The 115,343-nt window shown below is 32.3% G+C and carries 108 protein-coding genes, 1 tRNA gene, 2 rRNA genes and 1 pseudogene; 58 read left to right on the forward strand and 54 right to left on the reverse strand.

Annotation, left to right across the window (positions count from 1 at the left end; genetic code table 11):
* Window positions 1-173 (forward strand): 23S ribosomal RNA (locus GCL57_RS00035); the annotation flags it as partial.
* A gap of 77 nt (window positions 174-250) precedes the next feature.
* A 5S ribosomal RNA gene (rrf, locus tag GCL57_RS00040) occupies window positions 251-365 on the forward strand.
* A 113-nt stretch (window positions 366-478) separates the two neighbouring features.
* Here the strand turns inward: rrf and GCL57_RS00045 are convergent.
* Entirely contained in the window at window positions 479-949 is a 471-nt protein-coding gene (locus GCL57_RS00045) for a (Fe-S)-binding protein (protein WP_161597509.1), read from the reverse strand.
* Window positions 950-1,122: 173 nt separating this feature from the next.
* On the opposite strand from GCL57_RS00045, the gene GCL57_RS00050 reads away from it, so the two are divergent.
* Window positions 1,123-1,401, forward strand: a complete 279-nt coding sequence (locus GCL57_RS00050; RefSeq protein ID WP_152211210.1) for a putative quinol monooxygenase — start codon at window positions 1,123-1,125, stop codon at window positions 1,399-1,401.
* Window positions 1,402-1,901: 500 nt separating this feature from the next.
* Here GCL57_RS00050 and GCL57_RS15150 read toward each other — a convergent pair.
* From GCL57_RS15150 to GCL57_RS00095, 8 genes and pseudogenes are all read right to left on the reverse strand, one after another.
* Window positions 1,902-2,240 (reverse strand): annotated as a pseudogene (locus GCL57_RS15150) (ATP-binding protein).
* Complete coding sequence (locus GCL57_RS15035) at window positions 2,233-2,511, reverse strand: ATP-binding protein (protein ID WP_152211211.1); 279 nt, start codon at window positions 2,509-2,511, stop codon at window positions 2,233-2,235. The pseudogene GCL57_RS15150 and the gene GCL57_RS15035 overlap by 8 nt, the downstream one beginning before the upstream one ends.
* 15 nt (window positions 2,512-2,526) lie before the next feature.
* Window positions 2,527-4,032 carry an IS21 family transposase gene (gene istA / locus GCL57_RS00070; protein ID WP_152211212.1) on the reverse strand — a complete coding sequence of 502 codons (1,506 nt, stop codon included), beginning with the start codon at window positions 4,030-4,032 and terminating at the stop codon, window positions 2,527-2,529.
* A 143-nt stretch (window positions 4,033-4,175) separates the two neighbouring features.
* Window positions 4,176-4,769, reverse strand: coding sequence for a hypothetical protein (locus GCL57_RS00075; protein ID WP_152211213.1), 594 nt, complete (start codon window positions 4,767-4,769; stop codon window positions 4,176-4,178).
* Window positions 4,770-4,828: 59 nt separating this feature from the next.
* The gene (locus GCL57_RS00080) at window positions 4,829-5,362 is read right to left on the reverse strand and encodes a thioesterase domain-containing protein (protein WP_152211214.1); all 534 of its coding nucleotides are present in this window, start codon (window positions 5,360-5,362) and stop codon (window positions 4,829-4,831) included.
* 116 nt (window positions 5,363-5,478) lie between these two features.
* Complete coding sequence (locus tag GCL57_RS00085; protein WP_152211215.1) at window positions 5,479-5,943, reverse strand: DUF262 domain-containing protein; 465 nt, start codon at window positions 5,941-5,943, stop codon at window positions 5,479-5,481.
* A 333-nt stretch (window positions 5,944-6,276) separates the two neighbouring features.
* Window positions 6,277-8,481, reverse strand: a complete 2,205-nt coding sequence (locus GCL57_RS00090; RefSeq protein WP_152211216.1) for a UvrD-helicase domain-containing protein — start codon at window positions 8,479-8,481, stop codon at window positions 6,277-6,279.
* A gap of 258 nt (window positions 8,482-8,739) precedes the next feature.
* Window positions 8,740-9,387 (reverse strand): hypothetical protein, encoded by a 648-nt coding sequence (locus tag GCL57_RS00095; RefSeq protein WP_152211217.1) that lies wholly within the window; start codon window positions 9,385-9,387, stop codon window positions 8,740-8,742.
* 324 nt (window positions 9,388-9,711) lie between these two features.
* Here GCL57_RS00095 and GCL57_RS00100 point away from each other — a divergent pair, with 324 nt between their 5' ends.
* The gene (locus tag GCL57_RS00100) at window positions 9,712-9,924 is read left to right on the forward strand and encodes an alkylphosphonate utilization protein (protein WP_152211218.1); all 213 of its coding nucleotides are present in this window, start codon (window positions 9,712-9,714) and stop codon (window positions 9,922-9,924) included.
* Between the two features lie 131 nt (window positions 9,925-10,055).
* Window positions 10,056-10,913, forward strand: a complete 858-nt coding sequence (locus tag GCL57_RS00105; RefSeq protein WP_152211219.1) for a glycosyl hydrolase family 18 protein — start codon at window positions 10,056-10,058, stop codon at window positions 10,911-10,913.
* A 16-nt stretch (window positions 10,914-10,929) separates the two neighbouring features.
* On the opposite strand, the gene GCL57_RS00110 is transcribed toward GCL57_RS00105, so the two are convergent.
* From GCL57_RS00110 to GCL57_RS00120, 3 genes are all read right to left on the reverse strand, one after another.
* On the reverse strand, window positions 10,930-11,955 hold the full coding sequence (locus GCL57_RS00110) for an alpha/beta fold hydrolase (protein ID WP_152211220.1): 1,026 nt from the start codon (window positions 11,953-11,955) through the stop codon (window positions 10,930-10,932).
* 19 nt (window positions 11,956-11,974) lie between these two features.
* A complete protein-coding gene (locus GCL57_RS00115; protein ID WP_152211221.1) occupies window positions 11,975-12,169 on the reverse strand; it encodes a hypothetical protein in 195 nt (64 codons plus the stop codon).
* Between the two features lie 130 nt (window positions 12,170-12,299).
* The gene (locus GCL57_RS00120; protein ID WP_152211222.1) at window positions 12,300-12,695 is read right to left on the reverse strand and encodes a hypothetical protein; all 396 of its coding nucleotides are present in this window, start codon (window positions 12,693-12,695) and stop codon (window positions 12,300-12,302) included.
* A 147-nt stretch (window positions 12,696-12,842) separates the two neighbouring features.
* On the opposite strand from GCL57_RS00120, the gene GCL57_RS00125 reads away from it, so the two are divergent.
* Window positions 12,843-13,394: a type II secretion system protein gene (locus tag GCL57_RS00125; protein WP_152211223.1), complete on the forward strand. Its 552-nt coding sequence runs from the start codon at window positions 12,843-12,845 to the stop codon at window positions 13,392-13,394.
* An 8-nt stretch (window positions 13,395-13,402) separates the two neighbouring features.
* On the opposite strand, the gene GCL57_RS00130 is transcribed toward GCL57_RS00125, so the two are convergent.
* From GCL57_RS00130 to GCL57_RS00145, 4 genes are read right to left on the reverse strand one after another with little or no spacing between them, the layout of a single operon-like run.
* Complete coding sequence (locus tag GCL57_RS00130) at window positions 13,403-14,185, reverse strand: response regulator transcription factor (RefSeq protein WP_152211224.1); 783 nt, start codon at window positions 14,183-14,185, stop codon at window positions 13,403-13,405.
* 2 nt (window positions 14,186-14,187) lie between these two features.
* Window positions 14,188-14,688 (reverse strand): NADH-quinone oxidoreductase subunit B, encoded by a 501-nt coding sequence (locus GCL57_RS00135; RefSeq protein WP_152211225.1) that lies wholly within the window; start codon window positions 14,686-14,688, stop codon window positions 14,188-14,190.
* A 48-nt stretch (window positions 14,689-14,736) separates the two neighbouring features.
* The gene (locus tag GCL57_RS00140; RefSeq protein WP_161597510.1) at window positions 14,737-15,720 is read right to left on the reverse strand and encodes an NAD(+)/NADH kinase; all 984 of its coding nucleotides are present in this window, start codon (window positions 15,718-15,720) and stop codon (window positions 14,737-14,739) included.
* A 60-nt stretch (window positions 15,721-15,780) separates the two neighbouring features.
* Window positions 15,781-17,328 (reverse strand): peptidylprolyl isomerase, encoded by a 1,548-nt coding sequence (locus GCL57_RS00145; protein WP_152211227.1) that lies wholly within the window; start codon window positions 17,326-17,328, stop codon window positions 15,781-15,783.
* Window positions 17,329-17,499: 171 nt separating this feature from the next.
* On the opposite strand from GCL57_RS00145, the gene mreC reads away from it, so the two are divergent.
* The 6 genes from mreC to GCL57_RS00175 are packed head-to-tail and all read left to right on the forward strand — an operon-like array spanning window position 17,500 to window position 22,966.
* On the forward strand, window positions 17,500-18,399 hold the full coding sequence (gene mreC / locus GCL57_RS00150; protein ID WP_152211228.1) for a rod shape-determining protein MreC: 900 nt from the start codon (window positions 17,500-17,502) through the stop codon (window positions 18,397-18,399).
* The gene (locus GCL57_RS00155) at window positions 18,392-18,940 is read left to right on the forward strand and encodes a hypothetical protein (protein WP_152211229.1); all 549 of its coding nucleotides are present in this window, start codon (window positions 18,392-18,394) and stop codon (window positions 18,938-18,940) included. The genes mreC and GCL57_RS00155 overlap by 8 nt, the downstream gene beginning before the upstream one ends.
* Before the next feature lie 28 nt (window positions 18,941-18,968).
* Window positions 18,969-20,972: a penicillin-binding protein 2 gene (gene mrdA, locus GCL57_RS00160; RefSeq protein ID WP_152211230.1), complete on the forward strand. Its 2,004-nt coding sequence runs from the start codon at window positions 18,969-18,971 to the stop codon at window positions 20,970-20,972.
* Between the two features lie 7 nt (window positions 20,973-20,979).
* On the forward strand, window positions 20,980-22,101 hold the full coding sequence (rodA, locus tag GCL57_RS00165; RefSeq protein WP_152211231.1) for a rod shape-determining protein RodA: 1,122 nt from the start codon (window positions 20,980-20,982) through the stop codon (window positions 22,099-22,101).
* 10 nt (window positions 22,102-22,111) lie between these two features.
* Window positions 22,112-22,330, forward strand: coding sequence for a hypothetical protein (locus GCL57_RS00170; RefSeq protein ID WP_152211232.1), 219 nt, complete (start codon window positions 22,112-22,114; stop codon window positions 22,328-22,330).
* A 24-nt stretch (window positions 22,331-22,354) separates the two neighbouring features.
* Window positions 22,355-22,966, forward strand: coding sequence for a crossover junction endodeoxyribonuclease RuvC (locus GCL57_RS00175; protein ID WP_152211233.1), 612 nt, complete (start codon window positions 22,355-22,357; stop codon window positions 22,964-22,966).
* Here the strand turns inward: GCL57_RS00175 and GCL57_RS00180 are convergent.
* Window positions 22,935-25,661, reverse strand: a complete 2,727-nt coding sequence (locus tag GCL57_RS00180; protein ID WP_152211234.1) for a M1 family metallopeptidase — start codon at window positions 25,659-25,661, stop codon at window positions 22,935-22,937. The two genes, GCL57_RS00175 and GCL57_RS00180, sit on opposite strands and share 32 nt — an antisense overlap.
* Window positions 25,662-26,064: 403 nt before the next feature.
* On the opposite strand from GCL57_RS00180, the gene GCL57_RS00185 reads away from it, so the two are divergent.
* Window positions 26,065-27,561 (forward strand): DUF2079 domain-containing protein, encoded by a 1,497-nt coding sequence (locus tag GCL57_RS00185; protein WP_161597511.1) that lies wholly within the window; start codon window positions 26,065-26,067, stop codon window positions 27,559-27,561.
* Window positions 27,562-27,598: 37 nt separating this feature from the next.
* Here the strand turns inward: GCL57_RS00185 and GCL57_RS00190 are convergent, their stop codons facing one another.
* From GCL57_RS00190 to pepF, 6 genes are all read right to left on the reverse strand, one after another.
* The gene (locus GCL57_RS00190; RefSeq protein ID WP_152211236.1) at window positions 27,599-28,363 is read right to left on the reverse strand and encodes an Nmad3 family putative nucleotide modification protein; all 765 of its coding nucleotides are present in this window, start codon (window positions 28,361-28,363) and stop codon (window positions 27,599-27,601) included.
* Window positions 28,364-28,520: 157 nt separating this feature from the next.
* Entirely contained in the window at window positions 28,521-28,769 is a 249-nt protein-coding gene (locus GCL57_RS00195; RefSeq protein WP_152211237.1) for a hypothetical protein, read from the reverse strand.
* 217 nt (window positions 28,770-28,986) lie between these two features.
* Window positions 28,987-29,532: a hypoxanthine phosphoribosyltransferase gene (hpt, locus tag GCL57_RS00200; protein WP_152211238.1), complete on the reverse strand. Its 546-nt coding sequence runs from the start codon at window positions 29,530-29,532 to the stop codon at window positions 28,987-28,989.
* 24 nt (window positions 29,533-29,556) lie between these two features.
* On the reverse strand, window positions 29,557-30,420 hold the full coding sequence (locus tag GCL57_RS00205) for a purine-nucleoside phosphorylase (protein ID WP_152211239.1): 864 nt from the start codon (window positions 30,418-30,420) through the stop codon (window positions 29,557-29,559).
* Window positions 30,404-31,255 (reverse strand): YoaK family protein, encoded by an 852-nt coding sequence (locus GCL57_RS00210; RefSeq protein WP_152211240.1) that lies wholly within the window; start codon window positions 31,253-31,255, stop codon window positions 30,404-30,406. Before GCL57_RS00210 ends, GCL57_RS00205 begins: the two co-directional genes overlap by 17 nt.
* A 3-nt stretch (window positions 31,256-31,258) precedes the next feature.
* A complete protein-coding gene (gene pepF, locus GCL57_RS00215; RefSeq protein ID WP_161597512.1) occupies window positions 31,259-33,073 on the reverse strand; it encodes an oligoendopeptidase F in 1,815 nt (604 codons plus the stop codon).
* Between the two features lie 220 nt (window positions 33,074-33,293).
* Here pepF and GCL57_RS00220 point away from each other — a divergent pair, with 220 nt between their 5' ends.
* Complete coding sequence (locus GCL57_RS00220) at window positions 33,294-34,589, forward strand: dicarboxylate/amino acid:cation symporter (RefSeq protein WP_152211242.1); 1,296 nt, start codon at window positions 33,294-33,296, stop codon at window positions 34,587-34,589.
* A gap of 79 nt (window positions 34,590-34,668) precedes the next feature.
* On the opposite strand, the gene GCL57_RS00225 is transcribed toward GCL57_RS00220, so the two are convergent.
* The 7 genes from GCL57_RS00225 to GCL57_RS00255 form a co-directional block, all read right to left on the reverse strand.
* Complete coding sequence (locus GCL57_RS00225; RefSeq protein ID WP_152211243.1) at window positions 34,669-35,457, reverse strand: ABC transporter ATP-binding protein; 789 nt, start codon at window positions 35,455-35,457, stop codon at window positions 34,669-34,671.
* Window positions 35,458-35,469: 12 nt separating this feature from the next.
* Window positions 35,470-36,474 carry a FecCD family ABC transporter permease gene (locus GCL57_RS00230; protein ID WP_152211244.1) on the reverse strand — a complete coding sequence of 335 codons (1,005 nt, stop codon included), beginning with the start codon at window positions 36,472-36,474 and terminating at the stop codon, window positions 35,470-35,472.
* Window positions 36,475-36,477: 3 nt separating this feature from the next.
* Window positions 36,478-37,476: a FecCD family ABC transporter permease gene (locus GCL57_RS00235; RefSeq protein ID WP_152211245.1), complete on the reverse strand. Its 999-nt coding sequence runs from the start codon at window positions 37,474-37,476 to the stop codon at window positions 36,478-36,480.
* Window positions 37,473-38,387, reverse strand: a complete 915-nt coding sequence (locus tag GCL57_RS00240; RefSeq protein WP_152211246.1) for an ABC transporter substrate-binding protein — start codon at window positions 38,385-38,387, stop codon at window positions 37,473-37,475. Before GCL57_RS00240 ends, GCL57_RS00235 begins: the two co-directional genes overlap by 4 nt.
* Window positions 38,388-38,454: 67 nt before the next feature.
* Window positions 38,455-39,783 carry a hypothetical protein gene (locus GCL57_RS00245; RefSeq protein WP_152211247.1) on the reverse strand — a complete coding sequence of 443 codons (1,329 nt, stop codon included), beginning with the start codon at window positions 39,781-39,783 and terminating at the stop codon, window positions 38,455-38,457.
* A 240-nt stretch (window positions 39,784-40,023) separates the two neighbouring features.
* Complete coding sequence (hemE, locus tag GCL57_RS00250) at window positions 40,024-41,070, reverse strand: uroporphyrinogen decarboxylase (protein WP_152211248.1); 1,047 nt, start codon at window positions 41,068-41,070, stop codon at window positions 40,024-40,026.
* A gap of 15 nt (window positions 41,071-41,085) precedes the next feature.
* Window positions 41,086-42,240 (reverse strand): mannose-1-phosphate guanylyltransferase, encoded by a 1,155-nt coding sequence (locus GCL57_RS00255; protein ID WP_161597513.1) that lies wholly within the window; start codon window positions 42,238-42,240, stop codon window positions 41,086-41,088.
* Between the two features lie 129 nt (window positions 42,241-42,369).
* Between GCL57_RS00255 and GCL57_RS00260 the strand changes: the two genes are divergently transcribed.
* Window positions 42,370-43,578, forward strand: coding sequence for a phosphoglycerate kinase (locus GCL57_RS00260; protein WP_152211250.1), 1,209 nt, complete (start codon window positions 42,370-42,372; stop codon window positions 43,576-43,578).
* Window positions 43,579-43,636: 58 nt separating this feature from the next.
* A complete protein-coding gene (tpiA, locus tag GCL57_RS00265; protein WP_152211251.1) occupies window positions 43,637-44,431 on the forward strand; it encodes a triose-phosphate isomerase in 795 nt (264 codons plus the stop codon).
* A 17-nt stretch (window positions 44,432-44,448) separates the two neighbouring features.
* Here the strand turns inward: tpiA and GCL57_RS00270 are convergent, their stop codons facing one another.
* From GCL57_RS00270 to GCL57_RS00285, 4 genes are read right to left on the reverse strand one after another with little or no spacing between them, the layout of a single operon-like run.
* Window positions 44,449-44,895, reverse strand: a complete 447-nt coding sequence (locus GCL57_RS00270; protein WP_152211252.1) for a hypothetical protein — start codon at window positions 44,893-44,895, stop codon at window positions 44,449-44,451.
* Window positions 44,896-44,947: 52 nt separating this feature from the next.
* On the reverse strand, window positions 44,948-45,895 hold the full coding sequence (locus GCL57_RS00275) for an SPFH domain-containing protein (RefSeq protein ID WP_152211253.1): 948 nt from the start codon (window positions 45,893-45,895) through the stop codon (window positions 44,948-44,950).
* Window positions 45,892-46,791: an SPFH domain-containing protein gene (locus GCL57_RS00280; protein ID WP_152211254.1), complete on the reverse strand. Its 900-nt coding sequence runs from the start codon at window positions 46,789-46,791 to the stop codon at window positions 45,892-45,894. Before GCL57_RS00280 ends, GCL57_RS00275 begins: the two co-directional genes overlap by 4 nt.
* A 17-nt stretch (window positions 46,792-46,808) precedes the next feature.
* Window positions 46,809-48,890 carry a SulP family inorganic anion transporter gene (locus GCL57_RS00285; RefSeq protein ID WP_152211255.1) on the reverse strand — a complete coding sequence of 694 codons (2,082 nt, stop codon included), beginning with the start codon at window positions 48,888-48,890 and terminating at the stop codon, window positions 46,809-46,811.
* Between the two features lie 837 nt (window positions 48,891-49,727).
* Between GCL57_RS00285 and GCL57_RS00290 the strand changes: the two genes are divergently transcribed.
* The 5 genes from GCL57_RS00290 to GCL57_RS00310 all read left to right on the forward strand — a co-directional run bounded on the left by GCL57_RS00290 (window position 49,728) and on the right by GCL57_RS00310 (window position 56,583).
* On the forward strand, window positions 49,728-51,317 hold the full coding sequence (locus GCL57_RS00290) for a LeuA family protein (RefSeq protein ID WP_152211256.1): 1,590 nt from the start codon (window positions 49,728-49,730) through the stop codon (window positions 51,315-51,317).
* A gap of 10 nt (window positions 51,318-51,327) precedes the next feature.
* Window positions 51,328-52,725, forward strand: a complete 1,398-nt coding sequence (leuC, locus tag GCL57_RS00295; RefSeq protein WP_152211257.1) for a 3-isopropylmalate dehydratase large subunit — start codon at window positions 51,328-51,330, stop codon at window positions 52,723-52,725.
* A gap of 23 nt (window positions 52,726-52,748) precedes the next feature.
* Window positions 52,749-53,354, forward strand: coding sequence for a 3-isopropylmalate dehydratase small subunit (gene leuD, locus GCL57_RS00300; protein WP_152211258.1), 606 nt, complete (start codon window positions 52,749-52,751; stop codon window positions 53,352-53,354).
* On the forward strand, window positions 53,354-54,430 hold the full coding sequence (leuB, locus tag GCL57_RS00305) for a 3-isopropylmalate dehydrogenase (RefSeq protein WP_152211259.1): 1,077 nt from the start codon (window positions 53,354-53,356) through the stop codon (window positions 54,428-54,430). Before leuD ends, leuB begins: the two co-directional genes overlap by 1 nt.
* A 581-nt stretch (window positions 54,431-55,011) precedes the next feature.
* On the forward strand, window positions 55,012-56,583 hold the full coding sequence (locus GCL57_RS00310) for a hypothetical protein (RefSeq protein WP_152211260.1): 1,572 nt from the start codon (window positions 55,012-55,014) through the stop codon (window positions 56,581-56,583).
* Window positions 56,584-56,673: 90 nt separating this feature from the next.
* Here GCL57_RS00310 and bamJ read toward each other — a convergent pair whose 3' ends face one another.
* On the reverse strand, window positions 56,674-57,444 hold the full coding sequence (gene bamJ / locus GCL57_RS00315) for a BamJ family beta-barrel-assembly machinery protein (protein WP_152211261.1): 771 nt from the start codon (window positions 57,442-57,444) through the stop codon (window positions 56,674-56,676).
* Between the two features lie 154 nt (window positions 57,445-57,598).
* Between bamJ and GCL57_RS00320 the strand changes: the two genes are divergently transcribed.
* Window positions 57,599-58,624, forward strand: a complete 1,026-nt coding sequence (locus GCL57_RS00320; protein ID WP_152211262.1) for an adenylyltransferase/cytidyltransferase family protein — start codon at window positions 57,599-57,601, stop codon at window positions 58,622-58,624.
* Between the two features lie 72 nt (window positions 58,625-58,696).
* Here the strand turns inward: GCL57_RS00320 and GCL57_RS00325 are convergent, their stop codons facing one another.
* Both GCL57_RS00325 and hisS read right to left on the reverse strand, forming a co-directional pair.
* Window positions 58,697-59,167, reverse strand: coding sequence for a hypothetical protein (locus GCL57_RS00325; RefSeq protein ID WP_152211263.1), 471 nt, complete (start codon window positions 59,165-59,167; stop codon window positions 58,697-58,699).
* A 250-nt stretch (window positions 59,168-59,417) separates the two neighbouring features.
* Entirely contained in the window at window positions 59,418-60,755 is a 1,338-nt protein-coding gene (hisS, locus tag GCL57_RS00330) for a histidine--tRNA ligase (RefSeq protein ID WP_152211264.1), read from the reverse strand.
* A gap of 237 nt (window positions 60,756-60,992) precedes the next feature.
* Here hisS and uppS point away from each other — a divergent pair, with 237 nt between their 5' ends.
* From uppS to GCL57_RS00360, 6 genes are read left to right on the forward strand one after another with little or no spacing between them, the layout of a single operon-like run.
* The gene (uppS, locus tag GCL57_RS00335) at window positions 60,993-61,769 is read left to right on the forward strand and encodes an undecaprenyl pyrophosphate synthase (protein WP_152211265.1); all 777 of its coding nucleotides are present in this window, start codon (window positions 60,993-60,995) and stop codon (window positions 61,767-61,769) included.
* A gap of 20 nt (window positions 61,770-61,789) precedes the next feature.
* A complete protein-coding gene (gene rseP / locus GCL57_RS00340) occupies window positions 61,790-63,604 on the forward strand; it encodes an RIP metalloprotease RseP (RefSeq protein ID WP_152211266.1) in 1,815 nt (604 codons plus the stop codon).
* 15 nt (window positions 63,605-63,619) lie between these two features.
* Complete coding sequence (locus GCL57_RS00345; RefSeq protein WP_152211267.1) at window positions 63,620-64,258, forward strand: hypothetical protein; 639 nt, start codon at window positions 63,620-63,622, stop codon at window positions 64,256-64,258.
* Window positions 64,255-65,166: a CDP-diacylglycerol--serine O-phosphatidyltransferase gene (pssA, locus tag GCL57_RS00350; RefSeq protein ID WP_152211268.1), complete on the forward strand. Its 912-nt coding sequence runs from the start codon at window positions 64,255-64,257 to the stop codon at window positions 65,164-65,166. The genes GCL57_RS00345 and pssA overlap by 4 nt, the downstream gene beginning before the upstream one ends.
* Window positions 65,167-65,189: 23 nt before the next feature.
* The gene (locus GCL57_RS00355) at window positions 65,190-66,266 is read left to right on the forward strand and encodes an aspartate-semialdehyde dehydrogenase (protein ID WP_152211269.1); all 1,077 of its coding nucleotides are present in this window, start codon (window positions 65,190-65,192) and stop codon (window positions 66,264-66,266) included.
* A gap of 21 nt (window positions 66,267-66,287) precedes the next feature.
* Window positions 66,288-68,537, forward strand: coding sequence for a hypothetical protein (locus GCL57_RS00360; RefSeq protein ID WP_152211270.1), 2,250 nt, complete (start codon window positions 66,288-66,290; stop codon window positions 68,535-68,537).
* A 21-nt stretch (window positions 68,538-68,558) separates the two neighbouring features.
* Here the strand turns inward: GCL57_RS00360 and GCL57_RS00365 are convergent, their stop codons facing one another.
* Complete coding sequence (locus GCL57_RS00365) at window positions 68,559-68,819, reverse strand: hypothetical protein (RefSeq protein WP_152211271.1); 261 nt, start codon at window positions 68,817-68,819, stop codon at window positions 68,559-68,561.
* 84 nt (window positions 68,820-68,903) lie between these two features.
* Here GCL57_RS00365 and GCL57_RS00370 point away from each other — a divergent pair, with 84 nt between their 5' ends.
* The 7 genes from GCL57_RS00370 (at window position 68,904) to GCL57_RS00400 (ending at window position 73,882) form a co-directional block, all read left to right on the forward strand.
* On the forward strand, window positions 68,904-69,860 hold the full coding sequence (locus GCL57_RS00370; protein ID WP_152211272.1) for a hypothetical protein: 957 nt from the start codon (window positions 68,904-68,906) through the stop codon (window positions 69,858-69,860).
* A 137-nt stretch (window positions 69,861-69,997) separates the two neighbouring features.
* Complete coding sequence (locus tag GCL57_RS00375) at window positions 69,998-70,639, forward strand: YceI family protein (RefSeq protein ID WP_152211273.1); 642 nt, start codon at window positions 69,998-70,000, stop codon at window positions 70,637-70,639.
* Between the two features lie 50 nt (window positions 70,640-70,689).
* A complete protein-coding gene (locus tag GCL57_RS00380; RefSeq protein ID WP_152211274.1) occupies window positions 70,690-71,046 on the forward strand; it encodes a hypothetical protein in 357 nt (118 codons plus the stop codon).
* Between the two features lie 35 nt (window positions 71,047-71,081).
* Window positions 71,082-71,447, forward strand: coding sequence for a hypothetical protein (locus GCL57_RS00385; RefSeq protein WP_152211275.1), 366 nt, complete (start codon window positions 71,082-71,084; stop codon window positions 71,445-71,447).
* 4 nt (window positions 71,448-71,451) lie between these two features.
* Complete coding sequence (locus GCL57_RS00390) at window positions 71,452-72,306, forward strand: MbnB/TglH/ChrH family RiPP precursor modification enzyme (RefSeq protein ID WP_161597514.1); 855 nt, start codon at window positions 71,452-71,454, stop codon at window positions 72,304-72,306.
* A complete protein-coding gene (locus tag GCL57_RS00395) occupies window positions 72,288-73,139 on the forward strand; it encodes a hypothetical protein (protein WP_152211277.1) in 852 nt (283 codons plus the stop codon). The genes GCL57_RS00390 and GCL57_RS00395 overlap by 19 nt, the downstream gene beginning before the upstream one ends.
* A complete protein-coding gene (locus GCL57_RS00400) occupies window positions 73,136-73,882 on the forward strand; it encodes a tetratricopeptide repeat protein (protein WP_152211278.1) in 747 nt (248 codons plus the stop codon). The genes GCL57_RS00395 and GCL57_RS00400 overlap by 4 nt, the downstream gene beginning before the upstream one ends.
* A 7-nt stretch (window positions 73,883-73,889) precedes the next feature.
* Here the strand turns inward: GCL57_RS00400 and GCL57_RS00405 are convergent, their stop codons facing one another.
* Window positions 73,890-74,360, reverse strand: coding sequence for a Dps family protein (locus GCL57_RS00405; protein WP_152211279.1), 471 nt, complete (start codon window positions 74,358-74,360; stop codon window positions 73,890-73,892).
* Between the two features lie 339 nt (window positions 74,361-74,699).
* Here GCL57_RS00405 and GCL57_RS00410 point away from each other — a divergent pair, with 339 nt between their 5' ends.
* Window positions 74,700-75,149, forward strand: coding sequence for a hypothetical protein (locus GCL57_RS00410; RefSeq protein ID WP_152211280.1), 450 nt, complete (start codon window positions 74,700-74,702; stop codon window positions 75,147-75,149).
* A 37-nt stretch (window positions 75,150-75,186) separates the two neighbouring features.
* Here the strand turns inward: GCL57_RS00410 and GCL57_RS00415 are convergent, their stop codons facing one another.
* The gene (locus GCL57_RS00415) at window positions 75,187-76,455 is read right to left on the reverse strand and encodes a diphosphate--fructose-6-phosphate 1-phosphotransferase (RefSeq protein WP_161597515.1); all 1,269 of its coding nucleotides are present in this window, start codon (window positions 76,453-76,455) and stop codon (window positions 75,187-75,189) included.
* 128 nt (window positions 76,456-76,583) lie between these two features.
* Window positions 76,584-77,843: an adenylosuccinate synthase gene (locus GCL57_RS00420; RefSeq protein WP_161597516.1), complete on the reverse strand. Its 1,260-nt coding sequence runs from the start codon at window positions 77,841-77,843 to the stop codon at window positions 76,584-76,586.
* 159 nt (window positions 77,844-78,002) lie between these two features.
* Here GCL57_RS00420 and GCL57_RS00425 point away from each other — a divergent pair, with 159 nt between their 5' ends.
* Window positions 78,003-78,611, forward strand: coding sequence for a tetratricopeptide repeat protein (locus tag GCL57_RS00425; RefSeq protein WP_152211283.1), 609 nt, complete (start codon window positions 78,003-78,005; stop codon window positions 78,609-78,611).
* 31 nt (window positions 78,612-78,642) lie between these two features.
* Here GCL57_RS00425 and GCL57_RS00430 read toward each other — a convergent pair whose 3' ends face one another.
* Window positions 78,643-79,281 (reverse strand): SanA/YdcF family protein, encoded by a 639-nt coding sequence (locus GCL57_RS00430; protein WP_161597517.1) that lies wholly within the window; start codon window positions 79,279-79,281, stop codon window positions 78,643-78,645.
* 142 nt (window positions 79,282-79,423) lie between these two features.
* On the opposite strand from GCL57_RS00430, the gene GCL57_RS00435 reads away from it, so the two are divergent.
* The gene (locus GCL57_RS00435; RefSeq protein ID WP_152211285.1) at window positions 79,424-81,280 is read left to right on the forward strand and encodes a hypothetical protein; all 1,857 of its coding nucleotides are present in this window, start codon (window positions 79,424-79,426) and stop codon (window positions 81,278-81,280) included.
* A 78-nt stretch (window positions 81,281-81,358) separates the two neighbouring features.
* Window positions 81,359-82,006 carry a DedA family protein gene (locus GCL57_RS00440; protein ID WP_152211286.1) on the forward strand — a complete coding sequence of 216 codons (648 nt, stop codon included), beginning with the start codon at window positions 81,359-81,361 and terminating at the stop codon, window positions 82,004-82,006.
* A gap of 13 nt (window positions 82,007-82,019) precedes the next feature.
* Here the strand turns inward: GCL57_RS00440 and GCL57_RS00445 are convergent, their stop codons facing one another.
* The 3 genes from GCL57_RS00445 to GCL57_RS00455 form a co-directional block, all read right to left on the reverse strand.
* On the reverse strand, window positions 82,020-82,445 hold the full coding sequence (locus tag GCL57_RS00445) for a 6-pyruvoyl trahydropterin synthase family protein (RefSeq protein ID WP_152211287.1): 426 nt from the start codon (window positions 82,443-82,445) through the stop codon (window positions 82,020-82,022).
* 12 nt (window positions 82,446-82,457) lie between these two features.
* Window positions 82,458-83,759, reverse strand: coding sequence for an ABC1 kinase family protein (locus GCL57_RS00450; RefSeq protein ID WP_152211288.1), 1,302 nt, complete (start codon window positions 83,757-83,759; stop codon window positions 82,458-82,460).
* Window positions 83,760-83,915: 156 nt separating this feature from the next.
* On the reverse strand, window positions 83,916-84,719 hold the full coding sequence (locus GCL57_RS00455) for an S-adenosylmethionine decarboxylase (protein ID WP_152211289.1): 804 nt from the start codon (window positions 84,717-84,719) through the stop codon (window positions 83,916-83,918).
* Between the two features lie 205 nt (window positions 84,720-84,924).
* Between GCL57_RS00455 and GCL57_RS00460 the strand changes: the two genes are divergently transcribed.
* The 10 genes from GCL57_RS00460 (at window position 84,925) to GCL57_RS00505 (ending at window position 97,581) form a co-directional block, all read left to right on the forward strand.
* Window positions 84,925-86,349, forward strand: coding sequence for a DHH family phosphoesterase (locus GCL57_RS00460; RefSeq protein WP_152211290.1), 1,425 nt, complete (start codon window positions 84,925-84,927; stop codon window positions 86,347-86,349).
* The gene (locus GCL57_RS00465; RefSeq protein ID WP_152211291.1) at window positions 86,346-87,119 is read left to right on the forward strand and encodes an RDD family protein; all 774 of its coding nucleotides are present in this window, start codon (window positions 86,346-86,348) and stop codon (window positions 87,117-87,119) included. Before GCL57_RS00460 ends, GCL57_RS00465 begins: the two co-directional genes overlap by 4 nt.
* Before the next feature lie 173 nt (window positions 87,120-87,292).
* Window positions 87,293-89,491: a glutamine synthetase III family protein gene (locus tag GCL57_RS00470; protein ID WP_152211292.1), complete on the forward strand. Its 2,199-nt coding sequence runs from the start codon at window positions 87,293-87,295 to the stop codon at window positions 89,489-89,491.
* A gap of 271 nt (window positions 89,492-89,762) precedes the next feature.
* Window positions 89,763-91,418 (forward strand): argininosuccinate synthase, encoded by a 1,656-nt coding sequence (locus GCL57_RS00475; protein ID WP_152211293.1) that lies wholly within the window; start codon window positions 89,763-89,765, stop codon window positions 91,416-91,418.
* Window positions 91,419-91,437: 19 nt separating this feature from the next.
* Window positions 91,438-92,418, forward strand: coding sequence for an amidohydrolase family protein (locus tag GCL57_RS00480; RefSeq protein WP_152211294.1), 981 nt, complete (start codon window positions 91,438-91,440; stop codon window positions 92,416-92,418).
* A 1-nt stretch (window position 92,419) separates the two neighbouring features.
* The gene (locus tag GCL57_RS00485; protein WP_152211295.1) at window positions 92,420-93,562 is read left to right on the forward strand and encodes a beta/alpha barrel domain-containing protein; all 1,143 of its coding nucleotides are present in this window, start codon (window positions 92,420-92,422) and stop codon (window positions 93,560-93,562) included.
* Between the two features lie 11 nt (window positions 93,563-93,573).
* Window positions 93,574-94,218: an orotate phosphoribosyltransferase gene (locus GCL57_RS00490; protein ID WP_152211296.1), complete on the forward strand. Its 645-nt coding sequence runs from the start codon at window positions 93,574-93,576 to the stop codon at window positions 94,216-94,218.
* Window positions 94,211-95,302: a hypothetical protein gene (locus GCL57_RS00495; RefSeq protein WP_152211297.1), complete on the forward strand. Its 1,092-nt coding sequence runs from the start codon at window positions 94,211-94,213 to the stop codon at window positions 95,300-95,302. The genes GCL57_RS00490 and GCL57_RS00495 overlap by 8 nt, the downstream gene beginning before the upstream one ends.
* Window positions 95,268-96,416, forward strand: coding sequence for an FUSC family protein (locus tag GCL57_RS00500; protein WP_152211298.1), 1,149 nt, complete (start codon window positions 95,268-95,270; stop codon window positions 96,414-96,416). Before GCL57_RS00495 ends, GCL57_RS00500 begins: the two co-directional genes overlap by 35 nt.
* A 133-nt stretch (window positions 96,417-96,549) precedes the next feature.
* Window positions 96,550-97,581, forward strand: coding sequence for an ROK family protein (locus GCL57_RS00505; RefSeq protein ID WP_152211299.1), 1,032 nt, complete (start codon window positions 96,550-96,552; stop codon window positions 97,579-97,581).
* Here the strand turns inward: GCL57_RS00505 and GCL57_RS00510 are convergent.
* The 6 genes from GCL57_RS00510 to GCL57_RS00535 form a co-directional block, all read right to left on the reverse strand.
* The gene (locus tag GCL57_RS00510) at window positions 97,578-98,072 is read right to left on the reverse strand and encodes a MarR family winged helix-turn-helix transcriptional regulator (protein WP_152211300.1); all 495 of its coding nucleotides are present in this window, start codon (window positions 98,070-98,072) and stop codon (window positions 97,578-97,580) included. The two genes, GCL57_RS00505 and GCL57_RS00510, sit on opposite strands and share 4 nt — an antisense overlap.
* Before the next feature lie 22 nt (window positions 98,073-98,094).
* Window positions 98,095-98,727 carry a type II secretion system F family protein gene (locus GCL57_RS00515; protein ID WP_152211301.1) on the reverse strand — a complete coding sequence of 211 codons (633 nt, stop codon included), beginning with the start codon at window positions 98,725-98,727 and terminating at the stop codon, window positions 98,095-98,097.
* Window positions 98,720-99,463 carry a type II secretion system F family protein gene (locus GCL57_RS00520; RefSeq protein WP_152211302.1) on the reverse strand — a complete coding sequence of 248 codons (744 nt, stop codon included), beginning with the start codon at window positions 99,461-99,463 and terminating at the stop codon, window positions 98,720-98,722. Before GCL57_RS00520 ends, GCL57_RS00515 begins: the two co-directional genes overlap by 8 nt.
* Complete coding sequence (locus GCL57_RS00525; protein ID WP_161597518.1) at window positions 99,460-101,022, reverse strand: TadA family conjugal transfer-associated ATPase; 1,563 nt, start codon at window positions 101,020-101,022, stop codon at window positions 99,460-99,462. Before GCL57_RS00525 ends, GCL57_RS00520 begins: the two co-directional genes overlap by 4 nt.
* Window positions 101,023-101,085: 63 nt before the next feature.
* Window positions 101,086-101,913 carry a Flp pilus assembly protein CpaB gene (gene cpaB / locus GCL57_RS00530; RefSeq protein ID WP_152211304.1) on the reverse strand — a complete coding sequence of 276 codons (828 nt, stop codon included), beginning with the start codon at window positions 101,911-101,913 and terminating at the stop codon, window positions 101,086-101,088.
* Window positions 101,914-101,937: 24 nt separating this feature from the next.
* On the reverse strand, window positions 101,938-102,231 hold the full coding sequence (locus GCL57_RS00535) for a Flp family type IVb pilin (RefSeq protein WP_211363196.1): 294 nt from the start codon (window positions 102,229-102,231) through the stop codon (window positions 101,938-101,940).
* A 261-nt stretch (window positions 102,232-102,492) separates the two neighbouring features.
* Between GCL57_RS00535 and GCL57_RS00540 the strand changes: the two genes are divergently transcribed.
* The 8 genes from GCL57_RS00540 to GCL57_RS00575 all read left to right on the forward strand — a co-directional run bounded on the left by GCL57_RS00540 (window position 102,493) and on the right by GCL57_RS00575 (window position 109,790).
* Complete coding sequence (locus tag GCL57_RS00540; protein WP_152211305.1) at window positions 102,493-104,364, forward strand: pilus assembly protein N-terminal domain-containing protein; 1,872 nt, start codon at window positions 102,493-102,495, stop codon at window positions 104,362-104,364.
* Between the two features lie 7 nt (window positions 104,365-104,371).
* Window positions 104,372-105,208, forward strand: coding sequence for a hypothetical protein (locus GCL57_RS00545; protein WP_152211306.1), 837 nt, complete (start codon window positions 104,372-104,374; stop codon window positions 105,206-105,208).
* Window positions 105,205-105,855, forward strand: coding sequence for a hypothetical protein (locus GCL57_RS00550; RefSeq protein ID WP_152211307.1), 651 nt, complete (start codon window positions 105,205-105,207; stop codon window positions 105,853-105,855). Before GCL57_RS00545 ends, GCL57_RS00550 begins: the two co-directional genes overlap by 4 nt.
* A 29-nt stretch (window positions 105,856-105,884) precedes the next feature.
* Window positions 105,885-106,640, forward strand: a complete 756-nt coding sequence (locus tag GCL57_RS00555) for a hypothetical protein (protein WP_152211308.1) — start codon at window positions 105,885-105,887, stop codon at window positions 106,638-106,640.
* Between the two features lie 7 nt (window positions 106,641-106,647).
* Window positions 106,648-107,805 (forward strand): hypothetical protein, encoded by a 1,158-nt coding sequence (locus GCL57_RS00560; RefSeq protein WP_152211309.1) that lies wholly within the window; start codon window positions 106,648-106,650, stop codon window positions 107,803-107,805.
* Entirely contained in the window at window positions 107,792-108,790 is a 999-nt protein-coding gene (locus GCL57_RS00565; RefSeq protein WP_152211310.1) for a hypothetical protein, read from the forward strand. Before GCL57_RS00560 ends, GCL57_RS00565 begins: the two co-directional genes overlap by 14 nt.
* An 84-nt stretch (window positions 108,791-108,874) precedes the next feature.
* Window positions 108,875-108,950: transfer RNA gene (locus GCL57_RS00570), tRNA-Phe, on the forward strand.
* Between the two features lie 168 nt (window positions 108,951-109,118).
* Entirely contained in the window at window positions 109,119-109,790 is a 672-nt protein-coding gene (locus GCL57_RS00575; protein WP_161597519.1) for an O-methyltransferase, read from the forward strand.
* A 2-nt stretch (window positions 109,791-109,792) separates the two neighbouring features.
* Here GCL57_RS00575 and GCL57_RS00580 read toward each other — a convergent pair whose 3' ends face one another.
* Window positions 109,793-110,986 (reverse strand): O-antigen ligase family protein, encoded by a 1,194-nt coding sequence (locus tag GCL57_RS00580; RefSeq protein ID WP_161597520.1) that lies wholly within the window; start codon window positions 110,984-110,986, stop codon window positions 109,793-109,795.
* A gap of 342 nt (window positions 110,987-111,328) precedes the next feature.
* Here GCL57_RS00580 and GCL57_RS00585 point away from each other — a divergent pair, with 342 nt between their 5' ends.
* Window positions 111,329-112,492 (forward strand): glycosyltransferase family 9 protein, encoded by a 1,164-nt coding sequence (locus tag GCL57_RS00585; protein ID WP_152211313.1) that lies wholly within the window; start codon window positions 111,329-111,331, stop codon window positions 112,490-112,492.
* A 24-nt stretch (window positions 112,493-112,516) separates the two neighbouring features.
* On the opposite strand, the gene GCL57_RS00590 is transcribed toward GCL57_RS00585, so the two are convergent.
* On the reverse strand, window positions 112,517-113,512 hold the full coding sequence (locus GCL57_RS00590) for a 2-hydroxyacid dehydrogenase (protein ID WP_152211314.1): 996 nt from the start codon (window positions 113,510-113,512) through the stop codon (window positions 112,517-112,519).
* A 38-nt stretch (window positions 113,513-113,550) separates the two neighbouring features.
* A complete protein-coding gene (gene pckA, locus GCL57_RS00595) occupies window positions 113,551-115,134 on the reverse strand; it encodes a phosphoenolpyruvate carboxykinase (ATP) (RefSeq protein WP_152211315.1) in 1,584 nt (527 codons plus the stop codon).
* Between the last annotated feature and the right edge of the window lie 209 nt (window positions 115,135-115,343).

Here is a 115,343-nt window from a genome sequence, read left to right on the forward strand (position 1 = left end):
TGTTCGGTATAGATAACCGCTGAAAGCATCTAAGCGGGAAACTGATCCCAAGATGAACTTCCCCGAGAGAAATCTCACAGGGCACTTGAAGACTACAAGTTTGATAGGATGGATGTGTAAGCGCTGCGAGGCGTTCAGCTAACCATTACTAATCGCCCTGACGGCTTGAGAAAAATATCACTTCAATTATTATCTTTATCCTTTACTTTCTTTCTTCTTCTTATTATCTCTCTATTCTAAGTCTCGTTTTGGCTGTGCTGATTGCGACGGGGAAATACCGGATCCCATTCCGAACTCCGAAGTCAAGCCCGTCTGCGGCAATGGTACTGCACTCTTAAGTGTGGGAGAGTAGCTCTGTGCAGCCTTTATTTCTAAAGCCCCTAGAATCTTATTCTAGGGGCTTTTTTATTTAACTCTATTTTTTCACAATAATTATTGGATTATGCTTTTCTTTGTCAGAAAAAGTCATTGTTTTGTATTACATACATTCATCAATTAAATGAAAAATCGAATAATAAGGGATTCCACTGTGTTTAGTAAAACCCAGTGCACAGGTTTCAAGGCAAGTATAACCTTCATAGTAATTATCAGGTATCTGTTCTTTTAAAGTTTTAAGTGCATTTTGATTTAACTCAGGATTGGTAAATCCTTTGCTTCCTGCAAACCCACAACAAAGAATGTCATTGGGAATAATAGTATTGTCAGCGCATCTTTGAGTTAAGGAAATAATTTGATCGTTCATTTTTAGCTTTGTGACACTGCAATTCACATGAAGCATAATATTTTTATTTTGTTTCTTAAGTGGATATTCTTTTAAATTTTCAAAAATAAAGGACAGTGCATTTTGAATATTCAAGGAATCTTCATTTTTATGATTTTCAAAAATTTCAAGAAAGCAACTTGAATTTTCAATTAAGATGGGATGTTTTGAATTCTCACTTGCTTCCATAATTTTCTGAAAGAATTGTTTAATTTTTTTTTCTGCAACTTTTTTAACACCCATACTATTTGAGTGGATTTTAAAAATTGACTATAATTTTCAATTTTCTGATTTTAAAGTTCTAGAAAAGGAAACAAAGATTTGCAAAAAATTGAAAATATTTAAGATGGAGACTGAGTTATATGATTAAGTATTTATTTGAATTTTTTGTAAAAGAAGAGTACAAGGAGGAATTTAAAACTGAAATTGATCTTTTAAAAAAATCGGCTATGAGTGAACTAGGATGTGTATTATTTGATTATATTACAGTTAAAAATTGTTTTATAATTATTGAATATTGGGAGGATATTAATTCATTTAATAATCATTCTAGGCAAGAAAATACATTAAATTTTAGAAAAAAAGTTTCTAATATAATATTGCGCAAAAGAATTAAATATAATCTTTTTCAGGCGGATTAAATTTTTGATTGGAAATAAATAGCATATATTATAGCATAAAAATTTATTTTTTAAGTTTAGGTGATAATAGATCACAGACAAAATTTTAATTTTATTATAAATTTGAGCATGTATAATACTGTTTATGAAATAAACTGCGTTTTTCTTCAATGAAAATAAAATAACATTTTCATAGTGCATTTTCCACTAGAATAGATATTTTCTATTTTTTATAGAAAATATTTAAAAATAAGAACTTATTTTTAAATATGATTAATTAATGTTTTTTAATAAATATATTAAATGATAAAAGAGAGTGTAAATAGTTATAAATACTTGATATACAATTAAAAAAATGTTAATGTAAAAAGTGAAGAAATAATTTTAAAATTATTGAAATGCAATACTGAATTCCTTATATAAAAGTTTAATTAATATTTAATAGAGGTGAATAGTGATATTAAAAAATTTAATATACTAAATAAGGTGTTCAGTATATGGATAATGTAAAGAAAGCTATTTTAACTTTTAATTTGTGAAGTAACAATAGTAATGCTTTTCCTCTGACGTTCTTCAAGGATATCTGGTATAATATTTGCTTCTTCATGGTTGTATTGTCGTAATGCAAAATCATCAAATATTAAAATTACTTTTTTTGATATTGTTTTTACCCAAGTAAGATATTTTCCAGACGCTTTAGTTGCAATAGCTTCTTCCAGGAAAAAGTTTACTGAAGAAAAAAGAACTCCAGAGCTTTCTTAACAAGCGCGACGACCTATTCCTATGGCTAAATGGGTTTTTCCTTCGCCTGTTTTTCCAAGAATAATAAGGTTTTCTCTATTATATAAAAAATTAAAGATGGAATATTTCTTTCATTTTTGCCTTTGATATTCCTCTGTCAAAAGATGTGTCCCAATCTTCTAAATCAATGCGATGCCGGAATCTGGCTATAGATTCAAGCCGTTTATTCGGCTTATTTTTCCTAGAGTTTGCTTCGTCAGACAATAATAAGGATAAAAATTCAGATGGACTTAAATTTCCCGATTCGAACTCAGCACATCTTCTTTCCATATTTTCTAAGAATCCTGGAAGACGTAGTTTTTGTGCCAAATTTTTTGCTTGTTGCAACATATTAATTCTCTCTTATTAATTAAACATTTTCTCTTTATTTTGATGAAGATGAATTGTATTTGGATTACGAATTGGTGCTTGAGTTGTCCTTGGTTTTGCTCCACCATTTAAATGAAATATACAACAGTCCGTTATATATGATAGGCGATAAATTTTATGAGCAAATGCCATCTTTGTTGCATATTCCATATCTTCTTTGCTAAATTTATTTGCATGCACAAGTCTTAGCATTCCTTGAACGGGGCGTAAAAAACGCAAGGGGTGGCTTTGTGAGTATAAAAAATCAATTAATTTATAAGTGTTTTCACCTATAATTTTGGCTTCTAATTGTGCTTTATTAATATTAAAACTAAGATAGCATTGTTTTTCCTTCGGCCAATGTCTTGGATCGGTGGATGACTTTCCTATTCCTTTTAATTTTTTATGGGTTGATAAAAGTTCACCACTCGAATAAAAAACTTCTAAATAATTCTTTGAATGGCGCACCCGAACTTCTTTACCAACATAGTGGTATGGAACTGAGTAAAAATTCTTTTCCACTTGAATATGACAATCAGGATGAACCTTTGCTATTTTCCAATTAAATAGTTGAAATTTTTCAACAGGCAATGGCTTTAAATTTGATTCTTTTGTGCTAAATCTTTCTTTTCTTGAAACACCATAGTCTTTCATTATCGAGTTATTAAACTCGTTTAAAAATATTTTAAAATCTTGGTTAAGTTCATATAAAGTTTTATATCTTTTATTCCTTACTCTTTGGAAAAAAGAACTCTGAATATGGTGAATATTTCCTTTAACAGAAGCTTTATCTCTTGGCTTGTATGGCCTTGCTGGTAAAACAGCAAAACCTACATGGTTTGCATATTCGCAGAATGATTTATTGCAATCTGGATCATAATGATGCGCTTTGCTTACGGCGCTTTTTAAATTATCTGGAACGGTATAATCTGTGACTCCGCCAAAGAAACTCCAAGTCTTATCATGCATTTCTATAAAAGTTTCTAACTTCTGATCTAAAGTAAATTCGGCAAATGTATATTGGCTAAATGGCAATGTCGCTACAAATAAATGGGTTTTAATGACTTCACCTGTTAATTCATCAATAATCTGAATCCCATCACAATAATCAACAAAAGCTTTTTCACCAGGTTTATAAATAATTCTTATTGAAATATTTTGTTTTTTAGCTCCAAGCCGTTTTCTAAAGAATCGCCAAAACCCAAAATAACCAATAGCCGGATTTGTTTCTTCATAAAGAACCTTATAGCTTATGCCTTTAGCCAACTCTTTTAATACATATTCAATATCAACTTCTTGAGCCCAGATAGGAATAACATCTGAAATAACTGTGTCATTTAGAGAGAGAGGTTGAGTTTGAATTTTTTCATCAATAATTATTTTATCCGAATTGTCTTGAATATATTTCTTTACTGTCTTCCTAGACATATGAAGACACCTTGAAATTGTCCTTATGGAACGTTTTTGCTCCCACATATGGAGGATTTGCTCCACCTTTTCCATACTATTCTTCCTTTTCTCCTCATTAGGCTCACCTCCTTGCCTAAGAGTTTTGCAAAAAAGACGAATCGTTGGTTACTACAAAAGTGGTCCCTTTAATATGTAAATGGGGGTGGTCTACTTAGACGCAATCGGCCAAACTATTTCTAAAAATCATAACCTAAAATAAAATCAATCCTAGAATTACTAAAATTACTATTATTTAAATAATGCCAAGATCCAATTAAAGAGACACCAATACTAAGATTATTACTCAGTGAATTTAAGTAAGTTAAATTTCCACCACTTTTTAAGTTACTGTTATTGTTAGTTTCATCATCAAAATGATTTATTGAATATACTGAATATGCTTGTTCAAAAGTTAAAAAAAATCTATGATTAGATGAAAATAAATATTCTAAACCTACATTTGTATGAGCATATATTCCATTTGAATGATCGCTTGTGTCAAAACTATATAAATCCTCATGATATAATCCGACCCCAAAAGTTGGTCTCAATATATACTGATTTGAAATACTATATAAAAGCATAGCACCTAAATTATAACCATTAAAATTAGTTCCACTTTCATTTCTACCTTTGGACTTTGATGACTGAGAATATCCAGAGTAAATTAATGATTTAAATTCATTTACATTATTATTCTTTTCTTCTAATACAGCTGATGCTCCATCGGCTGACGATTGTAAAGGAAAAATAACAGTTATCATATATAAAATATTAGATTTTATTTTCATTTAATCTCCATAAAAAATTATAAATTGTATAGATGTAATTTTTTACTATTATGCTGAGTTTATAAAAAATTCTCCTTTGCAAGAATGTCTTTCTCTATTATATTAACTAATTTTACTAGATGTGGAGATTCCATAATACTCATATGATTTGCATTAAAATTAAAAATATCAAAACTATCTATAATATTATTCCATCCATTTTTAAATTGATTAACAACATGGGAATTTATAATTATATCACGCTCAGTAATTTCTTCATTCTTTTTAGATTCTATCTCAATAGCTTTAAATAGAATTGTGGGACAATTAATTTTTTGAGGTAAATAATTCAATATTATTTCTTCATTATAATTTGTCTTTATAGAGGGATTTTTTAACTTAAGATCTGCTAGCTTATTTTTAGCTACTTCGCTCCAATTAACCGTATCAATTAAATAAAGCCCTCCGATTTTTTTTCCTTTTTGCATAAGTATTCTTATTATTTCTAAAGCTAAAGAACCTCCATATGACCACCCCCCTAAATAATAAGGCCCATCATTATCATACTCTAATATATAGCTACAGTAAATTTCAGCTAATTGAATAAGTGACATTTCTTGTTTAAGGAATCATAGCCAAATGAATCACATAACCAAAATTTTACGGGTAAATTTCATATAAAATATGGATAACTTTTAAAAAACAAGGGGTAAATGGCGTCAAAACGCAGCTACCGGCTTAGAGGGCCTAAAGATAATATCCAGTCATACTCATAGCTATTGATACCTTTTATAAATATTTCATACATTTTTTTTAAATCAAAATAATAAACTTTTTTTTCATTTGCATCGTTAAAGACTCTTGCAATCGATGTTAATCTCTGTTGCCCATCAAGCACTAAATACGATCCACTTACTTTACCTTGATTTTGCAGATCAATATTATCTTCTAAATATTCATTATTGTTTTCATCTTTCTTTGTATAAAAATCGAGTGATCTGGAGTCAAACTGAGATTCTTTGTCAACTTCTAGAATGAGCTGTGATCCAATTGGATAGTTTCTTGCAATAGAATCAATTAATTTTCGAGTGTCAATTTCTTTCCAAACAAAATTTCTTTGAAACTGTGGTATTCTAAAATTATTTGAATTTATTTTTGTTTTTAATTCATTTAAATTGAAGTTAATTGTTTGCATGTATACCCTTTCATAAGAAATGAATGAAGTAAAAATGTAGTCACGGTTTTTAAAATCAGAAAATTGATCTAGAAATTCACTTCATGTGATATTTGATAATTCTTAGAAGTAAATAAAATAAAATTTATTTTGATATTTATTGTAAATAATAATTTTTAGTATAAATATTATGTAATTTTTCTTTTGATTTTATATTTAATTTTATTTTAATAAAAAAACGAGAAAATATATGCTTCTAAAATGAGCATTTAGCCTTTTTGCCAAGCCTCTCAATATAGTATGTATATGATTACAATTTAAAGAATTTTATGCAGATTTATAATTTGTAATCCCTCACAAATCGGTAATATTAAATGCATCCTCGATCTCTTCTTCGCTGAGTTCGACTGGTTTATAATTTTGTTGTGCAATAAAGCGTTCAACAGGTTTCCAAAAATCTAGATCGTCGAGGAAGGTGAGAAGTCGTGTTGGCTGACCTTCACACAATGCGATGAAATTTTCTTGGGCTCTCGTGATTGCGACGTACAAAAGTCTTCTTGTCACTAAATCATTGGGCCAAGTGTAAATATCAGCATCAGCAACAATAACAGAATCGAATTCGAGTCCTTTTATTTGATGAATATTTGTTATAGTAACACCTTTTTTAAAATCGAAATTTTCACGTTCTCCAGCTCTGATTTCTATATTTTTGTCACTTAATAAATCTTGTAATTTTGTTATAAAGGTATTTAATAATTTTTTATAACGCATAACGACACAAATATGTGCATTGGGTGCTTCTTGCATTCTATTTAAAATAAATTGTGCAATGTGTTCAATAATAAGTTTTTGTGAAGAAAAAGAAATAGCCTCAGGCAAAGATCCCCCTCTTCCCTGTAAAATAGCTTCTGACTCAATAACATGATCAGCGAGCCACATAATAGGAAGGCTTGAGCGATGCCCAACTTCAAGGCGGGTGACTTTTGCTTCGCCCATATTTAATAGTTTTGCAAGTTCATCCCATCCTACAAACTCTTTTTCTGGTGCAATTTTTTGATTCACATCACCAACTATGGTCACACCCGTACGAGAGTTTACAGAATTTAATAGAACGATGAGTTGCATAGCTCCAAAATCTTGAGCTTCATCTATTACCAAGTGATCAAATTTAAATACATCTTCTCCACGAGCCCCATCAGGAAGTCCGCCTCGTTTTAATTGAATAAGCCTCAGTAAGAGAGCGTAGTCGTCGAATTCAATATATTTTCCAACTTTCGCACTTTCTGCTTTGTAATCTGCCTGAATTAATTTTTGTTTTTTAGCGAGAGTTTGAGCATCTTCTTCAGTCAAGCCTGGGATGTATTTCATGAGCCACTGCGGATTGGAAAATAAATTTAATAAATCTTCTTTGTATAAGAGGGCTCGTTCATATATTTTTTTAACGACATATTCAATTTGTTCTAAACGATTTTTTTGATTTTCATCTTCTGTTATCAATAAAAGTCGTGCAAGTTCTTTTTTGAGATCGATGAGATCTTGTAAATAAGCAATGGGTTGACGTTTAAATTTTAAGCAGAGATTATTTTCATCATATGCAGAGCATTTTATTTCAATAATTTCCCAAGTTTTTTTGGCTTGGGCTTTGACAAAATCTTCCATGAGTAGAGAAATTCCTGCATGTGATTTTGCTAGTTTGGTCTGTTCATTTTCAGTAATAAAGTTATTTTTCATTAAATTCTGAAATCGTTGATTATTGATAGGATTGATTTCACCTTTATAAATTTTATCAAGAGCAGCCATTGCCCAAGAATGAAAAGTGCTGATTTCAATTTTATCTTCAAGTTTTAATAATTTTATACTTTGCGATACAAAGTTTTGCAGAGCACGATTGAACATGACGACAAGAACTCTGGTTTTTGCACCCAATCCATTGTTATTTTGCTGAGTTTCGAGGTCTTCCCAAAGCAACCAAGCAACTCTATGGAGGGCAACCGAAGTTTTTCCTGAACCAGCTCTTCCTTGAATTATTAGGGGTTCTGAAGTTTTTTGTGTGATCAATTTATATTGTTCTGGTGTTAATAGTGATATGAGATCTTGCAAACCTTCTTGTTGAGGTTTTGCCAATATAATTTCTTTATTGTCGATTGTGTGTGTTTGTTCGAGTTCTATAAAAGTACCATCTTCAAGGCGAATGATATTTGCAATGCCATTTGGACCATGCCATTCGAGGGAAAATAAATTTCCAGCTGAACTTTCAGCTTTTCCTAAAGCAGCAACGGCCCCATAAATATCTTTATTAAATGGAGCTTCAAGTTCAATTTCATCACCTAATTCAACTTTGTTATACCAATGCTGGCTTATTGGATGGCGCCAATCAATTATTCTTTCTTTTTTATTTGTTGTTGCACCAATGCGAAACTCAAACTCATTCTTTTCATTTTTAAGGGCTAAATAGGCTTTCCAAGGTTCAACTGGTTCTATTCTTTTATAAAGGGAATGAAACTCATCTTCTACTTTTTGTGCAATTTTAAGTGGTTCTTTTTCATTGTAGAGTGACATTTTATTTTTCCTTTTTTTATAAAAAATAAAATTATAATTCGATTGCCTTTGCTGTTATTAACAAATTTATTGAACTTTGTGAAATAAAAGATTCAAATATTTTTTTGCGTTTTTTGTATTGAAAGAATGGGGAGTTATTTTAAAATTGCTGAAGCAAAAATTGGTATGAATTTTTTCAATTGCACAAATATAAATATTTAAAAAACCACTAAATTAGCATATGAACTTAGGGGTTTTTGTATTGAGTCATAAAACTATTTAATAAAGTTTTTCTTGATTTGCTTTTTTTACATCATTGATTGAAACTTTTGTCGTTTGTTGGACAGCAACATTGAAAGGAACGGGGAATAAACCTTTTTTGTATTCTTTATGAGTGTTCCATTTCCAAGCGAGAGAGTTGATATTTAACAAACCCATACTTGTAGTGATAGTTCCAGTGCTGTTATATGAGTTTTCATCACCGGAGAGAAAGGTGAATGCAATGGAATAATCGCCATATTTTTCGCCAAAATCTTTTAAGAATTTTTCAGCAATTGTTCCTTTAATTTTATCTACATTTTTTGAATGAGTGTCATCTGTCATAGTCTTGTAAATAGCCAAAATGGCATCCATAGCATAGGGAATTTTATCAAGAGCAATGAATGGAATTGGAATGATATTTTCTTTACCCACATCACTTGCCCACACTGCGATATAATTTGCATCGAGTATGCTGCTATTAAATGATTTATTACTTGTGCTTATTACAGGCATAACAATGACTTTTGACTTTTTAATTGAAATACTTTCATTAAGAGTTATTTTTGTTTTCTCAGAGTCATCCGTTGTTGATGTACAAGCGGATAATGACAAAATAGAGCATATTGAAATTAAGAGACTGCTTTTGACAAGACGACATGTTTTCATATTCATTCCTTTATAAAACGAGTTAATAACTTGTATTTAATAGAATATTTATTTAATATTGTCAAATGTGCATAAAAAAAATTATTTTGAAATAATAATATACATATTAATTTTTGTGCAGGATGTTGCACTTTAACGAACTACTCCATCCACAATTACTGAGTAATTATGGATGGAGTTTTGTGGTTCTGGTAGAAAGTTTCTCATATCAGTGAAGAGAGGGGACTGCAATTTAAAGCTATCACTCTTAAAACGAATTTGATAAATGAAATTTTGTATGAAATTGCAAAATAACTTTGCAATAAAATATATAGGGAAAGTATAATGGAAATTAAAGATAGCAATGGTAACCTGTTAAAAGATGGCGACGCTGTAAAACCAAATAAAGACCTAAAAGTTAAGGGATCTTCTATGGTGATAAAAAGAGGTACTGTCATCCGTAAAATAAAGATCATTGAAGATAGCGGGACTGAAATTGAATGTCGTGTGGATGGAGTTGCATTAAAGCTTGAAGTCCGTTGGTTGCAAAAAGTTTAAAAATAAATATGCATTTTAAATTTGAAATATTATTTTGAGATGCTATTCTCCTATTAAGATTATTTAATAAATTTATTTAGTATTAGCGTATAAAAATACTAAATATATAATATTTTTAATAAGGAGAAAATGTGAAAAATATTTTGTACTCATTTTTTGTTCTTTACTTTTTTGTTGCGAATGCCAATGCACTTATAAAAATGTCTTACGTAGAAGTTAATTCCAATGAGTTAGCTAATGTTGGTTGCTATGTTCGTTCTGATAATTTAACTCCATTTATAAATATAACTTCAATATTTGCTGCAAATATAAATGGCGATAATCCAAATAAACCTGAAATTTATTTTAATCCACAGGTCATAAATTTATTAAATAATAATTATGAGCAAATATCAAATTTACAAAAAAAAGGTATTAAGGTTTTAATCACGCTATTAGGCAATCATCAAAATTCTGGATGGTCATGTATGACTAACCTTAATGATAAGATTAAGTTTGCTAAAAATATTGTAAATATGGTGAATAAATATAAATTAGATGGTGTCGATATTGACGATGAATATTCTAATTGCAGTGCAAATCAGGACTCACTTGCAGATATTGCTCAATTTATTAAAGAGGACTCTAACTTTAAAGGAAAACTGCTTACTAAGGCACTCTTTTCAGATTATTATTCCTTTGCAAATCAAAAACTGGCAAAATACTTAGATTATGGTTGGGAAATGAGTTATTCCCATAGCAATTATGTGGGAAGATTATCTCCCTATATTAATTATGGAGTGAAAAAAGAAAATTTATTTTTAGGGGTTTGGACTCAATATTTAAGTCCTTCTCCATCATCTGTTGCAAAATATTTGATAAATAATAAGTATTCTGGTGTTATGATTTATGATATAAAATCCAATTCACAAAGTTTTTTGTCTGAATTGGCCCAAGCAGAATATGGAAATCAGGTGAGAGTAAATTCACTTCCAAATTGTTTAAAATAGAATTAATAGTAGGCAATTATATTTTTTTACGTTCAATTTTTTTATGAATAAATATTTTTATTTGTTCAATAGCTTTATTGCGAATGGGATTTATTTCCATTAGTATTTCATGTTGTGCATTTTCAAGAAAGAATTTTTCGCTGTTTGCGCAGCTTTTAATGAAAATATCATGAGCTGAATTGACAACTACTGAGTCCTTTTCTGCTTGTAAAACGAGAATAGGAACGTTGTTATCATAACCCATTTTTCTTGCACTGCGAGATGCTTTTATTGCTTCACGCATCCATCCAAAGGTAGGGCCGCCTAATTGCATATCGTCAATTTCAGAAATATGTTTTCTCCAAATCTCATATCTAAATTTTGAATTTGTTACATCATTTCCTTCAAAAGGGCGGAAGGGAATGCAATCTGTTTGGCCAAAAACATATTCTTTATTTTTACCAAGTTTACAAAAAATATTTGTTAGAGAGTAAATTAAATACTCCAATATTAAGTATGGTGAAAGAGCAATCGCATGCATAGGGGAAGAAAGAATAACTCCATATGGAGTTATTTTCTTTCCACAGACAGCAAGCGTTGCAATAGCCCCTCCCATTGAGTGGGCTAAAATAAAAGTAGGCAGTTCAACTTGATGTCCATTCACTATATTTTCAAAATAAAAAGAAAGATCTTCAACATAATTTTCAAAATGATCAACATAACCTTTTTTTTCTTGTCCTATAAAGCGACCTGAAAATCCTTGTCCTCTGTGATCGAAACAATACACAGAAAAACCCATTTCAAATAAATTCATTATGAGTTCTGCATATTTTAAATAGGATTCATTATAGCCAGTACAAAGTAAGATTTTTACTGTTGCCTTTGAGTTTTCGAATATTCTGCATGAAATAGGAATGTCATTGACACCTAAAAACTGGTTTGTTGAACCCTGAGATTTATAAAAAGGTAATATGACTTCATTGTATTTACGAATATTCTCTTCAACATTTTCTTTTGAGTTTTCAAGTTCTTTTTCTTTTAAGAATAAATCTGTTTCTGTCACTTTATTACCTCAATTCCTTTTATCTATGTTCATGCATAAGAAATTTTCTTGGATCTGAATATTTACTCGTATATGTTGTATAAATATAGAAATTAGAAAATGGAGTAGCACCTTCAGCTGAGCCGTGATTCAATTTTTTATATGCTTTTAAATAACTAATATAAGTTTCTTTTATTTTTTTATATTCATTACCTGTGCCATTAAAGTTTGTCATACTTCTGCTCGTTATAAATAGTAAACTATTAGATCTCATTTTTATTTTAAATATTTGAGATCTCTTTTCTATATACTTTTTCGGGAAATATTATCTAGAATATAAGGATTTTCTGTTTATATTTGTTTATTTATGAAAAAAGCTTGTTTAACCTCTCGGGATCTTTGATTTTAAGAAAGATCCTCACTTGTATTTTAATTTTTATCCTCCCAATAAATTCAATATCTTCGTCTAAAGCTGAGAGGGCAAATAATTCTTGTAATTTAAAAAGCTGAAGATTATTTAGATGATCCGCATCCACTAAGTAATAACATACTTTAATCATTCCGATTTTAGCTAACTCAGCCCTTAATAGCTCTTCATCTTCATGTTGCCAGAGTGATCGCAATACTTCACAATTTTGGGCTTTTTCAACAACAAAAGGCAATTCTTTAGCAGCTTTAAGATGTTCCCAAGGGGCACACTCAAACCACTTTCCATCTGGAAAAAGCCATCCACTTAAACGAAAATTAGCATTTAAATACATTCAATAATTCCTCATCTCTTAATATTTCTAGATTATTTGATTAGTCTAGAAATATCAATATATAAGGAGCCAAAACTTAAATATATGGAAAAAAGATTCAAATTTGAATGAAAGGAATCGATAAGCATTTTGAGGTTTTTAAATACAATGACAGTCTTGAAATTTTACAAATATTTTTGTAACTACAAAATAACGAGGGGATATACTGTTGTTAGCCTTCTATTAATCCTTTCTATAATTGGTTTTTTTGCAGCAATGGTTATTCCAAGAGTTTCTTCATTTAAAGCCAAAGGCCAACAGTCAGAAGCCAGAATTCAATTAATGAAAATATATAATTCTATGCATTCACATAAGCTTGAAAATGGTTTTTTTCCTGGAACTAAAGGACAAAAACTTGTAATTTCAAATTTTAGAGAGTTAAATAATTATTATAGAGTAGATAATATACGTTTTTATAGTAAAGGTGATAATATTTATATAATAAGTTCTTCAGATCAATTTGTAGTTGCCTATGTGAGAGTTTTGGCAAATAAAAACTTAGATATTCAAAGACTCAATTCAAAAAAAGTATTTTGTCATATGTATGATGGTGTAAGAACTGGAAAAGAAAATTGTCATAAAGACCAAGTTTATACTGCAGAAAATAATTTTGATGATTTAAAAGAAGTAAAAATATTAAAAATAATGTCTGAAGATTAAATAAATTATTATGAAATGATCAATTGATAACCAAATCCATGAATTGTTTCTATTAAAGAACCAGCAGAACCGAGTTTTTGTCTAAGGCGTTTAATATGTGTGTCAACGGTTCGTGTGTTTACTTGACCTTCATAACCCCAAACTTTTTGTAAAAGAGCTTCGCGGCTTTGTAGCTTTCCAACTCTTTCAACAAGAAATATTAACAATTGGTATTCGGTAGCTGTTAATGAAACAGATTCATTATTTACTGTTACCTTAAATTCTTCTGGATATATTTTTATAGGACCAGCTACAATTGTTTTGTTTATATGATCAATATTTTCGGCTATGGGTGTTGAGTTCTTATCTTCTTCTCTATGATTGCTTTGAGAAATGCTCATCATATTTAGAGGAGATGATTTCAGTGTATGAGAACGCCTTAAAAGTGCATTAACCCTTAATAATAATTCTCTTGGTGAAAAAGGTTTGGTGATATAATCATCAGCACCGGATTCAAAGCCCTCGACTTTATCTTTTTCTTGAGAGCGTGCGGTTAGTAATATAACAAGTATTGCAGATGTAGTATTGTTATCTCGAATTGATTTTAAAATTTCTGTTCCATATGTATTAGGTAACATCACATCAAGCAAAACGAGATCAGGCATAAACTCTTTAATGAGTTCAAAAGCGCCATCCCCATCAAAATGAGATTTAACTTCAAAATCATTTGCAGCTTCTAAAGTGTATCTAAGAAGATTATTGAGGTCTTTGTCATCCTCAATAATAAGGATGCGCAACTTTTCATCCTTCATGCTTACTTGTTATCCTTACTGGCTATATTAACTTTTTCTGTTGCTTCAGATTTTATTTTTTGCTGAAGCTGCATAACGCCATCAAGAACAGCTTCAGGAGTTGGAGGACAACCTGGAATATAGACATCAACGGGAATTAGCTTATCTACACCTTGCACAACATGATAAGCTCGGTAAAAGCCGCCAGATGAAGCACACGCACCCATAGAAAGAACCCATTTAGGCTCGAGCATTTGATCATAGATACGTTTTATAACAGGGGCCATCTTTTCTGTGATGGTTCCTGCTACAATTAAAAGATCGGCTTGTTTAGGTGAAAAGCGGACAACTTCAGCACCAAAGCGTGCTAAGTCGTATTTTGGTCCCATAACAGACATCAGTTCAATTCCGCAACAAGCTGTTCCAAAAGGATAAGGCCAAAGAGAATTTCGGCGCGCCCAAGCAACTAATTCTTGTTGTTTAGTTGTGATGTAAAATTCATTTCCATAATTGTGGTGTTTCATTTGTTGAAAACCCCTCCTTTAAACACATTAACATTAAACATTTTGTACTTATTTATCAAATGAAAAGGTCGGAACTTTGCCTAAAAAGTCAAGAATAAGTTTTAACGAACACTCTTCGGGCAAACTAATATGCACGGAGTCACCAAAACCTAGGTGAGTGCAAAAATCAGGACCATCGACACAGACTAAGCCCTGTCGCATTCTCGAAAAAAAAGAGAGTGAATTTTTATCGCCATTTAACGTGAACTTTTTCATTTTTAGAACCTCATGGCGAGGATTATAAGGCTCTCTCACTGCGACATGAATTTCTTTAGAATTTATATCAGATTTCTTAAATCCATATGCCGAAATTGCTGCAGTGCTTCCTGCAGCTGAGGCAACCCAAAGTCCGCTTGAAAGCTGTTTTTCAGACTCAATTTCTTTCATACCATTTTCAGCACAAACGGAAATTTGGTAACGGCTGGTTGCTGCTGGGTGTCTATTACAAAGTAAAACATCATTTAAGGCCAAGGGAAGATTTTGTTTATGTGATGTTTCAATTTTTAATCTGCGAATTGATTTTGTTTTAAATTCATTATTTACAAAACACTCTATTGCTTTATCAATATATTTTGGACTAATAGGGCACAAATGTCCTACCGAATGTTCGGGGCAAGAATTGATTCCAAGCAAAATAATATCTGCTCCAAGATGATGACTTGCGTGTAGAAGTGTTCCATCACCTCCGAGCGAAATGACAAGTTTTCGATTCGGGCGCAGTCCTGATTGAGAGCAATTCTCATTAAAGAAACAGATATTATTTTGTGCAATTTCATCTAAGTTAAATATTTTATACGTCAATGAATGTTTTTCTAAGCTCTCTACTAATGTTTTTCGACTTTTCAAATGCTCTTCATGTGCAAAACGAAGGGGCTGATGGGTCTGTCCATCCCGTTCTAAGTAGTCAAAAAAGTCAACATTTAAAGGTCTTTGCGTATAGCGTTCCCATGTTGTTTGTTTTTGGACAATATAGACATCAACTTCACTTTGCAAAATGATCACCTCTTAAAGTGGCGAAAACTGCTTTATTATTTTTCATGGAATAACTCAAACTCAATTTAACAAAGCAGTGTTTATTTTGATGCTACCATCTTTTTCATATTTTTTAGTTAGTGACTGTTGAACGCTCTTTACAAACTCTTGAGTTGTACTAGATAGTATTTGATTTTTAATTGTTTGAACCAGTTCAGGAGTCAAAGAATGAGCGGATGATTTTGACACCAACTTGATAATTGCTTTTTTTGCACCAAAACTCAGAATTTTTGGTACTGTGTCTCCTGGGTTTTTTAAAGAAAATATATTAGCTGCAAGTTCTTCAGTCATACCAAGCTCAACAATATATGATTCAGAGACTTTATAAGGCTTATTTAGATATTGCCAGGTGATATTATTTTCTGACATAATTTTATTTAAATTAGAAATATTCTTTGCAGCAATAACTTCATTAATATTTTTTTGTAATTCATTTTCAATTGAACTTTGTACTTGAGGACTGACTAGTTGTTCTGCCAGTTGATATTTAACATCATCAAATTTTTTAGAAACAGCTGGTTTTGTATCAACATATTTAAATAATCGAAGTCCAAATGGAGTTTCAATAATGTGGGATAACGGTTTAGCTGCATTTAATGTTAATAAAGTTTTCATAGATTCTTTATCAATACGTGTGTCATCGACAAACCCAATGTCGCCTTTATTACTTTTTGCAATGACATCATCGTTCATTTCAGTTGCAAGTTTAGAAAAGTCAGCACCGGATTTTAACTTTGTTTCAATTTGTTTAGCAAGAGCTGTTGCTTCATCTTTTGTACGTTTAAGTGCATCACCTTGTGCTCTTTGCGCTGTTTTGTATGAGATTAAAATTGAAAGTGGTTTAACTTGAGCTTTTTGTTGATATTGATTTTTTGTATTTTCAAAAAGGGTTGTTAAATTTGCTAAGTTTGTTTTGTCTTCAACATATTTGTGGGATGCTTCAGATATTTTCTTTTTTAGAAAAGAATCTGATGGTGCAATAACAGCATATTGTAATTTGAATTCTGAATTTTTAATTTGATTTTCAACTTCAAGAAGTTTTCCAGGCAATACAATAGGCATATAAATGAGATTATGAATTTTTTGAATTTCTATTTGTTGCTTTAAATACGAATAAAAATAGGACTCTGTCATTTGCTGTTGACTTATATATTGTTTTAATAATTGAATATCAAATTGTTGTGTTTGAGGATTCTGAAAAATTGGAACATTTTTAATAAGCGATGCAATTTCAGATTGATCAACAGTCCACCCTATTTTTTTCGCTTGTTCGTTGAGAATTTTTTGTTGAATCAACTGATTGATAATTTGTTGAGCAACAGCTTTTTTTTGCTCGGGTGGAGTGGAATTGGAAAGTCCTTGAGCGGACATTGCAGTTGAAAATTGCTGAAGGTCGATTTTTTCAGAGCCGACTTTAGCAATTGTATTTGGATCAAGACCTGATAAATTACCTGGGTTTAAACTACCAAATCCCGTGAAAACGAATGCAGCACAGGCAAATACAATGACAATGCCAAATACGAGTGACTTGGTGCTAACCGATGAAAAAACTTTAGTATTCAGACGCACAGTGAACTCCTCTACAAAAAACCGTCAACATTATCTCGCATTTTTTGCGGATAATTTCAAACTTTACAAGATATGAACTTTATTTTCCAAAGAAAAAGACTTAGAATTTTACAAGATACATAAAATCGCTATAATTGCTTTTAAATTAGACATAAAAATTATGGGTTGAAAATGCTACAATTTCGCCGCTATGGATTTTGGTTAGTTGCAGTTATTGCTTTGATTTTTACTATGTTCTTTTTTTCAACGGCTCATACATCAAAAAAAGAACTGAGTATTCTCGAGAAATTTGTCTATACAATCAGTAAACCTATTGAAATGATATTTTTATCAACAAGTCATTTTATTTACTCTTCTTATCATTCTTACATAGATTTAAAAAATGCACGCAATGAAGTAGATGAATTGCAAAGAGCAAATTCGGAGCTCAAAGTTAAAATCAAAACTCTTGATGATATTGTTCTTGAAAACAATAGATTGAGAAAATTACTCAATCTGACAGAAAGAACATCTGTTAAATTTGTAACCTGTGAAGTTACGGGCTCTGATCCTTCATTCATTTATAAAAATGTTAGAATTAATCAAGGAACTCAATCTGGTATACAACATGGTATGGGAGTTGTTGCTGAGGAAGGGGTCGTTGGTGTTGTCATGCGGGTTGGGGTCAGTCACTCGGATATTCTCTTAATTATCGACCCAAACAGCAACTTAGATGTGATAGTTTCACGCAATAGAAGAAGGGGAGTGTTACAAGGTGGGCTCGCTAATTTATTACAGTTTAAATATTTAGAGCGTGGGAGCAGCATTTTAGTCGGTGATGAAATAGTCACCAGTGGACTGACAGGTTCTTTTCCCAGTGGAATACTTGTTGGGAAAGTTTCTAATATAAAAATTGGATCTGACGGAGTGACACAAATAGTAGAAGTGCGCCCTGAAGTTGGTTTCGCCGATCTATCAGAAGCTTTGGTTCTTTTAAATCCAAATAGAGAAGTAGATGTTATTCGTAAAGTTGGTGGCGTTGAATGGATGAAGAAACTTTTAGAGTCAAATACGGAGAAATCCGGTGGCTAATGTTAATCTTTTAAGAAGCAAAACAGCGCATTTTATTTTTTCACTTTTAATTCTTATCGTTTTTATTTATTTCCAATCCTGTTTATTAGCACAATTATCGTCGCCTTGGTTTTATATTGATGTTGTCAGTATTGTTGTTATTTACATGTGTATAGAACATTTTCTTTTTCTTTCTATTATAAAAATCCTTTTTGCTGCATTGCTCATGCAAATTTCATCTGCTGCTCCTTCTGGATTTTATATAATGTATTTCTTATTAGTTTTGGTTTTTTCAAATCTACTTTCAAGGATATTTGTAATTACAAGCTTTTTAGGGCAAATATTTATTTTCTTATCATTATTTATTTTAAAATATTTACTATTTTATTTTACAATATCTCCAAGAGGATTTTCAACATTTTTATCTTTAATCTCTGCATCATGGCAGGGTTTTTTTGTAACAATAATTGTATCATTGCCTATTTTTAGATTACTAATTTATATAGATTCATTTTTTGAGTATATTCCTTCGCATGAAAAAAAGAAAATCAATGAGATTTAAATGCGTTTGATGTTTTGGAGAGAATGTAATGGCAGAAAATCGATCAAAACAAGAATCGGTTTCAGATCCGAAACGGAGAAATATTATTGTTTCCTGTTTTTTAGGTATTACCGCAGCAATAACTGCAAGACTTTGGTATTTACAAATTATTAAGGGTTCCGATTTCTCAGTCGCATCTGCACGCAATCGTGTGAGAGAAATTACAAGACCAGCGCCAAGAGGTCTTGTTTACGATAGGCAGAGTCGCATTTTACTGTCAAATCGGCTTTTTTTTGATCTCATCGTAATTCCTCAGTATTTGCAGAATAAAGGAAAAACATTATCAATTGTTTCCGATTTATTTCATATTCCAGTTAATCAAATTGAAAGAAAACTGGTTGAGTCACAAGCAAACCCAAAGTTTGTTCCAGTTAGAATAAAAAGAAATTTATCATTACATGAAGTGGCAACACTTGAGTCAAATAAATTCTTTTTACCTGGGGTAGACGTAGATTCAGCCCCTCGTCGAGATTACTTAGGAAATGAATCAGCTCATTTATTTGGATATTTGGGAGAAGTAACATCTAAAGAATTGGATATTTTGAATTCACAAGTCTCAAATTATCAATATCGTGTGGGATCAATTATTGGAAAAGCAGGAATTGAAAGAAAATATGAGAGATATTTACGTGGAGGTGAAGGTCGTGAAGCATTGTTGGTTGATGCTCTTGGACGATTACAACCAGATTCTTCTTCAGATATTTCAATAAATTTAAGTCGTGCAGCACAAAGAGGAAATGATGTTTATTTAACTATTGATTCAGAGCTACAAGCAGTAGCAACTGAAGCGTTTAGAAATAAAAACGGATCTGTCTGTGCAATTGATCCACGTAATGGTGAAATTCTTGTTTATTTATCTAACCCAAATTATAAACTTTCTATGTACCAAGATGGTTTGACTATGGAAGATTGGCAAACCCTTCGAGCAAATCCTTTTAAACCTCTCCTAGATAAAGTAACTGGTGGCGCATATCCTCCAGGATCAACTTTTAAAATAATGGTTGCAATAGCAGCTCTTGAAGAGGGAGTTATTACTCCCGATCGAAAATACAATTGTCCAGGTTTTTTTGTCTTGGGCAATGGGCGCTGGAAGTGTTGGAAACACACAGGGCATGGTTCTGTTAACTTAGAAAATGCTTTAAAATTAAGTTGTGATGTCTTTTTTTATAATATTGGAAATTTATTAGGAATTGATCGTATTTCAAAATGGGGAAGATTGTTTGGTTTAGGTGAGAGAACAGGTCTTGATTTAAACATGGAATTGCCTGGGATTTCTCCTTCGACAGAATGGAAACTCAGAACAAAAGGGTTGCCATGGTTGAGCGGTGATACAATTAATGCATCCATAGGACAAGGTTTTAATTTATGCACTCCTATTCAAATATTAAATGCATTTGCTGCAATGGGGAATGGTGGGAAACTATATAAACCACATTTTTTAAAGAAAATAGTAGACAATCAAGGAAAAATTATTTTTGAAGAGCGTCAAACTTTAATAAGAGAAATAAAACTAAATCCAGCAAATATCGCTGTGATTAAAAAAGGACTTTATGAGGTTGTGCACTCTGCTGAAGGCACAGCAAAAAAAGCAAGAGTTCCTGGCTTTACTGTGTCTGGAAAAACAGGAACAGCACAAACATCTGCATTAAAATTCACAAAAGGAGTCAATCAAGAAGATATTGCTTTTCGAGCTCTTGATCATGCATGGTTTGCTTCCTACAGTCCAAGTGATGTCCCAGAAATAGCAGTTGTTGTTTTTAGTGAATATGATGGAGGAGGCGGTGGAGCCAATGCTGCTCCAATTGCGCAACAGATTATTGAAGCATTTTGGCGGAAAAAATTTCCTGAAAAATTTGTAGGTTCAAGCAAAACAGCCATGTCAACTCACATGCCAAATGGTGCAAGAGATGGGGTGTCACAAGATGACGTTATTGAAATGCATGACGATAATAACGAAACAGAGCCCGTAAATATTCCTGATGAATTGAGGTAATGGCGGTATGGTTTTACTTTCTTTATTGCGCGATAAATTTAAAGGAATGCCTTGGGGTATTATTTTAACAGCGTACGCCATTATCTTAATTGGTTTATATAATTTATACAGTGCGACAAATGCAACAGTAAATTCAATGCGTTTTTATGATCAAATAACTTTTATTTTATTAGGAACTTTAGCAGCTATTTTTTGGGGTGTTTTTTTAGAGTTAAAAAGCATTGAGCGGCTAAGCCTTCTTGGATATATTCTTGTCTGCATAATGCTTTTTTCTGTCGATATTTTTGGACGCAGTGCAAAAGGTGCAGAGCGTTGGCTTGTGCTTGGACCAATTCGCTTGCAACCCAGTGAATTTGCAAAATTTGTAATTATTTTAATGGTTGCACAAAGTTTTAATATGATGAAAGGTTTTTCAGAGTTTTCTTTGCTGAGTTTATGGCGACAGATCTTATTTATTGCTTTGCCATTTTTATTAATTCTTGCACAACCTGATCTTGGAACCGCAAGTCTTGTTTTATTAATTTCAGGTTTACAAATAGCAACAATTAAAGTTCGAGGAAAAAGTATTTTAACTTTATTTATCATTGTTATCTCATTTATTATTTTAGCATGGAATTTTGTTTTATATGATTATCAAAAGCAAAGGGTTTTAACTTTTATTAATCCAATGCTTGATCCGCGTGGATCGGGCTATCACTCCATTCAAAGTATGATTGCGGTTGGAAGTGGTGGTCTGTGGGGACAGGGGTTTGGTCAAGGAACTCAAGCACGACTCAATTTCTTACCAGAACGGCATACGGACTTTGCCTTTTCTGTTTGGGCTGAAGAACATGGTTTTGTGGGGTGTATTCTCCTTATTTTCTTATTTTCTGCTCTTATTATTCAGATTTTTCAGTCTGCCGATCGTGCACGTGATTCCTTTTCTGCATTGGTTTCGGTTGGGGTTGGAGGTTTTTTCCTCTTTCATTTTATAATAAATATTAGCATGGTTTTAGGTGTATTTCCAGTCGTTGGAGTTCCTCTTTCTTTTTTTAGCTATGGAGGAACTCACATGATTACAGCAATGAGTTGCATTGGTCTTATTGTTGCCGTAGAACGAAAGAGGCATTTATCGACAACTTCTTTCTAGGAGTAAACTGTTGTCAAAAAAATCGGACAAAACTAAATTCAGGATAATTGTATTTATTCTTGGCAGTTTCATCGTGAGTTGTGTATGTGTAATTATTTTTCTTTTTGCTACTTCATATGAACAAAAAGAAAATATAATAACAGCTCCATTACAAGGTGACTTAAAAATTGAAGATTCTTCTGAGCAATTAAAAAGTAACAGACAAGAAACAGAAGTTAAGACGAAATAATATGCTTATGAAAATACATTTCTCATGCGTATAATTGGTATTGACCCAGGCACTCGAATTGCAGGCTATGGAGTCGTAGACTTATCTGAACAAAAAAATTTAAAGGCCATTGCTGCAGGTGCATGGAAATTAGATGCACAAAAAGAACTCCCCCCTCGATTGGCAACTTTAGCAATAGAGTTTAGAAGGGTTGTAGAAACTTATAAGCCGAGTCATATATGCCTTGAACTTTCTTTTTTAGCTGATAACCCAAGAACGGCTTTATTTTTAGGACATGCGCGTGGGGTTATTTTGTCTGAAGCTCATCAATTGGGACTTGTAATTTCAGAAATCAGCGCCACCTCAGCTAAAAAAATAATCTCAGGTAATGGAAGAGCTGAAAAATCAGCTATTGCAAAAATAATGTCTTCCATGCTCGGATTTAATTTTGTTAATTTACCTTACGATGCCACTGATGCATTGGCAATTGCCTGTGCGGATGCTATGCGCAATCGAAATTCTTCTTTTGCAAATTCATCTGTTACTTTAGAGTCAAATTCAAGTTCAAATGAAAATATTTTAATCGATTGGCAGAAAAAAAGAAAAAAAGGGAGAATTCATCTTTCTAACTTTGCTTCTCTTTTAAAGGCAAAATAAGTTTTAGTTCCTTTATCTCTTTTTCTAAGTTTGCAAGTTTTTCTTTAAGCTCTATCATTTCGACGAATTTTTCTCCTAAAGCTTCTCTTTCAATATTTTTTACGAATTTTTCGAGAGATCTTCTTGCTCTTGGAATTAACATTGAAAAGAGTCCATAATTTTTCCGATTTAGGAATTGATAAAAAGAATTTTCATACCAAGGATCTTGTGATGTAATCCATAAATTAGGAAGTGTCATACAGGTGCGAATTGGAAAATATGCTGAAGTAAAACGATTTAATATAGGGCGAACCTCAGAACGTAATTCAGGATATCTTACTACAATGTTAGCAATTGCAGATAAAGAACCATTGATGATCCGCCAATGCTGAATTATATTTTCAGCCACTGGTGTTAGTTTTGTTATATATTTACTATTTCCAAGCTCACCAATAAGAGAAAATGCTGCATTTTCAAGAAAACCATTATAAGATTCCTCTTCAATAATTTCTTCAGCAGTTTTAAGTATTTTCTTTCTATTTTCTTCTTTTCTAAAGATTGAATAGTTTTTACTTAAATGGAGAATTCCTCTCAGAGCTGCATTGCGTGAATGCAAATTTTCTTTCTCATTATGCACAATTTTTAATAAAATATCATAAGTTTTAGTGGGATTTTCTTGATAAGATTGAGCTAGTGCAGAAATGTAATTGGCACGAGATATGGGATGTTTTTCATCAATTTGTAATAATAATTCTAATGCATAGAGTGAACCTTTGTCCGTTAGTAATTTATAGGCAGATATGCGTGCCCTAAAGCAGGGTTCTTCTCTTAACCATTCTAAAATATGATTTACATTTTCTTGTGTGCTATAGTGAGTTAAGATAGAGCATGATGCAATATATTTAATGTAACTTAAATTAGGGTCACTCTGTTTAAAAATATTCCGACAATGGATTTCAGGAATTTTTTGCGTAGTTTCTGCAAGAAGTGTAGAGCGTGGATCAAAAATACAAAAAGAAATTTTTTGTTTGAGTGGTAAAGTTATTTTTTTAATTTTTTCATCGATTGTGATTTTAACTTCTTCACATATATTATTTTCATAATAAATAGCAATATATGTTTCAAATTGAAATAAAGGAAATTCTTTAGAGATATTTTGCTTTTGTTCAATTTTTATTTCAACAAAATTTTCATTTAATGGAGAAAGATTTACATTAACATCTAAAACAGGATGACCTCCTCTAAAAATAAAGTTATCAAAGTAAGGCGCCGCATTTATCCCAGTGCATTCTTGAATTGAATTCATGAAGTCGAAGGTATCAACTGCTTTATATGAGAATTTAGTCAAATAATAATTTACTATTTTTTGAAATGTTTTTTCGCCAAAAATATCTCTTAGATAGTTTAAAAAAAGTGCTGATCTTTGATATAGATGAGCATCAAAAATTTCTCCGGGGAACTCATATTGATAGCAAACAGTTGGGCGAAAATATGAATTTGCTTCATTTAAATAATCTTCTAAAAAGACATCTCTTGCATAAAAAATTCCACTTACTTTTCCATTGACATGTTCGTCCCACAATAGTTCACTATGAGTTGCAAAACTTTCGTTGAGCCAGCCATGAGCCCAGCTTTTACATGTTAATAAATCACCAAACCATTGGTGTGCCATCTCATGCATAATAAGAATACTTCTAAAATCTGTTCCTGAACTAAACTGCACAGGGCCCAATGCTTCATCTGTATTTATTGTGAGAGTCGTATTTTCCATACCTCCATACATGAAATCAGCAATAAATGCTTGTCCATATTTTTCCCATGGGAATTCAAAATTCCAATAGTTAGAATAGAATTCCAGCATTTCTTTTGTTTCATTTAAAATAATTTCTTTTTGTTTCTTATGCTCATGTGGAATTAAAATAGAAATTTCTTTTTTTCGCCATGTGTCCGTATAAATTTCCATTTCACCAGCTGCAAGTGCTACAAGATATGGTGAATGAGGTTTTGTCATTTTCCAATGTTGGTATTTTTTATTGTTTTCAATTTTTTCAGATATTTTTAAGCCGTTGGAAAGCGCATTCCATTCCTTTGGAAATGTGACTTCTAAGTCAGTGGTGATTTTAAGGCGAGGATCATTCTGACAAGGAAACCAATAAGATGTGTCTACATCTTGGCCTTGAGTCCAAAGGCAGTTGTATTTTGCATGACTTTGAGTGTTTTTATGGATAAAATAAATGCCAGAACGAGGATTTATAGTGCAGTATTTTATTTTAAGTAGAAACCATTGTTTAGCCTTTATTTTTTTTGGAATATTTACATTTAATTTTTCGCTGGTGCTCTCAAATTCACATTCGATATATGATATTTTTTCGAGTTTTTTTAAAGATAAATCGGAGTTTTTTTTATTAAAGACAGAGTCATCAGAATTTATGGGAGCAAAAAAGACAGAGAAAATATTTAATTCGTTTGAGTCTATGAGTACTTTTTCAAGAAGCTCACTTTTAGATTCAAAGAAAATATAGGCAACTCCAGAGAGGGTTTTATTTTTGAAATCAATATCTAATTTTAAATAAATATGCCTTTGCTCAATAGGTCTGTCACTGTCGTAGTTCAGTTTATTATTTTTGTTTGCTGGAAAATGAGTCATTCCATATGAGTTCTCTGAGTTTTTCTGTGTATTATCAAATATTTTTTCTAAATGTGAACCGAGTATCATCAGCGAATCCCCCTTTTGTATGAGTTTTGTTTAAACAAAAAAGTTAAATAATTCAATAGTTAATTTGACTTTAGGTATATATATTTTAAAAATTATTATAAAGATAAATTTTAATTTGCTTTGGAGATAAACTTGCTAAAATAGCTTATTTTAAATATGGCAAGTAGCATTGAGAATACTATTTTTTTATTGAGGTAGATATAGAAAAATGCGAGCAATAATTTTTCATTTTTATAAAAATTATTATTATTTTTAAACTTGTGAAAGGCAGTGTAGAATTATGGATTTGCTATCAACTAGAAATTTATTATTCAGGTATTCGTATTTACTTATACCCGTAATATGGTTTTTTTCAATTTTATTGTGTATATTTTTTATTTTTGGCTTTTACACAAAAGATATTATGAGAATAAATTCGGTTTTAGTAGCTGTTTTAATTTTATTATATCCAAATATATTAGATGGGAAAATATTAAAAATACAGAATAAATTAAATTCTTATTTAGAAATATTTTCTAAGTGGATATTTATAAATCCTTGGAAATGTGGAGTAATTGTATTTTTTATTCTATTTTTTTCTTATGGTTTGAAAGGATTTTATTTAACAGATACAGGCTATGATACTGGATTTTTTCTTCAAGCATTATCTAATCCATATTTAAATGGAACTTATCAGTTAGTATCTTTTGAAAATAATGCTTCATTTTTTAGAAACCATTTTCAACCTTATCTTTTTCTCTTATTTCCTTTTAAATATCTTCCCTACCCAAGTATTTTTTTATATTCTACGGCCTATATTTTCTTGTCTTTAACTCTTGTAATCGGTATTAAATTTATCAATAGTGAATTTGACTTTCCAATTGTTCAGAAAATAACTTTATTGTTAACTTGTTTAAGTTCTCCTTTTTGGGATGGGTTATCTTCATATGAATTCCATGAACTTGCTCTTGTTCCCTTTTTTTATTTATTAATTTTTATTTCGTGGTATAATAAATCAATTATTAAAATTATATTTTTCTCTCTAATGGCTTTATCTCTAAAAGAAACAGTTGCTATTACATTCATTTTTTCAGGTTTATTGATGATTATCTTTGGAAAATCATTTGATAAAAAAGCAGGTTTGGCTTTGTTTTTAATGGGTAGTATAATTTATATGCTTTATTTTAAAGTTATTTTGGTGAGTTTGTATGATAAAAGTAATTCATATTTTATAAGCTATTACTCTACTTTAGGAAATACTATGTTAGAAGTAGCTTTGTCACCATTTCTAAAAACTCAAAATTGGTTAATTGCTATGCTTCAATCAAAAAATATAATATACATTTTTTATGTTATATTACCTGTTATTTTATATTTGAAAGGCGGATTTAAAGCACTTTTTTTTGCTTTTCCTTTAATTTATACTTCAATACTAGCAAGTGGAAAAAATTTACTTGATTATAAAAATCAATATGGAGGTGAGCTTGTAATCCCATTGTGTATATGCGCTTTTTTTGGATATAAACATTTAATAAAAAAAAATAAATTACAAAATTTGTTTTTTAATCAAAGACTTTTACTGTCGTTTTCAATTATTGTTTTTTTTGAATTTCTATTTATTAATCCAGTTCAAGGAATGAAAGAGTTACATAAAAATAAAGAGAACGTTAAATTTACATATGAATTGCAAAATTTACCATTAAATTATGTGGTTTTAACGAATACGAGTTCAGTATTTCCTTTTGTCGGACAACGAGAAAAAATTATTTTGAAAGAATATACAAGTGAAATTAGTCCGGAACAGTTTCTAGGCGTGAATTACTTTATCTATCTTGATAATGGTATATATAAAATAAAAACACCTATTAATGCAAAGATTGTTTCAAACTATAAGGATTATTATTTATATAAGATAGATTAACTCTTTTTAAAGAAGGTAAAATAATCTTTAGAATGGGTTAAGGAATATTCCATTCAGTCCAATGATTATTCTTGGCATGCTTTTCTAAATCACTTAATATTTGGCTATAATTAAGACAGACTTTTATTGAGTCTGTAATTTTTGTTTTTTCCATTTTCCAATTTTTAACGTATTTAGGAAGTGGAGTAAAGCTTTCTGCAATTTTTAAGGGTCTTTTAAAAAAAACGGAACGATGCGTATCACCTTGAATAAGAAGAAGAGGCTTTTTTGCTGGTGTAACAATATGACTGTCTTTGTAAATAATATGTTCATTACAACTGGTTTTAAAATTACCAAGATTTTCCTCTTCGATTGGTCCTTTTAATTCAAGAATATCTTGCATTGAATTTTCGATAATGAAATAGCCAATAATATATAAGTTTGCTTTTCCATTTAAAATAAAATTTGCTTCTTTCGTATCGTAGAGTTGCAATGAGGCACAAAATAATAGTAAATCATCATCATTAAGATTTTTGAGTTGAGCTATTTGTGCTTTGCGAGTTTCACCGTATGTAAATGTATAGAACTCTGGATCAAAATGTGCGGTTCCCTCTTCGACAAATGAACTCAAGTGCATTCCATGTAAATTTGTGTTTTGACAGTTTAAATGTGAATAGTGCTTATGATTGTGCTTTTTATTTTTATTAAAACTGCTTTCAAGAGGTGCTGGAATGTATTCAAACGAGTTGTCACTAAAAATGGGTGATAATCCTTGATTTTCTTTTAAATTTGCGCCAACTTTCAAAAGCAAAGCACAGTTCATATCGCTTCCTTTATATAAATCATAAAGTACTTCAACAGTTTTAATATTATGAGATATTATATAGGTTTTAGATAAAAAATGGCAAAAAAATGTCATTAAAAAACCACTGCCATTTAAATTAATAAGGACAGTGGTTTAAAGTTTAAAAGATAAAATATTATTGATGAGTTGCACCATCTTCTTTTTTCTTTTTACTTTTTTTCTTCTTTGCTTTCTTTTCATGTTTATTAGGTTGCTCTGCCGGTGCTGCCGATGCTGCCGATGCTGCCGGTGCTGCTTGTGCTGTGCTTGTTGCAGGCGCTGGTGCAGCAGTCGGTTCAGCAGCAGCTGTTGTGCTTTGAGCGAAAGAAGGACTCGAAACAGACAAGATCAAAGCAGAGGAAAGAATCATCGGAATTAGTTTCATAGGAAACCTCCATTTATCCGGGCTTTTTGCGCAACGGATGTTTTTCATTAAAGATTGAGAGTCCTTTACAACGGCAATTTATAATATGAACTCTGCATTGGATTCTCATATATATTAAACTAAAAATACTTTTTTTTTATTCCATTTTCAAAAAAAAAGTATTGAGGTTTCATTGTCAAATAGTTGACGATATTTAAAATTTTAGACTTTGAAAAAATTAAGCTTTTTTGAGGTCTGCAACATAAGGTAGATTTCTATATTTACCATCGAGATCGAGGCCATAACCAATGACGAAATGTTTAGCAATTTCAAAACCAACGTAATCAGCTTTTACAGGAAACTCATGTGCCTCTGGCTTGTCTAATAAAGAACAAACTTTAATAGATTTTGGATTTGTTTTTCTTAGTTCTTTTAGTAGAAAATCAATTGAGCGACCTGTATCAACAATATCTTCAATAACAAGAATTTGTTTGTCAGTGAGATCTTTTGGCAGAGGAGTGACAAGGGTAATATTACCTGTACTTGATGTGCCTTCATAACTTTTAATTCTAACAGTTTCAATTTCAGTTGGCATACCTAAGTTTCTGACTAAATCGGATGCAAAAAGCAGCGCTCCATGCAACACGATTAAGATAATCAGAGTGTTTTCTGTTCCGTAATCTTTATTAATCTGCTCAGATAGTTGCTTAATTCTTTCTCGAATATCAGCTTCACTAAATAAAACATTTACATTCATTAAACTGTCATTGACTTGAATTTGCATATACAAAGCCTCGCTAAATTTAGACTAAACCTCAAGCGCGACTGCGGTTTTGAGGACAATATTGGCCATATCTTGGGAAAATAGCGAGCCCATATCCATGACGTCGGAGTGGTCTAAGACTTTATGTTTGAGTCCAGCACCATAGTTGGTAAGACAGCTGATTCCAGCAATTTTAGCACCCAGCTGACGTGCTGCAATGGCTTCAAGCACAGTGCTCATGCCTACAGAGTTTGCTCCAAGCATTTGCATCATACGAATTTCTGCGGGAGTTTCGTATTGAGATCCCATTACACCGTAATAAACTCCATTATATATTTTGTGGCCCAAAGCATGTGCAGTTTCTGCAAACTGCTTTTGCCAAGAAATTGTATAACAGGAGGTCATATCGACAAAACGAGCACCAAAGCCTTCTCCGAATTCACCGTTAAGTGGGCTCATTCCTGTAGAATTTATGTGATCAGAGATGATCATCATCCTTCCCAATTCCCAATCGGTATTCAAACAGCCCGCTGCATTTGTCAATATAATTCCTTTAACCCCCCAAGATATCATACTTCTGACATTGTGAACGACTTCACCTGCATTGTTACCTTCATATCCGTGGTTTCTTCCTCTTAAAAAAGCTATTTCACGTTTTTTAGTTGTTCCATTTGGTAACTGAATTTCAATTTCTCCAACTCGAAGATCCCCTGCGTGCCCAGCAACATTTGCTGATTTAAATCCAGGAATTTCTGAGAAGTGAAGATTTTTCATTTCTGCTATATTTGGAATTGCATTGGAAAGTCCTGATCCTAAAACAATACAAATATCAGGAGCTTTAGGATGCCATCTTTTGAGGAATTCACTGCTGGTTTGAACATTTTTAAAAGAGTTACTTTGATTTATCATTTTCTCTCAGCTTTCGTTTAATATTTCTTGATCGAATTTCGAACACTGTAATTACAAAGAGTAGGAACATAGGTATTGTAAGAATAAAAAAGTGATATCTTAAAAAACCAAAAGTTCCTACTATTGCACCCACTCCAAATGAAAAAAGAGTCGTTACATGTAGGAAAAGTCTTTCTACTCGGGATTTGATATAAAACACCTTTACAGAATCTACAAGGATCTCAGAAGTATGTGATATTTCTTTTTTCTTTTTCGATATTTTAATACGTTGGCAAATTTCTAAGACTCCCCCTACAAAAGCGCTGCCGATAGCAACGCCAATATCGGTAGCAGTTCCAGTCATGTGGGTCGTACGTATATGCGAACCTTGTTCTTTTCTTAGAGTCGCATTTTGCATCCCCATGGCAAAGCTTAAAATAAGAAAATAATTTGCATGCCCATAAGAGTCTTTAGTAAGAAGCATATCGTTATAATAAAAGCTGCCAAGTACAACATAAAAAAGTAGAATAGCTTCAATAAATAGAGGCCAGGCATAAGTTGTATCTATGTCTTCTACGGTTTTTCCTTTCAAAAGAATGGCTGTAAATGCTGCACCCGTAATAAAGAAGAAAAGTGCTGAGAATGATGTCAATGCGAGGGTATAATATTGCTCAGAATATTGAACTGCGGCAAAAGTTGCATGGCCTGAAACATGTGAAACGAACTGGCCAAACCCTAAAAATCCGACTGAATTTACGAGTCCGGCCACGAATGCTAAAACAGATCCTAGTCCTAGTTTATGAGCAAAACTGAGTAGAAATATTTTCGTATTTTTTGAAGAAAAATGAGGGATCATTTGTTATCCAAAAGTTTTTTCTGCCAATTCAATGTTACGTTTATAATTTGCAAAAGCATTTCCTACAGGATCGCTATTTAAAAAATCAATTCCCGCATCTTTTAAAATTTCGAGAGGGGGTTTTGAGCCACCTGCTTTTAAAAAGCGAAATATATCTTCTCTGGTTTGATTTTTATCTTTACGAAGGTTTTCTGCAAGGGCAAGAGATGCACAGTAACTCGTTGCATATTTATAAACATAGAATGCCGAATAAAAATGAGGAATTGTCATCCATCCGTATCTAATAAATTCAGGATAATTACATTCATCTCCATACCAAAATTTATTTAAATTCATATAAATTTCCTCTAGTGTATCTGGAGTAAATGCTTCTTCTTTATCTGCAATTAAAGAAGCTTCTCTTTCAAATGCCGCAAAGAGACATTGTCTTAAAACGGTTCCTTCAAAGTTTTCTAAATTTTCTGAAAGTACAGATTTAGCTAACTCAGAATCTTGCATATGGGTTAAAATATAATCACTTAATAAAGCTTCATTGAGTGTGCTGGCAACTTCGGCAACAAAAATAGTATAACCTGAGTTATGATATGGTTGATTTTTGTTACTATAATAAGAGTGCATCGAGTGCCCAAGTTCATGAGCTAAAGTATAAACATCACTTAACGTGCCAGTCCAAGATTGCAACATATATGGGCGAGAACTGTAAGTCCCCCAAGAAAATGCTCCTGATCTTTTACCTTCATTTTCAGCTCTATCAACCCATCTGTCTATTGTTAACCCTTGAGTTGCTACTGCAACATATTCTTCGCCAAGCGGTGTTATGGCTTTTAAGACTAAGTCTCTGCCTTCTTCCCATGAAAAAGTTATTTCTTCTTTGCTCTCATATAAAGAAACAGAGCGATCAAACGGATTGACGGCATCTATTTTTAATAGTTTTTTGCGAAGTTTCATACTTTGATGAAGAAGATCAATATTGTTTTTAATAGATTTTATAAGGCCATCATACAATGAAGTTGGTATATTATCATCAAAAAGCTCTGCTTCTAAAAAACCAGAAAATTTTCTAATTTTTGCAATAGTTGAACCTGTTAACATATTTCCATAATAATTTGATGTTATCGTGTTACGCCATTTACTTATTTCACTGAAATATGAATTAAAAGTATTTCTTCTTAACTCTCTATCTTTTGATTGTAAATTTAATGAATATCTTGAATTTGAAACAAGATGTTCCTTATTATTTGAATCAAGTGCAGGTAAAAACTTTAAATCTGCATTATTCCATTTACCATGGATTTCATCAAACATATTTAAGGAAACAGAAATTCTTGCTAATATATTTTCTTCTTGTTCAGTTAATATATGTGCTTTTTTTCTAATGAGTTCTTCTAATCTAAATTGATATGTATTAAGAGGTTCTTTTTTGAGCCAATCTGTCAGTTGTTTTATATTTAATAATTCAGGCTCTAAAAAAGAAAATTTTGCCATTAATCCAGATAATTTTATTTCAATTTTTCCAACGGCTTCATTTGATTCTTTATTTGCAACATCTTCTGTGTTACGGAGGGAAGCATAGACAAATAAATTTTCAAGTCTGTGATTTAGATCGTCTTTGAATTTTATACATTCATAAATAAGCTCAGGTGAAGAAGAGAGTTTTGATTTATACTTGTCTTCAACGAGCTTTTCTAGACTTTCTTCATTTGGTAAATTATTAAATTCATTTGACCAATGTTTAAAATCTTTGAAAAGATCGCTTAAATTCCAAGTCTCTTCTGTTTTTACTTCATTTCTCTTTTTAATTTTCTGCATTTCTTTCATGAGTCTTCCTTTCATTTGATGTGTGTCAAATAATTGTTTTGGATAAAACTTATAAGCACAAAATGACTCTACAATATCTAATTGATATTATGCGAGTAAATTTAATTTATTTTTTAATATATGAAATAATAATAGTAGGGTACCAAACTCAGGCACTGTATTCTTTCTAAAATAATCATAATGTCTGCTCCCATTTTGATTTTTGAAAAGGATTAGATTTATGGTCAAACAAGACAATAAAAAGTTTTTGAATTTTAACAATATTAACACAATACTTATATTTTTGTCAGTGTTTTTAGGTTTTTTTATGGGAACTCTCTTTCCTGAGTTTATGATTTCAATCCGATGGATTGGTGAAGTTTTCTTTAATATGCTCAAAATGCTTGTACTTCCTCTTATTTTTTCAGCTTTGGTTAGTGCTGTTACTTCCATGGGGAGCTTAAAAAAACTCGGTTCTATTGGTTTGTTTACTTTCTTGTATATCTTAACAAGTGTGTGCACAGCTGTTCTCATCGGACTTTTCTTATTTAATACTTTTAAACCAGGAGTTGGGATTGATCCAATTCTGATTTTAGGAAAAGATTCAACATTACAGCAAAATGCTCCAATGACTTTTGAAATCTTTATAACCAGTCTTTTCCCGCAAAATATCTTAGAAGCAGCCGTTAAATTTGAAATTATGCCTGTTGTTTTATTTGGACTTGCTTTTGCAATTGCGTGCGCATCTTGTGGAGAAGCTGCGAAATCTGTTTCGGTTTTCTTTACGGGTATGAGAAATGTTTTTATAAAAATGATCACTTGGGTTATTCTTTTAAGTCCTCTTGGTATTTTTTCATTGCTTGGCACAGGGGTTGCGCAGTCCGTTCAAGAAGGGCATTTAATGCAGGATATTAAAGGCTTATTTTTATTTGTTGTGGTGTTTGGAGCTGGACTTTGCTTGCAGATGAGTTGGCAATTGCTTGCAGTGAAATTTATTGCAAAAAGAGCGTTAAAACAATTTACTAAAAACTCATCAGCGGCTCTTGTTACCGCATTTGGTACTTCAAGTTCATTAGCAACTTTGCCATTGGCAATGGACGCTGCAGAGAAAGAAAAAGTGCGTGATGATGTCAATCGTTTTGTTATGCCTTTTACTGCGACAATTAATTTAGGTAGTACCGTTATGTATGAAGCATCTGCAGCCATCTTTTTTGCTCAAATTTTAGGATTAGAGCTTTCACTAAGTCATCAAATTATTATTTTTATAACTTCAATTGTTGCAGGAATGGGGGCTGCTGGAGTGCCAGAAAGTGGTCTTATAACAATGGTGACTGTTTTGCGTGCAGTAAATATTCCTGTTTCTTCGATAACTTTATTATTACCACTTGATCGTATTCTCGATCGTTTCCGTACCATGGTTAATACTTGGGGAAATATTTGTTGCGCTTCGGTTGTGAATGAGCTTGTTCAACGGAGAGAAAAAGATCTGCTAGGATCTAAAAGAGTTGCAAACTCCAAAACTATTTCAGAAAAATAAATACCAATCTAAATCGATAAAATAATAATTTATCATAGATTGAAATAATCGAGATAATAACGATTATTTTCCGACTTTTTCAATCAAGTACGACATCAAGTGGGAAAAAAAGTGGAATATTATTTAATTTATCATTGATTATAATTCCTTTAACTCCAAATATATTTTCAATCACTTTTTCATCTAAAATTTGTTTAATTGTACCATCTGTGAAAACTTGCCCATTTTTTATTGCGATAACATTGTGAGCAATTTTTGCGGCATGATTTATATCATGGACTACCATAACTATTGTTTTATTTTGATTCTTATTTAGACTTTGTAATATGTTTAATACTTCAATTTGATGACGCATGTCTAAATAGGTGGTTGGCTCATCAAGAAATATATATTCACTTTCTTGAGCCAGTGCCATTGCAATCCATGCTCGTTGTCGTTGTCCACCTGATAAATCAGATAAACGCTTGTTTTTTAATTCTATCATATGAGTTGATTTGAGGGCCCATTCGATGGCTTCATAATCATTTTGATTTAATGATCCAAAAAAGGATTGGCGTGGAAATCGTCCATATTGAACAAGTCGTTCCACAGTAAATTCTTGGGGAGCTTCAGGGGACTGAGGAAGAATGGAAAGAATTCTTGCAACTTCTTGACTTGAGTAGCTTTGAATTAATTTACCATCTAAATAAACTTGGCCACTCGAAGGTTGAATAATTCTGGCAATGGTTTTTAATAGTGTTGATTTCCCAGAACCATTGCTGCCAATTAAAGCCGTTATTTTGTTTTTTTCTATTTTAATATTTACATTATTTAAAACAATTTTATCAAAATATGAAACGCTTAAATTTGTACATTTTATTTTATTCATTGGAGTTTTTACTTAGAACCTCGATTTTAAGAGCAGATAAATAAAATAAGGAGAACCAAGAAGAGATGAGATAAGCCCTGCTGGAATTTCAATTGGAGCTAAAACTGACCTTCCAATAGTATCTGAGAGTATAACTAAAAAAGCACCTCCTAGAGCTGAAAAAGGAATAATTAATTTGTAGTCATATTTAAAAAGAGTTCTCATTATATTTGGAATGATAAGTCCTATAAAGCCAATTGGGCCAACGAGACAGACTCCAGTTGAGGAAAGAAAGACAGCAAGAATAAGAAGTATAATGCGATTTTTCTTAATATTTAAGCCTAGACCAATAATGACTTCGTCGCTTAAATTTAATATATTTATTCTTTTTGATAAGACGATTGAAACAAAAATTCCAATTATTGAACAAGGAAGAATAAATAAAAATTCACTCCATTCTTTTCCCCATAAACTTCCAGATAACCAAACGTAAATAGAACCAACTGCTTCTGTATTATTTACTAAAATAAATGTTGTGCCGGAATGGAAGAAAGCATCCACAGCAACTCCAGATAAAATAAGCCTTAAGGGAGTTATTCCTTTTTTATTTGCGAAAAAATAAACTACGATACCTGCAAAAATAGCTCCAGTAAATGAAGCCAAAGGCAATATAAAAAAGTTTGTATTTGCAAAAATAAGTAATGATAAAACTGAAAAGAAACTTGAACCTGCATTTATACCAGTTACGTTAGGCGCAGCAAGCGGATTTTTTGTAACCGCCTGTAAAATAGCTCCTGATATTGCAAAATTAGCCCCAACGCAGGCTCCAATCAATAGTCTTGGTAAACGATATTCAATTAAAATCGAATTGTTTAAATAGTTGCTAATAACGTTTGGAAATAGACTTATATAATTTATTTTAGCATCTCCAATTAAACTGCAGATTGCTATAAACAAGAATAAGAAAATAAAAGATATAAAAAATATTATTATTTGTCTGTATTGATTATGACTGTATTTGAAATGAGTTTGTTTCATTATTTATACTACCTTTTCGCTGTTTTTTCTAATTAAATATAAAAAGAATGGGCAACCTACAAAAGCAGTAATAACCCCTACTGGGGTTTCAATTGGCATGAATATAATTCGTGCTATAAGATCAGAAAAAACAAGTAAAATAGCACCAATAAGTGCAGTGAAAGGAAGCATTATTTTAAAATTATCTGAAAATGCTCTTCGCACAATATGTGGAACTATAAGCCCAAGAAATCCAATGACACCCGAAACACACACAGCACAACCAGTTAAAATTACGACTAATAAACAAAGTACAATTCTTATTTTAAATAAGTTTACGCCAAGAGATTTTGCAATTTCATCTCCGAGTGCATATGCATTCATATAATGGGTTATTACAAATGAAAAAATCAAAGCAGCAATTGACCATGGAAGTATTTGATAAAAATGATCCCAGCTAACTCCAGCCAATCCCCCCGCAAGCCATGAATAAATTGCGCCCGCATCTTCTCCTAATAATATTAACATGCCTGCAGTTAATGCATAAAAAAAACCACTCACTGAAACACCTGCAAGAACAAGTTTTCCAATAGAAGGATTTTTGTATAAAGAAATAATATATACAAGCGTTCCTCCTAATGCGGCTCCTATAAAAACTAAGAATGTTAAAATATTTTGTGAAATTGGAAGTTGAAAAAAAGTTGCAATGACAAAAATGAATGATGCTCCTCCTGAAACTCCCATCATTTTAGGTTCTGCAAGAGGATTGCGTGTAAGACATTGCATCAAAGCGCCCGCAACAGATAAATTTGCTCCAATGAGTGCAGCGAGAAGGGCTCTCGGCACTCTTAGAGCATTTACTATTATCGAATCTATATTTTCATCTTGTGATATAAGAACATTCCAAATTGTTGCTAATTTTATATGTTCACTGCCAAATGATAAACTTAAGAGCATTCCTAAAAGCAAAACAAAAATTAATGCAATAAAAATTGTGGAAATTTTTAAGTCAGTTTTTTTCATTTTAATAATTCATTTAAGTTTTCTAAAATATATAAAGCACCTTTAGGTCCTTTGCTACGAGAACCACGCTCACGTTCAAGCACAGTGACTTTGTTATTTTTAACAGCCCTTAAATTTTTCCAAATAGGATTTTTTTCAAGAACTTTTAAAACATTTTTACCGGGATCATCAAAAACTAAAATATTTGTTGGGTTTAATTTTAATATTCTTTCAGCATTTAATTCAACAAGGTCTAGTTTATTTTTATCACCCTCTCCCTTATATACATAATCAGCACCTATTTCATTAATGAATGAAGCAATATAAGAGTCGTTGGTCCATGCCCAAATTTTATCATGAGGCTTGTACATAGCTAATATGCTGATTGATTTATTTTGAAATGATTTTTTAGCTTTTGCAAGTTCTTTATTAAATTTTTCTTTGAATTGTTTTGCTTTATTTTGCTTCTGAAATAGCTCAGCAAATATGTCGATGTACTCTAATGTTTCTTTGTATGAGTAAGGTTTAAATCTTATTACAGGTGCGATCTTTTCTAGTTTTGAAACGACATCTCTTTGTTCTTCATATACTCTGTCAATTATTATAAGGTCAGGTGTTAATTCTTTTATACGCTCGAGACTTGGATGTGAGGTTTTACCAACTAAAGTAATTTTGCTCATATCGTTGTCTAGATAATCTGGAATTTTTCCTGATGCAGTGACCGTAATGCCTACAGGTGTTATACCTAATAAATCAAGAATTTCCATACCTGTGATAGTGAGTGTAATAACTCTTTTTGGAGGTTCTTTAAAATTAAATTTAGAAATATCTTCTTTAAATTTGAGTATTTCTCTACTTGCAAACGATAAATTAAAAGTACATAATGCAGCTAAAAAAAGAAGAATTTTAAATTTGAACATTTTTGATTTCATTTGAATGTTTCCTTTCAATTCTTTGATATATAAAAAATAAATCAATTATTATAAAATGAATGTTTAATTAAAACTTATATAATCCTGTTAAGATAAACTTTGTATTATCTTTTTTATTTAAAACACCATCGCTATTTGTGAAAATATTTTCATTAGAATTTTCATAAATATAGTTTATAGCTGCTTCAAATTTATTCAGCCCATAGCCTAGTTGAGTTGCAATTTGGTTTACAGAATAATTAAGATTACCATTGCCTAGTTCTGTTGCAGAATTATCAAACCTGACATCACTTTTTGCATATGATATGGCATAAATAATTCTATCATCTTTTTTAATTATATTGCTTAAATAAGCTCTTGTGTCGCCGCCCAAACTGATTCCTATAAGTCGAGAGACTTGTGAGTCATTATATGCTGGAGTTGTGGAAATAGAATTTATGACATCTATGGGTTTTCCAATTTTCTCATAGTCAAAATAAATAGAGACTCCATTATCCGACATAAGACCTTTAGAACCAAAAATAGAGTTATTTTTATACGCTAAAGATCCTTCAATATGAGTGACATGTCCTTTTGATGTCAACTCGCCATTCGCATTTTGTGCACGTGGGGCGTTATTTTGTGTTCCATAATATGCCGCAAGATTTATTTCTTGATTCTTATCTAATAAATAAGAGGCGCTTAATTTACCTAAATATCCAATAGAACCATTGAATGAATTTCCTCCCCAATTTGTATGAATTGTTGCTGATTTTGATTTTGTACGACCAGCTTTTTTTGAGTCAATAGAATTTAATTTTTTTAAAGAAATACTTTGAAAAGCACCTATTCCCATTTGTATTTTTATTTTATCATTTATTAAAATATTATCTTCTAAATAGAGTCCATCTTGACGCTTATATTTGTTTGTTACAGATGCAAAGTAAGGAGCTGAGTTATACGCACCTCCTACTCGTAATGCACCAAATGAGAGTCGGTTATGATGTTTAATATACTCAGAATTATGATCAAAAAATTTAATTCCAACTTCAGCTTTTCTGACAGAAATACTTCCTGAGTTTTTTGCAGTTTGACCATTGAACTGTATTTCAAATGCACCATCTACATCTTCATATTTTCCTTTTAAACCAAAACGAACGCGATCGGCTGATAGATCGGGTGCGCTGCTTCGAGTGCTATCAAAAACATTTAAATTGAATTGTACAAAACCATATGGAGATAGGTATGTGTCAGAAGCTTCTTTTTTTTCGCTTGTTTGTAGAAGACTTGCTTCTAAATTTTCAGTTTGATTATTTCCATGGATATATTTTGCTTTTTCATTTGCAAAAACATTTTCATAACTTAATAAGCAGGTGGAGCTCATCATGAGCATAAAACTATTCGATTTTTTAGACATAAAATAATAATCCTTAGATTAATAAATATTTAATTATTATTGTGGGTTATTGATATAATGATATTGAGAATCATTATCGTAATTTTGATAACCAATTCATAAAAATTATGCAAGTTTATTTTAAAAATAAATTTATATCAATAATATTAAATGGTATTGATATAAATTAGAAATAAAGTTTAATATTTGTTTTTTTATGTAAATTTTAAACTAAATTTATAGATTATTTGATTTTATTTTTTAAAGATTAAAATCATTTATAAAATTTACAAGGAACTCTACATTTTCTACAGGGGTGTGTTGAGTACAGCCATGTCCAAGATTAAAAATATAGCCATGTGTGTATTGAGAACCAATTTCTAAACAATTTTTAAGTTTTTCTTTTAATAAATCTTTGGGGGCATACAAAAGCAATGGATCGAGATTTCCTTGTAAAGCAATACCACTGCCTGTAAATTTTTTTGCTACTTTTGCTAAGTCTTGGCGCCAATCAACACTGTAAACATTTGATTGAATAGATAGAGCTTCGTCACTTAAACTTGCGCCTTGCCCTAAAAAATTGATGACGGGCACAAATTGTTTAACTTCTTCAACAATTTTTTTTGTATAGGGAAGACAAAATTCTCGATATTGGTCAGGAGCCAACGCGCCTGACCAGCTTTCAAATAATTGAATTGCTTCAACACCTGCTTTAATTTGCATTTTTAAATAAGCGATTGTTACATCTGTTAATAACTTCATAAGATGATGAAAAGTTTCTGGATCATTAAACATGAGTTTTTTACACTCAAAAAACTCACCTTTCGCACTTCCTCCTTCAATCATATAACTTGCGACTGTAAATGGTGCTCCTGCAAATCCAAGCAGAGTTGTATTTTGTGACAATTGAGATTTAACTCTTTCAACTGTCTCGCCAACGTAACTTAATTTTTGGATAAGTTCCCCAATATTTTCTGCAGCTGGAAGAATACTTTTGAGATCATCATTGCTGCGAATTGTTTTTGCATATCGAGGACCTTCTTTTTCAACAAATGATAAACCCATTCCCATTGCATCAGGAATCAGTAAGATATCTGCGTATATAATGGCTCCATGTAAGTTAAATCTTTTTAATGGTTGTAAAGTTATTTCAGCAGCAATTGAAGGAGTTTTAAACATATTGAGGGTGTCGTGCTTTTTTCTAAACTCACGGTATTCTGGAAGGTAACGACCTGCTTGTCGCATAAGCCAAAGTGGTATTTTATTGGTTTTATTTCCTTTAGCTGCCTCAAGAAGAAGTTTGTTCATAATTGCTCCAGAAAATTAAAGTAACTTACTATTTTTTTGTTCGAGGTATTGCACTACTTTTTTAACATCTTGACTGCGTGATAAGGGCATTACGAGAACAGCATCGTGGGTTGCAATAACCGCGACATTTTCCATTCCTACAACAGAGACAAACGGTCCTGATGTATGAATCACGCTGTTTTTTGTTTCATGCACAAAACTTTCCCCAGAAATCGTATTCCCTTGACTGTCCTGTTCAAAACATTCACGCACTGCAGCCCACGAGCCAACATCATTCCAGTCAAAATTTGCAGGAACACAAGCCACGTGACTGGTTTGCTCAATAAATGCAATATCAATAGGTGAATTTTCTAGTTTTGCATAGATTTCACTTAAGTTCTCATTCGTAATTGACTCAATTAATGAGGCTGTTTCAGGTTGAATATGCGAAAAAGCATTCCAAAAAGTTTTGGTTTTCCATACAAATATTCCAGCATTCCATAAATACTTTTTTGTTCTTAAAAATTGTTCTGCTGCAGCTTGATTTGGTTTTTCACGAAAACTGCGTACGCTGTAGCCTGTTGCAGTGACTTCAGTTAATTTTTGCGGTGAAAGTATATTTCCGTCTTTATCTAAGGGAAGTCCTTGTTCAATGTAGCCAAAACCCGTAGCTGGGTAGGTTGGTTGAATGCCAACGGTTACAAAAAAGTTATTTTTTGCAAGTTGAATAGCATCTGAAACAGTCTGTTCAAAGGAACGAATATTTTGAATAACATGGTCTGAAGACAAAATAACCATTAAGGAATCAGGATCTTCTTGCATGAGTCGCCAAGCGGTCAGAGCAATTGCAGGTGAGGTATTGCGTGCCTGCGGCTCTATGATTACTCTTGAAATTTGCTTAGAAACTTGGTTGGTACAAATATTTTCCTGGCCTTGGGCTGTGACAAGCCATCTCCGACTGATAGGAGAAATATTTTTTACTCTTTCAATTGAAAGTTCTAAGAGTGATTTTTTTGAACCGCCAAGGTTTAAAAACTGTTTCGGAAATGATTTTCTTGAGAGAGGCCAAAGACGTGTTCCTGAACCGCCACATAAGATAATTGAATAAATATTGTGATCTTTTTCAAATACATCTTGTTGAGCCATTCTGCCCTCCCATTCGGATGTGTTTTTAATAAAGGTTTTTCCCATAAATGGGTTCCTCTCGAGGTTGAGTTGTCGCATAAGCAAAGCATTTTCTCAACTGTTTGACAAAGCTCTTCAAGAGATCTTTACTTTCCATTGAATTGGGCTGCATGCATTATGGAAAGGGGCTCGCCAATGGCAAATCGTATTCGCACTCTCGAAGATCTTAATTTTGATTCAAATTCTCAATCGACTGTTTTTTTACGTCTCGATCTTAATGTCCCACTAAAAAATGGAAAAATCACCGATGACACGCGCATTCAAGCGGCTCTCCCAACAATTAAGTGGTTGCTTGAGAAAAATGCAAAAATCATTGCTTGTTCACATCTTGGCAGACCAAAGGGAACTGGATTTGAAAATGAATTTTCCTTAGCTCCCGTGGGCACTCGCCTTGCAGAACTTTTAAATGTAGATGTAGTTCTTGCGCAAGACTTTATTGAAGATGGTTTTTCAAAAATTGTGTACGATCTAAAACCTAATCAAATTATTCTTTTAGAAAATCTACGTTTTCACAAAGAAGAGCAAGCAGGAAATGAAGGTTTTGCAAATAAATTAGCACGTGGTGTTGATTTTTATGTAAATGATGCCTTTGGCACATGTCACAGAGCCGATGCTTCTATGGTCGCTGTTCCTGAATGTTTTCCGCTCGAGAAAAGAGCTGCTGGCTTTTTAATCGCAAAAGAAATGCAATTCCTTGAAGACGCTTTCCGTGCTCCAAAAGCACCAGTAACTGCTGTATTTGGTGGATCTAAAGTTTCTGATAAAATTGATATTTTGCGTAAATTCACAACAATTGCAAATAACATGATTATTGGTGGCGCAATGGCCTATACATTTTTAAAATGTAAGGGCAAAAATATTGGTAATTCTAGGGTAGAGCCCGATAAATTTGCTCTGGTAGACGAAATATTTAAAGCTGCTGAAAAGCGTAATGTGAAAATTTATTTGCCAGAAGATCATCTTTGTGGCGCAGAGTTTTCAGAGAATGTGACACCTGTTCCTGTTGGAGCCGCTGATATACCAGAAGGACTTATGGGACTTGATATTGGCCCTCGTTCTGCAGAAGTCTTTGCTAAAGTTATTGAAAATAGCAAGGTTGTTGTTTGGAATGGTCCGATGGGTGTTTTTGAATTTGAAGCCTTTTCTAAAGGAACAAAGGCTGTTGCAGAAGCTATGACCAAGTGTGAAGGGATAACAATTGTAGGTGGGGGAGATTCTGCTGCAGCAATTGTTAAATTTAAAATGCAAGATAAAGTAACACATGTATCGACCGGTGGTGGTGCAAGCATGGAGCTTTTAGAAGGTAAAGAACTTCCTGGAATTCGTGTTTTAAGAATGAAATAATTATTTATCTTTACATAGCTGTAAGGATATTTCTTTTTTAAATATATTGGGGTATAAAATGACAATGCAACGTAAAAAAATGGTCATTGGCAATTGGAAAATGTTTAAGAGCGCAAGCCAAGCAAGCTCTGAATTTTCTGACTTTGCAAAATTAATTGCTACAAAAAAATTAAATATTGATGTTGGTATTGCTGCGCCAAGTGTGTTCCTTGCTGATTTAGCAAGAAGAACACAAAATTCTGTTACTTTATTTGCACAAAATGCGCACTGGGCAAATGAAGGTGCTTTTACGGGGGAAATATCAACAGGTATGCTCCAAAGTATTTTAGTGAATGGAAGCTTAGTAGCGCACAGTGAGCGAAGACAAATGTTTGGTGAAACCGATGAATCTGCTGGGAAACGCGTTGGGGCTCTTGTTCGTTCAGGCATGAAAGCTGTTTTATGCATTGGTGAAACTCTTGCAGAGCGTGAGAGCGGCATGTTAAAACAAGTTTTAACAAGGCAAATTGAAAAAGCGATTGAAGCTTCTGGTATTCGCAGCGCAAATGAATTTATAGGATCAAATCCATCTTCCCCACTTCTTTCTCTTGCTTATGAGCCTGTTTGGGCTATTGGCACGGGGAAAGCTGCTTCACCTGTTGAAGCACAAGATGCTCATGCTTTTATTCGTGAGGTTTTGTCTGCAAGCTTTAATAAAGAAACAAGCTCGCTTTTACAAATTCTTTATGGGGGAAGCGTAAAATTAAACAATGTAAAAGATTACATGGCATGTCCTGATGTTGATGGTGCCTTGGTGGGTGGTGCAAGTTTAATTGCAAAAGATTTTTCTGATCTCTGTGAAAAATGTGATTAAAGTAATTATTAATTAAATTAATCTACTTTTGTCTTAACATTTGCGGAGTCCTTTCCTGCAATTGCAGCAGATCCGCCATTTAATACTTTTGTTAAAGTAAGTTCACCTTTTGAATGGCTCAGCACAAGTGAAATGGACTCACCCCAATCGGTGCTAAAAGTTTCAAGTGCTTTCGTATTTAGAGCTTCATTCTTTTGTGGGCTGCATTGCCAAGTTCCTGCATTCAGCCAGAGACCATCATTATAATAGGTATCACCCCAATCATAAATTTGAGTCATTTTGGGTTCTATTTTTTTTGTTGTCATTGAAATACTAGGACCATTTTCTGCTTTATTTTTACAAGATAAAATGATGGATTCTTTGCTATTGTTACTTATATTCCATTTGGTAGAATATTTTGATTTTGCACTTATTAAAGTTAAACCTAAAATTATTGGGAAAGATATCTTTAAAATGAATTTCATAAAAAATCTCCTATGAAAAATAAATGAAGACATGAACTAAAGATTATATTTCCTAGGCATTGCTCATCACTCTATGAACAGAGTTTTGCCCAAAAACATTCTGATTTGAAGAATTATTAACTATAGATTCTTCGGGCAGTGTTACAAGAGTCATAGCTGCCTCCATAGAAGTCAATTCCTCTGCGCCAAAACCTTGAAAGGCAACTGTACGGTGCGGCTTTAAAAGTGAAAACTCATAGAGTTTTTTATAGGCATCAAACAGTTCAGGATTCTGTGATAGTTTATAATAAGCATTTCCAATACTCAAACTATATTGTCCCTTTGCTTCCGCAATGAGAGCTGCAACCTGTGAAGAGGTTTCTGCTTCGAGCAATTGAGCATCTAATCTTCCAACCTCTTCAATGTCAGCTTTTGCTTTTTCCAAACGTGCTGCTACTGCATCGAAGAGTTGTTGTGAAACTTCAGGTAACAGACTTAGTTTGCTAATGAAAATAAGATCAATCACGATTCCCCATCGCAAGGTTTCATTTTTTATTTCATCTTTTAATTTTTGATTAAGTGCGTTTCTGTTACTTAAAATTTGTTTAAATTCAAATGTACCTAAAATTGATGTTGCTGTGCTTGTTAAAATACTTTGCAATGATTTTTCTAAATTTTCAACTTGAAACACGGCCTTTTCTGGATAAAGAATTTTAAATTCAATCCAAAGATCAATTATTATTGTTGTTCCTCTGCAATCATTGACATGAATTTCTTCAAAACGCCTAAAATCCTTTTTTAAAGAAACAACTATTGTTTGAGTTGTAGGTAATATTTTTTCAAAACATAAATGAATTCCTGGCTCTTGATAAATTTTAATAAGTTTTCCAAAACGACACAATAATACATTTGTTTCATTTTCAACTTGTATATAAAATGATCTGCTTATTAAAATAATTAAAGGAATGATTATGGAGCCAGAAATTATACCTAAAATAAGTTGTAGGAAATCATGATTCATATTGGCCTCTTTATATAAGATAAGCGAGCTTCAGAAAACACCTCAGTTTTACGTCTTTCAACATACATCTGTAATGTTCTATTTTTTTGTAATTCGGAAAGCACTTGTACCATCGTATTGATTTCTTCTTCAACTGCTTTAGCTTTTGCACGTGCTATTGCTATACCTTTCTTTGCTGCTATCAAGCGTTGTTCGCACTCTCCTTCTGTCTGAGCATAAAAGCGTTGAGCCTCACTTTGAGCATTGATGACTCCATTTAATGCTTGAGCGAGTTCATCCGGTGGAAGAATATCTGTGATATCAATTCCATCAAAGCGAATTCCATAACGTTCTCCAATATGTTGTGTGCAAAATTCATATATGTGCTGATTTAATAGAAATCGTTCTTTTCTTATTGCTGCGTATGAGCTGACTTGGGTCTGTGTCATCTCTTTAGAAGTTGTACTCTCATTTTGAGTTGATGTTTTATTTTCAAAACCTGCAATTTCATTATGTAGCAAACAAGTAAATAGACTTTTTATATGCTCTGTTGGATTTTCCATTGTAAATAAATATTCATAAAGATCTTGTTTTATAGGACTGTATCTTAATTTTGCGTCGAGTCTTAAGAGAGTGCCATCTGAAGCCATTGCCTGCGAAGATCCTTCATTATCAGATAATTCAAGCATTTGCTCCATTACTGACACTTTATGTACTTTTTGCCAAGGCCACTTAAAATGCAATCCAGGAGAAAATGTTTTTAAAAGGCGATCGGAACTATTAAAGAATAAAGCATTCCCAAAACTTGTTAAAACTGCAATGCTTCCCTCATTTACCTGAAAACGACATTTTTTAGTAATGTATAAAAGATAAAGTGCAAAGCCCATTAACAAACCAATAAACATATGTTCAGACATTCGTATTATTCCTTTATTTAAAATTTATTGGTGGCAATCCGCCATTTTTTAAGTGTGTTTTCGTGCAAATTTTTTGAACGCAATAAGTTACCATTGTGTTTCTTATATGCTGTAACCAATCCTTTATTAACATCCACAACGTCCTCGTTAAAATTTAAATGAGCATCTGTGACTTGAGGAAGCAGTTCTACTTTTTCGAGAGAATCAATAACTAAACCATGTGGGACATAACGCCCATTAGGAATTTCAACACCAACTACGATAGCCCCAATTCCAATATAACAATGTGAACCAATTATAGAATCGTGGACAATTGCTTGAAACCCAATAAATGATTTATCCCCAATATAGCATGGACCATGTATGAGTGCTTGATGTGCAACTGAAACATTTTCACCAATATACACTGCCCAATCTTCACTGCCAACATTCACCCATTTTTCTTTGAGTGCATGGATAACGACTCCATCTTGTATGTTTGAGTTTGAACCAATATAAAAAGGTGTTCCTTCATCGGCACGAATAGAGCTTTCTGCCGCAATATGAACGTGTTCCCCTAATACTACCCTCCCTATTATCGAAGCTTTATGATGAACAAAAGCGGAGGCAGTGATATAAGCTTTTTCTCTTATTTGGGTTAACCAATTTGTATTATCCGTCGGAAGGTCATAGTGAGTTGGTCTTTTTTGAAAAGATTTATTTTTAGCGGCAATGATTCCCCTAATATTTTTAGTATGTGTTTGTCTTTCAGTTGATTTCTTTTCAGGTTTTTTAAGCCATTTTCCTATAAAAAATACTATAATTCCAATAGTTAGACCCCATAAAAGGTGACCACTTACAGTACCAAACGATGCAAATAGAAAAGAAATTGCTTCAAATTTATTATTTTTTAGCAGATGGAAAAAAGTTTTGAATTCAACAAGCCTTAATCCTACAACACAAAGCAATCCCGCCAAAGCAGCCAGTGGTATGGAAGCCATCGTTTCACTTAAGTAAAAAATTGATATCAATATAATAACTGCATGCAATAAAGATGAAAGCCTTGTTTTTGCGCCACACTGTACATTTACGCTTGAGCGGACGATCACTCCTGAAACAGGCATTCCACCTACAAGTCCTGATCCTATATTCGCAATGCCTTGTCCAAATAATTCGAGATTTGAGTTGTGGGGTTTTTGAGATTGCGCAATACGATCAATTGCCTGTGCTGACAAAAGTGATTCAATAGATGCTAGAAAAGCAAGGGGAAGTGAAAGAATAAAGAGTTGAATCCATTTGTCTAAAGAAACAATTGGAAAACTTGGCATAGGTAGTATGGAAGGCACTAAGCCCACTCGTTCTATGTTCCAATTTAATCGAGTTGAGACTTCTGTTACGATAACAATTCCAACAAATGCTGCAGGAAATCGTTTAAACTGTTTGCAAGATGTAACAAGCAATGCAACGAGAAGGCCACTGACGACCGCTAACCAAGAGACATCTTTAAGCCAATCTGTTTTATGAAAGATTTGCGCAATTTCAAGTACGGAGTAATTAAATCCAAGTAATTCAGGTATTTGGCTGTCTAAGAGTTTTAAACCCACGCCTGTCGTAAAGCCAACAAGTACAGCTTCAGGTATATATTTAATAAATTTTCCTGCTTGAATGGTGCATAAGATTATTTGGATAAGGCCAACAATGAAGCAAGTTGCTGCAACTCCAATTGGCCCATAACCTTTTGTTATTGTTAGAATCATAAAACTTAGTGCAGCAGCTGGGCCTGTAACTTGTAGAGATGAACCTCCAAAGATTGCGGCAATTCCACCGCCAATGGCACCTGCAAGAAGTCCTGTGCTTGCAGGGAGCCCGCATGCAACAGCGAGTGCAATATTTAATGGTAAAGCTACTGAAGCAACTGTAACTGCAGCTAAAATATCTTGTAAGGCTCCTTTTCCTTTGATCATTTCAAACCAATTTTTTCCTAATTCAGAAGCGAGTTCATTTATATTAAATAGTTTTTTGATATTAAATTTAACTGGATTTATGTTTTTCCGTCTTATTAAATCTGAGTTATTTATTATGAATTTATTTGAAATAGGAGCATTTAAATTTTTATTCATTTTAAGTCCATATGTTTAAGTTAAAATCAAAATGTAAAACCTGAAGTTATGTTATAAGTTTTTAATTGCTTTTCATAATATTTCAGGGTAAAATTATTGATTAAAATTGCGCATGATTTTGTTTTAAATATTTTCTAGAACAAAAACAGTTTTTATAGTTTTTGCTCTTGATGTAAAAGAAAAGATATTGTGAAATAAAGTATTATAATTTTTATAGTTTTTATAGTTTAACATGATATACTCCACTTCAATTTATTAATACTTTTGATTAAGTTATAGCGTGGAAATAATAAATTAGGAAGTGGTGCTATTTAATTGACGATATAGAATTTTTTGATATGGATTGAGCAAAAAAAAAATTAAACAATTAATTTTAAAATTAAAAAAAGAATTTCTTAAATTCAAAAATTTTTTTAATCGACTTAAGAGTGAAAAAAAGGTTCTTAAGTTTTTAATGTTATAACAACATGAGATAGGATGGGTGGTCAACTTGCTAAGAGAATATTATTATTAAAATCTTTACATAAAAAAAATCTTATGATACATCTATTTGTATGACTGACCAGTACTTAATGGTTTGTAGACAAAAATGAGGTGAAAAAATATGAAGAGTAAACAAGTAAATTCAAATTTTTCAATAAGTATCTCAGTGCAAAACTCTACTTCCAATCTATTCACACTCCTTCTCCTCTCTCTACATTATTAAATCAATCAATATAAAACTTAATATCAAAAAATATAAATAATTATTTTGTTAATTTATATTTGCCGTGTTTTTACAATATTATTATCTAAAAATACTTTTATATTTAGATATGAAAGGCGATGGAGTTTGTTATGCAAAAAAAGCAGATTAAAATTTTCGATACAACCTTGAGAGATGGACAGCAATGTCCCGGGGCAGGTATGTCATTTGAAAATAATATTGAATATGCAAAGCTTGCTGCTAATGCAAATATTGATATAATAGAAGTTGGTTTTCCCAGTGCAAGTAAACTTGATTTTTTAATAGTCAATACTGTGGCAAAAGAAATTTCTAATAAAGACACAAGCCCTATTATTGCGGCATTGTGTCAATTAAGAGAAAATCAAATTGAAACCACTGTGCGTGCTCTTGAGCCACTTATAATTCATCAAAAAGCACGTTTACACACGTATTTGCCCGTCGATCCACAACTTCTTTCGGCACTTGGAGATTATGGTAGAAATTTTGAACAAATGACACTTGATGTCTATAATTATATTAAAATCGCATGTGACTCAGGGGTTGAAGTTGAATTTAGTCCTGAAGGATATTCTCGCATGGGAGAAAATTTTTCATTTGTGACAGATGTTATTAGAGCTGCCATTGAAGCAGGTGCTACAATTATCAATTGTCCTGATACAATTGGTGGAGCTTGTAAATTACAAGGTGATGATTATTTTGTAGAGAAAATGAAATTACATGCAAATATAATGGAAAGAGAATTCCCAGATAGAAATATCACTTGGTCGACTCACTGCCACAATGATTTTGGACTTGCTCTTGAAAACTCAATGAACGCTGTTTTTATGGGGCCTGCAACTCAAGTGGAAGGATGTTTTAATGGTATTGGGGAAAGAGCGGGAAATGTTTCTTTAGAACAGAGTATTATGTATTTGAAAAAATTTGGTTCTCAAGGAAAAAATCAAATTGAATATGAAACAAATGTAAAAATAGATTCATTACAGACTATTTCAGATTTCGTAAGTTTAAATATGCTGGCACGTCAACCTCACTGGCCCATTACAGGTGATAATGCAGCTAAGCACTCTTCGGGGGGACATACCAACGCAATTATTAAAAATCCATTGTCCTATCAACCTTTCGATCCAGAAGAAATCGGCAAAAAAATTTCATTTTTATTTGGTCCTTTTAGTGGAGGTAATCATGCAAAAGAAATTATTGAAGAGCATGGATATATTTGTAATGAAGAAGAGAAAGCAAAAATTGCTCAATATATAAAAGATGTTCACTCTGAACGAAGAAAAGGTATAACGGATAGTGAATTAATAAATTCATATCTTGATTTTAGAAAACCCATAAAAATAAATAATTTTTATTATGCAAAAAGTGAAAATGAAAATTCTATAGAAATATCTGGAGAATTTTTTGGTGAAAATAAAAAGTATCGATTTACGGTTGGGAAAGATGGCTCAGCATTTACTGCCTTATACAATGCTATTTCTGGGTTTATACCTGATTTTAGAGTTGGAAAATATTCGAGTCAATCATTAAGTGAAGGAGTAAATTCTATAAGTTCCTCAAAAACAATTATTGAGGATAGCAATAATAATATGTTTATAGGATCTGGCGAGGATTTAGATATTGAACTTTCCGCATTAAAATCATTGATTGATGCAGCAAATAAAATGTATATTCAAAAAAACTATATTCAGAGAAATTAAGGAAAGTGTGATGAAAAAAAATATTGTTGAAAAAATTTGGGACTCACATTTGATCGATGAGACTTCTGGTCTATTATCTGTTTGTGCAATCGACTTTATCTTTTTACATGAAGTGACTTCTGCGCAAGCATTTCAAACTCTAAAAGATCGAAATATAGATATTATGTTTCCAAATCAATGTATTGCTACAATTGATCACAGCATTCCAACTCGGAAAAATAGAACAGAAATTTATGACGCTGCAGCAAGAAATCAGGTTGAACTTTTAAGAGAGAATGCTCATAAAAATAATATTGCTTTTTATGATTTTGAAAGTGGTTACCAAGGAATTGTACATGTTATTGGGCCTGAACTTGGAATCACTCAACCAGGAATGACGATTATTTGTGGTGATTCTCATACAGCGACTCATGGTGCTTTTGGTACTTTAGCATTTGGAGTTGGTACCTCTGAATTATCACATGCTTTAGCTTCCGGATGTTTATTATTAAGTAGACCAAAAGTTATGAAAGTTGAATTTAAGGGGAATATGCAAAAAGGTGTTTTTGCCAAAGATCTTATTATGAAGTTGATTTCTCAAATTGGTATTGGCGGCGGCACTGGTTTTGTAATTGAATACACAGGACAAGTGATTCAACAAATGAGTATGGAAGAGCGCATGACAATTTGTAACATGAGTATTGAATGTGGCGCTAAAGCAGGATTGATTTCACCTGACTCTATCACTTATCAATATTTGTCACAAAAATCATATGCGCCCCATGAAGAAAATTGGAATGAAATGGTGCAATATTGGGATTCCTTTAGAAGTGATGAGAGTTGTTTCTATGATCACGAAATCAGCATTGATGTGCAATCGCTTGAACCCATGATTACATGGGGAACCAATCCTTCTCAAGCTATTGGAATTACAAAGGCAATACCAAAAGACTCTGAAATTTCTCCTCCAGAAAAAGTTATGTATGCAAAGGCACTGGAATATATGAAATTGCAAGGAGGTGAAAATTTAGAAGGAGTCCCAATTGATTGGGCATTTATTGGATCGTGCACAAATGGAAGAATAGAGGATCTGAGAATTTGTGCAAAAATAATCCAAAATAAAAAGGTGCATCCATCTGTAACTTTATTCATAGTTCCAGGTTCTGAAAATGTTCTTAAGCAGGCAAAAAAAGAAGGTCTTGATAAAATTTTTATCGATGCAGGTGCTGATTTTCGGATGCCTGGCTGTTCACTATGTCTTGGCATGAACGATGATAAGGTACCAGCGGGCAAGAGATGCATCAGTTCAACAAACAGAAATTTTGTAGGTAGGCAGGGAACTGGGAGTTACACTCACCTAGCATCGCCAGCAACAGTTATTGCGAGTGCAATTGAGGGAAAAATCAGTTCTCCAATTAAGTTTTTTTAAATCTATAAGAAAGTTATTTTAATATGGAAAAAACAACATATATTTCAGGGAAGTGTATCCCCTTAGAAATGAATGATGTGGATACAGATTTAATTATTCCAGCACAATATCTGACATCGGTCGTTCGAAAAGGATACGGAGAAAATTTATTTAAGCGCTTAAGAGAGAGTTCAAAAGACTTTGTTTTTAATTTACAAAAATACAGTGGTGCAAATGTTTTAGTTACACAAAATAATTTTGGTTGTGGTTCTTCGCGAGAGCATGCTGTTTGGGCATTAAAAGAGTATGGAATTCAAGTTATCATAGCAAATTCTTTTGCAGATATTTTTGCAGGAAATAGTCTTAAAAATAGACTTGTTCTTATAAAGCTAACTGAAGATGAAGTGAAAAAAATAATTCAAAAATCTAAAATAAATGACTATATTTTAGAAATTAATTTAGCTGAATCTAAAATTCAATCTTCATGTGGTGATTCTTTTTCATTCAATATGGATGATTTTCAAAAGTCATGTTTTATAAATGGGTTTGATGAAATTGAATATCTTCGTTCATTTAAAGATAAAGTAATAAAAATCAAACAAGAGCAAAGCAATAAAAATATTATACCCAAACTAAATAGGTCTATATAATGAATAAAACAATTGCAGTTTTGGCCGGAGATGGAATTGGTCCCGAAGTGATGGAGCAAACCATACGAGTGTTAAATACTATAGAAAAAAAATTTAATCATCAGTTTGAAGTTTTACAAGGTCTTATAGGTGGCTCAGCATACGATAAATTTGGCACTCATTTCCCTGAAGCGACAAAGTTTATTTGCCAACGCTCCCATGCTATTCTGTTTGGTTCGGTTGGAGGTCCCGTCAATGAATCTCATCATGAAAAATGGAAGAATTGTGAAAAAAATTCAATTCTTTCTCTGCGTAAGGAATTTCAATTTAGTTCTAATATTCGTCCTGCGAAAGTTTATGCTGAACTTAAAGATATTTGTCCTTTAAAAGACTCCATTATTAAAAATGGTATTGATATTGTGATTGTTCGCGAGCTTTTAGGAGATATATATTTTGGAGAGCATAGAACATATATTGAAAATCAATTGAGAAAAGCCATAGATACAGCTGAGTATGATGAAAAGCAGATTGAAATCGTCGCCCATCAAAGTTTTAAATTAGCTCTTATGCGCAAGAATAAGGTAACATCTGTTGATAAAGCCAATGTTCTTGACACTTCAAAACTATGGCGAGAAGTGTTAACGGAAATTGGAAAGCAGTATCCCACTGTAACGTTAGAGCACATGTTAGTTGATAATTGCGCAATGCAGTTCTTTATAAATCCTTGTCAGTTTGACGTTATTGTGACTGCAAATTTATTTGGAGATATTCTTTCAGATGCTGCAGCTGCTTTCCCAGGAAGCTTAGGGTTAATGCCTTCAGCAAGCTTCAATGAAAAAGGTTTCGGGCTTTTTGAGCCATCAGGGGGGTCTGCTCCTGATATCGCAGGGAAAAACATTGCAAATCCAATTGCACAAATTATGTCACTTGCAATGCTTTTAAGACAGTCTTTCGAACTGATAGAAGAAGCTTCATGTATTGAAAATGCTGTGCAAAAAGCTTTGCAAGCAGGTTATAGAACATGCGATATTTCTGCTAATAAGACTGAAACAGTAACAACAGAAGAGATGACAAATCGAATAATAGAATTTATTTAAAAAATAACTTTGAATGAACTAACAATACTAAAAGAAATTCTACACTTTTAACTTTCCTTTCATTTAAAACTTAAATTAAAAAATTGTTTAAATAATTATTTTTTTTACATAATATTTTGACTTTTTAAGAAAAATATTTAAGATATCGCTTGACTTGAGTGAGAATTAAAAAATCAATCAATTTATACGATTTTCAGAACTGTATTGTATTCATTTTTATTTATATAGATTGTTAAGACTGCTTTTAACTGTCTATTATTATTAATTTTATTGGTTAATTAATAAGTTGTTATTAAATTGATCAAAAAAAATATAATTTATAATTGTGTTTTTAAATTTTATTTTATAAAGTGTAATTGGTAATGAAAGAGTGAACAGAGGAAAACATTTTAATTCAATTTTATAAAAGGATTTTAATATCTTTATTTAATTAAACTTATTTATATTTTAATAAGGCGTATTTAATTTGTGAAAAAAGGAGAGATGGGTATGAATTTTTACTGACTTATTTAAAATACAAATTATTTTAAATACTAATAAGTTTAATTAAATAAAACAGTTATTTATAAATGGAGAAGCAAATGATAAGAACCAGAGATAATTTGTTACCTAATTTAATGCTCATTTTCTCCTTGTTCCTTTACTCATCTCAAGTTTTTTCTAGTTCATTGGAAAGTAATTCTTCTTTATTTGCGCCAAGTATTAAAAGTGCTTTTGAGGAAGTAAGTGAAATGAATGAAATGAGTGAAATAAAAGAGAGTGAGTCAAATGTAAGTAATATAAACTCTTCAGATATTTCAAATATAAAATATCAAATTTCAACTCAATCTTTAATTTCGCATTTGGGTAAACAGGATGAGGCAATTGTAACTATTACAAATACAAGCAGCAGTGAATTACTGAAAATTGAGCCTCTGCAATTGCCTTTACCTTTGCAATTACAAAATGAAACTTGTATGGGCGAACTTCATCCATCGCAAAGCTGTATTTATAAAGTTAATTTTTCACCGGACTCCCTTGAACAGAATGGAGAGATTGATTTAAAAATTATTTATTCTTATGGTCAAGGTGATAAAATATTAAATTTAAAGAAGCTAAAATATAGAACAATCCCTAAAAATGTTATTAATCTTTCACAATTCGATGAAGTTTATTCATCTTTAAACATTGGGACAGTTTGTGCTGATAAAATAATTTATGCAAATGGAAATCATAATATTCCTATTTTTCTAACACTTAACATTACAGATACCAATTATAAAAAAGTAAATGTCAACTATGATGAAGTTTATGGAGCTGTTCAAATTTTTGTGAGACGTGGGAATACAAATCAGTTTATTACTAAATATAATGAAAAGGGTACGTATAATGTGCTCAATAAGAAAAATAAATTTTCACGTTGTATGAAGTCACCAACTAATCATTCATATTCTGAGCACAAACTCTTTTTTAGTTCCAGTAATGGAGGTGAAAATATTATAATTGGAGGAAAGATTGATTATATTAATAGAAAAGGTGAAATCAAGTCTATACAAACAAGTGATAATGGTTACCTAAATTTACATAGTTTTGATAAAATTATCTATCCGACAGAAAATTTATTTCATCTTGTTCAAGAAAAAAGTACAAATTTTGGTTTTACGGCTTCAACTCGTTCCGTTATTAAAGTTTCTCCAAAAGTAGAAAATTATCCTAACTTATATCATTATCGCTTAAAAAGTTTTTCTTTGACAGATACAACTTTTGGTGAGCATCAAACTACGGGTTTAAGACCTTTAAAGTTTAAGAAAGAAAAATTTAATTTAATACCTATATATAATCATGGAGATTTTAGTATTAATTACAAAACAGGTGATAATTATGAAATGCCTATTAATTATAATTATAATTATGGTAGAAAATTTGGTCTGCTCGATCTTGTTTCTTTAAAACATAAACCTAATAATATAGATAGCATTATAATTGATGATTCCTATTTTAGTTTAGCATCTTTTCAAGCAAATGATCTTGCTTTAATTACTCAAAGCTATTGCTATGGTTGTACACATGTTTCGGCCGATGTGTATTTTAAATTAACTATGGAAGGTTTTGATGCATTTGGAAATGATTTTAAATTTATATCTGATTCGCGTCAGAATAATTTATATCTTTAATTGAAAAATTAATATTTTTTAAAAAATAAATCAAAAAAGACATCCAAATAGAGGGTGTCTTTTTTGATTGAAATGCCGTAAGAATTGTTCTTATTTCTTAAGATTCTCTGCTGCTTTTGCTGGGGCTGGTGCTTGAGCAGCTGGTTTTGCGATGGAAACAAGATTTACTTTAAAAATTAAAGTTGCATTTGGTCCAATATTTTGTGAGGGAGCCTGTGCACCATAAGCAAGTGCTGCAGGGATGTAGAGCATCCAAGTGGAGCCTTCTGGCATAAGTTGAAGGGCTTCAGTCCAACCTTTAATAACTCCATTTACAGGGAAAGTTGCTGGTTGTCCGCGTTCATAAGAACTATCAAACACCTTACCGTTTATTAAAGTGCCTTCATAGTTAACTGTGACGGTGTCAGTTGCTTTTGGCTTATTGCCTTTTCCTTCGGAGACAATTTTATATTGTAATCCGCTTGGAAGTGTGACCACGCCTTTTTCTTTTTTATTCTTATTTAAGTATTCTTCACCTGCTTTTAAATTTTTATCGCTGATGATTTTTTGTTGTTCTGTCAAATATTTTTGCATGAACTCTTGTGATTCTTGATCAGTGAGATCAGATTTTTTTCCACTTAATCCATCTTCAAATGCTTTAGTCAATGCAATCTTATTGATTTTAAATTCGGAGCCTTTAATGCTTGATGCAAACTGATGGCCAATGATATAGCCTGCTTTTTCTTCGTCGCTTTTGAATGTCATTGTGCTTTTCTTTGCAGTTTGAGGGATGGGTGTCGTTGCACTTGCTGTAAGTGAGGTCACAGGTAAACATGCAAGGGCTGCAACAAGTGCCCACTTTTTTGTTGAAGCAATCTTCATGACAGAGTTCCTTCTTATGATTAGAAATACGGCATTCGTAGACAAACGAATGATTGCAAGACTGTATTACTGTTGTATATAAGTGTCAAGCATTAGAACTCCTGAATTTTCTATAGTAAGTGGTAAAATGTTTAAGTGAAATAGGAGAGAATGCATGCAAAAGCAAAATTCAATTATTTATGATGCAACCGTATTTATAGGTCGATTTCAACCATTCCATAAAGGCCATGTAAACAGTGTTAAAATTGCATTACGCAACTCAAAACAACTTATTATCGTTTTAGGAAGCTATCGTTTGTCATCTTCAGTTCGAGGGCCATGGAGTGCTGAAGAAAGGATAGCAATGATCCAGTCTGCGTTGAGTCAAGCTCAGCTTAAAAAGATAAAATTTATTTGTATAAGGGATAGATTATATAATGAAGAAATATGGAAAAGCAATATAATAAATGAGGTTGAAAAAAAGGTTGGATTTGGAAAATCTATTGCTTTAATTGGCCATGAAAAAGACTCTTCTTCTTATTATTTGCGTCTTTTTCCGCAGTGGAATTTTATGGAAACAGGCAACTATCAGGATGTCAATGCAACTGATTTTAGAATAAATTATTTTTTAGAGCACTATAAAAAATCACTATACGATAATATTCCTGAAAAAATTATTCCATTTTTGCAAAAATATAAGAAATCTGCAAATTTTAAGGTGCTTAAAGCAAAATTCAATGCACTTGAATCTTTAAAAGTGCATATAAAAAAAGGTGCTGAAAAAACAGTCTGCAATGCATTGATTATGTGTGGAGGGTATTTTTTATTTGTTAAAAGAAAAGAAATATTATCTCAGGGGCTTTATTCACTTCCAGAAGCAAATCCAATGCCACAAGAGTCTTATTTTGATTGCATTTCAAGAGGACTTAAGGAAGAAACAGGCTTAAATATCAGTACAGAAAAATTAAGAGATTGTTATAAAAAAGAAGGAACATTTGACTATGCTGAGCGCAATCCCCTTGAAAAATCTGTTTCGCACACTCTGTTCTTTGAGATAAAGGAAATACCTTTTCCTAAAGTAACGGCAGGAAAAAATATTGCTGAAGTAGAATGGGTACTTTACGATGATGTTTATCTAAAAGAGAATTGCTTTTACTCTGACTTCTTTCAAATTATACAATGGTTTTTGAGAAATAATTAAAATGTTGTCTTACCGCCTTTTACCTTTTAGATAGATTTTTAACTCATTAAAATTTATTTATTAGGACGGCCTCTATTTTATTTTATGGAGTTCAGCGGCATATTCAACATTATCAGTATTATTTAGATCTTCATAAAACTGAACGAGACGTGTAATTTTATTTTTTTCAAGAACAATTCCAAAAGGCGAATTTTTTACTTTATAAGTTTTACTGAAACCATCAAATGAAGTTTCAAAGAGAATTGCTTTTCCATTGTATTCTATCGGAGCTATTCTTGTGCAGACAAAACTTTGTTTTCCAAAAACATCTAATCTGCAGTTAATATTGTCATGAGAAATTGAAATCTCATTATTTTCATCTATGGTCACTTCGTGAAATCCATATTTTGTTGATACCATTTTTGTATCATAACGTCCTTTTGGAATAATACTAACAGAAGAATCATAGCTATTATTTGATAAAAATTCTGGCTGAGCAAAAGAATTTCCACTAAAGCCTAAAAAAAATAATGTAGCACTTGCAATTGATATAAATATTTTCATAGAAAATTTCCTCTGTTTTATATAGTGTTATTGATAGTGAATTACATATCTAAAATTATATGTCAAATTATAAATGAAATTTTTTTTTCTGATTTGTTTTTATTGGAATAATAATTCCTTTGTAGAATAATATCAGCTAAGAATTTGTAATATTCTTTTTTTTATTAAATAGATTATATATATTAATTTAAATTTTTTAGAACAAATAATATAATTGAGGTATTTGCTATATTTGTCTTGTTTTTTATATTTAACTATTTTTTAATTTTTCAAAGAAATTTAAATATCCATCAGCTTTATTTGGAAAAGTTTCTTGTTCAGCAGTCGCAAGCCACTTTACAGCAAATAAATTATTTTGTAATTCTTCATTTCCGCGGAAAACAACGGCTTTAGCTCCTGATTTTTCAGCACTTTGAATTTGTTTTCCAAACTTACTTACTACAACAGGTGCTTCGACTTTTATGCCAAGACTTCTTAAATTTGAAGTTATTTTTAAAGCTTCAAGCCTATCATTTTCGGAGAAGCGAATGACACAGACATCGGTTTCTTTTTTTAATTTTGGGGTAAGATTATTTGATTCCATAAAATTTAAAATAGCCACATCACCCATGCCATAGCCAATACCTGGAAGTTCTTCTGTCCCAAAAGCACCGACTAAATTGTCATAACGACCGCCACCAAATAAAGATCGATTGTTTTCAGGATGTTTGTCAAAAACTTCAAAAACCATGCCTGTATAATAATCAAATCCTCTCATTATTTCAGGAGAAAACTTTACACAATTTGATTGAGTGAGTTCATTTAAAATATCAATTCTTTTTTTAAGTTCAATTGCATCATTTCCATTTTCACCTAATATAATTATAATATCTTCGATAGAAGAATGAATAAATTTTTCTAATTGATTTATTTGTTTTTCATTCAGCTCAATTTTTTTACACTCTGTCTGAAAAGCTTCAGACGACATTTTTTCTTTCTTATCAAGTAAGCGAAGTATTTGTGGTATTAATTCTTTGGGCGCCTTAATATTTAAACTCAGAAATGAATTAATAATTCCTCTGTGGTTTACTTTGACCTCAAATTGCTCAAGTGTTGCTCCCACACTTTTCAAAACTTCAATTGCAGTGAGAATAATTTCAATATCTTCATCGAGTGGGTTGCCGCCGAATATGTCAACATTAAGTTGATCGAATTCACGTAAGCGCCCTCGTTGAGGACGTTCAAATCGCATACAGGTTGGGATGCTATACCAACGAATTGGGCGAGGCAGTTCTCTTTGCTTTGCAGCGACCATACGTGCTAATGTTGGTGTCATTTCTGGACGTATGGCAAGCACTCTGTCACCTTTGTCTTTAAATGAATAAAGTTGTTCGCGTACAATTTCTTCGCTCGACTTTGCAGCGTAAAGCTCAAGATGTTCAACAATAGGGCCATTATATTCTTCATAACCAAAAGATTTTAAAACGGTGTGAATTTTAGTATAAACATAATTTTTTAAGCGTTGATCTTCTGGATAAAAATCTCGAGTCCCTCGGTATCCTTGCGTGCTTAAATTCGTTTTTTTTATTTTTTGATTATCATTTACCATAATTTTATCGTTCCTAAGAAGTCTGTCTAAAAATGAGCCCCAAAGAGCTTTTTATAAACTAATGACATAGATTGAGGCTGTCAATTTTTAAAATCTACTTCACCCGGAGCTTGATCTCGAGTATTTATGTGTGTCAGATTGCAGTTTCGTTATATTGCGAATCGTCAAACACTGAGATTAAGTTATCATTGACGTGTTTATTTGTCTAACATAGTAGTTTTTTCACAGGCATAAATCATGAATAGTTATTGCGATAAATGGAACTTAAACCCCCTTAAACTACCCCGTCATGTTGGAATTGTCATGGATGGGAATGGGCGTTGGGCTACAAAGCGTATGTTACCACGTATCTCTGGGCATCATAAAGGTGTTGAAAGAGTTCAAGAAATTACTGAACTGTGCGGGAATTTAGGTATTGAGGCATTAACTCTATTTGCTTTCTCAGATGAAAACTGGCGTAGACCGGAAGATGAAGTCGGTGGAATTATGGGGCTTCTGAGATGGTATATTCGTAAAGAACATAAAAGAATTGTCGAGAAAAATGTTCAATTTAGGGTCATTGGAGATCGAGCAAAACTTTCACCTGATATAATCGGACTTATTGAAAACCTTGAAAAGAATACTGAAAAAAATACGGGTTTACATTTATGTGTTGCATTAAGTTATGGTGCACAGAGAGAAATATTACGAGCAGTTCATAAAGTTATAAATAAAGTTCAAAATTCCGAACTTAATATTGATGAAATAGATGAAAAAATATTTGAAGATTCTTTAGATACACAAGGTCTTCCACCCCTTGATATGTTTATTCGGACAAGTGGCGAATTAAGAGTGAGTAATTTTTTATTGTGGCAGCTTGCTTATGCTGAACTCTTTTTTGACAATATCTTATGGCCTGATTTTGATTCTTTAAAAATGGTAGAATTGTTACAAATGTATTCTTTAAGAGAGAGAAGATTTGGCCGGACGTCGGAGCAATTGGCCGAAAAAACACTAAACATGGCTCTTCGCTAAGAAGAGAAAGGATCGTGAAGATGGAAGTTCTTCAGGCAATATTTTCTAACACAATTATTGCATTTATTTTACTCATAGGAATTGTTGTCTTTGTTCATGAACTTGGACATTTTATTGCAGGTAAAATTTTTGGAATACAAGTAGAAGAATTTAGTATTGGCTTTGGTCCAAAAGCGTTCTCAATAAAAAAAGGGACAACAGATTACCGAATAAATTGGTTTCCTTTGGGTGGTTATGTCCGCTTTTATGGCGCAGATATTGAAGAAAATATACCCATAGAACACCGAGAAAAATCAATTTTACATGCAAAAGTTTACAAAAGAGCCATAGTTTCTTTTGCAGGACCGTTAGCGAATTTTGTATTAAGTTTTGTATTATTAACTGGAATGAGCATTTCAGGAATACCACAAGAACTTCCAATAATATCTGTACTACCTAATTCTGTAGCAGAAAGATCTGGTTTTGTAACGGGTGATAAAATACTTTCAATTGATGATAAAGAAATTTCAAGCTGGGTTCAACTATCAACAATTATTACAAAAAATGCGGAAAAAAATTTAAATATTATTATTGAGAGAGATGGAAAACAGAGAAATATTGAAATTATTCCTAGAAAAGAAGAAGTTGAAACTATTTTTGGGAATAAGCAAACAGTAGGCCGAATAGGTATTGTAAATTCTTTTAATTCTTCCAATATTGTTGTCCTAAAAGGTTCCTTTTTTGAGAGTTTAGGATTAAAAACAGGCGATAAAATTCTTTTTATAAATGAAAAGAAAACAGAATATTTATTTGAAGTTATCAATGAAATACAGCGGGTAAGCAATACTTTATCAGAATATGAACTTGCTCGAAATGTGCAAAATAACTATTATGAAAATTTAAATACAAATATTCACATTGAAATTGAACGAATAATTGATAACAGTAAATTAACTGCAAAAAACGTAAAATTAAATATTAATTTAAATGATAAAAATATAAAATCATGGTCATCTCTTTTTTTACAAACCCATAAATCTGTTAATTTAACTTGGAATAAAGATCTTCTTTCAACTGATCAAACCATTTCTCAATTTTCCACAATTGCAAAAGGTAATAAATTAATATCCACCCAAGATGCTTGGAAAAATTGTGGTATTAAAGCAGGTGACACACTTTATTCTGTTGAAAACTATGGAAGGATTCTATCTCTATCTCAATTTTATATTTGGCTCGATACAACAGCAAAAAGCTTTGTTTCAAATGTAAATAAAACAAATATTTCTGATTTAAAACTGAGTGTTATTAGAGCGAATGGGTCAATGGCGCTGCTAAATTGTAAAATTCCTTTAAGAGATGGTTTTGACCATCTCAATCGGGAACAGCTTTTTTTAGATTTCCCTCTTAATTTTATGACTCAAAATAAAGCATTGAAGCCTGTATTGTTAAAAGCACAAACTGTAACGGATGCTTTTAACAGGGGTTTTCACTCCATGTTAAATCAAATGACGCTTACATTTACTGGTATAAAAATGCTGTTAACAGGTTCCATACCACTTTCAAATCTAGGCGGACCTATCGCTATTGCAGGGGTTGCTGGGGATGCTGCAAAAGGTGGATTCATGACTTTTATTTTCACTATGGCTTTTATAAGTATAAATGTTGGAATGATGAATCTATTGCCTTTTCCTGCACTTGATGGTGGTTCCTTGCTATTGCACGCTGTTGAAGCAGCCTATGGAAAACCGCTCCCAAAGTCAGTTCAGTTAGGAGTACAGCGTGCAGGTGTACTTATTCTATTAGGACTTTTTGTGGTGGTCTTTTATAATGATATTTTGCGCTTGATACGCTTTTAAATTAAAGGATATTTTGTGTTTTCTCAATTTGAATTTCCATTTGCTCTTATTCTTACGCATAGAAGAGGAGTTGGAATAGCTCTCTTTAAGAGTGACGTTATTTTTTCATCTTCATTGAATGAACTTGATTATTACACGCTCATTAAAAATTCAAAAATGACTCAAATAGTTGAGGACAATATTGAACTTCTTGAATTTGAAGATCTTATTTTTTCTCGTGTAAAGGGAAAAACAGCAGAAAACTTGTTCAAGTTATATTCAAAAACATTGGAAAGATTTTCACTAAAATCACAAGAAATTAAAACTTTGCTTGTTGGAGTTGGACCTGGTTCATTCACTGGCCTTCGACTTGGCAGTGCGTTTGCAAATGGAATGAAAATGGGATCTCCTCTTAATCTTTTGCCGGTGAAAACATTTTTAACACCTGAGCTCTTGCAAATGTGTCGTAAAATGTCTGTAGAATCAGAATTTGTCGAACAATTAGGTGAATACGAAGAGGAAGATGAATCTACAGGATTTGTTACTTTTTTTGATCTTCTTGCGAGTCTTTTACAAACTCGAATTGATAATCGAGAATTTGTAGAATCACTTGTTCCAGAGTATGGGAGAGAACCAGGCCCTGTTATTAAATTAAATGAAGGATTAAATAAATGAATACTGATTTACGTGATGAAAACTACAGTGATAAGGCACATCTGAATGTCACTTCAATAAATGAAAAACGACGTGGCGTAAAATCGAGCATTTATTTATTACCAAATTTAATAACTGCTACCTCGCTATTTTTTGGTTTGCTTGCCATTAAGTATTCTATTGATGGTCGTATATCAGGCGAAATGCAGAATTTTGTTTTTGCTGCTTATGCCATACTTGCTGCCGGTATTTGTGATGGTTTAGATGGCAGTGTTGCTCGATTAACACACACACAGAGTTCATTTGGTGTGCAACTTGATTCTTTATGCGATGTTGTTTCATTTGGAGTGGCCCCTGCCGTTGTTATATATAATTATGGATTAAATGAGTTTTTTAGACTGGGCTTTTGTGTTGCTTTTATCTATGCTGCTTGCGGAGCGCTCCGTTTGGCTCGTTTCAATGTGCAAAGTTCTATGGGAAGGGCTAATGGCAATTTTACTGGAATTCCAATTCCTATGGCTGCTGCTCCTTTAGCTGTTTTTATAATGGCTCAGCAAGAACTTATGAGTTGGACTCTTGTGGATCACGCACAATGGGAAGTAACAATTGCACAAGCAATTACGAGCAGTGATGTAAGAAATGCAACTCTTCTTATTATTGCATTTTTACTTGCCCTTGGCATGATTTCAACTTTTGAATATATAAGTCATAAGGCAATTCGTTTGCCAAGGAAAAGACCTTTCCGTGTTTTTGCGGCTGTTTTAATTCTTTGCGCTTTGTTTTTTAATATTCAATTTACAGTTTCTTTAGCATTACTCCTTATTGTTTATTGTTCCCATGGTCCCATTTTATGGTTATTTACTCGTAAAGATCGGGCTGAAGAAGAAGAGGAATTGTTTGAATCTGGAAATAACTCAGACGACTCGTAATTAAATTTGTGGAGCTTACATTCATGTTAGAATTAACTATTGGTATTGTTGGTGCAACGGGAGTTGTCGGGCAAACTGCTTTTGATATCCTTGCAGATGATTTTTCTGGATTTAAAGTTAAAAAATTAAAAATGTATGCTTCTCGAAGTTCTGCTGGGAAAGTGTTTAATTTTAGAAATTCTAAAGTAACAATCGAAGAAATTAATTTGGAATCTCTGCAAGAGTGTGATGCTATTTTATTTGCAACAGATGCGGCAATTTCTCAAGAGTATATCCCAAAACTTGCAGAGAAAGGTATTCTTTGTATTGATAAATCTTCAGCTTTTAGATCTCATTCTGCAGTTCCACTTGTGGTTCCTGAAGTAAATGCTGATCAATTAGCTTACGAAAAAATTGCAAAATTTCCTGTTATAGCAAGTCCGAACTGCTGTACGATTCCCTTAGTGATGGTTTTAAAAGCACTTGATGAAAAGTTTTCGTTAATAAGAGCAATTGTTTCGACCTATCAAAGTGTTTCTGGTGCAGGAAAACCTGCAGTCGAAGTATTAACCGAAGAAACAAAAAACTTTTTTGTAAATCAAGATTTAACATGCGGTAAGTCTGATATTTTCCCTAAATCAATTGCCTTTAACGTTATGCCTTATGTTGCAGGTCTTTTAGAAAATGGTGATACAGACGAAGAATCTAAAATTATTTCTGAAACACGAAAAATTCTTGCTAATCCCAAATTACTTTTAGCAGCAACTAGCGTTAGAGTTCCTACATTTGTTGGGCATGGAGAATCTGTTACATTAGAATTTAAGAATAAAGTAACAGCAGCGCAAGTAAAAGAGACTTTGTCTCAATTTTCTGGAATTAGCGTGATTGATGAAAAGTCAAAGTTTGAAGAAGATGATTATGAATTATTTGTTACACCTCGTGAGGCTCATGGAAAAGATGATGTTTTTGTAAGTAGAGTTAGAAAAACTGAAGTTTTCGAAAATGGAATTGCTTTATGGATTGTCAGTGACAATTTAAGAAAGGGAGCTGCTTTGAATGCAATTCAAATTATAAATTTTTGCGCTTTAAATGGAACAATTCTTTCTTTAAAAAGAAAATAATGCATAGAAAGAGTCAAAGTTGTGAAACAAGTTTTCTTAGTTTTTTTTTGTTTATCTTTAAGTATTTGTTTTAGTTTGGGTTATGCCCAAAGCTCCAATTTATCGTTAGACACTTGTGATACCGCTTTAGCAGATAACGTAACATGCTCGCCTAACTCTGTAGCTGTTTATGCGAGTGGCAGCTCAACGGCTTCTTTTACTCCTCCATTAAGTGCTAAAAGTAATATTTCAAAATTAGTTTTAACTTATAGCGTTAAACTCTATGATCCAACTGGAAATTCATTTAATTATAGCGATCAAAACTGGGGAGTGCGTTTTGTTGATTCCAGTGGAAATAACCCTGTTGATTACTATCCAGCAAGTGCTAATAATGCTCCTGTAACAATGGATATTGATGCTTCACAAATTAGAACTCGGTCAAATATTTATGTTGGAACAGTCATTCTTACTTTATATTTTACGGACTCATCGCTTGGTAATACCTTACCGACAAGTATTGCAAATTTAATAGATCAAACAAATAATGCATTAAGTATAATTCCAATTTATAGTTCGACAATAAATACGAATCTAAAATTTTATTGGCAAGCAGATAAAGGAGCAATGTTATATGCTCCAACAATTTCGGTAAATTCACAAGACAGCGCTTTTGTTGTTACTTTAAAACCTCCAACAAATTTAGCAGCGGCAAATGTAAATTCTGCTGGAACGAATTTAACATCTGTAAATGCGAATACATTATCAGGTTATATAATAGTTTATTGGCTTGACTCTGATTCAAGTGGACAAGCTTCAGGCTGTAAAGCAAGTCCAGGCAACTGGCAGTTTTATCTCAATCCCATATCTATAAATAATAGTGCGCAGAATACTTCTAGCACATGTACATATACAAATTATAATATTTCTATGAAGGGAGGTGGTGTCTCTGCTGCGCTCTCATGTACGACAACTGCAAGTATTTTAACTTTTGATAGCACTCTTTCAGGAGTTACTAACTTAACTGCAGATACAGCAGCAATTCCTTTTTCATTCTCAACACCATCTGACTTTGCAAGCGACAGCAATGGATCACCCATTGGTTGCTACAAAGTTGTATATGTTCCTTCTTCCCGTTCAACTTGGAGCAAAGGTTATATAAATAACGGAGAAATATATGGGGTGATGGCGTGGGCATTAAACAGTGGTTATGACACAGTTAATAAAGTGAATTCTCCTAAATATAGCCTTTCTCATTCAGAAATTAGCTATGTTTCTCCTGCTAAATTTCCATTGGCAAGCTCTGAAAAAACTCCCAGCTTACCACAATCACAAAGCGATTGTTTTTTTGTGACGGCTGCTTCAGGTAATGCGAATAGCCAAGCCGTTTTTTATTGGCGCGTATTACGTGATGAATATTTAACTCCAATTGGTATTACACCTTATTACTATGCTCATGCAAAAAAGTGGGCTGTGTGGCTTGATAATCACCCGAGATTAAAACCTGCTACCAATTTTATTTTGGAATATTCAGGAAAAACTATTTATCATGCAACTGGCTTTGTAAAAAATATTACTGAAAATTTAAAAACTTTTTTTTCTGGTTTTAAAAAACTTCTTATTCAAGAAGCTGGAGCACAGGAATTAACGGGAGAAAAAAAAAATAACTCAAATGAATTCCAGCAGCCTAATTATGAATTATTTATTACTGGAGGTATTTTATTACCCACTGGGGATAAATATTTATATGATAAATACTATTCATCTCAGTCCACAATTCATTTTGAACTTGGAGCAAGTCAAGTTTTCTGGTTAAATAATTTTGGATTTTCAGTTGGCTTGCTAGGACGTTACCTTACAAACTCAAGTGATGATAGTGTTGTAACAAACACGGGAGTCACACAGGACTTTACCAGAAGTATTTATGCGGCAATGGGAGAAGCAATTTTTGCAGTGCGTTATCGCAATCCTTCATTTTTATATTTTCAACCAGGAGTTTTTGCTGGAGTGGGTATGATGCGCTTACGTGAGGAGGCTAAATCAGGAACTGCTCCTCAAGCCAATGATGGCACGAATCAAACCTCTGGTATAACGGTCTGGAGCCCTATTTACGAATTTGGTGCAAATCTTGACATCAGTTTGACAACCTTGGCATCTGTAAGTCCTTGGGAATTAGGAACGCTTTTAAATGATGTTTTACTTCGAACATCCGTTTCATATAATTTAAACCCTTCACCCGCTATTTCTACCACAGGTATATTTGTTCAAGCTGGTTTTGTTTTTTTATTAAATTGATAAATGGATTTATTTTTTGATTTATCCGACATTTCGTCTGAACCATAATCTATCTTTTTCTAATAGAATATATGGATAAATAATTCGGATAAAATCTCGCCAGTATCTGTCAATTGAAAAATCAGAAACGCGCGCAAATCTCATATTTTTAATAATATCTTGAATTTGCCAGTAGACTTCGATGGGAATAATGACTTCAAGTTCTGGTATACTTTTATCAGTTTGGATAGGATCAGGACGAAGTTCAGGGAGTTCAGCTATTGTCAGAAATCTTTGCAACATGGCTTTCTCCTTATTCTTTGAGTTTCTCTAAGATCTATCGGTATAAATGAGTTATATTTTAATCAACAGTTTTGGAGGGCAAATGTGAATTTACGTAGTTTTTGGGAACGTGGAGGTTTTAAAGTACTGGCAGTAGCTCGCTTAAGTTCGTGCAGTTATTCAATGGTTCTTTATGTTTTGAATTGTTTTGTTGCAGGGATTGAGGAAATTGTTTCAAGTACAGGTGAACTTTCTATACTACTTGGAGTTCCTGAGCGACATGTAAAATTGGCTATAGAAGAACTATCTGAAAGCAATATCTTAAGTATTACAAAAAAGCATGAAAAAACATTAGTTATAAGAATGCTTCTCGATCCTGAGAAATGGAAAAATTTACGGAGCACTCCTGAAAGAAATAAACGAATGCTTGGGGATGCTAAGAATTTACATTCCTTAATTCCTCAAAAGGAAATTAAGAGAAAGTCAAAACCTAGAAAAGTTTCTTTATCAGGTGAAGATGCTCTTGTCTTTCCTAAAAAAAATGAAACTAAAAACTATAAGAGCAACAAAGAGAACTTAAGAAATAAGGAGTCTATCGATAAAATTATTTCTATTTTTAGTAATTTTCAAAAAAATGAAATTGATATAAAAAAAGAAGAGAACTTTGCAGCTCTCCTTTTAGAAAATCATTCTGTAGATCAAATAATTTCATTAATTCAATTCTTTTCTAAGGAAATACCATCTTTGTCAATGTTAGCTGGTGCTTGGTTTCATTATTTAAATAAATATAGAGAAGAAATGGCTGAAGTTGATGATCTCAATGCATTTCGTAAAAAGCATGAAGGTTTTGATGAAAAAATTCGAACTTTGGCATCATTTGAATTAAAAAGAATACAAAGAGAGAGAAAAGCAATTACGGCCGATGAAGAACTTCTGCTCCATATCTTAATGAGACATGAACAACCACGAAAGCAGCTTTATTGGGCTTTAAAAGCAAAGGATAAATATCCTAGTTTAATTGGATTTCTAGATCAAGCAAAAGCCTCAGTTGAATTAAATTAAAAAATTAAAAAAATGAATTGCATTTTTTTATAAATGAAAAAGTGTATGTTTTTTGACGTTTGACATTCCTTTTCTGCGTCTCCTAGTATTATAATCTGTATCGCACGAATATTACTTTTTAATTATAGGAGCTTTAGATGCTTTCAAAGAAGATTGCAGCATTGTGCTTAGCTTCATTTTTTGTTACATTATCAGCTTTTTCAGAAGAAGCAAATACTAAAATAGTTGCAGAATCTAAAGTGGTTGAAAAGGACAATGTTCAAAGTTACGTAATTGATGAAGAACACTCTAAAGTTTCATTTGAAGTAGCGCATTTAGTTGTGAGCTCTGTGACAGGTGAATTTAAAAAATTCAAAGGAAATTTTAAATTTAATCCAGATGATTTCTCAAAAACACAACTGGAAGCAAGTGCATCAAGCATATCAGTTGATTCAGGAGTTAAAAAGAGAGATGATCATTTAAAGAGCGCCGATTTTTTTGATGCTAAAAAACATCCCAATATGATTTTTAAATCGATCACTGCAAAAAAAACGGATGATAATAAATTTGATTTAATAGGAAATATTACAATTCGTGGAGTGACAAAGCTCATTACTTTTAAAGTAACGTATAAGGGGCAAGTAAAAACAAAAGGTAAAATAACTCAAGCATTTAAAGCAACAGCTGAATTAAATAGAAAAGACTTTGGAGTGAGCTTTCAAAATATAGTTGAGGCAGGACCTGTGGTTGGGGATGTCGTAACAATTAATATTATTTGTGAAGGAGTCAAAAAAATCTAAAATGAATTTTTGTTTAGCTTTTAACTTTCATCAATTTTTAGGAGATTTTTATGTCAAATAAGAAAAGTATTTTAGTTAATGCTGCTTTAACTGGCTTGGCTGTTGGTGCAATGAGTGTAGCAGCTTCTGCAAATGCTGCAGATGTAAAATGTTGGGGAGTAAATTCTTGCAAAGCTGGTTCTTCTGGTAAAAATAAGGCAGCGTGTTCTGTAAAAAAAGAAGATATCGAGGCGGTTAAAAAAGAAAAAATGGGTGATAAATATAGTAAAGCAAGTGTGCATGAATGCGGCTCACATGCTAGTTGTGGTGCAGAAGAAAAAAACCTCAATTGGTTCAAAACAACTAGAGACAAATGCTCAGAACTTGGGGGTTTTTTAATTGAAGGTGGAAAAGTTAAAAAACTTTAATCAACTTCTCAAAATTATTTTTTTAAGGTTACAAAATGAAGAAAAATGAAATCATTTTGATGGCAGCATTAAACGGAATAGCTTTATCTTGTTTTGCAGAAGGTTCTAACGGAAATCATGCTCCCGTAACTCAAGAAGTTGAAAAATGTTATGGAATAAATAAATGCAAGGGGCTCACTTCTTGTGCAGTTGAAAAAGATGATATCGATGCAGTAAAAAAGAGCTTTGGTAAAAAATATGCAAAGAGTCATGTTTATGAGTGCGCAGGAAACGTAGGGGGCCCTGCTAAAAAAGGATTTCTTGGTTGGGTTTATGTTGCAAGAGGATCTTGCCATAAAATTGATAGCGGATTTTTAATTGACAAAGACAACTCAGGAAAAAAAATTGTAGATAAAGGTTAAAGATGTGATTTCATCTCATAAGATTGAAAGAGGAGTTTTAACTTTTCCATCAGGAATTTTTGGAGCAGGTTTAAGAGCTGCTCATTATTCTTTTTGGCATGAAATTCCTCAGTTACCACCTCTCGAAATTATGGCAGACAATTTTATGTATCTTAAAGGTGGACCTGGTTTATATCACTTACATAAAATTGTTGAACGAACCAAAGTTGTTGTGCATGGGGTTGGTATGAATATTGCCTCAGCCAATCCATTAAATAAAGAATATTGTAATATTTTAAAAGATTTTTTAAATAAAATTAATCCTGAAGTCGTTTCGGATCATTTATGCTTTTCGGCTTCAAGCACACACAATAGTTTTGATCTGTTACCAATTCCTTTTAATTCTGTTACTTTAAATTTAGTGTGCGACAAAACTAATTTAATTCAAGATATTTTAGGTAGACAGTATAGTCTAGAAAATATTTCATCATATGTGTCATTTAAAGAAAATGAATACACTGAAATTGAATTTTTAAATGAAGTCTGTAAAAGGACGGGAGCTGGTATTCTTTTAGACGTAAATAATATTTATGTTTCAGGGTTTAATCATAGCTTTGATCCATATATAGAGATTGCAAAAGTAAAACCTGAATATGTTAATCAATATCACATTGCAGGCCATTCTATTATGGATGATTTTTTATTTGACACACATGATAAACTTGCTTGTGAAGAAGTTTGGCAAATTATGAACTGGGCTTTAAAAAATATAGGACTTAGGACAGCAATAATTGAACGAGATGATGATCTGGCTCCATTTGATGAACTTATTTATGAAATTAATTTTGGAAATAATCAATTATGCAACTTGAAAAATTGAAAGAAATTCAAGATTTTTTTTTAGAAACCACCCAGAAAAATCCTGCTGAGGATATTTCTGCTTATTTATGCAGTGAAATTGGGAAGGCCTTAATAGCTCGAACATCTCATCGCATGGATGCTTATCGGACCTGCTATTTCGCAAGAATTTCCAATGTTTTTCCGGAAACCACGTTTAATTTAGCAAGTTGTTTGTTTGAAAAAAGTTTTGTGGCAAATTTCGTTGTTGAATATTTTTTAGCAAACCCTTCTCCTCTTGATATGTATAAATCATTATTAGGTTTTCCTGATTTTCTTGAAAATTATGAACATATCGGAGAATGCCCGTTTGTTCCTGATTTTATGAAACTTTGTTTAATGAGAGAAGATGTACTTGCTGCTGAAAACCCTTTAGAAGATTTATTTTTAGTTGGTGGAGTTGATATACCAAAAGCAAATGAAATTTTTTTGCAAAGAAATCATAAAGTCATAACTTCAACTTGGCCACTGTATCAAATGTATAATGTTGCGCGCGCTATCGAAGAGTTAAAAGATGATGAATTAAAGAATACATGTTCTGAAAAAGCAAAAGAAATTGAGGAGATCCGTATAAAAAAATTTTCAGAAATTGAAAATCAACCAGAAAGTTTATTGTTATTTAAAAGTGCCCAATGTATTCTTGAAGTTATTTTTATTCCTAAAGAGTATATTCCGTTCATAGAAAATATGAGTGAAGGTAAAAGTTTAGAGATGTCTATTGAAAATTTTGATGTTAATGATACTTTTGATTCACAAAAATTTTCTTCTTGGATTGCTTTGCTAACTCAACATAAAGCATTGGTAAAGGGAATATGAAAAGAGATTGTATTCTATTTTTTCTTATTTTTTTATTTTTTCCAGCGGTCGCTTTTGCTCAAGAAAAAAAGGAGCATGAGCTATTTATAGATTGTAAGAATAAGGCAAATAGTTGTACAAAATCTGGAATTTCATTTTTTGAAAAAGGTAATTTTCAAAAGGCTTTTCACTTTTTTAGTGAAAGCTGTAAATATTTAGATCCAGTAGGTTGTACAAATTTAGGTGTATTGCATGAAAAATCGACAAATATACCTAAAGCAAAGGATTTTTATTTAAAAGGTTGTAAGGACGGAGACAGTCAAGGTTGTCTTTATTTAGGTAATTTGTTTTTTAATCAAAAAAATATAACTCAAGCAGAGTATTATTTTAGATTTGCATGTTTAAATAGCAATTCATTTGCCTGTACTAATTTTGCTTCGATCAAAGAAAGAAATGGGAATATAAAAGAAGCATATAAATTTTATAGTAAAGGATGTTTAAATGGAGATCCTATTGGTTGTCTTTATTTAGCAAAAATAGAGTTAAACAATGGAGACAATATGGGAGCTATTTCAGCTTTTAAGAAGGCTTGTGACAAAGGAAATATGTTAGGTTGCACAAACTTAGGTGTATTGCACAGTCGCGAAGGAAAGCATGCTCTCGCACGCGATATTTTTAATAAAGCATGTAAAACAGGTTATTCTCAAGCGTGCACGAATCTCAATCATTTAAGAGAATATGATGAAAAAGAATCATCTTCTTAATGTTTTATTAAGACTCTAAGTGGCTTCTGAGCATCCATGCTGTTTTTTCATGCTCTTCAATGCGCGCAGTGAGGAAATCTCCTGTACCTACATCGCTTGCTTGGTTTGCTTCTTCAATCCAGTTGCGTAGATTTCGCACGATAGTTTCATGGTCATCGAGTAGAATTTTAAGCATTTCTCGATCATTAGGGATTTCTTTGGATTCTTTTATACAGGTAAGTTCTTTCATTTGCATATAGCTTCCTGGGACGAATTCTCCTAGGGAACGAATACGCTCAGCAATTTCGTCGAGGCTGGAAAATAAAGCATTATACTGATCGTCAAAGAGTTTATGCAGATTTTGAAAATGCATTCCTGTCACATTCCAATGAAAATTGTGAGTCTTTAAATAAAGATAATAGGAATCGGATAGATAGTGAGAAAGTATTGTAATGACTTTTGTTGTGTCGGCTTTTGATATTCCTATATTTGTTTTCATATGCACTCCCAGAGTAATAACTTGAATCCACTTACAAGTTTTATATTAAACTATTTTTAGCAAAATTGTAATAGAGATTTAATATATTTATTATTATTTTCTTTGTTTCTATAATTTTTAAATTATTATTTTCCTTAGATAGATTTTTTTGAAATCAATTTATAAATATTTATTTAATTTTTGTTTGTGAATTAATATTTATTATTAATATTTAAAGCAAAAACATAAAATTAATTTGAATATTATATGTTAAGTTTTTGACTCTGTTCTTATTTAAAAATTAAACTATTATAATGAGATAATTTCATTTTTTAATCTTAATTTTATTTGGGGATATTTGTGAAAAAAATAATTTATCTTTTTGTTATGATTTTTTTTGTGAATTTTTCTAAATCAGGGTATGCTTTTAAAAATATACAAGAATGCGTTCAATCTGTTATATCAAAAGAAAAATACAATCAGATAAATAATGCAAAATCTATTGATGAGAAAAAACGATTAGTCGAAGAGTTTAAAAATTCTTTAGCCGCAAATAATAAATCTGCAGTGGTAAGTATTCCTTTGAAATTAGATGCATGTTACATTCTCTTTGATTATAATGTTAAATCGTCGACAAAGCTAGGAGTTCCAGGGCCCGGAGAATTGCCCGTTTGTTGCAATTGTACAGGTTGGTGTATTGCAGGATGGGTTTTTGGATATTGCTCAACTTGCGAAACGCAACCTCCTGGAGGCTTAAATTGCTGTTCAAGATGTAATATGCCCGCAGGTCCAGGGCAGACGTGCAAATAGATGTGTATTTTGAAGCTTCATAAATTAAGGACACATTTTAATTTTCAGGGCGAACATAATCAAATAATTTTTTCTTAATATGAGGAGCTTTTAAGGCTTTCAATTCGGGGACGCTGCCGGCAAGTGGTAAAACATATTGAAAAAATTCCTCAGTCACACCATTTTCATCTTTATTAATCATACTTTTTGGCATAAGTTTAGTTTTTTGGGAAACAAGTTTAAGATCACAAAGTGAAGTTTCACATTTATAATTTTCTCCAGGGACACGAACAAGCGTTACCATTTTGTCAGATTCACCCTTCATCATATAATGAACAGCCATTGAACCAACTAAAAATGCATCTACTTGATCTGTCTGAGAAGCCATTCCCGCAAGAGAGCGTTGCAGATACCCTAACGTGTCTGCGCGGCAACGTAGTTTTCCAAATGCAGTGTTATAAACTAAATTCTTTTTTATGAGATTGCTTAAATAGTCCCCGAGTTTTCCGGAGCTTGAAAGCAGTGCATTGCCAAATTCATCAACTTCACCGGCAAAGCGCTCTTCTCCCAATTGATCGGCAATTCCTTCGGCGACAACAATCGTTGCTCGTCCAATTCTATTATAGGTTTTTTGTACATCTGATAAGAATTTCTTTTCATTGAATTCAACTTCAGGCAAATAAATGAGATGCGGTCCCACTTCATCATCATCTTCAATGTCAATATGACCTTTTTTAGCAATTGCAGTGGCAGCTGCTATCCAGCCAGCATGTCTTCCCATAACAACATTTATTTTGACACTGTTAAAAAAACTGCGATTATCTAGGTCATCTCCTGCAATAATATGAGAAACAACTTTTGCTACACTTCCATATCCAGGACAGTGGTCTGTGACCATAAGATCATTGTCAATTGTTTTTGGTACGTGTAAAATGCGTACAGCATAATTTCTTTTATTTGCTTCTTCACGAATAAGTTGAGCTGCTTCTGCAGAATCATTTCCACCATTGTAAAAAACAAATTTGATATCATGGGCAGAAAAAACTTCAAAAATACGATCGAGATCGCTGTGTCTTGGTTTTATGCGGGCTGAACCTAATGCAGCTCCTGGTGAAACTGCTATGTTTTGCCAGATACGATTTTCTTCAGCAGAAAGATCAAGAAAATTTTCATAAAGGACACCATGCAGTCCATGGTAAGCTCCATAAACTTTATGAATTTCATCAGGATAATCACGACTTGCAGTCATAATCCCTGTCAGTGATTGGTTGATAACTGCCGTAGGACCGCCAGATTGAATAATGAGTGCATTGCCTTTAAGCGTCATTGAGTTCATTCTCCGCAAAATGAAAAAAAATTATAGCAGAAGAGGTGTTTTGCTATAATTGTTATTTATACATTTATAATGTACTTGATCGTATTGAAAAAGCAATACCACATTTTGGGTGTTTTGTTTCACACCCAAAGACCTTCGCTTCGTTCTGCACCTGTAGAAATGTAAATACTTGGAACATCAATGAATTTTTCTATTTTTTTAATGAAGTTTTGATATTGCTTATTGAGTTGAGGGCCTTGTGCGACGCTTTCCCAACCTTCTACATATTCTACCACAGGCTCAACATTTTCCCATGCTGATTGTGTCATCGGATATCCGATCATTTCTTTTTGTGTGCGTTTGTCTCTATAAGCGGTAATTATACCAATATGCTCAATGCCTGCAAGAACATCTGCTTTCATAATAGCAAGGCCAGTTAAGCCGTTTATGCGAGAAAGATATCGAAGAGCAACTAAGTCAAGCCATCCAACTGAGCGAGGTCTACCTGTATTTGTACCGAATTCATTGCCTCTTTTACGCAATTCATCAGCAAAGTCTCCAAATAGTTCAGCAGGATAAGGACCATTGCCCACACGAGTGGAATAAGCTTTGATAACCCCTAGAATGTTTGTGATTTTCCATGGAGGAATGCCCAATCCACCCGCACAAGATCCAGCTACTAAGTTACTTGAAGTTACATAAGGATAAGTTCCAAAACTCACGTCAAGCATGGCTCCTTGCGCTCCCTCTAATAAAACGCGTGCCCCTTGCGCTAAGCGATTGTTGGCAATCATAGCTAAGTCCTTCATATAAGGACGCAAAGCTTCAGCCGTTTCTAGAAATTCGTCGAGAACTTTATCTTCAAGACCTTCCTTTAAATGGGGATGTGCATTGAGCCATGCTTGAAAGTTTTCTGGACTTGAAATTTCTGCAATACGAGGGCCTTCTCTATAAGCACGGCTTGCATAGGTTGGACCAATCCCGCGCCCCGTTGTGCCAATTTTTGAAGTGCTTTTAGAACGTTCAAGCTCGCGCTTGAGATCAAGATTTTTATGATAGGGGAGAATAACGCTTGCTCTATAGTCAACATGCAATCGCTCGGGAGTGATATCATAGCCTTGGGACTTCACTTTTTTGAGTTCATCACGCAAAACAAAGGGATCGACAACTACACCTGCGCCGATCCCTATTTCACAATTGTCCCTTAGAATTCCAGAGGGAAGAAGTTGAGTGACTATTTTCTCACCGTTCACCCAAATTGTATGGCCAGCATTGTTACCTCCTTGCACTCGACAAACCAAATCGGCTTGTTCGGCAAGCACATCTACAAGCTTACCTTTACCTTCATCACCATATTGAACGCCAAGAACCAGTGTCGCTGCTCCATGTTGCAGTTTCATTTCTTCTCCCGAGTAAATATTATACTTCCACATACTTTTGTGGGTATTTCTATTGATGAAATAGGAACAGACTTCTGTTCGAGCCACTCTCACACATTCATTTTCATTCTTCAACATTTCTTGGTATGATTTGCGTATATTTTGAAAGGAGAGCTTTTAGTGCAAAACTCTTTGAATGATTTTAAGTCGGCTTTGTTTGCGGGTGATTTTAATCTTGCTGAAAATATTGGACTTGTTCAAATTCAGCAAAACGGTGAAAAGGCAGATTGGTTAAATGAAATGGGGTTGCTTTATTTAATGAAAGGAGATCTCACCGAAGCTTTGCGTCTTTTTGACAGAGCTATTGCAGCGGATAATTTTTATATTGAAGCTCAATTCAATGCCGCAATTATTTTGAGCGATTTAGGGTTTTATGAAGAAGCTTCTCAAAGATTTGCGGAAGCATGTAAGCATGAAGGGGTTTTACTTGCGCAAAAGCATTATGATATGGCTCAATTTTATTTATCAATGCGAAAATTAGACCTTGCGGAAGATGAGCTTCGTAAAGCGATCGCATTATACAACTCAAGTGATTTTTATGTTGAACTGACAAGAATATATATTGAACAAAAAAAATTCGATGAAGCAATTGTTGAAATTGATACAGCTTTATCACTTAATTTAAACAACTCAGTTGCTGAAAATTTACGTTCGCAGTGTTTGCAAGCAAAAGATAATTTTCTCTCATTAAATAAAACTGTGTCAGAACTAAACACGCCTCCATTCTGAAGTATTAATAATATTATTAGATAATAAAAATTTAAAGGTTAAAATTCTTTTCGTCATAGGGTGTTACTTTAAAAATAATTTGGAAATAATCTTTTGTTCTGGCAAAGAATTCTCGTGAAGAGTAATACCACTTTTCTTTGACTTCACCAGCCCCAACTCCATCAGCATCTATGCCAATTTCTCGTGCAATCCAAACAGCTCGTGTTAAATGAAAGTTTTGCGAAATAATATAGGCGCTGTTTATATTATAAATTTCTTTAGCCCTTAGAATAGTTGCATAGGTATTGTAACCTTTTTCGTCAGTGATAAGAATTTCTTCGGGGATTTTATTTTTTAAGGCGAATTTTTTCATTGCTGTGGTTTCGCTATAATTCGAATCTGTTCCGTCACCACTCATTAAAATATTTTTTACTAGCTTTTTATTATAAAGATCAATTGCAGTTTCCATTCTTGCTCGTAAAACGCCAGATAATGAATCACCATGCACACTTGCACCAAGTACAATTGCATAATCTTTGGGAGTTAAAGGAAGCGGAGAGTTTTTAGAATTAAGGTAAACAATTAAATTTGTTATAGTAAAAATAGCGAATATTATAAAAGAAATAGCTATTAAAAAAGTAACTAAAATGCTGAATATTTTTAAAGCAATTTGTAATGATTTTATAATCAAATTTTCTCCAATCAGTTAATCAAGTGTGCTTCAAATCACCTAATCAGAGTTTGTCTAAAATTTGCAGCCTAGTGTCAAATTATCGAAACTTCTAAATCTCTTTGAAATTAACATACAATTGTTAGAACGAGGGAGTCTCTGAGTGAAAAAGACAAAAATTGTCAAAAATATTATTTTAGCATTTTTGCTTTTATTTTATATTGAAAGTTTATTTTCATTGGAAAATCCCACGGCTCGTTCTCCAAGTACTCAAGGTGATTCATTTTTATTACCACCTGTGCGGCGTGTTGGAATCGAAGTGTTAGAAACGAACATCGATAAATTTAGAGTATTCATGCGTAAGCAAGATAGAGTTTTATATGGCGTCCCAGCTTTACCCTTTAGTGAAAATGAGTTGCGCAAAGATCTTGTTACAGATGTTGATGAAGAAATTCAAAATACGGGACGCTTTTGGAGTCTTTCTTTAACGGATTTTATAAAATTACTTCCATTAAGCGGCTCTGCTAAGAACGCTCCTGAAAATATAAATGCTGAAAACTTAATACATAGGCTCGAGCTTGACTATAATATTGATGCTTGGGTGAGACCATCTATATATTTTGCGCCCGATCAAACACTTGTGCGTGTTACATTAAAGGGATCGGGATTACAGGGAGCAATTTGGGCTCGTGAAGATATTATGATAGCTCCGCAAGCAAATCGAACAAAAATTAAAGAAGCTTTTTCTCAAGCATTAGCTCGTTTAATTTCTACCATGGGACATGATGGCAGAGTGACCTATCAACGTGAAAACTTATTAACTGTTGATTTTGGAAAAGAGAGAGGACTTTTTAGAGGTGAAACTCTCTACGCAGGGTATGTCGTACTATCGAGTTTTCATCCTCAAACAGGAGAGTTTTTAAGAGCCAATCGCATTCCTATTCATGTGTTGAAAGTTTTAGAAGCACGTGAAGGAAGCTCCCTCTGTCAAATTATTACGTCTGATCGAGTTTCTTATGAGCAAGCATTAAAAATTCTTGATAAGCAAGATGTTCAAATGCTTGCATGGAGAAAAGATCCTAAATCAGTTAACAGCGGATGGAGAGAGCCATATAATCCAGACACGGCACCAATTATAGGTGCAGCTGAAGAAGGTTTTATTTCATCTGGAAAATATGAAAATAAAGAAAAAATGAAAACGATGCTTCCGCCAATTGCCTTCACTAAAGAAACAACAGAAAAAGTTAAAACAGAAAAACTTGATAAAAAAAGTGAAATGACTGTGGCACAAGATGAAACTAAAATGCAGATAGAAGAACAGGGACTTATAAAACCAAACCTCCCTCCAAGTGAGGATGTTCCCACTGAAATAAAGGTTGTGAAGAAAAAGGTTTTAATAGAAGATCCAAATACGTGGGATCCAACGAGTTTAAAAATTGGTGTAGGTATGACGAATGGATCCAGTTTTGGCCAAACAGCAGGAATTCCTCCAACGATTATTAACACATTCAATGGATCTGCAAAAATAGATATTGATTCAAATTTAGATTTATCTATAAATCCTTATGGCCAATTTTCATTTTTTAACGGGTCAAATATTCAAGGTTCAAGCTATTACTTAGGCATTAGCGGATATAAGGCTCTTTGGCGAGATCCTGTAAAATGGGCTTCATTCCATTTAGGGGGCTCTGTAGAATATATGACTGGAAGTGTTTTACCAAGTGGTTCAAAAATTGCGCTCTTTGCGAATGGAAGATGGAACGATAAGATTGAATCTGTTGGTGATTATGAGTTCATGGGCGGTTTTTCTTTCATTGATTTTGTGCAAGGAAAATCGTTGTGGGTTTTAGAAGCAAATTTACGTCCTTATAAACAACTTACCAAAGAACTTGTTATTAGAGCGTCGGCTAAGCGCTTTGTTGATGGTTGGTTTGAACTTACTGTTGGAGTTTCATGGGATTTTCTTCCTTCAGAGTCAAGTGTAACGTTAGGTAAAAGCTCTAAAAGAGACTATTTCTAGATCCTGTACATCGAAATGATTTAGAGTATACACTTCCAAAGCGACCTTTTCTTATATGCCTTGGAGGTTTGTTCTTTTATGGATTTTATTCAGACAATTTTTCAATTTATTCTCTCTGTGTTAAATAATCCTATCTATCTTATTCAAACAGTTGGATATATCGGTCTTATAATTATTGTATTTGCTGAAACTGGATTGCTTGTAGGTTTTTTTCTACCTGGAGATTCATTGCTCATTGCTGCGGGATTATTTGCTGCTAAGGGCGATATGGAAATTTCAATATTATTATCGACTCTCACTGTAGCGGCCATTGTGGGTGATGCTGTCGGTTTTTATATAGGAAAAAAGCTTGGAGTTATGCTTTATAATAAAGAAGATTCTTTTTTCTTTCGTAAAAAACATATCATGTATGCGCATGAGTTTTATGAAAAACATGGTGGAAAAACCATTATAATTGCTCGTTTTATTCCAATTATAAGGACATTTGCACCGACTGTAGCTGGTGCTGCATCTATGAGCTATACAAGATTTGTTACTTTTAATATTGTTGGAGGATTTTTATGGGTTTGGAGTATGATTTTGGGAGGATTTTATTTGGGACGTATTTTTGGTGATAAAATTAATGAATATATTCACTTTTTAATTATTGGAATTATTTTTATTTCATTCCTTCCTATCCTTATAAAATGGGTAAAATCAAAAAGTATAGAAAAAAATCACGTTTGAAATTTATTTTTAATTAAAGATTTCTAATGCGTGTTGCAAAGTTTGTTTCGGTTTCCCATAAAGTTACTGAATAAAGTTCGATATTATTTTTCTGTTTATTTTTAATACTTTTATCAAGTTTTTTCCAGATTTCTTCAATAAAAATTTCAATAGTTGGTATTTTCCCTTCAAGCCATCTCACATCAAAATTCAAATGTTTATGGTCTACATCATTTATAATATTTTCATGCACGATTGTTGCTAAATCTTGTAGATTAAAAAGCATACCCGTTTCAGGATCAACTTCTCCTGTAATACCTATCTCTAATTTATAATTGTGACCATGCCCATTCTTTCCTGCACATTTTCCATATATTGCAAGATTTTTATCTTCACTAAACGTTGGATTGAAAAGCCTATGGCTCGCACAAAATGTAAAATTATGTTTTAAAATAAGCATTAAAAAACCTCTTTATAGTAAAATTCTTTTAAATAGTTCTCTTGCAAAAATAGTAGCACCCAATTTTTCCATCATTATTAAATTTCCACCGAGTCTTCTATTCATAAAAATGATTTCTGAAGCAGGTGCTCTGAATTTTGTCAACTTCATTAAACGAAATGATTCTGAATGGATCCTTTTTAACATATCACAGTTTTTCCATGTATAACTCTCTGAAATAAAAGGTTCCATAGCTAGTTTCATTATTTTTAAAAAACTTTCTTTTATATCTGCTCCATCATCTGAATAAAGAAAACCCATTTTTATTGCAACTTCAATAATCATTTCTTGATCTTCATTTAAACTGTAACGGCATAGATCAGCGTAATTTTTAATAATTTCGGAACTTAATTTTTGGGTTGCACCAAAATCAAGAAGAACAAGTTTACAATCATTTGTAATTAAAAAATTACCTGGATTTGGATCGGTTTGAATGTGTTTAAAAATAATAATTTCAGAAAAAACAAGTTCTAAAAGAAGGTATCCTATTTTATTACGTTTTTGTATGAGTTCGGGATCGGTATGTAAGGTATTTTCATGGTGAGTCATCCATTGCTGCAGGCTTTCACCATTTATCCAATCGGTAGCTAAAATATTTTTTCTGCAAAATTGGGGAACAGTTTTAGGAACGATTATATGAGGGTTGTCTTTAAAATTTTCTCGATAAAATTCATAGAAATTTTTTTCTCTAATGAAGTCTAACTCTTCAATAAAAAGCTTTTCTACAGCTTCAAAAGTATGGTCATAATTTGCCATATTTGGCATTATATTTGCTAAGCTAATGAGCCGTTTCATATTTTGTAAATCAGATTTTACACTTTTTTCTAGATTAGGATATTGCACTTTTAAAGCAATAAATGATCCATCTTTTAAACAGGCTTTATGAACTTGACCTATGCTTGCTGCATGCACAGCTTCTTTTTCAATATAGGCAAAGTCATCTAATGTGCCGAATTCTTTTAAAAGAATGGGTTCTATAAAACTCCAATTTTTAGCGGTTGCGTTGGCTTGAAGTTTACTGAGAGCTTCTTTCCAGCCAGGTGGGAGCATTTTTTCATCAACCATGCTTAAAATTTGACCTACCTTCATGGCAGCACCTTTAAGTTCATCAAGACCTTTAACGAGTCTCAATGCAGCATCACTGATTGGAGACTCCCCCTCACTCAGCTTGCTTAATTTTTTTTGGAGGGCTTCGTTTCCTGCTTTAAGAGCAGTGCTCCCTATGGTGCGGATGAGAGATAAAGCTCTAGATTTTGAACTGTTTTTTTCATTCACAGCGAAGCTCCTTCTCTACTGTTAAGTCAACAATATAGCATTAAAATATCATTTATGTAACGAATCGCTCATTTAATATTTATTTATAAAAAGAATCTCTCTATTAATGGACTTAATAAAGAGATTTTTGTTCTTTTTGGTTTTTTAAATATAATTTTATTTTAAACGTGCAACGGAGTCAATTTCTTTACGAATGAGAGCCATTTTTTCTGCTGCAAGCTTTGGAGGTACGGTTCTTGGGTTTCTAAAGTATGAACTTTCATCCAACTCTTTTCTACAAAACATTGTTTGGAATGTATGATGCTCAGGTGAGTTTTTATCAATTGTATCATATTCTCTTAATATAAATGGTGACACAAATTGAGTCACACTATTTATTTCATGATCCATGTATATTTTTTCGTTACGTTTATTTCTGGCAAAACCACGCACGACGTAATCAACGCAAACAACATCTGTTTCAAATGCTTTAAACATAAAATCGAGTGCATAAAGAGGTGAAATGCTTCCACAAGTCGCAATATCGATATCCACTCTGAAACTACAAATTCCAGATGGGTCGAGACTGTCAGGATATGTGTGTGCACAAATATGACTTTTATCTAGGTGAATTGAGACAGTCGATTGAGCCATGAGGTTCGCTTGTTTGTCTATAATATTATAAGTAGATTGAGAAATCATATTCGCTTGTTGAGTTGCTTGATCTCCCTTTAAATCACTCATAAGTAAAATTACGCTTGCACCATATGGATCGAAATCTTTAGAGCTGACGTTTAACACTTCTGCATCAATAATTTCGGCAATTCGTATGAGTTGAGATTCAATTTGGCGAGCGGAGTATCGTTCGTCAATATACCTGATATACGAAGCTCTTTCTTCATCATTCAATGCAACAGCAAAGTCATAAAGATTGAAGCTTAAAGCTTTCGTTAGGTTGTTAAAACCAAGTATTTCTGTCATCTTATGTCCTCATAGAGCCCTGAATCGATGATAACCTAATAGGTTATCTTATTCAACAGGTTACGCAATATAGTATATTATGAAAATTGCGAGGCAGAATTGCCATCCCAAACAGGGGGGTAAAATATTGTAGCATAGACCAACTTGCAAGAACAATTATCAGTAACTATTAATCTGATTAATTTCAAATAGTAAGGTGTATTAGATGGATTCCAAACGCGGTCTTTTTCTTGTGATATGTGATGATCCTGAACTTGCATCAACGTTAGTGCACATTCAAAAAAATATGGATATAAAGGTTTGGATTCCAAGTAAATGTGGACAACTACAGACTTCTTTAATAGACGCTTGTGAAAACTCTATTCATAAAGAAGCACTTGTCAAAGGTGATGTCACTAAAGTCTCTTTTTTTTCGCAGTGGAAAAATTACAATCCCATTTGTGTTGTCCTGTCTTTAAAAGATATCGAAAAATATTCGAATATTAGAGAACTTATTTTAACAGAATTACCTGAAGCTCGTATTCTTTCTCTGCAAATTGGTCATCCTGAAGAAGTTCCTCGTAAATTGCTAGACAATGATAGAGAACTGGTTCTTTCATGGACTGAGTTGTTAAATCGCCCTATCAGTGCAGAGTTAAGACATATTGAAAGCAGTCACAGAGTCAAAGAAATCAGAGATATTCTTGATAGTGGTGATAAAATAGCACTTTTACTTCAGCCCGATCCAGACCCTGATGGTCTTGCTTCAGCCTTAGCACTGAGAGTCTTATTAGGTCGAAATAAAGTTTCCACCCCTATTGTTACTTTTGGCAAGGTCACTCGCCCAGAAAATTTGGCAATGCTACGTCTTTTAGATCTAGAAGTTCTTACGATTAAACCAGATGATTTGAAAAATTTTGATAAAGTAGCATTGCTCGACACACAACCGACTCACTTTACTGTTGCCTTACCAAAGGTTGATGCAATTATTGACCATCATCCAATGACTGGAAACTACTCAGACATTCCATACTGTGATATTCGTTCAAAATATGGTGCAACTTCGACAATATTGACAGAATATTTGAGGGCGGCGGCAGTTAATATTGGGCAAAGATTAGCTACGGCGTTACTTTATGGAATAAAAGCAGATACTCTTCATTTGAATAGAGAAGTTATAGATGCTGATTTATATGCATTTATATCACTCTATCCAGACATAAATTATAATTTGTTAAGACGAATGGAAAAGCCAGAACTGCCAATGCGTTTTGCGCCTATCTTAGCAAATGCACTTATAAGTATGTCTGTTAAAGAATCTATCTTAGTGAGTTTCATTGGTGAAGTTGAAAGAGAAGATCTTATTCCTCAAGTGGCTGACTTTATGTTGCAATTTGAGGGTTCGGAATGGGCTATCTGTGTTGGAATTTATGAAAATAATTTAGTCATGAGCATCCGCAACGTCGGGTATGTTAAAAATGCTGGAGATGTGGTTAAGAGAATCATAAATGGATGGGCAAGTGGAGGAGGTCATCGAACTATGGCGAAAGCAATATTTCCCATAGAAGGTTGGAAGGAGCGCTTTGGAAGTTTAAATGCTGATGCTGTCAAGGCAACAGTACTGAATTTATTTATTAAGGAAGCTTTATGAGTTTATCCGATGAAGCTCAAAAAGAGAAAATACGTCCTCTCCATACAGGTTTTGGTTTTTTTGCGGAAACTATAATAGATAAAAGTCATAATTCACCTAATAAAAAAATAGAGTTATCTGACGAATATTTGATGAATTCAAATGACGAATTTGAATTAAATAATGTAATTTTAGATAATAGTATATCTACTCAAATAATAGAAAATTCTACTCCTTTATCAAAAACGGATGAATCTATAAAAAGAGACAGACGAAGTGAAGTTTTTAAAAGTGATCAAAGATCCACAGCAGTTGATTCAAATTATTTTGTTCATCCTTTTTTTGCATTTTTAGCTTGGACTGTGGATGCTCTCGTTGGTTTTTGTTTTCTCGTCATATCTTTATGTGTCAACACAGTATTTATTCCTAAGGGGTTTTTTGATGTTACTTCTTCTTTAGTGAAATATTTTTCAATAGCCACCGGAGATTTAGGTGTTCTTTATACATTTTTATTCTCTTTGCAAGTTTGGTTTTTTATGGCTATTCTTGTTTTCTTATTTCAATACTCCATTTTAGGTTTTGAAGGTGCTACCTTAGGAAGGTGGCTCTTCGGAATCTCAATTCAAAATAATCGAGATAAAAATGGTAAAGTTGCTGAAAGAACTAAATTTTGTGCAGCCCTATCCGAAGCCATGTTGCTAGGAAGTATTCTTTCATTTCTATTTATTATTCTCTTACCATCCCGTGTGCCAATCTTCTTTTGGATGCGTTATTCATCAAAAAATCTTTAAATCACTTTTGACTTTTTATAATTTGTGCTACGAGCGTATGACGACTTTTGATAACATGTTTTTTGCTTTTTAATAAATGAAGAGTCTAAATATATAGAGGATAATTATAAATATAATATACAAAATATTGTATATTATGCGACTCGTGATTTTAAGCAAAATGGAGTTTAGCCATGAAAGATTCTTTTTCTAATTCTGCTGTTAATATTCGTAAAATTCAGAGACCTCAGAATGCGGATGGAAAACAATCTCGCATTGCAGACTATTTTGCCTCAAATGTATTTGATTTGAGAGCTATGGTGAAAAGATTATCATCACAAGATCTTGAAACTATGGCGAAAGTAATGAAGTTTGGCGGAAAAATAGATGCACAACTTGCAGAACGTATTGCAGCTGCGGCCCGTGAGTGGGCAATGGAAAAGGGGGCAACTCATTACTGTCATTGGTTTCAACCCCAAACTGGTGCAACAGCTGAAAAACATGACGCTTTCCTTTGGTTTGACAAGCAAGGTAATCCAATTGAAAGATTCACTGGACCTGAGCTTCTGCAAAGTGAACCCGATGCTTCAAGCTTTCCCTCAGGAGGAATTCGTTCTACATTCGAAGCACGTGGATACACAGGCTGGGATCCTTCAAGCCCTATGTTTATTATGGAAACTGAAAATGGAAAAACCCTTTATATACCTTCAGTGTTTATAAGTTATCATGGACATGCTCTCGATTTTAAAACTCCATTATTGCGTTCCAATAAAACCCTTTCACTCGAAGCTGTAAAAACCTTGCATTTACTCGGAGAGAAAAAAGTTCATTATGTATCAACTTCTGTAGGGCCAGAACAAGAATTTTTTATAATTGATAAAGAATTAGCTTTAAAAAGAATTGATCTAAAGTTCTCTGGTAGAACTGTTTTTGGCCGTAAACCACCTAAGGGACAGGAATTGGAAGATCACTATTTTGCCCATATTCCAAGTCGAGTGCAGGCATTTTTCAATGAACTTGAAGTTGAACTTTATAAACTAGGTGTTCCCATAAAAACTCGCCACAATGAAGTAGCTCCTGGTCAATTTGAAATTGCACCTATTTTTGAATCCTCCAATATTGCTGCCGATCACAATCAACTTGCAATGAAATGTATTAAAAGCATTGCTTTAAAGCATGGTTTTGTTGCTCTTATGCATGAAAAACCGTTTGCAGGAGTAAATGGCAGCGGTAAACATGTGAATTGGTCAATGTCAGATTCTACGGGGCGAAATCTCCTTGATCCTGGTGCCACACCCCATGAAAATCTTGTATTTTTAACTTTCTTATGCGCTATTCTACAGGGAATACATGACAATGCGGATGTGTTAAGAGCATCTATTGCTTCTGCGGGAAATGATCATCGCTTAGGAGCAAACGAAGCGCCTCCTGCAATCATTTCAGCATTTTTAGGTAATACGCTTGATAAGATATTAAATGCACTTGAAACAGGTTCTGGCGATCATGTAAATGCCGAAAAAATTATGATCGATCTTGGGATATCACATCTGCAAGGCGTTTCTAAAGACAATACTGATAGAAATAGAACATCTCCTTTTGCTTTTACAGGTAATAAATTTGAATTTAGAGCTGTGGGGTCAAGTGCTTCAATAAGCTATCCGACTACAATATTAAACTCTGCTGTGAGAGATGGACTTGCTAAAATTAATGCAAAATTAGAAAGTCGAGCGCATAATGGAATTGTGTCAGATAATCATTTACTCATAATTTTAAAAGAAGTTATTAAAGAAACAAAGAAGATTCGTTTTGAAGGAAATGGTTATTCCAAAGATTGGCTTGACGAGGCTGAGCAACGTGGATTGTCAAATTTATCGATGACTCCAAACTCTCTTGCAGTTCTTTCAGATGTAAATAAAACACAATTTTTAATCGATGCAGACGTTTTTAATGCAGAAGATATTGAAAGTCGATTAGCAATTCAGCAAGAACGCTATATTAAACAAAGTTTAATTGAAGTAAATTGTGCAATTGAAATGGCTCAAACTCAGGTATTGCCAGTTTGTTTAGATTATTTAGAAAAGCTTATGGAGAATGTAAAACTTGCTAAAGAATTAAGTGTAGCATCGCCCGCAAATAAAATTGCAAATGAGATTGGTAAAGAAGTCAGTCATCTTTATTCAGAATTAAATTCTTTAAAGTTACAATATGAAAAAATAGCAAATGATGAATCTTTTGAACATCATAATTTAAATAATACAACAGAATTTATTGCTCAAAATATAGTTCCAAAACTTGTTGAATTACGTAACAGTGTTGATTTACTTGAGAGTCTTGTGCCCAGTGCTCTTTGGCCCTATCCAAAGTATTCTGAAATGTTATTTGGCATTGAATAAAATAAAAATGGATTTTAAATTTTTCTTGACTGAAAGTTAATTCTCATATAACTACCTTCGGACGAATTTTTTTCGAGTATCTTTTTGTTAGGATTTTGTAATGCTTTTTGTGCAAAAACACACAGCTTTTTCATACACCATAGAAACAAGGTCACTCGTTTCCGATTTAATGGATTTTTAGTTTTTGGCTCCGCTTTTGCGGAGCCTTTTTTTTTGACTTTTTACACCCAGTTTTAAATTTCTTTGGGGTTAATAGAGAGAGGATCTTACAATGACAGATTACGTTAAAGTTGCATCATATGAAGGCCGCAAAGGTGAAATTCGTAAAGTTGTTCTTTTGTATTCTGGCGGGTTGGACACGTCAGTCATGTTGAAATGGATTCAAGAGCAATACAATGCTGAAGTGATTGCTTTGACTATTGATATTGGTCAACAAGCTGATAATCTTGAAGAAATAAAAGATAAAGCGCTTCGTTTAGGGGCAAAAAAAGCTTATGTAATCGACGCTAAAAAAGAATTTGCTTATCACTATTTGGCAAAAGGCATCAAAGCGAACGCGCGTTATCAAGGTGATTATCACTTAGCCACACCGCTCGGTCGTCCGCTGCTCGCCAAAATTGCGGTTGATATTGCTCGAGAAGAAAATTGTGATTGTATTGCACATGGTTGTACAGGAAAAGGGAACGATCAAGTGCGTATTGAAGGCACAGTTTTAACATTAGCACCTGAAATGAAAATAATAGCTCCTGTAAGAGAATGGGGAATGGGAAGAGACGAAGAACTCGAATACGCGCGTCTTCATAATATTCCAGTAAAACAAACAAAAGACTCTCCTTATAGCTATGACGATAATATGTGGGGTGTTTCTGCTGAAGGAGGTGAAATTGAAAATCCAGCCCTCATTCCAAATCTTCCCGCTATTTTACAAGTTTGTAAAATAGTTGAAGACACACCTCACACTCCAGAGTTGCTTAAAATAGGTTTCTTAAGAGGAATACCTGTGCAGCTTAATGGCGAAGATATGAATCTTCCTTCTATTATTTTTGAATTAAATAAATTGGGAGCTTTGCATGGTGTTGGTGTCACTCACCATCTTGAAGACAGAGTGGTGGGTTTAAAAGTCCGTGGAGTGTATGAATCGCCAGCAGCTCACACAATCATTCGAGCGCATGAAACTCTTGAGAAATTTGTCTGCACAAGACTCGAAAATGAATTTAAAATGATCGTTGATCAAAAATGGGGTTACCTTTGCTACGGCGCGCTTTGGCATGAACCACTTATGGATGATTTAAATGCATTTATTGAAAGAATAAATGAAAAAGTAACAGGCATTGTTACGGTGAAATTATTTAAAGGTCGTGCTGATGTTGTTGCTGTTGAAACTCCAAATAGTATTTTTGACGAGAAATTAGCAACCTTTATGAAGAGCAATGCTTTTAATCAGAATGCATCTGCTGGATTTACTGAAATTTATACAATGCAAATGCGTCTTTCTCAAGAAAAAGAACGTTATGCACTGGTTTCTGTAGGTGGAGATCAAAATAAAGAAAAGTTTGCACCCGCTATTTCAGAACTTTATAGTCAAGGTTTTGTTTTGTTTGCAACTCAAGGAACTCATAATTATTTAAACAAACTAGGTGTTAAAAGTGTGCTTGTACATAAAGCAAATCAAGAAAATCACAAACCGAACTTAATTGATCTTCTGAAGCAAAATAGATTTGATCTTGTGGTGAATGTTGCATCGCCAACAAATACAATTAGTGAAGAAATTGATGGAAAATCAATTAGAAGTTGGAGTGTGAAAAATGGAGTTCAACTTATTACAGATTATGAAGTTCTTAAGGTAACAGTTGAAAGAATGAATAAATCTATGAAATCAGGCGTCTCAAAAAATCAGGAATCGACTAAAAAACCAGCTTTACTTTAAGAGAGAGGAGCAATTGATTATGTGGAATCCATTTGCAAAATTATCCGAATCGATTGCAGGGCATGGAGGATTTGTTAATGCACATGCTCATTTTGATAGAGCATATTCTGTCTCATTAGCTGATTTTAATAATGCGCATGGAAATATCAATAGCCATTTGTTTGATAAATGGAAGTTGGTTGATAAATTTAAACAAAGTTCTAGCGAAGAAAACTATTATCAACATATATTAGCTGCACTTATAAATCAGCATGATCAAGGTGTGCGGCACTGTCTATCATTTATCGATTGCGATCCAATTGCTGAAGAACGAGCTCTAAAAGCTGCAATAAAAGCAAAAGAATATGCAGCTAAGAACTTAAAAATGAATTTTTTAATTGCATGCCAAACTTTAAAAGGTGTTTTAGATAAAAATGCACGTTTTTGGTTTGAAAAAGCACTTGAACATGTAGATGTTATTGGTGGTCTTCCTGGTGTCGATGCTGGCAAAGAAAAAGAGCATCTTGATGTTTTATTTAAAGCAGCTAAAGAAACAGGAAAACGTGTGCATGTGCATGTTGATCAACTAAACAGTCCTGCAGAGAAAGAAACTGAGTTATTAGCCCGAACTATAATAGAATGGGGCTTAGAAGGGAAAGTAACAGCTGTGCATGGAATATCTATCGCAGCTCACTCTAAATCTTATCGGACAGAACTTTATAAACTTTGTCATGATGCAGGATTGAGTTTTGTTGCTTGTCCAACTGCTTGGATAGACAGTCGAAGAACTGAAGTTCTTTCTCCTACCCACAATTCTGTTACGCCTATTGATGAAATGATCCCTGCTGGTCTGACAGTTGCGCTTGGCTCAGATAATATCTGTGATATTTATAAGCCATTTGCAGATGGAAATATGTTGACAGAACTCAAACTTCTACTTGAAGCAAATCATTATTATGAAATGGATGAATTGCTACGTATAGCAACAATAAATGGTTTAAAAGTGCTAGGATTGGATTGATATGTATAATTCTAATGCGAGTTATGAAGAGAATTATAAAAATGGACCCGATAAAAATTTTTTAAAAGACAAGCATTTTCCAAAAATTCAATATTTAAATTATCCGAAGTATGAGTTTTTAGGAATTCCTTTCCATATTCCCTTTGGAGTAGCGGCTGGTCCACTTTTAAATACTGAGTATGTAAAGGTAGCTTTAAATGCAGGCTTTTGCATGCCAGTCTATAAAACTGTCCGATCAGCATATTGGGAGTGTAATAAATGGCCTAATATACTTTCTATTAAGGCAGATAAAAAATCTCTTTTTGCAGATGAGTCTAACAATGTAATTGGAGAAGTATTTAATAAAGATGATTATAATAATAAAAATATATCTATTTCAAATTCTTTCGGTGTGCCAAGTCAATCTGTTTCAAAATGGCAAGAAGATTTTGATTCACTTTCTGAATATTCGCAAAAAAATGGATATCATGTTTCTTTAAGTTTCCAAGGGTCACGTCATGAAAACTCAACTCTTAAAGAAACAAGAGATTATTTTTTCAAAGATATATTAAATATTTCAGAATTATCTTATAAATGTATAAATTTAAGTGGATTTTCAATTCTTGAACTTAATTTAAGTTGCCCTAATGAAGCTCATGCTCCTTTATACAAAGATATACCGAGTGCACTTGCAACGATCCAGCACGTTCATCAAATTTTATCGACGCAAAAAGCAAAGGTCAAACTTGTTGTTAAAGTTGGAGTTTTAAATCAAGAAGAAATTAAGATTTTTCTTGCTGAAAGTGCAGGAAAAATAGATGCAATAAGTGCAATAAATACAATTTCAGCAAATATTACACAGAAAAATGGCTATCCTGCATTAGGGAGCGGAGCTTTAAGTGGAGGTGTTTGTGGTTCACTTATATTTGAGCAAGGTAAAAAAATGGTTTCCTTAATAAGTGAAACGAGAGAGAAATTAGGAATAACAAAGAAAGAACTTGGAATTATTGGTGTAGGTGGTGTTGTAAGTCAAAAAGAATTTGACTCATATCTTTCCTGTGGTGCTGATATGGTTCATGCAGCAACTGGCATGATGTGGAATCTTGAGTTGGCTTCAGAAATTGCCACCTTTTTAAGGGTACCTTTTCAAAAATTAGAAAAATAAGGAAATTCAAAATGATCTTAAACTCAGAGTTACAAGAAATTGTACAAGGTTTTTTTGAAGCTAAAGTTATTCAAATAAAAACAAATCCAATGTTTAAATTAACAAGTGGTAAAGAATCTCCTGTTTATATTGATCATAGAAAAATATTCAGTCATCCCTCTTTAAGAAAAAAAGTTATTAAAAATTTAGGTGAATATCTTCGAGAGCAATTTTCAAAACAATTTCAATCGGAAAATATTGTTTTTGCTGGGACGGCAACAGCTGGTATTGCTCCTGCATATGCTTTAGCAGAATATTTTAATTGTGGTTTTATTTATGTGAGAAGTAAAGCAAAGGATTATGGTCTAAATTCTGTCGTAGAGGGCTTCATTCCTGCAGGCGCTTATGTCATTGTAGTAGATGATATGGTAACAACTGGTGGGAGTATTTTACAGGCATGTGAGTATGTTCGTAAAGAAGGGTTTCAAGTTTTAGCTTCTGTAAGTATATCTCAACATGAGTTCAAAAAAGTGGGAGAAAAGTTCTCCTTACAAAATAAACCTTTATACAGTCTCTTTAAGACATCTGAAATTTTTGATATCGCTTATGGGAAAAACCTGATCTCGGGGCATGAAATGAAGTTGATAATGGAGTGGTTAACTCAATTGGATGAATAAAAACGCAGTTTTTCAACAACTCTTACTTGTTTGGGAAAGAGATTATCGCTCTTTTATACAAGGAGTTAGAAGCTCTTTATCAATTTTATCTGTCATAATTTTATATTTTTTTACAAAAAATCAAGAACTTGTTTTTTTAGGTTTGTGTGCATTGAGTTTAACACAGGCCTGTACGCGATCACCTTATTGGCGGTTTGAGTTTAATATTTTTCTTGCTTATTTAATATCAACAGCTCTTATTTTGATTGCATATGCATATTCTAAATCATATGTTACTCTTGCTTTGTTTTCATTTTTCTTAGCTTTTTTTATCCATATTTTTTCTTACTATAAAATACCTTCGGTTTATTCAATATGGATATTTATAATCCCACAATATTCTTTATTCGCTCAGTATAATTTTCAAATAACAGTGGAACATGCTGTTATGAATACCTATGCATTTTTAATCTCTTTTTTTATTTGTGCGGTTTTATTCCGTCCACGCATTAAAAAAGAGTGCTTACATGAAATGCGTTCTATTTTGAGGGAGATGGCATTTTATCTTGAATCTGTCGAGAATTATACTTTTAATAAATCCGATGAATCTGCTAATTACTTGACTTTAAGAAGACAAAAAATATTTTTGAGAATTCAAAGCCTAAGATTAATGTTAAACGAAATCGATCAACTTCGAAAAAAGAGCAGAAAGTCACAAGATACTTATTATATATTTTATGTATTAGCGACCCTTGAAGAACGTTTTATCGAAACAACCATTGGAATAAGTATAAAATTAAGAGCTCTAAATATTCCACTTAAATATGAGACTCAAGTTAGAAATGTTTTCTATTCGCTTAATAAAATTAATAAATCTCTATTAAGTTTTTTAGTTTACAATAAAAATATTAAGATTGATGATATTAAAAATATTTATGAAAAGCTAAATGTAGATGTAAAAAAAGAATTTGCAAAGATTGAGGCTGTGCACGTCGATTTCGTAGATGATGAGTTTTTTACTGAGCTATTTGCCGTTGCTTTGCAATTAAAAGATAATATTGGTTTATTAAATGCTGAGTTTAAATTTCTTTGTCGAAATGAGTAAAAGAATGTTGAGACATTTGCATTTTAAAGAATTTTTTAAAACAATGATCAATTTTGAAATAACAGAGGTTCGTCAAGCTTGGCGAGCAGGTGTCATCTGTGTTTTAGCAGTTATAATTGATGAATTTTTTTTGAAGACGGAGTTTCCTGGTTGGATACTGATAACGGCATTGGTTTGTCTACAGGCAAATTTTGGTGCAACAATAATTAAGGCAAAGCAAAGACTTGTTGGTACTGTTTTAGGCTGTGCGCTTGCTTATCTTATTGTCTATCTTTTCCCAAATGATTTTAAGATTTATATTATAATTATTTTGTTATCCATAGTATTTGCAATTTATAATAGTGTGACAACAGTTCAATCTTATACATATTCAATTTTTTTCTTCACTTTAGCACTTATGATGTTGTATGTTACTGTTCATCCTGATGGAATCTCATTCGCAATATTGCGAATTGAAGATGTCACTTTAGGAGCTTTGCTTGGAACATTAGGCTCATTTTTTCTTTGGCCAAACTTTGCAAAAAAAAGTTTTCACAGTGATTTAAAAAATATTATTAGAGACAAAGATATTTTATTCCAATATATTATCGAATGGATTGAAGGCAAAAGAACATACGATGAAGTATATAATCAAAAAGTTCTATCTGCCACACAAAATCAAGGGGCGCGTAATCGAATTTATGAAATATATTATGAAATTGGAAAAAGAAACTTTCCTTCAAAAGAGTATGAAGCTTTTATTCTTTGCCAAGAAAGAATTCATTACTCTCTGTTAACAGTTTTTAATGCATTAAGAGTGGGTTCATTAGAAAAAAGAATGGATTCATTTCTCTATGTTAAAGAGCAAATGCAAAAAATACAATCCTATTTTAATGAGTCGGTTCTACGTCTTCCTTTTACAAAGGAAAATGCTTTAGAGTTACGAATAAATTCGTTGGATTATTGGAATTTTCAAGATGTAGAAGTAAGAATCACAAAGGATCTTTATAATAGTAAAGGAAGGAAAATTTCATTTGAAGAAATTAAGTTGCGCTCATTACTTGAAAGACTTTTCCAAGAAATTAAGATGATGAATATAGAAATCAACAAATTGCATGAATATTATTCAAAATAATTAATTAAATGTCATTTAGACAAAAAACTTTTCTTATCTATAAATATTTTATATGCCTGTATGTTGATATGACGGCTATATATATGGCAAGGTGAGCTTACTGATTTTTGTTGGTTCTGTTGGAGAGCATATTATGTATCTTATTGGATTCGATATTGGTGGGACAAAAATTGAAGCTATGCTTCTTCACTTTGGTAAAATGAAGAAGGAAGAAAGTTATATTTCTTCATTTGAGTTTCAAAAATCAACCGGCGAAATTGTTCCAGGGTTTATTCTTTTTAAAAAAAGAGTATTAACCGAACGCCATAATGGTTATGAACAAGTCATTGATAAAATGGCGCAACTTGCGAATGAAGTCTGTGCTGAAAGATGTATTGATCTTCATTCCTTATCTGGAATCGGTTTGAGTGTACCTGGCCCCGTAGATCCTTTATCAGAGCTTGTTACTTCAAGTAATACAATGATTTTAGTTGGTCATAATTTACAAAAAGATCTTCGTTCTAAACTCAATGTAACATTTCCTATTTTATCGGAAAACGATGCTAATTGCTTTGCTCTCGCAGAAACACTTTGTGGAGCAGGAATAGAGCACTTTAAAAAAACAAAAATTCCTGTAAACAAACAGGTTTCTGTCGGTCTTATTTTAGGATCGGGTTTTGGTGGTGGTCTCATTGTGAATGGTCGTGCTGTCACTGGTCGTAGAGGTGGAGCAGGAGAAGTTGGACACATGACACTCTATTCTGATGGTTATCCATGTTATTGTGGCCGGAGGGGTTGTGCTGAGCAATACCTATGCGGACCAGCCCTTGAAGCTTCATTAAATAGCAGAATTTACTCTCAAATTGAAAAACGTCCTTCAGCTCATGAGATATTTGAACTTTATAAAGCTCAAGATCCAATAGCGCTTGCTGTCGTAAAGGAGTATAAAAAGAATTTAGCAATATTTTTAGGTTCTTTAACTTGTATGCTTGATCCTCATTATTTTGTTTTTGGTGGGGGCTTGAGTTTACAAAATATTATTTATGAAGGTATGGATCGAAAAATAGGTGAAAATACTTATTTACCAGATGAGCCAGTCACTGTTTATAAACATAAAATGGGTGATTCTTCGGGGGTAATTGGAGCAGCACTTGTTGTACTAGAACAAAATTGTTTGCACTTTTAAATAATCCCTTCCAAATTTTTTCTTATGGTTTTAAGAACTTTTGCAAGAATTGTTTTTTCTTGTTCTGATACGTCTTTTAAAACTTTTGGTCTGATTTGTTCACTGACAAGCAATGCATCACCTAATTTTTTTTCTCCTAAGAAGGTGAGTTGTAAACTTTTAGCTCTTTTGTCGTTGCAGTCATCGTGCTTATCAAGCCACTTTTTATTCTCCATATTTTCAAGAGAGCGCGTTAAGCTTTGAGGCTCAACATCCATAACAAAAGCAAGGTCAGCCTGTCGAATACCTGGATAGCGTCCTATGTATACAAGTATTCTTCTTTCAAGACGACTCAGTTCGAAGTCTTTAGCAAGTTCACCGAGTTTATTTCTCCACAAATTAATCGTGTCGATAAAATAAAATTCTAAAAAAGCTTCTGTTGATAAGTTTTCAGAACTTATTTTTTGGAGAGCTTTTACTTTGTCTTGTGAGGTATTTTCTAGATTTTCCATAGATTCCCTTTTCAGTTAATAATTAACTGTCTAATGTTTTGATAAAGTCTTCGATAGATGCACTGCCTAATAAAATAAATATAACTGGAAAAATAAAGAAAACCAGTGGAAAGATCATTTTTACGGATGCTTCGCTTGCTAATTTTTCGAGCTCTGAATTTGTCTTCGCTTTTAACTGACAACTTACCTGCGTTAAATTGTCAGTTAATGAAGTCCCAAGTTTTAGTGAGAGACTAATATTTTCAAAGACTTCACTCAGGTCGTCATGGAGATTGGGCTGAATGGCAGCTTGAGTGGCTTCGAAAAAAGAGGAGCCGAGATAATATTTTTTAAGAACAAATTTACATTTTTCTTTTAATTTTTTATCACTAATCGAATGGCTAGCTCTTTCAAAAGATGTAAAAATAGGTAGACCCGCTTGTAAATTTAGAATTAAAGTATCTACAAAGTCTGTAATTGCGTATTTAGAGATTAAGTTTTTATCTTTTTTAATTTTTATAATTTTGTTTAAATTTAAAAAATTCATATCTTTGATTATGCAATTACTTGGATTTTTTATATTTGAATTGGCATGAGAATGCAGTGGCTTTAATATTTTTTTTACTATTAAAATATTTGTAGCAATAGAAAATAAAATTATGAATTTTTCATTCAATTTTTGTGATCCTTTTTAGAAAAAATATTCCAATTATATTTAGTATTAAACTTAAAATGAATAAAATATTCCCAATTTTATTATGAAAGAAAAAGGTTATGTGTGAAGGAGAAATATAATAAATTATTAAAAAAAGAATTATGGGAACACAAGAAATGATTGTCGCTTGCAATTGCATTTGTGCAGTCAAAACTTTTATTTTCTGTTCTATAAAAATACTACTTTTTGTTTTTTCTTTAGCTTGATTGAGAGTACGGATAAGATTTGATCCATTCTGGTGACTTAACTGTATTGCGTTAAGAACATAGTTTAAATGTCTCTTGCCGAGTAAAGAGCTTCTTATATCGATGGCTTTTTTTATAGATTCTTGAAAAGACATTCCTTGTTGATAGGAACTAATAATAATAAATAAGATCCTTTTTATTGTGGGGCTCCAGAGCGATTTTTGTGCGACTAAAGTCATTGCCTCAGAAATTTGTACACCCGCTTTTAAGTAGGCGCTTAAAAAATCTATTAAGGTCGGTATTTCTGAAATCAAACGCTTTTCCTCTTGCTTTAATTTTAGAGTTGACAAAATATGAATATAAAATTTTTTAGCATATGGATAAAAAATAGTTAATATTGGAAAAATAGCTAAATAAATTTTTTTTATGTCTATATTTTTTTGTAAAATAAGCATAAAATTTGAAATAAATAAAATTGCGGTTAAGTAAAATTCATTTGTAGTTAAATTCATTTGTAGTTAAATTCATAAATAGGCTTCGTCAAAAAGGTTTTTGTTTGTTCGCAAAGAGTTACAACCTCATGAATCGATGTCACACATCTTTTTCCATTCGATAGGCGAGAAAGTTGAATAATATAATGAATAGCAGTGCTGATTTGCTCTCGAATGGCCGTTGATGGTAGATTTTGTGAAGCAAACATAACTAAAGTTTCGAGTCTAAGCAGAGCATCTCGAGGAGAATTTGCGTGGATGGTTGTCATACTGCCGTCATGACCTGTGTTCATTGCTTGCAGCATATCGAGAGCTTCTTCACCTCTACATTCACCAATTATAATTCTATCAGGGCGCATACGCAGAGCATTTTTAAGCAGAGTGCGAATTGTTACAGCTCCTGCCTTTTCAGAGTTTTCGATGCGGGTTTCAAGGCGCACAATATGTAATTGTTGAAGCTGGAGTTCAGCCGAGTCTTCAATGGTGATAATCCGTTCATTTTGAGGAATAAAGGAGCTTAGACAATTTAAAAAAGTTGTTTTTCCAGTACCTGTGCCACCTGAGATAAGAATATTTTTTTTTGAAAGAACTATTTCGTTTAAAAACTCTCCTATTTCTTTTGTAATAGAAGAATTTTCAATGAGATAAGTCATGTCAATGGAAAACTTAGGAAATTTTCGGATAGTTAGACAAGGGCCATTTAAAGAGAGAGGTGGTATTATTGCGTGGACACGTGCGCCACTTGGCAAGCGAGCATCACAAAAGGGTGTGCTTTCATCAATTTTTCGTCCTACTGCGGTGCAAATTCTTTCGATGAGAGTCATAAGTGAACTTTGAGGATCAAATTTAATGGGAGATAATGAAAGTTGTCCCTTGCTCTCAAAATAAGTTTTTTGTGCATTATTAACTAAGATTTCAGATATATCTTCATCTATTAAAGGGAGTGTTAGAATTCCAAAGTCATTAATTTGTGCACAGACACACCAAATAATTCTTTTAAATAAATATATATTTTCTTTATCGAATATGGAATTTTCTTTCCAATAAAAAGTGTCTAAAAAAGTAGATGCGGTTTTAACTATATCAAAGTAATGATATTTTTTTGTATTTAAGTGAGAAATAGAATACTGTGAAAGTTCATTTTGTACTTCTAAGAGCGTAATTTTAAATAGATTTAAGGAGAAAATTTTTGTAATGCTCTCATAAATTTTATTATGAATATTATTTCTCTCATTAATATCTTCTTCTTTTAAGTTTGGAAAAAGAAAAAGATCAATACATGAAGAATTAAATTTATTTTGCATCAAACTATTTAAAAAGAAACCGTCTGTATTTTTAAAATTTATAATGACTTGATTATCTAAAAAATAAAATTTTTTACTCAGAAAATAAGTTGAAACAATTTTATTCCTTATTTCAAATATAAATCCATCATGCAAAAATATTTGACTAAATATTTTATTCTTATCTGAATGAGGTAAAATAATATCACAATCATTTGTATTTCCAATTGTTAATATACTTCTGTCATTAACATAGGCAATTTTCTTTTTAGAACTGTTAACTATGCTCCAATTCATTTGGCTTTTCTCCATTTAATTAATAATAGGAAGGTTCAAATTTATTAAGTTATTTTTTCATATTTATTTAATGCTTTTTCCTTGAATTATTTGAAATGAATCATCCTTTATTATCTTTTTAATAATAGGATCTTCGATAAATTTATTAAAAGTCATTGCGGAAGATTTTTTAGAAGAATAATCATTTGGATTGCGTAAGGATACTGAAAAGAATGAATACTGTTTCATAAAAGAAATAATTTTTACTTCATCTGGAGAAATGTAAAGACTTAAAGATTTACTCGAATTTCTTTTGCCTTGTCTGCTCGTTTGTGTGCCTATTCCAACAATTTCAATGCCATCAAGAATAGTTTCGGTGACCTTGCCAAATTGAGGGATTTGTATATGAGCAATGATATCAATGCGATCACCAATTTGAAGGTGCTCTAAAAGTGAATTTTGTTCGACCTCTAATACAAAAAGTCTTTTTCCGAAAGGAATTTTTTCAGGGAGAGTGGCTGTTTGAGAAATGGAATGAAATAAATTCTTTACGAGTGGCGTATTTTCATTGACATATGTGAGGATGGTTTTACCTCGGATGCTTTCAAATTCAGAACTAAGTATAAAATGATCTTTATTTTCTCCAAGATCTAAATAAACGAATTTTATATTATCATCACCCACAATATGTCCTTTTGAAATATTTTTCTTTGCTACGGCAACCGCGTACTTATTTCGATTTATTTTTATACTGTCTTCACTTGTAAAGACGTAAAAAAGTAAATATTGAATGGCAGTTGTTAAAATTGCGAGCAGAATAGTTAAAAATAATTGTGACTTATTATCAGAATTATTGACATTTTTTTGTGGATTTTCTTTTAGATCATTCCATAATAGATTTGTATTTTTCATATTGAATATTAATTTTCGAGTTATTTAAAGATTTTCTTTATCAAAGATATCTTCATCTTTTTTAATTGAGGTATTGCCAGTGACTTCTGAAGCATTTTTTTGTGCTTTTTCTGCAGCCATGGTAGCATTTTTTTCGGATGCATTGATTTTATCAATGCTTTGTCCTGCAATTGCTCCAGCAAGGGAAGCTATCTTTGCTTTTATAGCACCACCAAAAAATGCCGTTGCAGCAATGGAAGCAACTGCAATAAGACTCAGAATAATAGCATATTCTGTTAGCCCTTGACCTTTTTCTGACTTCATTATTTTCAAATGCATATTTGTCATCCTTTAAGTAATAGCGTGTTTAAAACAACAATATTTTCTTTAAAATTTACTTTTTCTTTAAAATACAGATTTTAATCTGTGGATTAAGTATTGAAAGCATTGAAAAATATATTATCTAAAAATACTAATATTATTTTTAGTAATAAAATAAGGAGTTTTATGAAAAACATAAATCAGAATACTATCTTTAGTATTTAAAGATCAGTTTAAGCATAAAAAACTCTGTAGAAAACAGTAATTGAGGGTTGCAGTGTGATCAAACTAATAACAGAATTTGAGCAAAACGCATTAAAAATTAATGAGAATCAAGTGAATTTAAAAACTCCAATTGGAATTCAAGCATCTATGACTGGCTTATTAAATCATATTTCTCTTTCTCTAAATGAAGGTCTTCTTTATAAGAAAAAACGTTTATTTCATACTTTTGGAATGACTTTTCCTATTGGTGTAATATGCTTTAATAAAAAGGGAGCGCTTTTATGTTCTCCCAAAGTTGTACCAAAAAATTGTCTCTTTATTGCTCCTAAGGGGAGTTTTTATACTGCAGAGATACATCCTTCAATACTAAATAAAATTACTAAAAATAGCTATTTAAAAGAATTGAAAATCATAAAAAATAAATTAGCTAAAATGATTTATCTATTTTTAAAGTATTTTATATATATTATGCTATTTTTAACTTTTAAAATTATTTCTATATCTGCTTTTGCAAATGAGAATTTAAAAATAAATATTGGGAAGACAAAGGTAATTCAGCTTTCATCACCCCCTCAAAGTATTCAGATATCAGACCCTGATATTCTTGATATTCAGCGTATAGGACTTACAAATTCAATTAAAATCATTCCAAAACAAAATGGGTTTTCTTCAATTACGGTAAACTATATGGGAGGAGAAGAAAATTTTTGGAATGTACAGGTTGGTCATTCAGATTTTAATACACAATCGCACAGTTTTAATAATGATTCAGGACAAAACTCAAACTCATTGCCTTTAAATATTTTAACAACATATCTCAAAAAAATACGAGGTTTAAAATTAGTTATTAAAAATGGAAAAATCATATTGCTTGGTAATATAAAAAGATATGAAGATTTCCGAACAATTGTTAAAGCTGTTGGGACAAATGGAAAATTATTCTTTCCAAGCTATCTTATTTCTCCTGAAATAGAAGAAGGAGTTATTCATTCTTTACAGTCAGATTTAAGAATAATGGGTGAAAAAAATTTAACAATTATCAGTAAAGGAGGCATTTATTCTTTAACAGGAGTGTCTTCATCCCCCGTTGGTAAGCATAGATCTTGGATTTTTTTAAATGCAATATTACCAAATTTAGTCGATGCAACCAGTCATTTTACGGGTGATAGCAGTGTTGTACAAATTAATTTAGAATTTCTTGAAGTTGGAAAAAAGGAAGGAATAGGAGGTGGTGTTCAGGCTCCTGGAACACGAGCTCCTATTGCGACTTCACTCAATTTTTCTCCGTCACTTGTTGGTTCAGCATTAAGTGAACCTATTTTGCAAATTGCCCCTCTTCAATTTTTAATAAAAGCACTTGAAGAAAGATCTTTTGTACGCAATCTCGCTCAGCCTGTTGTAATTTCTCGTTCCGGAGAAAAGGCTTCTTTTTTAGCGGGAGGAGAAGTTCCTATTGTAACAACTCAAAACTCTCAAAATAATCAAAGCTCATCCGTCACATTTAAACCATTTGGCATAATTTTTAATGTTCTTCCTCGTGTGCAATCGGATGGAAGTATTTGGTTAAAACTTGATTTAGAGGTAAGTGATATTTCAGAACTCTATTCAAGTCAAAATATTCCTGGGTTTACAAAACGCAAAGTGAGTACAAATATAATTTTAAAGGATAAAAACCTAGCTCTTTTAAGTGGTTTAGTGCAGGCAAAAAATACAAAAAATATTGAAAAATACCCTTTCCTTGGCAGTATTCCTATTCTCGGTGAACTCTTTAAAAGTAGGAAATTTAATGATGAAGAATCCGAATTGTGGATTGCTGTATCTGCTTTAAGAAGTGATTTAGAAGAAGAAAATCTTGGAGTTAAAAATTTTCTTAATATGAAAGCAGATGCTTTTAAGAAGAACTTAAATGGAAGCCTATTAGATTGAGGATAAAATGTATCTAATTATGGAGCGGGAAAGCGGTATTTTTCATTTTAGCTTATCTCCAGTTTCGGAAAGCAGCATTTTAAGAGCACTTATTTTAAATATGAATGAGAATAAAATAGTATTAAACAAAAAATATATTTTTATTGCTCTTGAAATACCTCACTCTTCGAGCCAATTCATGGACTATCGCTTTGTTTTTAATAATAAATTTTTAAAAGAATTTATCTTTCTTTTGATAACTAAAATTATTAATATAGTTTATTTTTTTAAAAATAAACTGAAAAAAAATAAACTGAAAAGAGTAATATCCTTGACGTTGCTAATATTATTTTCTTTTTTCATATTTGATTTGGGAATGATTGAAGAAAAAACATATAATTTATTTGCAAATAATATTCAAAATGAAAGTATTTTTACTTGGAAAAATTACTTTATAAAAAGTAAAATTGCACAAAAAGTGGCACATAGAAAAAACTTTTTTATCCATGAAAAAATACCGAGTATTCGAGGTATCACTGATTTTAAAGTACTTCCATTGTATTATAAAAATAAAAATATAGAAATATACAATGGATTTTTAGCTGTTTCTTATTCAAGAATTTTAACTGTAAAGGGAGAAGAGTCATTTATAAAAAATCCTGTTGAGTACTGCTCAAAAAAAGGATTAAGTATATTTCATATTACTGAAAAAGATGAGATTTTAATTTTTGAATCTTCTAATATAAAAGATAAATTTAGAAATGATTTTTTCGCTATTTTTTCTGAAAATGAATTATTAAATAGATCTAAAAATAAAAATGATTATTGTAATTATTTAAATGAATTTATTGGAGAAAATAATTGAGTTCAGATATTTATATCCTTGAAATTAAAAATAATAGTTTTTATTCAGTCAAAGAAATTGAGAATAAAATTTCATTTAGTATACTTTCTAACACAGAATTTCTTGTGAATGAAAATGATAAAAAATCTGTAATAGAGTTAAATGAGGTTTTTTTATTCAATTCTGATTACTATGTATTTTTAAATAAGAATAATGAATTTTATTTTTTATTTTCGAAAGAAAATCAAATTATTTTTCCTCTTCTATCAACAAGTATTTTTAGATTTGTTGAAAATCAATTTCAATTTGGAGTATTGAAAATACTTAATGCAGGTTTTTATAAATTTATTATAATAAATAATAAAAAAATAATTATAATTTTATTATTTATTATGTCATTTATTCAAAGACAATATATCTCTCTAGAGAGTGATTCATATAAAATAAAATATGAATCAAAAAAAAATATTTATGCAGGATATAAAAAAATAATTAAAAATATATCTATTGAAAAAAATATTCTTGAAAGTTTAAATACACAAAAATCAATCATTTATTCAAAAGAAAAAATAATAAAAAGCAAAGAAAATACCAAGAATAAAGTGCCAAAAGTAGAATATTTTGTGAGTGATCCTGATATCGAAATTTTCTTGCAATTAAAAAAGTAAAATTATAATAGGGAGTTATGAGTTTAAAAATGAATCAATTTATTATGCGCTCTCAAAAAGGCCAAGTTTTACTTGAAGGATTGGTTGCGAACTTAATACTGTTTTTATGTGCATTTTCTATTATAGAAATAGTTCGTCTTTTAGCATTTAAAGCTGTGCTTCACTCAGTTGTTTCTGATCTTACTTTACAGATTTCACATAGTGAATTGGCTTTAAAGCGAGCTGGAATTATTTCGCAAAACTCAGTTAATTCTTCTTTAGATAATGTAAGTTATGAAAATGAAATAAAAAATAGTTTTCGGAAAGTTTTATCATTGTTTCCTACATCTCGCATTTCATTTGCAAATGAAAAAAATTCTTCTCAATCTGTAGTATATGCACTCCCTCAGTATAATTTTTTAATTCGGATCGATTTTATTTTTACAGCTAAGCCAAATCCTTCTGGAGTTTATATGAAGGTAAATACTTGTTTGCCTGTTTTATTTGCAAGTTTTTTTAACAATTCTAAAAATAGTGAGGAAGTAAAAATAGGCAGAGAATCACAAAAAAAAAGAAATTGTTTAGGTCAATTTTCAAATACAAACTTTTTAAATCAGCTTTTCTGGTTTCGCATACGTTCATCAAGCTATGCTCCTTGGCCAGCTTCAACTCAAATTTATGAAAAAGGCTTTGCTCTACCTCGTAGTGTAATAGGCTTAGAAGATAATATTATAAAGGAAACAAAAATTTTTATTAATGATCAAAATTTAACTCCATATTTTTTTAAATCAGAAGAGGTAAACTAATTTAAATATGAAAGTTTTAAAATTGAAAAACCAACATGGACAAGCTCTGATCAGTGGACTTATATTTCTTGTATTTTCTATGTTATGTGTTGCTTTTTTTCTTTTCATTTCAGAATCATTTTATAGAGTATACTCAAATATCAATAAAGAACGTGAATATAGAATAAAAGAAAATTCTTTCGTTGCAAATAAAATAAATCAATTATCTATTAATAATCAATATATTTTAAGTGCTTTGAGTGTTGCGCAAAATGCTTTTGCTGAATCTACTGAAATAGGTTTGTATGTTTCATATTTTCAACCCTATTGGTTGACTTATGGTTTTATAAATAAAAATTCTTCAAATGATAAATTTGAAAATATAGGGAAAAAAAATGCATTGTCTATGGAAAGTGAAAAATATGTCAACAATGCTTTTAAAACTTATCGCTTGAAATCAGCAAGAGGTCTTTATATAGCAATATCTTTAGCAGAAAAGAATGAAAAAATTATTAACTCACTTCCCCAAAATATAAAAAAATATTTTATGCAAAGCTCTAACAGTGAAGTGTTTTGTCTTGCGCTCGCTTCGCAAAGTAAAAATTATGGTTTTCCAGGTTTTTTTAATATTCCTTTGCTTGAAAATCTTTATAATTTTTATATAGATCAAGATGAATGCCAGCTTTCTCATTATAATAGTTCCTATAGAGTGGTGAATAAAATTCTGCCATTTTTATCTGATGCGGAACCTAATTTGTTTCTTGATTATAATAAGATGACAGAGATTTTAAAAAAATCGACTCAGTTTGGTGTTTATTTTGTTTCTTTCTCTCAGGCAAAAAACTTTTTAAATGAGCTTTATATAGATAATTATTCTGATATTCTAGTGAATCCTAAGTTTACTAAAATATCAAACTATCTTTCTAAGATTCCATTTTTCAGTTCTCTCAATTTAAGTGAGAATGTTTTTCTCCAAAGTGTTCCTAAAAATATTTATGTGCGAATTTCGCATCCATATTTTGTGTGTTCTGGGAAATCAAGCTGGCAAGGTGATTTCTTACAGGAAAAAGATTGGAAAAAGGAAGCAACATGTCTTCTTTCTAGGGAACTCTTCTATAAATCTTTTTTTACACCTCATTGGGCAGCCTTTGTAACTCAAGAAGAAGGAAAAAATGAATATTTTTAGTTCAAAAGGTCAATCTTTGCTTGAGTGTGTTATGGTTGTTCCTCTTTTTTTTATTTTATTAGGATCTATTATTGTTGTTTTTCAACAACAAAGTCGTTCATTTCAAGATGAAAATACTCATTTTATTCTTTCCCTTTCTGAAGGACATTTTGAGTTAGAAGAAAGGCAGCTTGCTCATTGGGCAAATAATAAAGACGATAAAAATCTCCTCTTAGAAATGATTGCGGATAATTCGCTTAACTCCAGCCGTTTTTTTACTGAAAGTGTTGATTTACAGGAGGGTGTTTTCATCGAAAATCAGCCTGTGCGTGAGGTTTCTGCTCAAATTTTATCAGAAGGCTGCTCTTTTAATGCGATCTATAATATTATGGCTCAGCAGGGTGGTGAATTTAATTTGAAGACCTGTGCGCAGGAAAGTGGTTATCAAAGAGTTCTTTCCCCAATTCCAGATAAGCTTGGTTCCATTGAACAAAATAAGATTGGTTTCTCTCTTTTTTATCCTTATGCCGATTTTTCATGGTTTAAAAGAAATCAAGAAGTTGTCCGAAGTGTACACGGGTTTCTTGTGAGCTCACAAGGGTTAGAGTTTAATAAAAATATTGCCTCATTATTCAACTCAAGAGAGGGTGCCTTTAACGTCAATTGCTTTCTTGAACCCTTTCGTCCTCAGTGCCGCTTGCAATCTGTTGGTAATAAATTTTCAAGAGCAGCTAAAGATTCTGCAAATTTGCAGATTAGTGCTTGTTTTTTTGAAAGTTCCCTCAAATGTACAGGAAGTACAGTTGCTATGCCTGTGTGTCTGGCTGCCAATGGAGCTTCTCTCATAGCCTCAATTGCGGCTAAGCAGCCTTCCCCTCTGTGCCCTGCTCTTAATAGGAGCATAAAGTCAGGGCAATGGAGTGTGCAAAAAGCAATTTCTGCTTATTCTTTGATCATAAATGACCAGGAAATTGCTTTTAGAAAGCATTTTTTGATCATTAACTAAGCACTCAAAAAAAAGTGAAAAAACTTGCTTGGAATGCTTGACTCAAATCGCATTCGTGTATTAGTCACTGTCCTACCAAGGGTTGGCACTTTAGCTCAGTTGGTAGAGCAGTGGATTGAAAATCCACGTGTCCCCGGTTCGATTCCGGGAGGTGCCACCATCTTTTACCTATCCTCTTTATTCATTTCTTTTTTTCCTTGTTTTTCTCATTTTTTAAGATTAAGAGCTCAATTTAAATAAAACTATTAGATTTATTTTTGATAAAATCTATTTGTTTTTAGCTCCTCAAAGCATGTTTGATGTTTTTGTTTTTTTTATAGGATATGCAATGCGACCAAAATCTTATTCCAATCTTTTACAATCCGTTGCAAGTTATGTTGAAGGTCTTCTTAAAATAGAGGATTGCTCTGACCTCAAGCTTGCTTTACAAATTGCAAAAAAGCGAGGAACTCCGCCTTTGCAGGTCATTCCAACAGATGGCCGTTGTCTCGAAATTTTAGCACGTTCTGTGCAAGCAAAAAAAATTGTTGAAATAGGAACTCTTTGTGGGTATTCAGCCATCTTTCTTGCTAAAGCACTTCCCGCCAACGGAAAACTTTATACATTTGAGCAGAGTGAGCATCATGCTCAGGTTGCGGGTGAAGTGTTTGCTGAGTTGAATCTTTCATCAAAGATTGAAATTGTTTTTGGCAAGGCGCTTGAGACGCTTCCAAGTATAAATAGCAAAGGCCCTTTTGACCTTATTTTCATCGATGCTGATAAAGCAAATTATCCAAATTATTTTGATTGGGCTATTGAAAATTTACGTTCAGGTGGTCTTCTATTGGCTGATAATGTTTTTGTTTTTGGATATATTGGCGAACAAGATTTACCAAATGGTGATCTTGCAAATCTTGTCTTAGCAATGCGAGAATTTAATAAAAAATGTGTTGAGGATGAAAGATTGGTTACAACATTTTTACCGACAGGCGAAGGTATGATGGTAGCTATAAAAAAATAAGTTTATTCTTTTTTATTATTAACCATATTTTTATCAATAATATGCCATATAATAACATAAATAAGCGATAAAATAATATATATGAATGAAGAGTCGAAAAAAACATTTTGAGTGGTAGCATGAAATATATTTGCAGTTAATGTAACTATGAGTGTGGTAAATAAAAAAATCGAGCTGTCTTTTTGTGTCTGTAGCTCTTTCTTTAAAATACTTAAAATCATAAAAATAAAGTATATAATTAACAGCGCTCCAGTTATTCCTACTGAAGCAAAAATTTCAAGATAGTTATTGTGTGCATTAAATTTTTGAGTGATATGGGCATATCCAAGTTTATCATAGTATTGTTCTCGCACGCCATGTGCAATCCAAACACTCCCTTGGCCAACTATTGGTTTATCTAGGAACATTTGTGTGTAAACTTCCCAAAAATACTGTCGATTGTTTCCATCTTCAAGGGTGCGTGAGTTTAAAATAGAGTTTGCAGTAACGTCAATTCTTTCAATAACTCCATATTTTTTTGCAATAAAAAAGCTAGATATAGAAATAAAAATTGTCACGAGTATTGTAAAAATAGGTTTGCGTTTAAAGCATATAAATGCAGGCACTCCTATTAATATTAGAAAGTTGATCATAGTAGCAGTGCGACCAGAGCTTAAAATGACAGAAATTGTATTTGCAATTGTTATTAAGCATAAATAAATAAGTGGAATATATTTATGTTTTTCAAATGGAATAAAATAAAATCTCGATTGACTTCTTTTAGCAATAAAGATCCAGAGAAGTGTCCAGCTAAAAACAGCATAGGCTAAGCCAATGGCTGCCACAGTGAGTGGATGTCCGTAGAAGCCATAGACCCGAAAAGTACCGTTTTGTAGTAAATTATCATTTGATAATTGGAGACCATATTTTACGTGGGAGCGGAGTTCAAAACCTGTATAATGTTGGTAAATAAGAATTGCACAAAATAACAGAGAAGCGGGCAACAGGCCTGCAATAAAATATTTAAGAGGGTTTATTTCAGCTGGTTTTTGATTGGTTTTGGTTTTATTCCCTTTAAATATTTTTTTGAAAGGAGTCATACGAGAGATTAAGATAAAAATAATTGAAATACTGCCTGCAAAAAAGAATGAAGAAGGAAAATTACTATCGATAATATGATTAAGGTTCTCTTGTAAGTTATAAATAGATTGTGGCATTGCCTTATTTTGAAAGTAATAGGTAATGAAATTAAAAGCAGGAAAAAGAATATGTAGTAAAATTAGTAATATACTGATTTTAATAAAAAAAAGTGACAGTTTTTTGCTCTTGTAAAGGTAATAGCCAAAGGGTGCGAAAACACAGCATAAATAGAAACCAGCTCCTTGAATTGCAATTCCGAGATATAGGAAAAAGGGGAGTAAGAAGAATAAAGAGCTTAAGATCATTTAATAAATTCCTATTCTGATGCAAAAGCACGCAAAAACGAGTTTTGAGTTTTTATATTTGCATGTTAAGCCTCTTTTGATTTTAATGCTATGCTGTGGAGGATTTAAAATCCAATGAATATCAATCAAAAACGAATTTTAATTGTATTGCCTAGGCAACTGGGTGATGTTTTATTGGGCACTCCTCTTGCTCAAGTTTTGCGAGAAAAATACCCGAATGCGCAAATTGATTGGTGGAGTCATCCTATGGCTAAACAAATTCTTGAGCAGAATCCATTTTTAAATAATCTCTTTTATTACCCGGTTTTAAAGAAGAATAAAACAGAGAAAAAAGATATTCTAAAAGTTATATTGAGAAATATTTTATTGTTATATTCAAATGTTTTCCATTTGCTAAAAATGAGAAAGCAAAATTATCATATTGTAATAGATGCAATGAATAACCCAAGAACGGCTTTGCTTACATTTCTTACGGGAGCTCCGATAAGAATTAGTTTTGCTACAAACCCAATAAGAAATTTAGCTTTTAATCATCTTATTGATCGCAAAGATTTAAATGAAGGTTATCTTGGGCATGCAAGATTAAATTTATTAAAACCTTTGGGAATTGAATTAAAAATAGAAGATTGTTTAAAATTGTATCCAAAGATTCCCATTTCAAGCATAAATAAAGATAAAGTGATAGAATGGTTAAATCAGAGTGAAATGAAATTTTCAGAATCAAATACACAACATTTATCTAATAAGAAATGTCGTATATTTGATTTTATTCTTTTGAGTCCTACTCACAGACGTTCTGTTCGGAGATGGCCAGCAGAGAGTTATGTAAATTTAGCCTTGCAAATGATTGAAAAGCATAAATGTCCTGTTGTTTGGCTTTGGGGACCATCTGAAAATGAATATGTCTATTCAATGCATACTGCTTTACAAGAAAAATTAAAAGCTTCTGATATATCAGTTGAGCTCAGTCTTTTTCCACCTCTTTTTACTCTTCGTGAAGCTGCATTTTTATCAGAAAATGCTTTAATATGGATAGGAAACTCAAACGGACTCAGTCACATTGCTGTTGCTGCTGGTGCAAAAACTTTAGAGTTACATGGACCAACTTCTCCAACGAGTTGGTGTCATCCAAATAAAGAAATGCATCTTGCTCTGCAGAGAACTACGGGATGTATTCAGTGCGAGTCAAATGTTTGTAAACTTATTCGTCGAGAGTGTTTAGAAGATTTATCAATAAAGGATGTGTTTAATGTGGCAAATAATTTAATATTAAAATGATTTTATATTAAGAAAGAATTCATCTTAATTTTCATTTATTTGTACTTGATTAATAAGTTTAATATCATTTTCAAAATCAAGAATATTTTGTAGAGTTGTGTTGACAATTCCTGTCAAAGCTTCATGAGTTAAAAAAGCTTGATGTGCCGTAATTAAAACATTTGGGAATGAAATTAATCTTGCAAGGATATCGTCGTCGATTCCTTTTTCAGAGAAATCTGAAAAAAAGTAACTCTCCTCTTCCTCATAAACATCTAAAGCTGCTCCTTTTATAACTCCTCTTTTAAGAGCTTGAATGAGCGCCCTGCTATCAATTAATCCTCCGCGACTTGAATTTATGATAATGACGTTTCTTTTCATCTTGGAAAATGATTCTTTATTGAGTAAATGGAATGAATCTTTACTCAATGGAATGTGTAAAGAAATGATATCAGAATATTGGTAGAGATCATTTAAAGAGACATATGTTATATTTTCGTTAGTATTATTAGGATATTTATCATATGCAAGAACTTGACAGCCAAATCCATTCATAATTTTTGCCATTGCCATTCCAATACGGCCAGTGCCAATAATTCCGACAGTTTTTTTATTGAGATCAAAACCAGTTAAACCATCTAAGGAAAAATTAAATTCATGAACACGATTATAAGCTTTGTGAATTTTCCGATTGAGGGAAAGTAAAAGTGCAATGGAGTGTTCTGCAACAGCATAGGGTGAGTATTCTGGCACACGTACCACGGTTAAATTATGTTTTTTAGCTTCTTTAAGATCGACATGATTAAAGCCAACACTGCGCAAGGCAATCAATTTCACGCCGAATTCAGAAAGTGCTTCGATAGTCTGTTTATTTATTTTATCATTAACAAATGCGCAAACACATGAATAACCTTTAGCTAGAGAGGCTGTTTCTGCAGTTAATTGAAGTTCGAGAAATTTAATATTATGATGGAAAAATTTGTTGATATCCTCAAAATATTTCTTTTCATAACTATGGGTACTAAACACAATGACATTCACACTGATCCCTTATCTGCAGAAATTTAAAAATTAAATACTTAATTACACTCAATGTCTGGTCCTGCTTTCAAAACATCTTGACTTGTTTTTTGCACAAATTTTTTAAAGTTATCAATAAACATATTTGCTATTTTTATTCTATTTAAATCATAATTATTTTTATCACTCCAAGTATTTCTTGGGTTTAATATTTGTGTTGGAATACTTCTTATTTGGCGCGGAATTTTAAAGTTAAATACAGCAAAGTTCTCAAATCCTTCATTTATGAGCTCGCCAGAATGAATTGCATTGAGAATACTGCGTGTGTATTTTAATGAAATTCTTTCTCCTTCTCCATACCCACCAGCAGTCCAACCTGTATTGACGAGCCATGCTTGTGTGGAGTGTTCACGCATTTTCTGTGCTAATAATTCGGCATATTTTATTGGATGCCAAACCATAAAAGGAGCTCCAAAACATGCTGAAAAGGTAGCTTTAGGTTCTTTAATTCCAACTTCAGTGCCAGCAATTTTTGCAGTGTATCCACTCATAAAATGATACATTGCTTGTTCAGGTGTTAATAAGCTTACAGGAGGCAACACTCCAAAGGCATCACAGGTGAGAAAAATAATATTATTTGCATGATTTGTTGTACAAGGTATTTTTGCATTTTCAATATATTCAATTTTATATGAAGCACGTGTATTTTCAGTTATTGATAAGTCAGAATAATCAACCTTGCGCGTATTTGGATCGGCAACAATGTTCTCTAATAAGGTACCAAATTTTATAGCTCCAAATATTTCAGGTTCTTTTTCTCTTGAGAGATGATCACATTTTGCATAGCATCCTCCTTCGATATTAAATATACCACTGTCAGACCAGCAGTGTTCGTCATCTCCAATTAGTTTTCTATTTGGATCGGCGGAAAGAGTTGTTTTTCCAGTCCCAGAGAGTCCGAGAAAAATTGAGATATCACCTTCTTGTGCTCCTTCATTAACGGAACAATGAAGTGACAAGACTTTTTTCTTTGGCATGAGATAATTCATGACAGTGAAGACGCCTTTTTTCATTTCTCCTGCATAGTCGGTGCCCAATATAACAATTTCTTTTTGTTCAAAATGGAATGATATACTTGTTTTTGAGGTCATCCCTTCTGCATGATCATCTGCACAATGACTTCCTGCATTAAAAATGACACAATCTGGCTCGCCAAAATTTTTGAGTTCTTCTGGAGTTGGACGTATTAGCATATTGTGCATAAAAAGCGCATGATAGGGGCGGGAACAAATTACACGTACTTTTATTTGATAAGACTTGTCCCAGCCTGCATAGCCATCAACAACATATAAATTTTCTTTTGTAGAGAGATAATCAAGGGCCCGTTGTTTGCAAGCAACAAATGAAGTTTGTGATTGTGCGATATTGACTTCACCCCAGTCGATATTTAATTCGCTTTCAGGATGTTTTACAATTCTTTTATCTTTAGGACTTCTACCTGTTTTTTCACCTGAAAATGCAACAAGAGCGCCAGAATCGGTAAGAAAAGAATTATTTTCAAAATGAATAGAGTGTTCATAAATAATAGGAATAGATGTGTTATGATAAATTTTATTATGTACTAAACCATATTTTTTTAACATTATGTTGAATTTCCTTTTCTTATAAAATAGATAGCTCTTTTTTAACATAATGATATTTAAGCGATAAATGAATAGTTGTCAATAAGCATTTATAATTTATTTTTATTTTTGGTGCGCTCTTTTGAGAAAAGAGTTCACTCAAAATTTAACGTGCGTTAAAAGAATATTTTCAAAGAAGTAAGAATTTTTATCTTCTTACTTCTTTGCTT

Origin of the sequence: Fluviispira multicolorata (assembly GCF_009208585.1) — a bacterium.
Classification (GTDB): domain Bacteria; phylum Bdellovibrionota_B; class Oligoflexia; order Silvanigrellales; family Silvanigrellaceae; genus Silvanigrella; species Silvanigrella multicolorata.

Excerpts from the sequence above, each read along its gene's own strand:
- GCL57_RS00045 (WP_161597509.1), bottom strand. The coding sequence starts at position 949 with ATGGAAGCAAGTGAGAATTCAAAACATCCCATCTTAATTGAAAATTCA.
- GCL57_RS00050 (WP_152211210.1), top strand. The coding sequence starts at position 1,123 with ATGATTAAGTATTTATTTGAATTTTTTGTAAAAGAAGAGTACAAGGAG.
- GCL57_RS15035 (WP_152211211.1), bottom strand. The coding sequence starts at position 2,511 with ATGTTGCAACAAGCAAAAAATTTGGCACAAAAACTACGTCTTCCAGGA.
- istA (WP_152211212.1), bottom strand. The coding sequence starts at position 4,032 with ATGGAAAAGGTGGAGCAAATCCTCCATATGTGGGAGCAAAAACGTTCC.
- GCL57_RS00075 (WP_152211213.1), bottom strand. The coding sequence starts at position 4,769 with ATGAAAATAAAATCTAATATTTTATATATGATAACTGTTATTTTTCCT.
- GCL57_RS00080 (WP_152211214.1), bottom strand. The coding sequence starts at position 5,362 with ATGTCACTTATTCAATTAGCTGAAATTTACTGTAGCTATATATTAGAG.
- GCL57_RS00085 (WP_152211215.1), bottom strand. The coding sequence starts at position 5,943 with ATGCAAACAATTAACTTCAATTTAAATGAATTAAAAACAAAAATAAAT.
- GCL57_RS00090 (WP_152211216.1), bottom strand. The coding sequence starts at position 8,481 with ATGTCACTCTACAATGAAAAAGAACCACTTAAAATTGCACAAAAAGTA.
- GCL57_RS00095 (WP_152211217.1), bottom strand. The coding sequence starts at position 9,387 with ATGAAAACATGTCGTCTTGTCAAAAGCAGTCTCTTAATTTCAATATGC.
- GCL57_RS00100 (WP_152211218.1), top strand. The coding sequence starts at position 9,712 with ATGGAAATTAAAGATAGCAATGGTAACCTGTTAAAAGATGGCGACGCT.
- GCL57_RS00115 (WP_152211221.1), bottom strand. The coding sequence starts at position 12,169 with ATGACAAACTTTAATGGCACAGGTAATGAATATAAAAAAATAAAAGAA.
- GCL57_RS00120 (WP_152211222.1), bottom strand. The coding sequence starts at position 12,695 with ATGTATTTAAATGCTAATTTTCGTTTAAGTGGATGGCTTTTTCCAGAT.
- GCL57_RS00125 (WP_152211223.1), top strand. The coding sequence starts at position 12,843 with ATGACAGTCTTGAAATTTTACAAATATTTTTGTAACTACAAAATAACG.
- GCL57_RS00130 (WP_152211224.1), bottom strand. The coding sequence starts at position 14,185 with ATGAAGGATGAAAAGTTGCGCATCCTTATTATTGAGGATGACAAAGAC.
- GCL57_RS00135 (WP_152211225.1), bottom strand. The coding sequence starts at position 14,688 with ATGAAACACCACAATTATGGAAATGAATTTTACATCACAACTAAACAA.
- mreC (WP_152211228.1), top strand. The coding sequence starts at position 17,500 with ATGCTACAATTTCGCCGCTATGGATTTTGGTTAGTTGCAGTTATTGCT.
- mrdA (WP_152211230.1), top strand. The coding sequence starts at position 18,969 with ATGGCAGAAAATCGATCAAAACAAGAATCGGTTTCAGATCCGAAACGG.
- rodA (WP_152211231.1), top strand. The coding sequence starts at position 20,980 with ATGGTTTTACTTTCTTTATTGCGCGATAAATTTAAAGGAATGCCTTGG.
- GCL57_RS00175 (WP_152211233.1), top strand. The coding sequence starts at position 22,355 with ATGCGTATAATTGGTATTGACCCAGGCACTCGAATTGCAGGCTATGGA.
- GCL57_RS00180 (WP_152211234.1), bottom strand. The coding sequence starts at position 25,661 with ATGATACTCGGTTCACATTTAGAAAAAATATTTGATAATACACAGAAA.
- GCL57_RS00185 (WP_161597511.1), top strand. The coding sequence starts at position 26,065 with ATGAGAATAAATTCGGTTTTAGTAGCTGTTTTAATTTTATTATATCCA.
- GCL57_RS00190 (WP_152211236.1), bottom strand. The coding sequence starts at position 28,363 with ATGAACTGTGCTTTGCTTTTGAAAGTTGGCGCAAATTTAAAAGAAAAT.
- GCL57_RS00195 (WP_152211237.1), bottom strand. The coding sequence starts at position 28,769 with ATGAAACTAATTCCGATGATTCTTTCCTCTGCTTTGATCTTGTCTGTT.
- hpt (WP_152211238.1), bottom strand. The coding sequence starts at position 29,532 with ATGCAAATTCAAGTCAATGACAGTTTAATGAATGTAAATGTTTTATTT.
- GCL57_RS00205 (WP_152211239.1), bottom strand. The coding sequence starts at position 30,420 with ATGATAAATCAAAGTAACTCTTTTAAAAATGTTCAAACCAGCAGTGAA.
- GCL57_RS00210 (WP_152211240.1), bottom strand. The coding sequence starts at position 31,255 with ATGATCCCTCATTTTTCTTCAAAAAATACGAAAATATTTCTACTCAGT.
- pepF (WP_161597512.1), bottom strand. The coding sequence starts at position 33,073 with ATGAAAGAAATGCAGAAAATTAAAAAGAGAAATGAAGTAAAAACAGAA.
- GCL57_RS00220 (WP_152211242.1), top strand. The coding sequence starts at position 33,294 with ATGGTCAAACAAGACAATAAAAAGTTTTTGAATTTTAACAATATTAAC.
- GCL57_RS00225 (WP_152211243.1), bottom strand. The coding sequence starts at position 35,457 with ATGAATAAAATAAAATGTACAAATTTAAGCGTTTCATATTTTGATAAA.
- GCL57_RS00230 (WP_152211244.1), bottom strand. The coding sequence starts at position 36,474 with ATGAAACAAACTCATTTCAAATACAGTCATAATCAATACAGACAAATA.
- GCL57_RS00235 (WP_152211245.1), bottom strand. The coding sequence starts at position 37,476 with ATGAAAAAAACTGACTTAAAAATTTCCACAATTTTTATTGCATTAATT.
- GCL57_RS00240 (WP_152211246.1), bottom strand. The coding sequence starts at position 38,387 with ATGAAATCAAAAATGTTCAAATTTAAAATTCTTCTTTTTTTAGCTGCA.
- GCL57_RS00245 (WP_152211247.1), bottom strand. The coding sequence starts at position 39,783 with ATGTCTAAAAAATCGAATAGTTTTATGCTCATGATGAGCTCCACCTGC.
- hemE (WP_152211248.1), bottom strand. The coding sequence starts at position 41,070 with ATGAACAAACTTCTTCTTGAGGCAGCTAAAGGAAATAAAACCAATAAA.
- GCL57_RS00255 (WP_161597513.1), bottom strand. The coding sequence starts at position 42,240 with ATGGGAAAAACCTTTATTAAAAACACATCCGAATGGGAGGGCAGAATG.
- GCL57_RS00260 (WP_152211250.1), top strand. The coding sequence starts at position 42,370 with ATGGCAAATCGTATTCGCACTCTCGAAGATCTTAATTTTGATTCAAAT.
- tpiA (WP_152211251.1), top strand. The coding sequence starts at position 43,637 with ATGACAATGCAACGTAAAAAAATGGTCATTGGCAATTGGAAAATGTTT.
- GCL57_RS00270 (WP_152211252.1), bottom strand. The coding sequence starts at position 44,895 with ATGAAATTCATTTTAAAGATATCTTTCCCAATAATTTTAGGTTTAACT.
- GCL57_RS00275 (WP_152211253.1), bottom strand. The coding sequence starts at position 45,895 with ATGAATCATGATTTCCTACAACTTATTTTAGGTATAATTTCTGGCTCC.
- GCL57_RS00280 (WP_152211254.1), bottom strand. The coding sequence starts at position 46,791 with ATGTCTGAACATATGTTTATTGGTTTGTTAATGGGCTTTGCACTTTAT.
- GCL57_RS00285 (WP_152211255.1), bottom strand. The coding sequence starts at position 48,890 with ATGAATAAAAATTTAAATGCTCCTATTTCAAATAAATTCATAATAAAT.
- GCL57_RS00290 (WP_152211256.1), top strand. The coding sequence starts at position 49,728 with ATGCAAAAAAAGCAGATTAAAATTTTCGATACAACCTTGAGAGATGGA.
- leuC (WP_152211257.1), top strand. The coding sequence starts at position 51,328 with ATGAAAAAAAATATTGTTGAAAAAATTTGGGACTCACATTTGATCGAT.
- leuD (WP_152211258.1), top strand. The coding sequence starts at position 52,749 with ATGGAAAAAACAACATATATTTCAGGGAAGTGTATCCCCTTAGAAATG.
- leuB (WP_152211259.1), top strand. The coding sequence starts at position 53,354 with ATGAATAAAACAATTGCAGTTTTGGCCGGAGATGGAATTGGTCCCGAA.
- GCL57_RS00310 (WP_152211260.1), top strand. The coding sequence starts at position 55,012 with ATGATAAGAACCAGAGATAATTTGTTACCTAATTTAATGCTCATTTTC.
- bamJ (WP_152211261.1), bottom strand. The coding sequence starts at position 57,444 with ATGAAGATTGCTTCAACAAAAAAGTGGGCACTTGTTGCAGCCCTTGCA.
- GCL57_RS00320 (WP_152211262.1), top strand. The coding sequence starts at position 57,599 with ATGCAAAAGCAAAATTCAATTATTTATGATGCAACCGTATTTATAGGT.
- GCL57_RS00325 (WP_152211263.1), bottom strand. The coding sequence starts at position 59,167 with ATGAAAATATTTATATCAATTGCAAGTGCTACATTATTTTTTTTAGGC.
- hisS (WP_152211264.1), bottom strand. The coding sequence starts at position 60,755 with ATGGTAAATGATAATCAAAAAATAAAAAAAACGAATTTAAGCACGCAA.
- uppS (WP_152211265.1), top strand. The coding sequence starts at position 60,993 with ATGAATAGTTATTGCGATAAATGGAACTTAAACCCCCTTAAACTACCC.
- rseP (WP_152211266.1), top strand. The coding sequence starts at position 61,790 with ATGGAAGTTCTTCAGGCAATATTTTCTAACACAATTATTGCATTTATT.
- pssA (WP_152211268.1), top strand. The coding sequence starts at position 64,255 with ATGAATACTGATTTACGTGATGAAAACTACAGTGATAAGGCACATCTG.
- GCL57_RS00355 (WP_152211269.1), top strand. The coding sequence starts at position 65,190 with ATGTTAGAATTAACTATTGGTATTGTTGGTGCAACGGGAGTTGTCGGG.
- GCL57_RS00365 (WP_152211271.1), bottom strand. The coding sequence starts at position 68,819 with ATGTTGCAAAGATTTCTGACAATAGCTGAACTCCCTGAACTTCGTCCT.
- GCL57_RS00375 (WP_152211273.1), top strand. The coding sequence starts at position 69,998 with ATGCTTTCAAAGAAGATTGCAGCATTGTGCTTAGCTTCATTTTTTGTT.
- GCL57_RS00380 (WP_152211274.1), top strand. The coding sequence starts at position 70,690 with ATGTCAAATAAGAAAAGTATTTTAGTTAATGCTGCTTTAACTGGCTTG.
- GCL57_RS00385 (WP_152211275.1), top strand. The coding sequence starts at position 71,082 with ATGAAGAAAAATGAAATCATTTTGATGGCAGCATTAAACGGAATAGCT.
- GCL57_RS00395 (WP_152211277.1), top strand. The coding sequence starts at position 72,288 with ATGCAACTTGAAAAATTGAAAGAAATTCAAGATTTTTTTTTAGAAACC.
- GCL57_RS00400 (WP_152211278.1), top strand. The coding sequence starts at position 73,136 with ATGAAAAGAGATTGTATTCTATTTTTTCTTATTTTTTTATTTTTTCCA.
- GCL57_RS00405 (WP_152211279.1), bottom strand. The coding sequence starts at position 74,360 with ATGAAAACAAATATAGGAATATCAAAAGCCGACACAACAAAAGTCATT.
- GCL57_RS00415 (WP_161597515.1), bottom strand. The coding sequence starts at position 76,455 with ATGACGCTTAAAGGCAATGCACTCATTATTCAATCTGGCGGTCCTACG.
- GCL57_RS00420 (WP_161597516.1), bottom strand. The coding sequence starts at position 77,843 with ATGAAACTGCAACATGGAGCAGCGACACTGGTTCTTGGCGTTCAATAT.
- GCL57_RS00440 (WP_152211286.1), top strand. The coding sequence starts at position 81,359 with ATGGATTTTATTCAGACAATTTTTCAATTTATTCTCTCTGTGTTAAAT.
- GCL57_RS00445 (WP_152211287.1), bottom strand. The coding sequence starts at position 82,445 with ATGCTTATTTTAAAACATAATTTTACATTTTGTGCGAGCCATAGGCTT.
- GCL57_RS00455 (WP_152211289.1), bottom strand. The coding sequence starts at position 84,719 with ATGACAGAAATACTTGGTTTTAACAACCTAACGAAAGCTTTAAGCTTC.
- GCL57_RS00460 (WP_152211290.1), top strand. The coding sequence starts at position 84,925 with ATGGATTCCAAACGCGGTCTTTTTCTTGTGATATGTGATGATCCTGAA.
- GCL57_RS00465 (WP_152211291.1), top strand. The coding sequence starts at position 86,346 with ATGAGTTTATCCGATGAAGCTCAAAAAGAGAAAATACGTCCTCTCCAT.
- GCL57_RS00470 (WP_152211292.1), top strand. The coding sequence starts at position 87,293 with ATGAAAGATTCTTTTTCTAATTCTGCTGTTAATATTCGTAAAATTCAG.
- GCL57_RS00475 (WP_152211293.1), top strand. The coding sequence starts at position 89,763 with ATGACAGATTACGTTAAAGTTGCATCATATGAAGGCCGCAAAGGTGAA.
- GCL57_RS00480 (WP_152211294.1), top strand. The coding sequence starts at position 91,438 with ATGTGGAATCCATTTGCAAAATTATCCGAATCGATTGCAGGGCATGGA.
- GCL57_RS00485 (WP_152211295.1), top strand. The coding sequence starts at position 92,420 with ATGTATAATTCTAATGCGAGTTATGAAGAGAATTATAAAAATGGACCC.
- GCL57_RS00490 (WP_152211296.1), top strand. The coding sequence starts at position 93,574 with ATGATCTTAAACTCAGAGTTACAAGAAATTGTACAAGGTTTTTTTGAA.
- GCL57_RS00495 (WP_152211297.1), top strand. The coding sequence starts at position 94,211 with ATGAATAAAAACGCAGTTTTTCAACAACTCTTACTTGTTTGGGAAAGA.
- GCL57_RS00500 (WP_152211298.1), top strand. The coding sequence starts at position 95,268 with ATGCTGAGTTTAAATTTCTTTGTCGAAATGAGTAAAAGAATGTTGAGA.
- GCL57_RS00505 (WP_152211299.1), top strand. The coding sequence starts at position 96,550 with ATGTATCTTATTGGATTCGATATTGGTGGGACAAAAATTGAAGCTATG.
- GCL57_RS00510 (WP_152211300.1), bottom strand. The coding sequence starts at position 98,072 with ATGGAAAATCTAGAAAATACCTCACAAGACAAAGTAAAAGCTCTCCAA.
- GCL57_RS00520 (WP_152211302.1), bottom strand. The coding sequence starts at position 99,463 with ATGAATTTAACTACAAATGAATTTTACTTAACCGCAATTTTATTTATT.
- GCL57_RS00525 (WP_161597518.1), bottom strand. The coding sequence starts at position 101,022 with ATGAATTGGAGCATAGTTAACAGTTCTAAAAAGAAAATTGCCTATGTT.
- cpaB (WP_152211304.1), bottom strand. The coding sequence starts at position 101,913 with ATGAAAAATACAAATCTATTATGGAATGATCTAAAAGAAAATCCACAA.
- GCL57_RS00535 (WP_211363196.1), bottom strand. The coding sequence starts at position 102,231 with ATGCATTTGAAAATAATGAAGTCAGAAAAAGGTCAAGGGCTAACAGAA.
- GCL57_RS00545 (WP_152211306.1), top strand. The coding sequence starts at position 104,372 with ATGTATCTAATTATGGAGCGGGAAAGCGGTATTTTTCATTTTAGCTTA.
- GCL57_RS00555 (WP_152211308.1), top strand. The coding sequence starts at position 105,885 with ATGAATCAATTTATTATGCGCTCTCAAAAAGGCCAAGTTTTACTTGAA.
- GCL57_RS00560 (WP_152211309.1), top strand. The coding sequence starts at position 106,648 with ATGAAAGTTTTAAAATTGAAAAACCAACATGGACAAGCTCTGATCAGT.
- GCL57_RS00565 (WP_152211310.1), top strand. The coding sequence starts at position 107,792 with ATGAATATTTTTAGTTCAAAAGGTCAATCTTTGCTTGAGTGTGTTATG.
- GCL57_RS00575 (WP_161597519.1), top strand. The coding sequence starts at position 109,119 with ATGCGACCAAAATCTTATTCCAATCTTTTACAATCCGTTGCAAGTTAT.
- GCL57_RS00580 (WP_161597520.1), bottom strand. The coding sequence starts at position 110,986 with ATGCCACAATCTATTTATAACTTACAAGAGAACCTTAATCATATTATC.
- GCL57_RS00585 (WP_152211313.1), top strand. The coding sequence starts at position 111,329 with ATGAATATCAATCAAAAACGAATTTTAATTGTATTGCCTAGGCAACTG.
- pckA (WP_152211315.1), bottom strand. The coding sequence starts at position 115,134 with ATGTTAAAAAAATATGGTTTAGTACATAATAAAATTTATCATAACACA.